Below are 115,343 nucleotides of genomic sequence, written 5' to 3'. Positions count from 1 at the left end.
AGCATGTTCCCAAACGTCAAGGCCAAGCACAGGAGTTTTACCTTCCATCAACGGGGAGTCTTGGTTTGGCAGGCTGAATACGGACAATTTGCCGTTCGCGTCTACCGCCAGGAAGGCCCAACCGCTGCCGAAACGCGTCGTTGCGGCTTTCGAGAAATCTTCTTTGAATTTATCAAAGCCGCCCAGTTCGTTGTTGATGGCGTCGGCAAGCTTACCGGAAGGTTGGCCGCCGCCGCCCGGTCCGATTAATTCCCAGAACAGCGAGTGGTTGGCATGGCCGCCGCCGTTGTTGCGAACTGCGGTGCGGATGCCTTCGGGTACACTGTCCAGATCGGCGATCAGGTCTTCAACCGATTTGGATTGAAGTTCGGGAGCGGATTCCAATGCAGCGTTCAGATTGGTTACATACGTATTATGGTGGCGATCATGGTGAATCGTCATCGTCAATTCATCGATATGCGGTTCAAGAGCATTCGGAGCATAAGGCAAAGCTGGCAATTGATGTGCCATGGTAAATCATCCTCTCTAAAATAATTATTATGTAAAACTCGATTTCGTTTCCGACAACCTTATTATAGAACTCCATTTCCACTTAGTCAACATAAATGTATGTTAAGTATGTTAAATTGAAGTACATACATTGACAAACACTCGCCTGCTCCTCATAATGAGGGAGCAGAACAGGACTTTTTGAGCTTAGGGGTGATTTTTACGTGGGTATGGGTATCGTCCTTGTCGAAGCATGCGACAGCAATCTGATCAGCGCCTTGGAGCTGGAACAGCTGGAAGAGGAGTATCCCGAGATCGCGGTGCTTCGCTCCGACTGTCTTAATATATGCGGATTATGCAAAATCAAACCGTATGCGCTGGTAAACGGACATAGAGTCATTGGGAATACGATAGAAGAGTGTGTAGAGCGAATCAAGCTAAAGATCGAAGAAGAGCTTGAGGCGTACCAAGTATAATCGGCAACAGCAACGAGACAGCCTCTGGATTCAGAGGCTGTCTCGTTGTTTTACTTGCGGTTCCGGATGATATAAACGCAGGACTTGCCGTCCTTCGCGAGGCATTCGGTCCGCTCAACATCCGTATTCAAAAGGGATTTGAATAAATTGAGCTCGCAATCACAGGCATGATTATATTGATTGGCAATTTGCGAAATCGGGCAATTATGCTCTTTAAGCACGTAATCGCCTTCGCCGTTTTCCTCGATTTCGGTCATATAGCCATTGTCGTTCTGGATCTCCGCCAGACGCCGAACTTTATCGGGCAGCTCTTTTCCTTCCATTTCCGCTTCATATCTGCGATTTAACCGCTCTTTGCGGCGGTCGAACAATCGATTTACCATCTCTTCGCCGGATTCCTCGGCAAGTTCGTCCAGCAGATCCAGCGTAAGCGTATGATAATTTTTGGGGAACACGGTTTCTCCCAAATCGGTAAGTCCATATACGGCCGTAGGACGGCCCATGGTCTGACGATTCATTTTGGATTCGATCAGTCCGTCTCTTTCCATCGTTCCCAGATGCCGGCGAACGGCCATCTCGGTGATTTGCAACTCATTCGTGATGTCTTTGGCGCTAAGCGGCCCGAGCGTTTTCATCATATGAAGAATCCGTTCACGGGTAGAGAGCTCTTTATTTTGACTCATGCGGACACATCCTTCCAGGTGAAAATCACGGTTACAAAAATTGTAGAGAATATTCTATGCTTAGTCAATATTAAAGTATAGTAAGTATAATAACTATCTGCCATTTGAAGAAGATCAGTCAAAAATTATAGGATTGCCTAAAATTTGAGATATAGGTAAAATACTTTTGAACTTATCATTTATATGCTAAAGGTCGGGAGGAGACGGATTGAGATTCTGGGTTGCGGCGGCGGTGCTGGCATTATGTTTTTTTGTATTGGGATTAGGCATACACACGGAAACGATACAATCGATGGACCGGACTATCGGCGATTTCTTCTTTGGACTTCGAAGCGAGGGATTGAATCCGGTTATTAAAGGATTCTCGGAGCTCGGCACGACCAACGGGTTTATCGTGGCGTTTGTGATTGTTGCCGGGTGGATCCTCTTTCGGCTGCGCCGGGGGCGGGAAACGCTGTGGGTGACAATTGCTTTAGTCGGGGCCTGGCTTTTGAACAAGGCGCTGAAACTGCTGTATCACCGGGAACGCCCGGAGTTATGGAACAGCCTGGTGGAACCGGACGGCTACAGCTTTCCCAGCGGTAACGCGATGATCTCGGCGGCCTTTTACGGCCTGATTGCCGCCATGCTGCTTCGCTCCTCCAGAAGAGGGAATCAGGCGCTTGGATGGGCGGTTTTGGCACTGATCTTGCTGATCGGCGCAAGCCGATTGTATTTGGGGGTCCATTACGCAAGCGATATTGTCGGCGGATTTATGGCGGGCTCGGCTGTGGCGGTTTTGAGTTATTGGGGACTGAAAAAGCACATATCAAAAAAGGGATGACCCCGGGTGGGTCATCCCTTTTTCAATCTATTTCTATACAGTATGGCTTCAGTCCGTACAGTATGGCTAATTAGGCATTCATCGGTTTTGGTTGTTTTGGAGTCGGAATCGTTGTCGTTTTGTCCGCTTTGCCGCGGAATACTTTGCGCAGGTAAGGGAGAAGATAGTAATCAAGTCCGATTTTTCCGGCATTGGCGGCGGCAACGATGACCAGAACTTCAAGCAGCAGAAGTTGGGCGTTGGTGCTTACGGTTCCCGAGAAGAGGTAAGCGGCGTTCATCACCAGCCCCATCAAGGCGGCGAAGGTGGTGAATGTTCCAAGGATCAAACCGATACCTACAAGAAGTTCGCCGAAAGGAACCAAGACGTTGAAGAAGCTTACGTTCGGCAATGCCGCATGCTGCAGGAAGCTTGCCCACCAGGCTTGAACGGCGGGATGATCGCCCGTGCTATTCGCGATGGCGCCTTTCAGGAAGCCCGATGCGTCAAATCCTCCGGTTACCTTGTGCCAGCCTGCATCGATCCATTGGTAGCCAACGTAAATCCGGATTACGGTGAGGAGCCACATTGCCACTTTATTCGTTCTGAGGAAATTGTTAAACATGATTACCACTCCTTTGGTTTTAACTGCTTTTGTTTTTTTAGGATGATCACCTTTGATGTCTTTATTATAAGTGATATTTTTCACATGACATGTGATTTAAATCACAAATATAAAAAATTAAAATAATTAATTTTAATGCAGTTTTTGTGCTGCTAGTGTCCAAGGAGGTAAGCGATGAGACTTGAGAGTAGAGTTTCGGTAATTACGGGGGCGGGATCCGGCATGGGAGCGGCGATGGCCGTTTTGTTCGCCAAAGAAGGCGCCAAAGTCGTGGCGGCGGATATCCATGAGGACCAAGTCAACGAGGTAGTGGCTTTTATTCAAAAGTCCGGCGGGGAAGCCATCGGCGTGAAAATCGACGTGGCCAAGGAAAGGGATGTCCAATCGTTGATCGACAAAGCGGTGCAGACTTACGGCTCGCTGGATATTTTGGTCAATAACGCGGGTATTATGGACAACTTTGTTCCGGTGGCGGAGCTGACGAATGAACAATGGGAACGTGTCCTTGGCGTCAATCTGACCGGACCGTTTTACGCTTCCCGTGCGGCGCTGCCCGTGATGCTGAAGCAGGGGCGCGGCGTGATCGTCAACAACTCGTCGGTGGGCGGAATGTTCGGCGCAAGAGGAGGCGCCGCTTATGTGGCCTCCAAGCACGCTTTGATCGGGCTTACGAAAAATATCGCCGCTGTGTACGGCACGCAAGGAATCCGCGCCAATACGATCGCGCCGGGAGGCGTCAAAACCGGCATCAACGCGACGATCCGAGCCGAATCCGCTGGGGCTTGAAGCTATCGGCAGGGCAGGCACGCCTCCCATGGGAGAGGCGGAAGAGATCGCTTACGCCGCTTTGTTTCTGGCGTCGGGCGAATCCAGCTTCGTAAACGGCGCAGTGCTTACAGCCGATGGCGGCTGGACGGCGCACTAACCGGAGCCGCTACCCCATCGGAAAGCCTTAAAAAAGAAACCCCAGACCACGATGAGTTGGCCCGGGGTTTCTTTTTACTCCTTTTCCTCATCCTTGTCTTCGTCTTTACCGGAGATTTCCGCTTCGGCATTGTCCATCAGACTGCCGACGATATCGTCAAGTTTTTCGGTGGCGTAATGATCATTGCCGGGAACCGGAATAGGATCAACTCCGGCACCCCGTCCGGTGCTTTTATCCATCTTTTTTTCTCCTTTTTCGGTTTGTATTATGCTTGTCCTAGTGACTCGCTTTAATGTGGCTGTTCGGCGTTACTTTGTGGGATAACAATTCGGAGACGGTCACAAAGGAATAACCCCGCTTTTTCAATTCCGGCAAAATAATGCTGAGCGCCCGTGCGGTTTGCGAACTGTTGTAGACGAAGTCATGCATAAGAACGATGTCTCCGTTGCGGGTGTTTTTCAGTACCTTTTGAACGATCCGGTTTACGCCTGGAGAAGTCCAGTCTTTTGTATCCTGATGCCAAGACCAGAGAACCATCTGCATCTGATGATCCTTGGAGAGCTGGATGATGCGATCGTTATACACGCCGCCCGGAGGACGAAACAAGGCCGCTTTTCTGCCGGTGGCTTCAAAGATGGCTTGCTGGGTTTGATCCATTTCATCCCGAACGACACTTGGAGACAAGTTGTGAAAAGAGGGATGGTGATACGAATGGTTGCCGACTTCGTGCCCCTTTGACAGTTCCAGTCTGACGATTTCAGGATTGGTTTTCACCCGGTCGCCGATGACGAAAAAAGTCGCTTGAGCCTGGTTTTCCTCGAGAATTTTCAAAATCTCCAAAGTTTGCTTTTCATCAGGGCCGTCGTCAAACGTAAACGCAATGTACTTTTCCTGCGTCGGTACCTCCCAAACGATATCCCCGCGTTCCTCGTAATAGCTGCGTTCCTTCATATGGGAGACGGGAATCGCCTCTGCGTGGTCCGGAACCAGTGCGGCAGCCATGGTTAGGATCAGCGCCATGCCAATTTTCGATTTCAACATCGTTGGTAAGCTCCTCCATGATTTGAGACTTGAACAGTATTTGTTTATTTTGGCTTTCGTTTTTTCATTTTATCCGATGTAAAAAAAGACTCCCAAAACTTATTGGGGGTCTTCTTCGTTTCCGTTATTTTCAAAATAGGTTCCGTCAGCCAGTCCGTCGACAAACTGCTGCAGCCATTCGTAGTACCTCACCGCATGCCTAAGCTTGTGAAGATCCTCCAGGCAAAGCTGGCGTTCTTCTTCCGAGGTGCCAATCTCCAGGATCGTCTCCGACAACATGGGCAGGACTTCGTCCACCGCTCCCCGCATGACGTCGATCTCACGCTGGAGCTTTGTGGCGAAAAACGCCTGGAAGGCCTTAAAGAAATCGGTCTCCGCAGCATAGAGATCCTTGCGTTCTTCTTTTTCATCAAGCTTCTTCACCATTTTGGAATCGACGAGGGCGCGAACGGCATAGCTCATATTGCTTTTGCTCATGTTCATGCTTTGCTGCATTTCCTCGAGCGTCATCGGACGATCTTCAAAAAACATGATTCCGTACAGCTGCCCGTACGAATAATTGACGCCATACAGGTCCATGGTCTGGGCAATTGCATCGATGACCTTAACCCGAAGCTCCTCTCGAAAGTTTAACGGGTCCCTCATTTTCCCCGAAGTCGCCTTTTTCACATCTATCTTCCTCCTAATATCCATTGATCCCAATTCATCAAAATTTACACAAAATTAATGGTCAGTTCATGTGGAGATAACCCTTTCTCTCAAAAATGAACGTACAATATTTATTGAACAGACAAGTTGAATAGCTTGGATTTACTGTTATTATAGCAAATAATAAAAAAATATTGAACGCAATAAAAAGGAGGACACATGAAACGATCTCGCTGGGCCGATGACGCGAAAGCGCTGCTGTTCACTCTGCCGGCCATGATTCCGTTATCGGTATTCTGGTTTTTTCCGTTGGCTTATGTCATCTACCTCAGCTTTATGGAATGGGATTTCATGAGCCCTGACAAGCTTTTTGTCGGATTGCAAAACTATCGCGATTTGTTCGCCGATCCGGCCTTTTATCAATCGCTGCGCGTTTCCATTTTGTTTTGCCTGGGAAGCGTGCTGCCGATCGTCATTCTCGGGATGGCACTCGCGCTGCTCATGAACCGGAAGGTTAAGGGCGGCGCTTGGTACCGGACGCTGATGTTTTCTCCGTGGGTGACTCCGACGGTCGCGGTATCCATCGTGTGGTCATGGATTTTCGAGCCGGAGGTTGGACTTGCCAACTCCTTGCTTCGGGCCATCGGGCTTGGCGGTGTCCGCTGGCTGGAGGATTCGACCTGGGCACTGGTGGCGATCTTGCTCGTTACGATCTGGAAATACGCCGGATGGGCCATGATTTTTTACCTGGTCGCCTTGCAAAACGTGCCCGCCGATCTGCTCGAAGCGGCCGAACTCGACGGTGCAAACCGTTGGCGTAAATTTATGAAGGTCACGCTGCCGCTGATTTCGCCGACAACCTTTTTCTTGATCGTGGTTCAATTGATCCAGGCGCTGCAGGCTTATGACCAGATTAATGTGCTGACCCAGGGAGGACCCGCCGGTTCGACGCGAACTCTTCTGTACCTCTATTATCAATCCGCTTTCGAGGCGTTTCAGATCGGAGAGGCTTCGTCCGTGGCCATTACGCTGATCATCGGCTGTGTTGTTCTATCATTGATGTCGTTTTGGGTCGGACGCCGCACAGTCCATTACTCCTAAGGAAAAGGAAAGGGGAGCAATCCGTTTATGTCAGGTACAAAAAAGGCCGGCGCTCTGCTGAGGCATCTGCTGCTTGCCATCGCTTCTCTGCTGATGGCGTTTCCCTTCTACTGGATGGCAACCAGCGCACTGAAAAGCAACGACGAGATCTGGAAGTTTCCGCCGACTTTATGGCCGGAGTCCCCGAAATGGGGCCAATTTGCCGAAGCTTGGGTGGCGGCTCCGTTTGAGAGATACATGCTGAACAGCATCTTTGTCGCTTCTAGTATCGTCGTTTTGCAGATCATCAACTCCGGGATGATGGCGTATGCGATAACCCACATGAAATTTCGGCTCAAGGGCTTTTTTACCGCGCTTGTGCTGGTCGGCTATATGATTCCGAGCACGGCGGTTTATCTTCCCGGCTACATAACACTGGGCAAGTTCGGACTTCTCGACTCTTATGCCGGACTGATCTTATCCAACTGCGTAAGCGTGTTTTCGATCTTCCTGATCCGCCAGGCATTTCTGCAGGTTTCGCATGAACTGATCGAAGCCGGGCAAATGGACGGCGCATCGCATTTTCGGATTTTGTGGACCATTTTGCTTCCGCTCACACGGTCTTCTTTCGCCGTGCTTGGGCTGATTACCTTCATTGAACAGTATAACAACTATTTCTGGCCGATGCTTATCACCAAGAGTCAAAATTTACAGCTCGTATCGGCGGGATTACGCAGCTTTTTCGTGGAAGGGGGTGCTTACGGTCTGAAGTGGCCGCTCATTATGGCTGCCAGCGCCTTCACGATCGCTCCGCTGCTGGTGCTGTTCGTGCTGACGCAAAAAACGGTCATGCAAAGCGTCAATTTAACCGCAGGTGCAAGTAAAGGTTGATTTTTAAAAAGGTTGATCATTTAAATCAAAAGTGGAGGGAAAAACCATGAAAAAATTGAGGAATTCGTTTGTAAGTTTGCTTCTCGTATGCACGTTTTTGCTGATCTCGGCATGCGGCAACAATGCTGGCGGCGCTGCCGGAAATAATGCGGATCAAGCTTCCGCCGAAGGAAGCGCTTCTACTAATACCAGCGCGAATGCCGGTGCTAACACAACTAAGCCGGCGGAACCGGTAACGATTGAGTTTTGGTACGGGCTTGGCGGTAAGCTGGGCGACAACATGAAGACGCTGATCGATAAGTTCAACGCTTCCCAGCAAGAGGTCATCGTTAAACCGGTTGTGCAAGCCGATTACACGGAAACCGAGCAAAAGCTGCAAGCCGCCATCGCGTCCGGTACCGTTCCCGCCGCTGTGCTCTCATCGAACGTTGAATGGGCTCGCAAAGGATACTACGCTCCCCTGGATGAGCTTCTTGCCGGAGTTCCGGATTTCAACGCGGACGACGTCGTTCAAACCTTCCTTCAGCAGGGCAAAGTTGACGGCAAACAGTACTTCCTGCCGATGTACGGCACGACGCAGGTCATGTACTACCGCAAGGACGCGCTTGAGAAAGCGGGCATCAAACCGGAAGATCTGACCACTTGGGAAGCCCTCGGTAAAGCTGCGGAAAAAATGACAGTCAAAGCAGGCGGCAATACGACGTTCTACGGCTGGGAGCCGATGTGGGGAGCCGACAACATGATCGACGCCGTTTACGGCAAAGGCGGCAAAATCCTGAGCGACGACGGCAAAACCGTTACGATCGACTCGAAAGAATGGGTCGACACCTGGGATATGTTCCGCAAATGGATTTTTGAAGACAAAACGATGCGCATTCACTCGGGTGGACAAGGCTGGGAGTATTGGTACAAAACGATTGACGATGTGATGAAAGGTCAAGCTGCCGGATACACCGGATCGAGCGGCGACCAAGGCGATTTGGACTTTAACGTTGTAGCCGCCATGGAACAGCCGGGCTGGGAAGGCGTTGGCGAAGGCAAACCGGTAGCGCAAGCTATTATGGCAGGGATTCCGGCCAAAGCAAGCCCTGAACAGCAGCAAGCGGCCGTCAAGTGGTTCACCTTCTTTATGAACTCGGAAAATACGGCGTTCTGGTCGATGAATACGGGTTACATTGCCGTTCGTCAATCTGCTTTGGATAACCCTGACTTTGTAGCGTACAGTGAAATAAATCCGCAAGCAACGATTCCGCTTAAACAGGCTACGCATGCTTCGGAGCCGTTCCAGGATCCAACCGGCGGCAAAATCACCGACGCGCTCAAGATCGCTGCCGACAAAGTGCAAATCAGCAACGTTCCGGCGGCTGAAGCGCTGAAGGAAGCGAAGGAAACCGCACAGCGCGCGCTGGATGCCATGAAGTAAAGGTGCCTTCCATGCCGCAGTTTATAATGTCCTCCGGACGCAGCTATGAAATTCGGGCGGTTTTATTCGACAAAGACGGTACGCTGATTGATTTTATTTATACTTGGGGACGCTGGGGCGAGCTGCTGCTCGCCCGCTTCTCTGAGGAACTCGTTAAGCGCAAGCTGTCCCCCCTCGATGACAACCTTTTGATCGATTGGGGCATCCGGTTTGCCACCGACGGGACCATTACCGGTTATAACTGTAACGGCCCGCTTTCCATGGGAACCGTTGGCGAGCTGCTGACCTTGCTTGCTTGGGAAGGCTACAGCCGCGGGTTGTCCTGGGCGGAAGCCAAGCTGCTGGCGGAGAAATGCCGCTATAAAGCGGATGCGGCGGTGGAGGAGTCGAAGCTGGTGCGTTTGCTCCCCCATGCTCTTTCATTCCTTGAGCAATGCCTTGCAAGCGGAATCGCTTTGGGAATGGTCACTTCCGACGAAACGGAGGCGGCCGAAAAGCAGTTGGAGTGGCTTGGTATCCGCTCTTATTTCTCCGTCTGCGTCGGCGCTGATCAAGTGGGACGGGGCAAACCGTTCCCGGATATGGTCGAGCTCGCCTGCGGAACGCTTTCGGTTGAGCCGTCGCAAACCGCAGTCATCGGCGATACCAATGGGGATATGATTATGGCCAAGTCCGCCGGTGCCGCGGTGGCGATTGGTATCGACCCGCAGAAAGGGCTCGAAGAAGCGATGCTGTCCAAAGCGGATTATGTCATCGCGTCTTACAAAGAGTTGGGCGTTCGAACAAGCCCGTAATGGAAGGTGGAAGAGGGATGGGTTGGTTATTCTTGGCTCTGGCGATTGTGCTGGAGTTTTCCGGCACGGTGTCGATGAAGCTGTCGGATAGCTTTACCCGGTTAGTCCCTTCCGTGCTGATGTTTGTTTGCTACGGAGCCAGCTTCACGTTTCTCAATTACTCGCTGGGATACATGAAGGTCAGCACCGTTTATGCGGTATGGTCGGGAATCGGCATCATTTTGATTTCACTCGCGGGAGTCCTTGTATTTGAAGAAAAATTAACGCTGGCTTCAATGGCCTGGATCGCCGTGATCGTGGTCGGCGTGATCGGTTTGAATATGAGCAGCAAGGGGGGCTAGAGGAACGATGGTATTTGATGGACAAAGGAAGGACCCGGGACAGAAACCGTTGTTTTCCTTCCAGGTCATTACGGATACCCACGTAACCGTTGATTCGGAGCATACGCATAACATAAACCTCGACCGGGCTTTAATGGATATTGCCGCCATGGCGACGGGAAGTGCCGGAATTATGCATGTCGGCGATGTGACCGACCATGGTTTTCCCGGAGAGTACGAGCAGTGGAGAATCCTATGGGACAAGCATAAGGACAAACTGCCGGAGATCCGATTCACGACAGGCAATCACGACGTGGCCCTGGGCAACTGGGAAGACCGCTTGGGAAATTTCCTGAATGCCACGGGAATGCCGGGAGCGTACCATGACCACTGGATATCGGGTTATCATTTTATTTTCTTGGGAACTGAAAAAGGGCTGCGGATTTTCTGTTCGCTTTCGAAGAAGCAGCTTGATTGGCTGGATGCCAAGCTTGGAGAACAAAGCTCACCGGATCACCCTGTCTTCGTATTCCTGCATCAGCCGCTCAAAAATACGACGGCAGGTTCGTACGAAGCGCAGGAATGGTACGGCGTGACCGAGGATGAAGAGCTGAGAGCCGTGCTTGCCAAACATCCGCAGGCGATTTTGTTTACCGGCCACACCCATTGGGAGATGGAAGCGCCGAATAATTATTTTGGCAGCGAGGGCAGGTTACCGGCCATGTTTAATGCCGCTTCGGTCGCTTATTTGTGGACCGATGCCGATGAACATAAGGACGGAAGCCAAGGATATTACGTTGAAATTTACGAAGACCGCGTTGAGGTCAAGGGGCGAGACTTCGCCCGGGGCGAATGGGTCGACTCGGCCAGGTACCGGGTGGAATATCCGCGGAAGTGATTTGGGCAGCATCTAGAAGTACAAAGGGACAACCTGGAGGCCATTTTTAATGGCGGCGGGTTGTCCCTTTCCATATGTTAAACCTTAGGGGTGGGCCTCACAATTTTCTCAACTGAGCCAGAATTTCATGCGGCTCTTGACGTTTCATAAAATCGGGTTGGACATACGCCGAACGGATAATGCCGCTTTCGTCGATCATGAAGGTGGAAGGAATGGGAAGAATCCAGCGGTCGGTTGCGTTGTACTCCGCCAGATCAATACCGAGCAGGTTTTGAGTCAGATCCCGTATGTACTCCGGCACGTCAAACAGAATATTGTATTTGGCTGCAACCAAGCCGTTCGTATCGCTGAGCACTTGGAAGCTCAAGCTTTCTTTTTCCTTCTGGGACAGCGTGTTGTCGGGGCTTTGCGGACTGATGGCGATCAGTTGGCCGCCAAGCGCCTGGATCTCCGGCAAAATCTTCTCATAGGCCCGCATCTGCATATTGCAGTAAGGACACCAGCCCCCGCGGTAAAAAGTTAAGACCACCGGGCCTTTGGCGAGCTCATCATATAAATTGACGGGTTCCCCTAACGGATTGACCAGGTTAAAATCCTTCGCTTTGTCTCCTTCCCGTAAACCATAGGCGATGCCCGATTCTTGCTGCTCCCGGATCATCCGAAACATTTCGCCGTGAACCTCAGCCGGCGTGTTGGCGATGAATTGTTGTTTCTCCGCTTCCATAACTTCGTTTAAAGACATGAAAATCTCTCCTTTGCGCTCTGTGGATGCCCCAATACGTGTTGGAGATTGCTGGCATCCGCCGCGTTTTTTGATATATTTTTTTGGAGCGTTTACTCCATTCCTACCCGCGATTCCATCATATGGGTAAAATTCTGGATTGTCAACTCCATTTTTGTTATGATGTGCGTATGAACAATTCAATCGAAACCAAAACCAAAGCCAATACGGCTAAATTGACCAATAAGGGAAAAGAAACGCGCGGCCGCATCGTGGCCGCGGCCGCAGAGCTGATCCTGGGGCGGGGCGTTTCCGGAACAAGCGTGGAGGATGTGCAAAAGGCGGCGAAGGTGAGCGCTTCGCAGCTGTACCACTATTTTAAAGAAAAGAGGGAGTTAGTCTTAGCGGTTATTGATTATCAGTCCGATACGGTACTTGGGGGGCAGCAGTCGTTCTTCGACCATTTCGACAGTTTTGAAGCGCTTGAGGCATGGAGGGACGCCATCGTCGAGAGCCAGAGCAAGCAGCATTTCCTGGGCGGTTGTCCGATCGGTTCTTTGGCCAGCGAGCTGTCAGAAAAAGAGCCGGAAGCTCGCTTTGAGCTCGCCTCCTGCTTTGCCAAATGGGAGGAGGAGCTTCGCAAAGGGCTTCGCCTCATGCATGAACGAGGAGTCCTGCGACCCGAAGCGGAACCCGACCGTTTGGCCCTGGCACTGCTGACCGCTCTGCAGGGAGGGCTGCTGCTGTCCCAGGTCCGCCGTGAGCCCGGCCCGCTGATTGCGGGACTGGACACGATGATCGCGCATATTCGCTCGTTTGCGGCGTAAGTCGCAGTGAGGGCAAGTGGCGAACTGGGCGGACTATTGAGCTTTTTGATCGTTATGCGCGGGTATGTGGCAGCGGTTAGGGGAATCGCGTGTTGCATGAAGTGCTCGGGATGGAAGCTCGCAGGCATTAACCATGTTACCATGGTGAACTATGCGAGAAGAGAACATGGAGCCCAGTGTACGGCACAGCCGCATAAGCCTGTTTCCATGGCAGACTCTAACGAATCGTAGACACCTTATTTTCGCGCAAAATAGCCCCATTTCAAACCTAACGGACTCAAAAGTCGTTATTTCGGCTAAATCGGCAGCAAAAGCCTGCTAATCGGCGAAATAAGATCATCTGAGTCCGTTAAACTGCTCGCATGATTCAAATTTCAAAAATAAGGGTTATACGATCCGTTAGGGCTTTAATTTCGACGTCACTCGCCGGCATTAACTTCGTTATTGGGGAAATAAGAACATGCAATCGCCCATTTTGAACCCAATCGGCACCGTCTTTGTTCCCGTATGAAGTACTGAGCCTGCCCGTGATTGGTATAGCGATATTCTGGAGCTTGAAATTAGCGGCGAGATTCAATAATGGTTTGTACATGCCAATTGGAGCGGACGGTAGGTACTGGATCCGTTGCACGGTGTTCAGACATCGGTAGAATAGGACAATTCTTTTTGTGCTTCCAAATCTGCCAGCCTTGACGTTAGAGCTGCCTTTATTTCCTCATAAGCATCGCTGCCCAAAGCTAAACGCAAAGGGCCATTTCCTTCGTCAACACGTTGAATGATGACTTTTGCCATCTTCTGCGGATCGCCGAGGAGCGTATCTATGCCTTCTTTGGTACTGTAATATCTAATGAATTCCCTGGCGGGTTGATCGTGGTATGCCTCCAATTCTTGTTCAATTACGCCATTTGCGGAAAAAAATCCAGTTCGAATTCCGCCGGGTTCTATCATTGTGAGCTTAATATTAAATGGAGCCGCTTCTTTGGCAAGCGCCTCAAAAGCTCCTTCAACCGCCCATTTGGAAGCACTGTACAATCCTAAACCCGGACCGGAGATTTGTCCGACCATGCTTGCAATTTGAACAATATGGCCTTTGCCTAGGGCTCTGAAATAGGGCATAAAAGCGCGGGCGACTCGCAGCGATCCCAAAAAATTAGTTTGAAACAAGTGCTCGATTTGATCGTCACTCGCTTCCTCCACAGCCCCATACATTCCATATCCGGCATTGTTTACTAAAATATCAATGGTTCCGAGATCTTCTATCGCTCGGTTCACAGCCTGTTTAATAGATTGTGGTTCCGTTAAATCAAGCGTTGTCCGCCATAAATTTAGACCATACTTTTTCTGCAATTCATCGAGTGCTTGCGGTTTGCGCACTGTAGCGGCAACACGATCTCCTCTCTCAAGCAATACCTCCAGCATTGGATATGCCAATCCGCCATTCGCTCCAGTAATAAACCATGTTTTCATAAGAATTCCTCCTTTTTGTCGCTGCTACTAATTATAGCGACGGTTATGGAGGTTAGCCGCAGTATGTTTATGCTAGTAATATAATTACCACTTTATAATTGAGCATTCTATTAATAGAAATGATGCCTGCCCAGGATTTATATACAAAAGAATCCATGAACAATGTCGAAGCTGGATTTCAGCCTGTACGTTTCATGGACTCTGTAAAAATGACTATTTTAAAGTTCATGTGTTTTATGCTAGCAGTGACATTAACTTTTCCTCCGTTTCTACGCTAGCAGGCGTATATATACTCCAGTGTAAAGTTGGATTGCCGTCAACGGATAAAGAATGTGCTTGAAATTCCAATAAGCCAACCTCCGGGTGTTGAAAAATTCCACAGGTAATCTTCTTCTGCTCTACGTCATGCTGCTCCCATAATGATTTGAATTCTGCATATTTCTCGCATAGCCATCCGGCTCTCTCGAGGTACTCCGGATGATCCGGGTGACGATCGCATACCCCGCGAAATACCGCCACACTGTACGAGATAAATTCATCACGGTTTACCATTTGCTCCCTGATTTTTTCATCAGAAAAAATAATATTCAACATATAGCGTTCTTCTTTAAGCCATGCATTGAAGTCAGAGATAACCATCTCCGCTGCTTTGTTCCAAGCTAATACTTCTGTGCTGTCGTTTATAATAAAGGATGGATAGCTAAGCTGTTCCACAGCTGAATACAAAGAAGTACTGTCTTCTTCCTCATCTTCATCAATATCTTCTTGGGAGCGCAAGCTGCCAAGCTCCGATAGATCGATTAGGTGCATGAGCTCATCTTTATTCAATTGCAGAGCCTTTCCAATATTCCGTAAAATTTCTTCGGAGGGCTTAACATCCCGTCCCTGCTCCAACCATGTATAATAAGTAGTGCTCACATTAGCCATATAAGCGACTTCTTCTCTGCGTAAGCCAGGCGTCCTTCGTCTAGTTGTCTCTGTGATTCCGACTTTTTCCGGTTGTAGGCGTTCTCTTCTTGATTTTAAGAATTGACCAAGCACTTTTGATGAATGGGTATTATTCATTGTATTTTGTCTCCTTTTTGAGAACTTTAATGTGATACTGCTCAACTTATATTTTAACTTCCAGGTAGAATGCCTTTTTATCTTTACTTATGAAGTATAGAAAAAGCAAAGAACCCTTACAACGTAAGGGTTCTTTCTTATGATCTGCAGAGGGCTCGAACCTCTGACCCCCACCCTGTCAAGATGGTGCTCTCCCAGCTGAGCTAGCAGATCAGATTATAGTGAAGACAAAATTTATCATATCAAGATGGCAGGCTTCTGTCAACTTTTTTTGTATAAAAGGCGGCGGGTTGGGACATCAATGGAATAACTTCAGATCGGTGCAGAAAGGAATTGAAATGATGCAGTTTTTCAAAGCTTTGAATCGTCATAGCTCAAAAAGAAACGGGGTTTCCGGAAGTGGAGAGACCGGATTTACGACGTCGTTTGTCGCCGTGTTAACCACCGTTGCCGTCAGCTTTCTGACATTGGCGCTTCTCAGCGCTTGCAGCCTGGAATCCATTCAGGAGACGATGAACCGGCAAACGCGGAGCTTCCCATGGAGTTTCGGAACATCGGTTTCCGACGACGTGTACTCCCCGACCATTACGAAAGACGTTTATTCCAAAGAAAGCATGGTCCCGCTGGATTAGAATATAACGGCAACGTCTGACACCACGTTTGCTGCGTTAGCCGCAACCATTGAAGCTTTATCTCACCCTCCGATTTTCCAGTTCGCCAAGATTGCATATATCATATCGAACTATACATGATATCAAAAATTTTGTATAATAATGCAATTAGCGAACATTAGGTTTCGGTCATCCTGGGAGGGAAATTTATGGCAGCAGCAACAATCATTCCGGTGAAAACGGACGAGTATTTAAAGCGTTGTCTGGAGATCCGCAAGGAAGTTTTTGTGGAGGAACAGAAGGTGCCGATTGAACTGGAAATTGACGAGTACGACACAATCGGGCCGGATGTTCATCATCTCCTGATTGAAATAGATGGGGCTTATGCGGCAACGGGAAGATTGATTTATTACAAAGATAACTCGGCCAAAATGCAGCGGATTGCGGTTCGCCAAACGTTTCGGTCGCAGGGGATCGGCAAAATACTGCTGCTCGCCCTGGAAGAGCTGGGACGCGAACTTGGCCTGACGAAATCGGTATTGGACGCGCAGTGTCACGCCGAACGGTTTTACGCTAAGCTGGGCTATACCACGATTTCCGCCGAGCCGTTCGACGATGCCGGTATTCCGCATGTGCGGATGGAAAAACCGCTGAAAGCCTAAATAAATGGTTTTCTGAAAATCAGGGCACGCTATACACATATCCCAAGCTAAGGAGATGTGATATACGATGGCCTTGAATACAAGAGAAACGTTTATCGCCGTCCGCAAAAATGGCGATGGCGACCTGGAAGCTTTTAAAACCTCCAGCGGCCGCGTCCTCGATTATGAGCAGGCGCTGAAGGAAGTCAAAGCGGGGGCTATTGCCGGCGTAAACCTATTTAAAGGAAGAGACGGGGAAATGCATATCCGCGGCGACGCCGACGGAGATCCGACCAACAACCTCGACGCCTTGCCAAGTTTTGACTAAGTCGCACGCAACCGAAGGCCTCTATCGGTAAAACCAAACACCCTCTTGAATTTTAACATTCGAGAGGGTGTTTTTTTCAATTTCAACTAAACCGTATAAATTTGATGCTGCCGCAGAAAATCCATTTCCCCGGTGGCCCCGATGAATGATTCCATCTCGTCCCCGTAATGCATTAAGGAGATCAGGCTGCGAATTTCGGGAGGCAGGGACAGCAGCTCCTGAAGCGTTGTATGTACTTCACCGGGCCCGGTCAGCTGGACTTCGTGCAAAATTTTGCGGCAGCCCCGTTCCGTGACCAATTTGGCCAGCAACTCAGGCTGGAATTTCATGTCCGCGCTGTAAAAGATATCATCGTTAATATATAGCGAGTAGCTAAGCTTACCCCGAATATGTGGCGTCTCCATGATCTCCGCCTTCAAGCTCCGCGACAATGGGGTAGCCGCACCTTCCTTCAAGAGCCGGACCTCGAAGGCGTCTTCCAAAGAGGCGATGCCGTCCTGTGAAAGTCCGCCCTTTAATGTATTTTCCCACAGCGGCCCAGCCAGTTTTTCGGGAACATAAAGAATCGGCTTTCGGCCCACGACGTATTTCATGCGGAAAGCCAGTTCCTCGAGCCCGCCGACATGATCGGCGTGAGTGTGCGTAACGAGGATGGCATCGATCTCTTCGAGCGGTTGTCCCAATTGATGAAGCGAAAGCGGAGCCGTAATTCCGCAATCGATCAGCAGCGTAAAATCCTCCGACGATAAGAGTGCGTTATTGTTAAAGTACTTTTTGGCGAAAGCTCCGCCCGTTCCCAGCATCCGAAGCATAAGTGCCACGTTAACTTCATCCTCCTTGCAAAGATCCGCTTTTTACCCTAAATGTACACGATTTGTCCCGGAAACGAAAGCAACTAGCGCGGGATCTCAAAAAAAATGCCATTATTCGTAGAGAAGACCGCAACTTGGACTCCTCGTTAGAGTATAATTTTACATCAACATGAATCATATGGAGGGGTTCATTACATGAAATGGAGAAGAGTTGCATTACTCGTTGTTGCTTTCTCTCTGATGGGCGGTTCCTTGCTATTCGCCGACGCGGCTTCCCAGAAGGTTAAATTCTTATTAAATGGTAGCGAAATAGAAGACGGCGGGTACGTGGTTGATGGTAAGACTTACGTTCCTGTTCGCAATCTTGACGGATTGGTTGAGTATGATGATGCCTCTAAAACGGTAAAATATTATAAACCGAACGTACATCTGTCCCTGTGGCAGACGGACGATAAAATGTTCGGAGACGTGAAGGAAACAGCCAAAATCAAGTTCAGCGTGTTAGCGCAAATTGACGAATTGAAAACGAATATCTCTGCGGTTCGCGTGTCCATTACGGCGCCTGACGGCTCCGAGAAGGTCATTCAAACGGCCGATATTAAGGATCAGCAGGATCACTTCTGGTTCCGTACGAACGATTACACCTATGATTTTAAAACGGTGGGCAAATACACCGTTGGTTTCTACATGCAGTCCTCCAGCAGCACCGACTTTGTATTGGTCTCGAAAAAAGGGATCAATGTGCTGAAATAACCGGAAAAAACTCGTAAATTGACCGATCCCGGGCAAAAATGATACGATACGAGAGGACCGACAGGTTACAACCCATTAAACCACTTTAAAGCGAGGTATTTCAATGAGCGATCATAATCACGAACACGGTGAAGCATGCGCATGCGGACATGACCACGACCATCATCACCATCACGAGCATGGTGAAGCTTGTGGCTGCGGACATGACCATGATCACGATCATGAGCATGAAGAGTTTGTGTTGACGCTGACCGACGAACAAGGCAATGACGTAGAGATGGTTCTTGTCGAAACGTTCGACGTAGGTGAAAAGGTATATGCGCTGCTGCTGGAACGGAACAATCCGGAAGCGGACGGCATCATTCTCCGTATGGAAGAAGAGAACGAAGAAATGGTGCTTTATAATATTGAAGACGAAGAAGAATGGAAACAAGTGGAAGAGGCTTATAACCAGCTCGTTTCCCAAATGGACGAAGCCTAAGACAAGTCCCGGATTATAATAAACGGTTTAATAAAGCATAAACAAAAAACAAGCACCTCGGACGAATATCCGGGGTGCTTTTTGCGTTGATCAGGGACGGAAGCCGGATTAGAATATCGGGTCCGCTTCCACGATCACTTTGACATTTTCGATATAACGGTCTTCCGGGCCTTTGACGGGCAACCCGATCTCAACGTGGTCCACGATGTAATCGATGTTGTCCTGTGAAATAACTTCTCCCGGCAGCAAAATCGGAATTCCCGGCGGGTATACGTAGATGAATTCGGCGATAATCCGGCCCGCGGATTTTTTAAACGGTATTACTTCCGTATCCGCGTAAAAGGCATCGCGCGGAATCAGCGATAGATGTGGAATTTCCGGCACTTTAACGATAAGTTCGTTGGCGCTGTTGTCTTTATAGATATGGGCAAGATCCCGCAGGGCCGTCAGCAATGTTTCTACCGTTTCCTGCGTATCTCCCGGAGTAATCAGGCAAAGAATGTTGTACATATCGCTGAGCTCGACCTCGATATTGTAATGGTCTCTGAGCCAGTTTTCCGTCTCATAGCCCGTGATTCCCAAATGGCGGACGTGAATCGTTATTTTCGTCGGATCGTGATCGAACGTCGCCTCGCCGCCGAGAATCTCGCGGCCAAAGCAATACAAGCCTTCAATTTTATTGACTTCGCCGCGCACATACTCGGCCATCTCAATAGCTTGCTCCATCATTTCGCGGCCTTGGAGCGCCAAACTTCTGCGCGAGGTGTCCAGGGATGCCAGCAGCAGATACGAAGTGGAAGTCGTTGTGAGCATGCTGATGATCGTCTGAACCCGCTGCGGGTTGACGTACCCGTTTTTGGTGTTCAGGTTCAGAACAGAGCTCTGAGTCATTGAGCCGCCCAGTTTATGAACGCTTGTTGCCGCCATATCGGCGCCGGCCTGCATCGCGGACATCGGCAGCTTTTCGTGGAAATGGATATGAACGCCGTGGGCTTCATCCACAAGCACGGGAACATGGAAACTGTGGGCGAGGTCCACGATTTCTTTTAAATTGGCGCACACGCCGAAATAAGTCGGGTTGATCACCAGCACCGCTTTCGCATCCGGGTGCTTCTGCAGGGCTCTACGGACCGAAGAGATCGTGATGCCGTGATCGATGCCGAGATTATGGTCCTGCGCCGGCGAGACAAACACGGGTTTGGCCCCGGCAAAAATAATCGCCGACATGACTGATTTATGAATATTTCTCGGCACGATGATTTTATCACCGGGAGAACAAATGGATAGTATCATGGTCATAATGGCGCCGCTGGTGCCTTGCACCGAGAAATAGGTGTAGTCCGCTCCGAATGCGTCGGCAGCGAGCTTTTGGGCCTGTTCGATGACGCCGCTCGGCTGATGCAAATCGTCCAGGGGAGCGATGTTGATAAGGTCGATGGACAAGGCGTTATCGCCAATAAATTCGCGAAATTCTTTATCGGTTCCAATTCCTTTTTTGTGCCCGGGAATGTGGAATTGAACGGGATTGCCGGCCGCGTGCTTTTTAAGGGCGGTGAACAGCGGCGTGCTTTGATGATCCATAGGGGCCATCCCTGCCTTTCTCGGTGAATTTTCAAACAAAATTGAGTATAGCAAAAACAGCTTGGAATGCAAGCAAAGACTTTGTGCGGAATTCCCGATTCGCTCCAATTCCGTGTAAGTTCGCGAAAAAAAGGGACAGACTAGATCAAGAGAATCACTTTAAGGACAATGGAGAGGGAGTGTATAGATGGAGATAACTACCAGAATCGCCGGCAGAAAATGGTTTAACAAGGCGCTCGCCAGCCTATGGATCATCATGTTTTTGGTGGAGTTCGTCAAAGGGGCGCTGCTTGTCGCCATTTTGCCGGTGTACATGGGAGATGTGCTCAAACTCAGCGCGTTTGCCATCGGTCTTTCCTTTTCCCTCCAATATATCGGCGATAATGCGTTTCGCAGCCCGGCCGGTTGGCTGATCGAACGGCTCGGCTTTCGCGTGACGATGACGATTGGGCTGTGCATCACCTTCGGGGCCGTGATGATGATCGCCTTCCTGCAGACAGTGGGTTTCATCGTACTCGGCTGCGCTTTGCTGGGCATCGGTTCGGCGCCTTTATGGCCATGTGTCATGATGGGCATCACCGCGATGACCGAAGAGAACAAAAAATTCGGTACCGCAATGGGAGTTATTCAAATGTCCAGTCTCGGCGGAACCGGCTCCGGTCCGGTGATCATGAATTTTTTCGTCAATCATTCGATCCGCCCCTTGTTTTGGTTTCTGCTGGGCTGCATGGCGCTGGTGGTGGCGGTTTCCCTGTTTCTGCCCGGGAAATCCCAACAGTTTTTTCCGGGACAAGCTGTGGGGCGATCGCCAAAGGCAGCTCAGAGTTCCCTTTGGAAAGGAGGTCTCCGCAAAAATTTGCGGGCTACTTTCCGGCATATCCGCGACAATTTGCATGTGAGCCCACTTTTGTATCCGGCCCTGTTCTTTCAGGCGTTCACCGTGGGACTGCTTACGCCGGTCATTACACTATACGTTCGCACCGAGCTTGGGTTACCGCCCGAAACTTACAGCGCCATGCTCGTCGTGGGCGGCGGAATTACGCTGCTCGGACTGATTCCGATCGGCAAAATGGTGGATCGTTTCGGAACGCGGCGGTTCCTAAATATCGGATTTGCCCTGGCGGCCGTCACTATCGGATTGTTTGCCGTCATGCGGTCCGTCCCGGTCATTTGGATACTGGTGATGCTGATCGGGGTCAGCTACGCGTTTATTCTGCCGACCTGGAACACGATGGTGTCGCACCAGTTGCCTGACGGCGAGAAAGGAACGGTGTGGGGGTTGTTCCTGACGATTCAAGGTTCCGGGATGGTCGTCGGACCCATCGTATCCGGCAAGCTGTGGGATTTGCTCGGACCTCCAGCCCCATTTTTGGCGAGCGCGTCCGTGATGGCTTTGTTATTTATCCTGCATTTGCTGCTCTCCAGAAAAAAAAGAAACCTTCCCGCGACTCGTTAGTTTCGGGAAGGTTGAACTTTGCGGAGCATGTAATTCAAAAAGAGCCTTTATATAACGGCAGCAATGTGGTGAACGTTTCTTCAATGACGCTAACCAGCTTGTTTCCGTCGCTGAGCAGAGGATCGTCCTTCTCAAGACGAAGACCGCACAAAATTTCCGATTTTTTCACGGTACGGAGTTTTTCGGCCCATGCTTTCAATTGCTTGCTGTCCGTGTCGCTTTGGAGCGTTCCGCCCGGGTCAAAATGATCCAGCGACCAGTAAAAACGGTCGGGCAGCGATTTGGCCAGCTTCGTCGCCTGTTTGTCCAAAAATTGGGCAATCACGGCCTTGTTGGGGCTTTCGTAAATGACGGCGAAAATGATGAACAAGTGGGTCGAAAACATCCCCACCTCAAAATGCGGGAGCGCCTTGTACCCCCGCTTGCTGGCCGCCCAGGCGACCCAAGTATCGTTCGGCGGGTTCACGACGCGCCGGGCATGTTTGGCTACGTGAGGATACATCTCCTCTCCGCAAAGCACGGACAAGAACGGGCTAAGCGTCTCTCCCAGCGTTTCAAGTTTCGGCCTTACCTTTCCGATAATCGCTTCCATTCTCGGGGCGAGTCCCGGAACGGTCAACGTCTGAAAATCCTCTTGCGTAAATCCGGCAAAAGTCGCGTTCATCTTAATACCTCCAGCTTGATCTATCATTGATATCCTTTATCATCGGTTTCCTTCAGTATAACATAATCGCATTCCATCTCCGCGCGTCTGATTCTCCCAAGGCATGTGTCACTCCCAGCCCGAAACGGGTAAAAATAATCAATAAACCAAGTTCCATAACATAAGATGGAGTATAAGATAAGGTAAACCAGAACAAGAAAAAGTCAAGCGAGTTTTGTACGAAGAGTGCAAATGGGAAGTCCGCTGACAAAAACAATGTATGCTTTCGCAGCAGTTTTGTTCGGGGAGCATACGCAGTTGCCCAACGCAAAACTAAGCGTATGCTTCCACAGCGAGTTTTGCTCGAGACGCCAACGGTCACAAAACCAAGCGTATGCTTCCGGTGCAAGTTTTGTTCGAAGAGTACTCGCAGATGTTTATGCTCACAAAACTTTTAGGAGGGAGTGCCGTGAATAAAAGTTATGAGGTGGAATACTGCAACCTGGAACTCCGATTCGACCGCCGGCACATTCAACAATTGATCCGCGATTTAATCCAAGACGGGTATTCTTTATATTGGAGCGAAACCGAGTCCATTTTTATCATATCCGTGCGTACGGGGCGAAAGCTGACTAAACTTAAATTTCAGCGTCTCGCCAAGGGATACAAGCTGGTGGGCGACTATATTATTCGGGACGCCAAGCTGGCGGAATGGTTGGAAAAGCTGATAGGGGATTTACGCGGTCATGCGGTGGTTAAGCGTTTCAAAGACAGGCAGATTTTGATCGAAAATATTTTGTTCGGCGAAGTAATCCGTCTCGTGGAGATTACCGGAATGGAGCATCGGGTCATTTTTCAGAAAGGGCCTACCGTCGATATGAAGAAAATGGGCGAATTGTTCGACAGCCAGTCCGCGGAGCAGCAGCTCGAGAGTCTTCAACAGGAACTTGACGCGGAGCTTGAAAAATTATATGAAGCGATGCAGCAAGGCGACGAGCAGGCTTCGGAATCATGCAAGGAAAACCTCCGGAGGCTGCGCGTGGAATTGCTCCGGCTTGAATGGTAACCTGCCTTTTGGTTCAATCTATAAATGTTCGGCAGCGCCGCAGCTTGGTCTTCGAACTGAAAACTTACTTACGCTCCCCCTGCGATCCGGGGGTTGTTTTTTGAGCGGGCGCCCAGGGGTTCACTTCTGTACACAAAAGAGTTAAAATGAAAATATTGAAAAAATATATGTGGCAAAGGATGGAGAGCATGTCTAAACAACAAATCGGCGTTATCGGCTTGGCCGTTATGGGCAAAAACTTGGCCCTTAATATTGAAAGCCGGGGTTTTACGGTTTCGGTGTTCAACCGTTCCCCGGAGAAAACGCATGACCTTCTGGATCATGAGGGGAAAGGCAAAAACCTTGTTGGTACATTTTCCGTTGAAGAGTTCGTGAACTCGCTGGAAACTCCGCGTAAAATTTTAATCATGGTACAAGCCGGCCCGGCAACCGACTCCACCATCGAGCAATTGCTTCCTTTCCTCGACCAAGGCGACATCATCATCGACGGAGGCAACGCGCATTTTCCGGATACGCAGCGCCGCAGCAAAGAGCTTGAAGCCAAAGGCTTCCGCTTCATCGGCACCGGAGTCTCGGGCGGGGAAGAGGGCGCTCTGAAGGGCCCAGCGATCATGCCGGGCGGACAAGAAAGCGCGTATAAGCTGGTAGAACCGATTCTTACGGCGATTTCCGCCAAAGTGAACGGCGATCCTTGCTGTACATATATCGGGCCGGACGGTGCCGGACATTATGTGAAGATGGTTCACAACGGCATCGAATACGGCGACATGCAGCTGATCGGGGAAGCCTATCACCTGCTGAAAGACGTTCTGAGCGTTGATGCCAAAGAACTGCATGAAATTTTCACGGAATGGAACAAAGGCGAGCTGGACAGCTACCTGATCGAAATTACCGCCGACATCTTCTCGCAATATGACGAAGAAACCGGCAAGCCGATGGTTGACATCATCCTTGACGCAGCCGGCCAAAAAGGCACGGGGAAATGGACAAGCCAAAGCGCACTCGATCTTGGCGTACCGCTGTCCATGATTACGGAATCCGTATTCTCCCGCTTCCTGTCCGCAATGAAGGAAGAACGCGTAGCGGCCAGCAAAATTTTGAACGGACCTGCCAAACCGGCATTCAGCGGCGACAAAGCCGAGTTTATTGAAAATGTGCGCAAGGCGCTGTTCGCATCCAAAATCGTTTCCTACGCGCAAGGGTTCGCTCAAATGCGCACCGCTTCCGACGAATATGGCTGGAATCTGAAATACGGCAACATTGCGATGATCTTCCGCGGCGGCTGCATCATCCGCTCGCAGTTCCTGCATAACATCAAAGCCGCTTACGACCGTGATTCGGAGCTCAAAAACTTGCTTCTTGACGAGTACTTCAAAAACGTGGTGGAAAGCTATCAAGGCGCATGGCGCAAAGTCATTTCCGCCGCGGTTGAGAACGGCATTCCGGTTCCGGGCTTCTCAAGCGCCCTGTCTTACTATGACAGCTATCGCACGGAACGTCTGCCGGCCAACCTGCTGCAAGCGCAGCGCGATTACTTCGGCGCCCACACCTTCAAACGGGTGGACAAGGAAGGCGTATTCCATCATCAATGGTTCTAAAATTTGCGTGGGCAGCTTATTGCCCTGCCTGTAAAAGGCGCCGGAGAGCGGCAGTTTCGCTCTCGCGGCGTCTTTTTTTCACCGCAGTGCCTAAAAGTGCCGGCCTATGTTATGATATGAAAAAGCTAAAATTGATATAGAATGGCGAGTAGGTGACGGATGATGAGCGGCCATAAAGCCAATATTGTCCTCATCGGTATGATGGGGACGGGAAAATCGACGGTTGCCGCCTGTCTGGCGGAGAAAACGGGGCTTCGGTTCGTGGATCTCGATTCGGCGATCATAAAAGAAACGGGACACACGATTCCCGAGCTGTTTGCGGAGAAGGGCGAGGGATTTTTCCGGAATACGGAATCTGGCGTTTTAGGGAAAACGCTCGCGGGGACAGGCATCGTGCTGGCAACGGGCGGAGGAGCCGTGCTGCTCGAAGAGAACCGGCGTGTCATGCTGGAGAACGGGCTCGTGGTTGCGCTCGCGGCTACAGCGGACGAGATTGTGGCGCGGGTCGGCGAAGACAAGAACCGGCCGCTGCTGGCCGGAGGGGCCAGGAAGCGGGTAATGCTGCTTCTCGAAGAGCGGAAGCATGCTTACGATTTTGCCCATATCCGGATCGATACGTCGGGGAAAACCGCCGAACAAGTGTCAGATGAGATTTTAATGCATTACCGCGTTTAATGGACAATCACTCGATAAAGGAGAGTTATCATATATGGACGTTATCGTAAGGCCAACGCCTGAACTGAAGGGAGAAATCGGAGCACTCTCTTCCAAGAACTATACGACCCGTTATCTGCTGGTCGCCGCTTTGGCGGAAGGGACAAGCACCGTATACTACCCGGCTCACAGCGAAGACAGCGATGCGATGCGCCGCTGTATTTCGGATCTCGGCGCCGTGCTTGAGGAAGACGAGGAGAAAATCGTTATTACCGGATTCGGCCGCCGTCCGAAGGAAATCAGGGAACTGAACGTGGGAAACGCGGGCGCGGTGCTGCGTTTTTTGATGGCAATTGCCGCGTTATGTCCGGAAATCACTTTCGTGAATACGTATCCCGATTCCTTGGGCAAACGTCCCCATGACGACTTGATCGATGCGCTCGGTCAAATGGGCGTACAAGTCGAACACAACGAAGGGCGGCTCCCGATCACGATTCGCGGCGGGGCTCCCCGGGGCGGCAAAATCCGCATCTCCGGGGCTGTCAGCTCGCAGTATTTGAGCGCGCTGCTGTTTTTGACGCCGCTGCTGGAAGAGGACAGCGAAATCGAAGTGCTGGACGATCTGAAATCGAAGGTCGTTATTGGTCAGACGCTTGAGGTGCTGGAGCAGGCGGGAATCGTCGTGCATGCCAGCAGCGACTACATGCATTTCACCGTGCCGGGCCGGCAGGCTTATCAAGCGAAAACGTATACTGTACAGGGAGATTATCCGGGATCGGCGGCGATTTTAGCCGCAGCGGCGGTGACGAAATCGGATGTCAAGGTGCACAGGCTGGCGGAGCGGAGCAAGCAGGGAGAACGCGCCGTGGTCGACGTCCTGCAAATGATGGACGTGCCGCTGACGCATGTTGACGGCACGGTTCATGTGCAGGGCAACCGCCGGCTGCGGCCGGTCGAGTTCGACGGAGACGCGGCGACCGACGCGGTGCTTGCCATGGTGGCCGCGGCCGTTTTTGCCGATGGGACTTCGAGATTTTATAATGTGGAGAATCTGCGCTACAAAGAATGCGACCGAATTACCGATTATTTGAACGAACTGAAAAAAGCGGGGGCCAAGGTGGAGGAGCGGCAGGCGGAAATTATCGTTCACGGCCAGCCTTCCGGTCTTGAGGGCGGGGTGGAGATCAATGCGCACTATGACCACCGGGTCATCATGGCCCTGACGGTTGTGGGCCTGCGCTGCCGCCAGCCGCTATTGATCAAAGATGCTCATCACGTAGCTAAATCGTATCCGCAGTTTTTTGATCATATCGCTTCGCTTGGCGCGTCCGTGGAATGGGTAAAGTAACTGTAGTATATTTGAATTAATCCAAATCAGCTTCGAAAGGTGGAAACGAAGATGGCATTTGAAAATCCAAGCCGCGAAGAAATCAAGAAAATCTTAGAAAACGCCGGGAACATCGCTGTGGTGGGATTGTCCGACAAAACGGACCGCAGCTCTTATATGGTCGCTCAGGCGATTCAGAATAACGGATACCGGATCATTCCCGTGAATCCATCGGTGACCGGAGAAATCCTGGGAGAGAAAGTATATGCGTCTTTGGAGGACATTCCGGAGCCGGTGGACATCGTCGACGTCTTCCGCCGAAGCGAATACACGCCGGAGGTCGCCAAGGAAGCCGTTAAAATCGGCGCCAAGGTGCTTTGGTTACAGCAGGGAATATTCAGCGAGGAAGCCAATGAGATCGCCTCAAGCGCCGGTCTGACCGTGATTATGGACCGCTGCATCAAGGTGGAAGACAGCCTGTTGATCGGCAAAAGACCTTAAACCTTTAACGACAAATTCCGCGGAAAAATTCGGAAGGTCCACTCCAGCATGGGGCGGGCCTTTTTGTCGCGCGCTTTTTCCTTTGACAAATTTATTAGCCTGGGATTACCATAATGAAATAGAGAGAGGGTATCCTATAGGGGTACCGCACAAGGAGGACATAGGGGGGCAAAGGATGATACAGGGTATCGGCGCAGCGGCGGGAGTAGCGATCGGCAAAGCTTTTGTGCTGCCCGCCTGGGAATGGGATGTGCCAGACCAAAGACTGGAGAAGGTGGATCTCGCCAAAGAGTTCGAGCGGCTGTACGAAGGCATTCGCACTTCCAAAACCGAGATCGAAGTGATGAAGAACGAAATTAAGGAAACGGTGGGAGCCGAAGAGTCGGGAATATTCGACGCTCACATTGCGATATTGGAAGACCCCGTATTCATGAGCGAAATCCAGGGGATCATCGAACGTCAATACAAAGCGGCCGAGGTTGCCGTCAAAGAAGCGATCGACCATTTTGTAACCATGTTTGATTTGTTGGACGACGAATACATGAAAGAGCGGGCGCTTGACATCAAGGATGTCGGGAACCGCTTGCTTAAGCATTTGCTGGGAACGCCGGACGTTACGCTGCCCGCGGATACCCAGCCTTATATTCTGGTCGCCAAAGAATTGTCCCCTTCGCAGCTGGTGCATCTGAATCCCGACAACGTGCTCGGAATGGTTACGATGTCCGGAGGCAAGACGTCCCATTCGGCGATTATGGCGCGGGCGCTGGGCATTCCGCTCGTCTCGGGGCTGGAGCACAAGCTGGAGGACACTTTTCAGACCGGAGACCTTCTGGTTATTGACGGAGATGAAGGCAGAGTTTATCTTGGGCCGGGCAAAGACATCGTGGACCGCTACACCGAGGTGGCCGAGAAGCAGCGCCGCCGAAAAGAACAGCTGCAGCTGCTGGCTTCGGTCGAGGCGGTCACGAAGGACGGCGCCCGGATTCGTCTGGCCGGCAATATCAGCTCGGTGAAAGATCTGGAGATCGCCGTCAAACACGGAGCCGAAGGTGTCGGACTATTCCGAACCGAGTTCCTGTACATGGACCGCGCCACCTTTCCCGGGGAAGAAGAGCAATTTGAAGTTTACCGTCAAGTTGCCGAAAAGGCGGGCGGCCATCCCGTGGTCATACGTACGCTCGACATCGGGGGCGATAAGCAGCTGGAGTATTTCGAACTGCCGGAGGAAGAAAATCCGGTACTCGGATATCGGGCTATTCGCATCAGCCTTGACAGCAAGGGGTTGTTTCAGACCCAGTTAACCGCGATTTTGCGCGCGAGCGCTTACGGAAACGTAAAAATCATGTATCCTATGATCTGCTCTCTGGAGGAAATCCGGGAAGCAAACCGGGTTCTGGAAGATGCCAAGCAGGATTTGGATCGGCGGGGAATAGCCTATAACCGGCAAATTCAGGTCGGGGTTATGATCGAGGTTCCGGCTGCAGCGGCGATTGCCGATTTGCTGGCCATGGAAGCGGACTTTTTCAGCATCGGAACGAACGACCTCGTGCAGTATGTTCTCGCTGTCGACCGGATGAACGAAAAGATCGCCCATTTATACCATACGTTCCACCCTGCGGTGCTGCGGCTGCTGCGCCAGACGGTACAAGCCGCCAAGCAGGCGGGGATTCCGGTCAGCGTTTGCGGCGAGATGGCGGGAGATGAACGGGCGGTTCCGTTATGGCTGCATTTGGGCGTCAGCGATTTGAGCATGTCTCCGCAGTCGCTGTTGCGGGTCAAACACCGCATTCTGAACTCTTCCGTGGAGGAGAGCCATGAAGTGGGCGCGGCCTGCTTCCGTCTAGCTACAAGCAGTGAAATCGAGTCTGAGCTTACCCGCTTTGCGAACGAAGTTTTGGCGAAAAAAGCGATTTAAAATATGCAAAACAAAATGCCGGGGAGGCAAAGACCCCCGGCATTTACTATTCGAAATTAGATTTGTTTATTGTGCAGCGGCATGCCGGCCAGCGCATCGACGAATGCCTTACCGTATGGTGGCAGATCCGGCGGTCTCCGTGCCGATATGATATGTCCGTCGGTAACAACCGGTTCGTCTTTCCAAATAGCTCCGGCATTTTCATGTCATCGCGAATGCCCGGCGTGGATGTTACCGTCACGCCTTTCAGAATCCCGGCGGAAATGAGTACCCACCCCGCGTGGCAAATTTGACCGATCGGTTTTTTGGCCGCATTCAGCTCTTGAACGATTTCCAATACCCGGCGATAACGCCGAAGTTTGTCAGGCGCCCACCCTCCGGGAACAAGGATCCCGTCATAAAGACTGGCATCGATTTCCTCAAACGAAAATTCCGCCTCCGCGGGCACTCCATATTTGCCGATGTATTTTTTCCCTTTCACAGGACCGGCCAGATGGACCGTCGCCCCCTCCTCACGAACCCGATAAATCGGGTACCAGAGCTCCAAATCTTCGAATTCTTCATCAACCAGAGCTAAGATCTTTTTACCAGTAAGTCTCAAATCCGTCGCCTCCCTTTCCTCGACTGCCTTGACGAAATTTTATTTCGATATTTTAATTGTATCAAATATGTAATTTGCTTTCATATCTTGCGGTGGGTGGCATTTTTTCCTGCTATGGTAATTTTGCGCTATTCCTTTCCTGAAGAAGGAATGCGCATGAGCGAGTCGAATAAATATATTATTCATCGCTGCAACTGAATATGCCAAGAACTAAGATGAGGTGATCCTGTGCGCAAACTCTGTCATTGCGGACAAAAAATGAACCTTGGATTCAGGTTGGTCATTTTTGAAGGAACAATCGAAATTGATCGCGTTCCGATTTTCGAATGTGAAGATTGCAGCTATTATGAAGTGCTGCCTGCGGTAAAGCCGGATTTGCTCAATTTGCTGGACACGTTAAAGCAACAGTACGACGGACGGGTGTCTTTTCCGGAAGTGAACGAACTCGCCGATGTCATTTTCGCTATTTACCGGAAGTGGAATCGGGCGGAGGAACTCTCATTTGAAGTTTTGGTTCTGGAGAAATGCGAGGAGCGAATCAACCTGCTCCTGGATCTTTACAGCTTCTCCAAGGATCAGGGCGATTCCGCTTGGATGCAGGATATATCCAAACGTTTGTCCCAGTTGTCCAAATTCGTCAAAGACCGACAATTGTCCCAAACCAATTAGTTTTTTCGCAAATTTTCATGATATTTTTCAAACATTATTTTCTTTTCTTCCCCTTTTTGTTAAGATATCAACAGAACAACCGATGATTCTTTTTTGTTTCAAAAGGAGAGAATTGATGATGTCGACATTGCAGAGAATAACATCCGTACAGGAGCTTCATCATGCTTTGCATCTTTCCTCCGAGCGGCCGCTCCTGCTTTTCAAGCACAGCACAAGATGTCCCATCAGCGCCGGGGCATATCGTGAAGTTGACGCTTATGTTAAAGAAGCGCCGAGTGAAGAGGTTACATACGGGCTTATCCATGTTGTCGAAGATCGGGCGGTTTCGAATGAAGCCGAAAGCGCGCTTGGAGTCAAGCATGAATCCCCGCAGGCCATACTGGTAAAGGGCGGACAGGCTGTTTGGCATACCTCCCATTCCAGGGTTACGAAGGCTGTATTGACAGAGATTCTGGCAAAGTGAAGCGTTATCATTGCACAAAGTAATATTTTGTCGTATCATAAATTTAATTGGAGCAATGGGTATTACCGGATGATCGATTGAAAATCTATGGCAATGGAGAGAAGAATGTGACGGTTACCATTTACGATGTGGCACGTGAAGCAGGCGTCTCGATGGCCACGGTTTCCCGGGTTGTGAACAATAACCCTAATGTGAAACCGCAGACACGGAAAAAAGTATACGAAGCAATTGAGCGTTTGGGGTACCGACCTAATGCGGTGGCTAGAGGACTTGCCAGCAAGAAGACTACCACTGTCGGCGTGGTGATCCCGGACATATCGAATTCGATTTTTGCGGAGATTGCACGTGGCATCGAAGATATCGCCAACATGTACCACTACAACATCATTTTATGTAATGCCGATAAGAAGAAGGAAAAAGAAATCCGCGTCATCAACACCTTGCTTGAGAAGCAGGTGGACGGGCTGCTGTTCATGGGCGGAACGGTAACGGAAGAACATTTGCAGGCGTTCCAGACATCCGCGGTACCGATCGTCCTTTGTGCGACGAGCGATGAGAACGGCATCATTCCTTCGGTGGACATCGATCACGAAGCTGCCGCCTTTGATGCGGTGAGCACGCTGGTTCGTCATGGACATCGGGAGATTGCCATGATCAGCGGGACTTTGCAGGATCCGGCGAATGGTTTTGCTCGCTTTCAAGGTTACAAACGTGCGCTGGAAAAAGCGGGAATTCAGTACCAGGAGGATCTGGTGCGGATCGGAAATTACCGCTACGAATCCGGCGTGGAAGCGATGAAATATTTCCTGGGCCTTAAGAAGCGGCCAACGGCCATTTTTGCGGCTACGGATGAAATGGCGATCGGCGCCATCCACAGCATCCAGGATGAAGGCCTGAAAGTGCCGGACGATTTCTCCATCATCAGTGTGGACAATATTCGTATGGCTTCCATGGTTCGTCCTCAGCTGACTACCGTTGCTCAGCCGATGTACGATCTTGGAGCTGTAGCGATGCGTCTGTTAACGAAGCTTATGAAGAAAGAGACGGTGGACAACCCTCGCGTGGTTTTGCCGCATGAGACAATTTTGCGGTTATCCGTCAGCCATATCTAAGACTTGCTTGATAACGTTAAGAAAATTTAGAGATAATAATTATACACAGAAAAATATATGAAAAAGGTTAAACATGGAAAAAGCTCCCCGAGTGGGAGCTTTTTTAGGTATTCGGCGAAGGAGTTGGAGTGTATGCTGAATCGCATTGGGCTGATGGGTGCGATGGATGAAGAAATCGCTTTGCTGCTGGGGACCGTGGAGCGGCAGGAAACGGCTGTTCATGCCGGGATTCGTTTCGTTAAGGGAATATGGCACGGCCGTGAAGTTGTGGTATGCAAATCCGGCGTAGGGAAGGTGAACGCGGCGGTCACCACACAGCTGCTGATCGATCAATTTGGAGTGGAGGCGGTCTGGTTCACAGGGGTAGCCGGCGCTATGAACCCGGAGCTTAATATCGGCGATATCGTGATTTCGTCTTCCTGTCAGCAGCATGATATGGACGTGACGCCGCTGGGGTATCCGCGCGGTGTCATCCCTTATCAGGAAACCTCGGATTTTCCCGCAGACCGGCAGCTGGTTAAACTGGCTAAACAGAGCTGCGCCCGGATATGCCGGGATCATCATTTTGTGATTGGACGCGTGCTGTCAGGCGATCAGTTTCTGGCCGATCCTGAGTTGGTTGAAGTGCTGTATGGGGCTTTGAAAGGCGAATGTGTTGAGATGGAGGGAGCTGCGCTTGCTCAGGTTTGCCACATGAACGGCATCCCTTACGTGGTGCTTCGCTCCATGTCGGATAAAGCGGACGGCTCGGCCGACGTTAACTTCGCCGAGTTTACTGCGCTTGCATCGCAGCGTTCATTTGAAATCGTGAGCGATATGATTAAGAACTTGAGTTCCGTAACGGAGTAAATAATAAATGCGTATGAGGCGCATTTTTCCGGTTTGAATCAAGCATAGTCCTGAAGCGCAACCGCGAGACTTTCGCGGTTTTTTGCCGTGATTTCCGCTCGCCTGGGGATGCCCTCCCAGCGGCTCAGGTCATCGAGCCACGTACGGGGGAGCGGGACCGGGGACAGCGCCTGCCACTGGCTGATCCAAGCTTCCGGCAGCGGTTCCAGAGGATTCGCGTCCAGACGGCCGATAATCGGATGATGGCTCATTTCCAGCCACAGCAGACTCCAGGCGCGGGGAACAACCCGCCAGAAATCGTATCCGCCTCCGCCCAAGGCAACCCAACGTCCGCTGCAATAGGAATGGGCGAGGTTGTGCAGAATAGAGGGCATTTTCCGATAGATAGCCATGCTGCAGTGCATGTGGGACAGCGGATCCAGAGCGTGGGCGTCGCAGCCGTGCAGGCTGACGATGAGATCTGGCTTGAAACGCTCCGTCAGACGTTTTACCGAAGTCTCGAAACAATCCAGCCAGGAGTCATCTTCCGTATAAGGCTGAAGGGGAAGATTCATGCAGGCTCCATAGCCTTGATGTTCTCCTCGTTCGGATAAAAAGCCGGTTCCCGGAAAAAGATATCTCCCCGTTTCATGAATGGAATAGGTGCAAACGTCGGGATCGGAATAGAAGCTCCACTGCACGCCATCCCCGTGGTGTACGTCTGTATCCACATACAGAATGCGGGCTCCGTAGCGGCGCTTCGCGTAAGCGATGGCAACGGCGGCGTCATTATAGATGCAAAAGCCGGCGGCCTTCGCCGCCAAGGCGTGATGCAGCCCGCCACCCAAGTGAAGGGCATGGGTACACTGGCCCGACATAACCGACTCCACGGCCGTTATGGAGCCGCCTACTACGTGAGAAGCCGCTTCATCCATCCCCGTAAAATAAGGCGTATCCTCATCCAGCAACCCGTATTGCTCCGCCTTGTCGACCCATGCTTGAATGGGGCTTGGGCGGCTTAGCTCCCGCACGGCTTCGATGTAGGCCGGTTGATGGATCCACAACAATTCCTCTTCTGCAGCAGGACGGGACTGCAGCAGGTGGAATGACTCAAGTGCTCCCGAAGCAGTCAGCAGGTCTAGGGTTAGCTGGAGCCGAATGGGGTGGAAGGGATGACTGTCATGGAAACGATAGTCCATGTCATGCTCATGGCGAACAAATAAAGCGCTTCCAGACATGGGGGCACACGACCTTTCTTATTCATCACTTCACTTCAATACATAAAGCGCTGCTGAAACCGGATCCGGTCAAACTGCTCCTCAGATTCCAGCGGGACCTCTTTACCGATGCGGACCATCAGGCAGTTCGCCGGATGGGAGCATATTTCCGGGTCGTCGGTAGCGTACCAGACCATATCTACGGTTTTCATCAGCCGTTCCATCATTTTACGGTAATCCCATACGCTGAGGCCGCTGTTTTTTAAATCCCAATGCCAGTAATATTCGGTCGTAAAAACGATATAACGCTCCATCTGACTGTCTTCGAAAGCCGTGTGGATCATTTGCGATCCGAGCCCCAGGGAACGGTAGTCGTTTGCTACCTCTACGGCCCCCAGCTCGATAAGATCCGGCATTCGGCCTTGAGACCATCGCTCCATTTCATCGGGGTAGTGGAAGGTTACGTAACCGACGATGGTGTTTTCTTCCCTGGCTAGAATAATCCGCCCTTCGGGAAGACCGGCGATTTCGATCAGAGCAGCGTGCTGTTCTTCGGGCCTTCGAAACGCGTCCAGGTCCGAATGCATTCGCAGGCTTTCCAAATGGATAGGGGTGACCGGGCCTTCCAGAACAATCTCGCGATCTTGATGGGGCAGGGTATGGCGGATGTACGTTTTTTGGTGCTCCATTAAACCGCCTCCTTTGCTCGTTCCCCTCACTTATAACAGAAAAATGAATATTTGAAAAGTATAGCCGCTGTGGGAGACGTATGATATAATGATTTCCGACATAAAAAATTCACATATTTTGGATTAATGTGTGATTTTTGACGCAAACAAATAACGATTATTAATTCCAGTCCAAGCGGATGCCTAACTGCTTTATGACGCTGAAAATGACTTTTGATTTACACTCCTATGTATCCGTTTTCATGATTTTCGCTCTAGCATGATGATGGTTTCACACAGAATCAAGGGAGGATGAAACGATGAGTCAACTGCAAGGGGAAATGATTTCGGCGATCGCTCCGTCGGCCAATATGACGAATTATGAAGAGGCTTATGCGGATTTCAACTGGGAGGATGTTGAGAAACAGTTTTCCTGGTACGAATCGGGAAAGGTGAACCTGGCTTACGAGGCGATCGACCGGCATGTCGACGCCGGCAAAGGGGAACGCGTTGCGCTGCTGTACAGCGACCCGGTCCGCCAGGAGTCGATTACTTACGAACAGATGAAGGGATTGACGAACCGGTTCGCCAATGTGATGCGAAGCTACGGGATTTCCAAAGGAGATCGCGTCTTTGTCTTCATGCCCCGAACTCCGGAATTGTATGTCAGTGTTCTTGGCGCCATCAAGGTTGGCGCGGTGGTTGGGCCGCTTTTTGAAGCTTTTATGGAGACGGCTGTCAAAGACCGGCTCGAAGACAGCGGAGCCGTTGCGCTGGTAACGACGCCGGCGCTGCTGCCGCGGGTGAAGCGGGAGGCGCTGCCGCTGCTTAAATTCATCTTTGTCGTTGGCGATGAAGTACCTGCGGAGCAAGGCATTATTGACCTTCGGGCCGAATTGTCCGCAGCTTCTCCGGAGGCCGAGATCGAATGGGTCAACCGGGAGGATGGATTGATTTTGCACTATACGTCCGGCTCCACGGGCAAACCCAAGGGCGTTTATCATGTGCACAATGCGATGCTTCAGCATTATCACACGGGTAGAGTCGTACTCGACCTCAAAGAGAACGACATTTATTGGTGCACGGCGGACCCGGGTTGGGTTACGGGCACGTCCTACGGCATTTTTGCGCCTTGGCTGCACGGCGTAACGAACGTCATTCGCGGCGGGCGCTTCAGCCCCGGCGATTGGTATGACACGATTCAGAAGAATAAAGTTACCGTCTGGTACAGCGCCCCTACCGCGTTTCGGATGCTGATGGGCGCCGGACAGGATATCATTGAGCAGTATGATTTGTCTTCCTTGCGCCATGTGTTGTCGGTAGGCGAGCCGCTTAATCCGGAGGTTGTGCGCTGGGGACTTAAGGTATACGGCCAGCGGATTCACGATACGTGGTGGATGACCGAGACCGGCGGCCAGCTTATCTGCAATTATCCGGCGATGCCGATCAAGCCGGGTTCGATGGGCAAGCCGGTTCCGGGCATCCAGGCCGCCGTTATCGACGATAATGGGAAAGTGCTGCCACCTTACCGGATGGGCAATTTGGCGATTCGCACGCCTTGGCCGTCGGTGATGCGCCTGATTTGGAACAACGCGCCCAAATTCGAAGAATATTTCCGCGTCCCGGGCTGGTACATTTCCGGCGATACGGCTTACGTCGACGAGGACGGCTACTTCTGGTTCCAGGGCCGGATCGATGACGTGATCAACTCCTCCGGGGAGCGGGTCGGCCCGTTTGAGGTGGAAAGCAAGCTGGTGGAGCATCCGGCGGTAGCCGAGGCGGGCGTAATCGGCAAACCCGATCCGGTGCGCGGCGAGATCATCAAGGCCTTCATTTCCTTGCGGGAAGGTTTCACGGCCTCTGAAGAACTGAAGGCCGAAATCGCCCGCTTCGTGAAGGAAGGCCTGTCCGCCCATGCCGCCCCGAGGGAAATCGAGTTCAAAGACAAACTCCCCAAAACCCGCTCCGGCAAAATCATGCGCCGTGTACTCAAAGCCTGGGAGCTGAACCTCCCGGCGGGGGATCTTTCGACGATCGAGGATTAATTGGCGCTTAGAGGGAGGAGGGACAGGATTGGAGCGTGGTTTTAAAAATAGTTAAAAACTATGACAATTATCAAAGTACATGTTATTTTGATTTTTTGTTTCCAGAAGCTCCAAGAAATTTAATTCACGCCGGAAGTAAGTTTGAACTCTTCGAATCGAAAAAAGTTGGCGATGGAGAGATCATTGAATGTTAAAAGGGTTGGATGGTCTGAATAGACCATCCAACCCTTTGTTGTTTGAGAACCGTTTAATTCCCGTAATGCACCGGCGCGGAAGGCGCCGATTCGCCGAGCACGTTGACGGCGGTGACTTGCACCCAGACGTTTGCGGCATCGGTTTTAAACGAGAACTGCGTATTGTCGCTTGATCCGACATGAGAGTAGCTGCCGCCCTCCGAATCGGAGACATATACGTTGTAGCTCGTTACAAGGTCAAGCGGATCATTGGCATTCCAGCTGACCTTGATGTCGCTGCCATCCTTCTGCACGTTCACACCGGACGGAGAGGGAGGAAGCGGGCCGTTCTCATTCGGACCGCCGCCAGGCGTTTGACCGTCGCTTCCCGGACCCGAGATCGACCCGTCCGGCACGCCGTTTCCGACGGTGGCGCTTGGAGCCGATTCTTTGCCGGCCACGTCAACCGCCGTGACGTAATAGGCGCCTGAAGCCGAATCGGCGATGGAGGTTGCATCTCCGACAAGTGCGGTTTTCCCGGTGCTTTGGAAATTCACTCCATCCTCCGATTGGTAAAGACGATACCCTACCACGTCGCTCGAAGCACTCTTATCGAACGTGATCGTGCCGGAAGAGTAGCTTACGTTGGCCGGAGCAGCAGGAGCCTGACCGTCGTCGACTCGAGGATCCGGCTTGTATGGCGCATCCTCTCCCGCATCCTTCGGCATGTAGTAGCTGATCGACTTATGATCGCCTTTCATGGTCTTAAAAGCGTTCTCCAGGTCTTCTACCAGCTCCGCGATCGGTTTCTCCCGCTTCACGACGACTTTCTCCCGCAGCATGTCGGAAGGCGTAGCCTCCTGAGGAACGTAATTCACGTCGTCATAAGTTACGTATTTTGCCCGCACCAGTACGTCGTCCGGTTCGGTAGGCACGTATTTCGCGTTGAAAATGTCGGTGACCATCTTGCCTGCTTGCTGCGTTAATGCGGTCGGCAGCTTGCCGCTGTATCCGGATACCGTTTTGGTTACGATTCCGTCCGGTTTGGTAAACTCCTTCGTGGCGAACAGCTCCGGATCATTGTCGGTAACCTCGTTCATGACGAGCGCCCAAATTTTCCGCGCCCGCGCTTTCCCGGCTTCCGATAGAGTGTTGACCGGCTCGCGATAACCGACCCAAACGCCCAGCGTCACATCCGGAGAAAAGCCCATGAACCAGACATCCGCATAGTTTTGCGTAGTTCCTGTTTTACCCACGACCGGAATTTTGCCGAAGTTTTTAAAATCGCTCTTGATCGATTTCCCGGTTCCGTCTTTAACGACCGTGCGCAGCATATCCGTCATCAAATAAGCCGTTTGCTTGGAATAGACGCGCTGCGGATCGGTTTCGTGCTTGTAAACCACATTGCCTTTGGAATCCAGGATTTTCTCGATCATGTACGCATCGTTGAATTCTCCTCCGTCTGCGATGGAACTGTAAGCATTGGTCAATTCCTCGACCGTTACGCCATACTTGAGTCCGCCGAGAACACCGGTTTGCGCGCTGTAGTCTTCGGGCTCAATGGTGGTAATCCCAAGCTTCTTCGCAAAATCCCACGCTTTGTCGATACCGACGACGTTGTTGAAAATTTTGAGCGCAGGGATGTTCCGCGATTCATTAAGGGCGGTCCGGGCCGTTACCAGTCCCTTGTATCCGCCGCTCGAGTTAACCGGAATGTGGAAGCCTTTTTGATAATCTTTCAAAATAATCGGCGAGTCGTCGATGATGCTGGCAGGCTGGATCATTCCCGCTTCAATCGCCGGCAAATACGCGGCGATCGGCTTCATCGTCGAACCGGGCTGCCGTTTCATTTGCGTCGCGTAGTTCATTTGCTCCGTGTAGAAATCGCGGCCTTCGATCATGCCGAGAATGGCGCCGGTCCGGTTGTCGATCATCATGCCGGCGACCTGCTCCAGCCCTTTGGTTTTGCTTTCCGGGCTGAAGTTGTCGGCATTGTCGGATATCCTGTGCATGGAGTTGTAGACTTTCTTGTCGATCGTCGTGTACACGCGATAGCCGCCGGTGAGCAGCTCCTGCCGGGCATTTTCAAGGATTTGAGGATTGTTCTCCACTTCGTCCTTGGTCATGTCCGGATTGTTCAGCATAGCGATGACTTGAGCGCCCTGCCGTTCGGTTTCCAGCATCAGGTAAGGGAAAGTGTCATATGCCTTTTGAGTTTGTTGAGCCAGCGAACCTTTAATGTCGAAGGCGACGGCTTCGTCGTATTGCTGCTGTGTGATTTTATTTTCTTCGAGCATCCGCTGGAGCACCAGACGCTGCCGTTTGAGCGCGCGGTCAAAAGCATCCTGGTTAAACTCTCCTTTGCCGTTAAAAGCCGAATACGAAGAAGGAAGCTGCGGCAAACCGGCCAAATAAGCCGCCTGCGCGATGTTCAGCTTGTTCAGGTCGGTCACGTTGAAAATGCCTTTGGCGGCCGCTTTGATCCCGTACACCTGATAGCCGTTGGAGCCGTTTCCGAAAGGAACCTTATTCAAATAAGCCGTGATGATTTCATCTTTGGACAGAAAACGCTCCAGCCGCAGCGCCAGCAGCATTTCCTTGATCTTCCGGTCATCGGTCTTGTCTAGGTTCAGGAAAACGCGCCGTGCCAGCTGTTGAGTTAACGTACTTCCGCCGGTTTGAACGCTTTCATGAAGCAATCTTTGCTTAACCGCGCGCAGCGTTCCTTTGAAGTCAATCCCGATGTGATTTTCAAAGTTGTTGTCTTCAATCGCGATGACCGCATCGAGGACAAATTGGGGGATTTCCTTGTAAGTAACGGGCCGCCGGTCTTCCTCGGAACGGAGCTGGCCGATAGGCTGTCCATCGCGGAAATAAGCAAAGCCGGTCATTTCGTTGTAATTGATTTTTTGTTCGATGTCGGCACGCGATCGTACCGGATCATCCTTTACGATGGAGGACACATATCCGAATGCGGCCCCTCCCGCAAACAGAATACCGGCAATTCCGAGCAAAAAGAGCCAGCCCAGCGTAACCCAGACCCAATGTCCCTTTTTGTGCTTGCGGGACGGTTTCTGTTTCCGGGATTCACGTTTCAATCTCTTGCCGGAGTTTTTATCGTTCTCATGAACCATGCATTATCCTCCTTTTTAACAGCAACATTATAGCATAAAAACGGCGGCTTGGATGAATTTTCAACCTATTTGCCCTTGTTCCGACAAGTGATTTGGGGAGATTCGCAATCCGCAGCCGTCAAGGTTTGACTTGAGAAATGCTTATGTGTTATAAAATATCTAAATGCATATCGACAAAGGCTTGGAAAGACTCAGTAGAAGGCGGAATCCCGCTGCTCAGAGAATCGGTGGCTGCTGCGAACCGAATGGGCGGATCCCTTTTGAATTACCGTCTGGAGCCGTCCGGGGGAATTCGTTTCAGTTGAACGATAGTAGTCCGGCACCGGGATGACCGTTAAAGGAATGAAGTGAAAACCGCTTCGGGAGGTCTGCAGGGCCATGTATCCGCAGAGCTTTCGGTTGACGGTTTTAATTAGGGTGGTAACGCGAGCGGCTCCTTCTCGTCCCTTGGGATGAGAAGGAGCTTTTTTGCGTTTGCCGGATATTTAGCGATTGGAAGTAAACCTAGGAGGAATGAACGAATGAAATGGGAAGAACTTACGGTTGCCCAGCAGGAGGAAGTGGAGCGCCAACTCGGCGTCATTTCCAGGGGTGTCGTTGAAATCGTGCCTGAAGAAGAATTGAAGCAAAAGCTAATGAAATCGGTGGTAACCGGACAGCCGCTGAAAGTAAAGCTGGGGCTTGACCCGTCCGCGCCGGACCTTCATGTCGGGCATACTGTGGTAATGCAGAAGCTGCGCCAATTTCAGGATCTTGGTCATGACGTCAAGCTTATCATTGGCGACTTCACAGGGCGGATCGGCGATCCGACCGGCAAATCCGAAACCCGCAAGCAATTGACCGAAGAAGACGTACAGCGGAATGCGGAAACGTACCGGAAACAGCTGTTCAAAATCCTCGATCCGGAAAAAACCAAGGTTCATTTTAACTCCGAGTGGCTTGCGCCAATGACCTTTGCCGATGTCGTTAAGCTTTCGGCGAAGGTGACGGTGGCGCGTATGCTGGAGCGTGACGATTTCACGAAGCGCTATCAAAGCGGCCAGCCGATCAGCATCCATGAATTTTTCTACCCGCTGATGCAGGGCATGGATTCCGTGGCGCTGGAAAGCGATATCGAGCTTGGGGGGACCGATCAGAAGTTCAATTTGCTGATGGGCAGAACGCTGCAAAAAGAATACGGCAAAGATACTCAAATCGCCATTATGACTCCGATCATCGAAGGGTTGGACGGCGTTCAAAAGATGAGCAAGAGCCTTGGCAATTACATCGGCATCGATGAAGAACCGAACGAAATTTACGGCAAAGCGATGTCCGTTCCGGATGAACTGATGATGAAATATTTCGAGCTCGCCACGGATTTGACGAATGAGGAGCTTACGGTTTTGGCGGAAGGTATCGAACAAGGGACCATGCATCCGCGTGACGCGAAAATGAAGCTCGCGCATACGTTCGTTCGTATGTACCATGGCCTTGATGCGGCGGAAGCGGCTCAGGAGCACTTCATTACCGTCTTCCAACAGCGTGCGCTGCCGGAAGACATTGAAGAAATCGAAGTTTCGGCCGAGGAGCTGGAGGACGGCAAAATTCGCCTGATCAAGCTGCTCACGCTGATCGGTTTTGCTTCATCCAACGGGGAAGCGAAGCGCAGCATTCAGCAGGGCGCCGTCAAGCTGAACGAAGAGAAACTGACCGACCCGAACGCCGAAATCGAGCTTGCGGGCGGCGAGGTAATTCAAGTCGGCAAACGGAAATTTGCCAAGCTGCTGCGTAAATAATATGCAAGCCGAAGCGGCGGCATGGATGGGTTAATAGCTGAGGGTTAAGCATAAGCAGTTCACGGCGTCATTTCGGTGGCATAATGGTAAATACTCAATGGCCGGTTTCCGAAGGGCGAGTTTTCAATACCCGGTATCGCTTGAGTAGCGGGATCAGCGGCCTGAAATGTTGCATTTTGTGCAAAATTTAGAGGGATTATTGGGTTTCCACAGCAGAAAATGCTGCATTAATTGCAGCATTTTCTGCTTTTTTAGTAGCAAATTGGCCAAATAGGGATGGAAATATTGCATAAAATGCAACAATCGTCTGAATAGACCGGTAAAGGACAATAATTCTTGCACAAAGTACAACATTTCCAAAGTCTGCGGGACAAAAACGTGCGGACGATTGCGGAGTAAGAACCGGATGCGAAGTAGTAGGTTGAGCCGAGCCGAGCGACCATGGGCCAGTACATAAGCGCGTCCACACCAAGAGCTTATTAAGGAAGGAAATGCTGAGGTGTGACGCGATGTGGAGAAGGGCTAAGGCTCATTTGAGCGGCGGAAATATCGGCTCTTTCAATATAAAAAAACGGCCCGAAGTCGCAATGACTTGGGCCGTTTTGCAATTCAATCTTAACGGTTGTAGAATTCGACGATTTGTTTTTCATCGATGTCTTGGGACAGCTCGGAACGTTCAGGCAGACGGATCAGTTTGCCTTCCAAAGCGGTATCGTTGAATTCCAGGTAAGCCGGAAGATGCGAGCGGTTTTCCAAAGCTTCTTTAATGGAAGAAAGGCCGCGGCTTCTTTCGCGAAGGCTGATAATGTCGCCAATGCTTACACGGTAGGAAGCGATGTCGACTTTTTTGCCGTTAACGGTTACGTGACCATGGGATACGAGCTGACGTGCGCCTGCACGAGAGTTTGCGAAGCCCAGACGGTAAACGAGGTTGTCCAGACGGCTTTCAAGCAGGAACATGAAAGTTTCGCCCGCGATACCAGGCATTTTTTGCGCTTTTTCGAACAAAGTGCGGAATTGTTTTTCGCCCAATCCGTACATGTGGCGCAATTTTTGTTTTTCAAGCAATTGAGCTCCGTAGTTGCTTATTTTTCTGCGTTGGCTAGCGCCGTGTTGTCCCGGAGGGAAAGGGCGTTTCAAATCTTTGCCTGTTCCGCTCAAGGAAATGCCGAGACGGCGGCTGAGTTTAAATTTAGGACCAGTGTAACGTGCCATTGTATAGGTAGACTCCTTTGTAATGGAAATTTTCGGTGTAGGGTTCTACTTGCGCGGGTCTTGTTTGGCTGAGCGAAGGATAGATGAAAATTCGCTCACTGACAAGAAAGTTCAGCCGCTGTCTTGTCAGCAACAAGAACCCGAGAGGGTGCTCGCATGCGTTACGCCCTAATCAAGACTCTATCCAGTCTTTTTCAACAATATATATTATATGAAACCATGACATAAAGTCAATACGAGGTTTTTGTTTGAAAAGCAGTTTTTTTGTCGATAGGGCTTTTGTCCTAAAAAAATGGGTTAAAATCATGGAATTATAATGCAAAACCGCAGGGAAGATAGTAAAATGAAATCTGGAAAGCAGAAATGGATAAGTGCAGGAAATTGAATGCATTTTGGGCAGGATCCACAGGCACAAGCAATATATATTACATTCCCGCAGCCGAAAAGCGGTGAAAAGGGGCTTTCTCCATGTTAGACCAATCCAGGGGTAACCCGGCGATGAATATGAATAATGCTTTCAGCCTGCCGATGCTTGAAGATAGAGAACATACAACGGAAATGTCATGGCTACAGCTGATTGATATTACGGAATATGACTATCCTTACATAAAACCGCTGATCCTGAACGGATATGAAGATTGGCGCTCCCAGACGAACGAGCTTTACGATAACGATGAAGCCCGTTTTTTCGTTATGGACCATCAAGCAGAAATATTCGTAAGCGAGTATGAATTATCCGGGAACGGTGGTCCAATAAGTGAAGACAAAGTACAGATATTACGGGAAGCGGCGGTTCGGTGTGTTTCGGATCGCACGGTTGTTGCCTTTCCTCATCAGGAAGCGCTGATTGTGGTAGCACCGATTTTTACGCGTACTGAGCCTCAATTATTTGCCCTGCTCGGCTGCCGTATGGCGGGCTATGATGCCCCTGTGGCGGTTAAGCTCGTAAAATCGGCTGCGCAGCATTTTCGGACATGCTTTTATAAAAGTCTGGAGGCTTTGCTCGTGTCCGATCTGCTGCAGGTTCAGCAAAAGGCCAAACGCGAGGAGAATCGTCGTTCCATGCTGTTTCGGGTGGTGCAGAAGCTTCATGACAAAATTGACGTCGACTCTGTGTTGACGGAAATTTTCGAAACCGTTGCAGGAATGTATCCCGACGCCCAGCTTGAGCTGTTGATGTCTCAAGACCATCACAGCCGCGATCCTCGCGTTAAATCCTTACAGCTTCAAGGAGAGGGAAACCGGATGTGCGTAAGCGCCTTTATGGAAGGACGGTTGCTGCGTAAAGAGAGGCAGGACGCCGACGGGAAACCCGAATTGGAAATAGCGGTACCGCTGATCGGCAAACAAGGCGTTTACGGCGTGTTTCATCTGCTGATCGGACGGGATATTATCGATGAGGTTGACGTTCAACTGATCAGCATGCTGGCGGACACGGCGGGAACGGCCTTCGAGAATGCCAAGCTGTACGAGCAGTCCAATTTGCTGATCGGCGAACTCAGGCTGATCAATGAACTAACCAAACGGCTTAATCAAAGCCTGCGGTTGAAGGAAGTTTTCAAGTTTGCGACGGAAGAGCTGCTTTCGATCCTCAAAGCGGAGTTTTGTTGTATCTCGCAGCTCAACCCGGAGAACGGAACCTTTGAAATTATGTCAAGCAACGTTCCTGAGCTTTCCAATCAATTTTTCCCGAAGGACTATGGGTTCAGCGGTCTTGTTTATTCCACGCATGAACCGATCATCCTGTCGGACTATCGGGCTTACGGTAAAGTCAACTCCCAAATGATGGAGATGACAGGGGCGCGGTCGTTGATTGCGACACCTTTAATCGTTCGGGGCGCGGTTAACGGGGCGATTTTGCTTGCTCATCGGCAAAGCCGATTTTTTTCATACGACAATTACAAGCTGCTTCAGCTTCTGGCTTCACATATCGGTCTTGCCATCGCCAATGCCTCGCTGCATGCCGAGGTGCGCCGCATGGCCAACCGGGACATGCTGACAGGACTTTACGCTCGCCATTACGTGGACGATGCGATTCAGGAGTTTCAGAAGAAAGATGTGACCGGCTCGCTCATCATCGTGGACATCGATCAGTTCAAGCAGGTAAACGATACATTTGGACACCAGACCGGCGATAAAATCTTGAAGCAGGTGTGCTCCATCATTAGAAGTTCGATCCGTAAAACCGACGTCGCGGCACGATGGGGCGGGGAGGAATTGGCTATTTATTTGCCGGGAGCCGATGCGGATAACGGATATGAGGTGGCGGAAACGATTCGGCTCCGTGTTGCGATGGACACGGACCCTCAGGTCACGGTTTCATGCGGTATTGCCGAATGGGTTCGGACGGACGACAAAGTCAGCGTTGAGTCGCTTTTTTATCAAGCGGACATGGCCTTGTATAAAGCGAAAAATAACGGAAGAAACCAAACGCAGGTCGCCGATCGCGACTATGCATGAATGTGAAGGAAATCACCGGATCCGTCGGAGCGCCCGAAAGGCGTTCTTTTTTTCGCATAGTTTTACAGGCCGCGGGACAGGCTACAGCTGAACATCTCATTTCCGAACGGTTAAAAGGCAAACAAGGTGTATCTTCGAAAACGAGGGGCGCTTAAGTGATATGGGCGTGTGGCGATGTCGAAAGATCATTATAGCGGGAATCGTATTGACGATTCTATCCGGCTGCGGGCTGCAGGGTAAAAAATCTCCGGAAGAGTGGTTCAATTTGACATGGGCGGGGCTTGCGGGAAGCGATGCGTTGACCTTTCACGGCTATGCGGCGCTGCAGCGGGGAGATCAGCCACCGGAGGAAGAAAGCTGGAGCTATACGGGACAACTGAAACGTCATCATGAGCTGAGCATGCGTACTGTGGTTCCCCAAGGAGAGGTCACTCCTCTTCCTCAAGCCGCCGGAGTAAAAGCTCAAGCTTCTTCCGCTCATGAGGTTAAGCTGCTGTGGCAAGGAGGGAGCTGGACGCTGCAAGGAAACGAGGGGGACGTTCTTGCCCGGAGCATGTCCCGGTTTAATCCGCTGGATCAATTGCAGGATATCCGGGAATTGAAAAAAACGATCAAAGCCGAAAGCGGTGCAGCCCGGGGAACAAAAGTGCTGCGGATCGAGCTTGATCCGGCCGAAGCCAAGGAGAGAATCGCAGCGAGATTGGAGAAAGAGATGGAGAGCCTGAAGGGCGGCTGGGACAGCAAGTTGGCTGGGCTTTCGGCGAAGCAGCGGAACCGGGCCGAAAAAGAATTGTCAAGCATTTGGACGACGGGCAATGAACAGCTTGCCCTGAAGCTCTCGCAAATGGAGACGGATGTGGTCTACCACCTGACGATCAACAGTAAAACGGGCCTTCCCTCAAGGCTTACGTCAGAGACGCAGGTGATCTATCCCAATGTATTTGGTGCTTCGGAGCAGGAGGTGTTGTTTACGGACAACCGCTTCGGAAATTATAAATGACACATCGTGGCATGGCTGACTTCCCGGGATGGCCGTGCTACAATAGAGAAGAATTAACCAATGGTTAGCCACGCGGGTTCCCGGTTTGAGCCGGGCAAAAAGCCCGCTATATTTTTTGAGGAGGCGTTAATCGCAATGCGAGATCCTAGAATTCAGAAACTGGCGGAGAATCTGGTCGGTTACTCCGTCAATGTGCAGCCGGGCGAGAACGTGCTGGTTGAAATGATTGGGGACGAGCGCGATTTGCTCAAAGCCGTCATCGAAGAAGTAGGCAAAAAGGGCGGAAACGCTTTTGTGGAGATTACGGACAAGGCCGTGCAAGGCACGCAATTGAAAGCGACCACCGAAGAAGGCATCAAGGCTTGGGCGGAATATGACCTCAAGCGCATGCAAATGATGGACTGCTACATCGGGATTCGCGCCGGCTCCAACGTCAACGACATGTCCGACGTGCCTGAGGACAAAATGAAGCTGTACAACTCGCTTTACTCTCATCCGGTACATAGCGAAGAACGGGTTAAACGCACGAAGTGGGTGGTGCTTCGCTATCCGAACGCAAGCATGGCGCAGCTCGCCAACATTAGCACCGAAGCCTTCGAAAATTTCTATTTTGACGTATGCAATCTGGATTACGCCAAAATGGACCGCGCTCAAGATGCCTTGGCGGATTTAATGAAACGCACCGATAAAGTACACATCGTCGGACCGGGAACGGACATCTCCTTCTCGATCAAAAATATCGGCGCCGAGAAATGCTCCGGCCAAAAGAATATCCCGGACGGTGAAGTATACAGTGCTCCGGTGAGAGATTCCGTGAACGGCACGATCAGCTATAACGCAGCTACGCTGTACAACGGGGTAACCTTTGAAAACATCAAGTTCCGCTTCGAAAACGGGAAAATCGTAGAAGCGACCAGCAACGATACGAAACGGATCAACGAAATTCTGGATTCGGACGAAGGGGCAAGACACATCGGGGAATTTGCGATCGGCTTCAACCCGTACATCCTGCACCCGATGAAAGACATTTTGTTCGACGAGAAAATTGCCGGCAGCTTGCACTTTACGCCGGGGCAAGCCTATGAAGATACGGACAACGGCAACCGTTCATCCATCCACTGGGATCTGGTGCTGATTCAGCGCGAAGATTACGGCGGCGGCGAGATCTATTTTGACGATGTGCTGATCCGCAAAGACGGTATTTTCGTCCTTCCGGAACTGTTGCCTTTGAACCCGGAAAACCTGAAATAACAAGAAATCTCCTTGCTAGGAAAGCGGATTCAATGTATCATTAGGGTATGCTAATTCCAAAGTAAATCACGGAGGGATCTCTATGGCCACGAACAATGAAGCGGTAGTGGAAATTGCCCAAACAGCAGGCAAATTTACTTCTTCCATTGTATTGCAAGCTGACAACAAGTATATCGACGTAAAAAGTATTCTCGGCCTCTTTACTACACTCGTGAATACGCAAAGCTATGAACTGCATGTTCATGGTCCGGATGCCGATGAAGCTAAGAAAGCTGTAACCGAAGTATTTGCCAAACACGGCTTGAACGTGAAAGTGGTAGCGGAATAATTGCGAAGAGAGAGACACTCCTGCCTAAATCGGCGGGAGTGTTTTTTGATAAGTTCCTGACTCATCTTTAATGCGAGGTTCGCTTTGCGGAAGGGATTTTAGGTTCGGGCGGGGAAAAGCTTAATTTGCAGAGGTTCTTGTATTGCCCTTCATTTTCGACTAATATTAAGAATAGAGTAGATGAGTAACGATTTTGGACATAGGGGGGAAGAAGCATGACTTCATCTGATTTGCAGGAGCAACTCAATCTTAAAGCGCTTAATCTGCTTAAAGAAGACGCAGATAAAATAGAAAAGCTGATCGAAGTACAGATGGAGAACCTGGCCACGCGTTACTGCCCTCTCTATGAGGAAGTGCTGGACACCCAAATGTACGGTTTCTCCAGACAAGTCGACTACGCAGTACGTATCGGGTTGATTCAGGAGCCGGTGGGCAAGCAGATCATCAGCAGACTGGAACGGAATTTGGCCTCGCTCTACGAAGCCATGAACAATAAAGAGAAGCCTGTTTGAGAGAACGGTGCGTATACAAGCCAGACCATATAACAACAAGCGTATGACCCGGATCCCCCGAGAGTCATACGCTTGTTTGCTTTTGATGCCTATCAACCCTTAGACGAGATAGAAGGAAGCGCCAAGGATAATGTATACCGCAAGCAGCAGCAAACCTTCGTACCAGTTGGTCTGGCCGTCTTGGGTAATCGATTTGGCGATGAAAACCGATACGCCGATGGCGGCTAGCTCGATCACCGTAAACACGATATCCATCGGGTTGCCGAAGATATGGCTGACGAAAACGAGCACAGGAGCGACGAACAAAGCGATTTGCAAGCTGCTGCCGACCGCGATTTCCACGGCTGCGCCGATTTTGTTCTTCAAAGCGAGCATGACCGCCGCGCTGTGCTCGGCGGCGTTGCCGACGATCGCGACGACAAAAGCTCCGACGAAAAGTTCACTGAGTCCGAATTTTGCGGTGAACGAATCCAAAGTATGTACAAGCCATTCGCTGACGAAGGCGACCATGACGGTGGCAACCACAAGGTAAATAACGGAGCGGCTTTTCGACCAGGCAGGCTCATGCTCGTGAGGAAGCTCTTCGTCTTCGTCCTCCGTGAGGTCGGCTAAATATTTCTTATGCGTGATCATGGAGAATACCAGCCAGAGCAAATAAGAAACAATAAGGACGCCGGCCACGATCAAACTTAAGACAGTCCGGTCTCCATCATGAAGAACGTGGGTCTGAAGAAAAATCGCGGGAACGAACAAAGCGATGATCGCCACGATCATCAAGGAGCCGTTCATACCGGCCAGCGCCACGTTATATTTTTGCACTTTATATTTGAGGCCGCCGGTGAACAAGCTTAGGCCCAGCACCAGCAGCAGGTTGCCGATAATCGAGCCCGTGATGCTCGCCTTCACCATATCGAAGAGTCCTTCCTTGACGAGCAGGATCCCGATAATCAGCTCAGCCGCGTTTCCGAAGGTCGCATTCAGAAATCCGCCCAGGCGTTGCCCTGCGTAATGAGCCACGCTTTCCGTCGCTTTGCCGAGGAACCCGGCTACGAAAATCACGGCGATGGCGGAAATGATAAACTGCAGCGTATCGGGGAAATGGGCGAAATGCCCAATGGCGCTAAGCAGAAAGAAAATAACAAGCAAGCCAGGGGAAACATATTTTTTCATTTTGCACCTCGAAGAATGAAATTTGTTAAAAACGCGTGTTCAGTTCAAATTTAAATATAACCAAGTAATGGGATGATTATAAACGAAAAATGCGGAAAAGGTCTATATTTGCTTAAAATGGAATTACGATTTACAATGTTTTTAACGAGGTTGAAGGAGGGTTGACCATGACCGAACAACTGCAACTCGATAGTGGGATGATTCGCATTTCAGACGAGGTTGTAGCCAAAATTGCAGGAATGGCGGCGCTGGAAACGCCGGGGGTCGCAGCCATGTCCGGCGGGCTGTCCGAAGGATGGGCCAAACGCTTAAGCGGGAAAAATGTGCAAAAGGGCGTCACCGTGGAAGTCGGTCAGTTGGAAGCGGCGATCGATTTACGGATTATCGTTTTATATGAGACTCCGATTCACGAAGTATGCCGGATGCTGCAGCAAAATGTCCGCGAAGCCGTGGAAAGCATGACGGGGCTTAAAATCGTGGAAGTCAACGTGAAGGTCGAAAGCGTCGCCTTTAAGGATGACGAGGTTTAAGCACCCTGGCTTAAATTATGAATTGAAGGACCGAATCATTTAGCAATCCAAAACAAAAGACTACGGGAACCCGGTTCCCGTAGTCTTTTTTAAGTTGAGACGATTAGATTTGATGGCGTCTGCTCCTGTTCAGTTCAAACGGAGTAGCCTCTCTCATCACAACGGATTTGGTACGCTCCAGTTTGGCGGGGAGAGCGGACTCCCGCGAAATGCTGAGCACGATTCCCATTGCGACCATCATAACCAGCAGGGAAGACCCCCCAGCGCTGATAAAAGGCAACGTAACCCCCGTGATCGGGATCGTTCTGGTCACGCCGCCGATATTGACGAAGGCTTGAATGGCGATCAATCCCATGATGCCAACCCCCGTCAAGGTGCCGAACATACTCGGAGAACGAAGGGATATGATAATTCCCCTCCAGATAAAATAAATGTAAAAGAGCAGAAAAAGGGTTGTCCCGATATATCCGAATTCTTCGCCGATGACGGAAAAGATGAAGTCGTTATACGCGTTCGGCAGGTAATTCAGCTTTTGAATGCCTTGTCCAAAGCCGGTGCCGGTCAATCCGCCATGCCCGATGGCCGTCATCGACTGCAGCAGATTGTATCCGTTGCCTTGGGGATCCTCCCAGGGATTGAGATATGCCTGGATCCGTCCTTCTTTGTAGTTGTTTCCCGAGGCATTATCGCTCGGGTTGATTTTGTCCCAAAGGGCGCCGGCTCCCATCACCAGGCTCGCGCCAAGGACAAGCAAGGCGATCGAACCCAAGATGTGCTTCAGATCGGCTCCCCCGGCAAAAATGATCAGCCCGGCGGTGGCCACCAGAATGAGGCAGGAGCCCAAATCGGGCTGAAGCATAATCAGTCCGGCAACAATGCCGACGATGACCATAACCGGAATGTACCCGGTCCGCAAATCCCGGAAGCGTTCGCCCTTTTTGGAAATCAAAGCGGACAAATACAAAATGGTCGTGATTTTGGCAAGCTCCGTCGGCTGGATGCCCAGCGTGCCGATCATAAACCAACTGGTCGCGCCGTTAGCGTTGCCGCCGATATACGGAACGAGAAGCAGCATCACGATAGCCAAAATGAACACGGGGACAAATAACTTTTTGAATTTTTCGAAGCGGATATTCATGGTCACGAGCATGCCCAAAAGGCCGATTCCCGCGAAAATAATCTGCTTCTTCGTAAAATACATCGGATCATAGCCGAATTTTTCGCTGACCAACGTGGTGCTTGAACTGGAGCTGAACACCATGACAATCCCGAAACCCACCATCAGCAAAGTGAGGATGAGCAATTGGAAATCGGGAGTCCCTCGTCTCGGCGCTTCTTCGTTGCTGTCTCTCATAACTGTTCTTTACGCCTCGAGAAGTTCTTTAAGCTCGGTCAGTTTAAGATTGGCGGTTTTCATGACGAGCGCGGGAATCTCCGATTCGTATTCCAGGCCATGGGGGAAAGTGGCCCGCCCCATATAAACCGCTTCAATCGCCAGTACCGTGTCAGGACGCTCCAATTTGCCTTCCACGGCACGCGTGTTGATTCGAAGAAAGTAATCGTTATTATCAAATTCGATTTTGTAATCGTATGTAGCGCGGTAATACTCCCATTGCCAACGGACAAATCCGATTTTTTCGGCGGATTCGTCGAGGTACGCCAGGTCGCTTTTCAATCCGTTCAGGCCGGTGTTTTCAACGATCATCTTATGGGAAACCCCCTTCAAATAACGTGATCAATTTATCATTTCCCTTCCCATGATATTATGTTTCCACCCCATGCGCAAGCATGGGAAAGCCTTGAAAAAGAGGAAGACTTCATTTAATTTTTTCTATTCATGCATGGATGCCGGCCTCTCTTACTCCAAAATCTCTTTTCTGCTACAATGGAACAAAAGTTAAATTCCGGCAGATCGAGCGCGCTTGGCGGAATTTTTGAACAAGGAGGCGTGCCTAATGGAACTTCAAGCTTTGGAGGCCTTATTTCCGTCGATGGTCGAACGCAGGCGGTATTTGCACCGTCACCCGGAGTTGTCTTTTATGGAAAAGGAAACTTCGGCTTATATCGCCGGTATTTTGCGGGAACTCGGAATTGAAACTGCCGAAAACGTCGGCGGGTTCGGGCTTGTCGGGAAGATTCACGGAAACTTGCCGGGAAAAACGGTGGCGATTCGGGCGGATATGGACGCGCTGCCGATCCAGGACGAGAAAATTTGCGAATACGCTTCGCAGGTTCCGGGCGTCATGCATGCTTGCGGGCATGACGGGCACACGGCTACGCTGCTTGCCATTGCGGAGTATTTCAGCAGTCATAAAGAGGGGCTGCGCGGTGAAATCCGCCTGATCTTTCAACCGGCAGAGGAATGCTGCCCCGGCGGTGCCAAATCGATGATTGAGGACGGCGTGCTGGATGGCGTCGACGTCATTTACGGCGTGCATCTCTGGACGCCGATTCCCGTAGGTACGGCCGCTAGCTCGGCAGGCCCCCTCATGGCTTCCACCGACGAATTTTTCATCGACATTCAGGGCCGCGGGGGTCATGGCGGAATGCCGCACAAGACGGTCGACAGCGTTGTTGCGGCTTCGGCGCTTGTGCTGCAACTGCAGAGTGTAGTCAGCCGCTCCGTCGACCCGCTCGATCCAGCCGTTGTGACGATCGGTTCGATTCAGGGCGGCACGGCGCAGAACATCATCGCGGACCGCTGCCGGCTGGCCGGAACCGTCCGCTGCTTCCGCGAGGAGACGCGCGGGGTGATTCGCGATCGCATTCATGCGATGGCGGAAGGCACCGCGACGGCTTACGGGGCAGAGTCCGCGATTGATTATATGATGGGATATCCTTGCCTGGTCAACGATGTGCGAGAATTTGAGCGCTTCTATACGGAGGCTGCCTCCAAGGCCGGGCTGCGGGCGGAAATCTCGCCCAAAATCATGCCCGCAGAGGATTTCTCCTACTATTTGCAGCAGATTCCGGGCTGCTTCGTATTCGTGGGCGCCGGCAATCCCGAGAAAGAGATCGTTTATCCGCATCACCATCCGAAATTCGACATTGATGAGGAATCCATGCTTCACGCCGCGGAACTGCTGATTGCGCTGGCGGAATCCTATCAGGAAGAACACGCATAATAACTCTCCGATGTTGGAACTCTATGTCCGAAGGAGGGATATTAGTTGAAAAAAGTTAGCGAGATCATGACGGATAGCGTGGTTACCGTAACTCCTCAGGACAATGTTTATGAAGCCGCGGTGAAAATGAAAGAGCATGACACCGGCTTTATTCCGGTAGTCGAGGGCGGAGATAAATTGATCGGCGTTCTGACCGACCGCGATTTGGTCATCCGCTGCATTGCCGAGAAGCGTCCCGGATCGACTGCCGTGGATACGGTAATGACGAAAGGCATCAAAACGGCTACCCGCGACACTTCGGTCGACGAGGCCGCCGAACTGATGGCCCAGCAGAAAATTCGCCGTCTTCCGGTATGCGACGGGGATCGCTTGGTCGGAATCGTCTCAATCGGAGATTTGGCGGTACGGCATATTTTCGCGGATAACGCGGGTGAAGCTTTGTCCGACATTTCGCAGCAGGTGCATTGATTTCGGGCAAGCGCGGCTGATACACGCACGGAAGAAGAAGTTCGCGGCAGTCGCCGCCGGACTTCTTTTTCTGTGAACTTACTGTAAACTTGACTATATATGTTGAACCAATAAAAAAGTAACTTGGCAAGAGGTTGAAATGTTCTGGCAGAAGCTAAAAGCTTTCTGAAAGAAAGCTGCATCGGAAGCATAGGATTCGTTCGCCTTTATGACCGGATTTCTACTCCATTTGCAAAAAACAGCGATCGAAAGAACATTTCATACGGCTGGCCGCTATACGTATTCAATCTTTGGTTCAATTTATATAGCTTCAACAGCTTAAACGTGAAAGAAGGTGGGGACATGAATGAAGCGGGAGCCTGCATCGTCCAGCGGGATTTTACCGTATTGCTCGAGAAAAACCATGCCGGATTCGAGCAAGCCAGGGGGCAGCTTGCCCGGTTCGCCGAACTCGTGAAAAGTCCGCCCTTATATCATACATACCGGATAACTCCGCTCTCGTTATGGAACGCGGCTGCCGAAGGGCTAAGCGCGGACGAAGTCATTTCCGGACTGAAGCGAATGGCCCGCTATGAGCTGCATGGCGGCGTTGCCTCCGATATTCGCATGTGGATGGGAAGATACGGCGCGCTTCGGCTGCATTATCCCGAGCATGAACGGAGCTGGCTCTGGCTGGAATGCCTAAGAGATGATCCCGCGATCCTGGATGCGCTAGAAAAACAAAGCAGCCTGGAGAGCTTTCGGCTTGAACGGGACGAACACGACCGGTTTCGCATGAAGCTGCCTGCCGGGTTTCGCGGTTTATTGAAACAAGAGCTTGCCCGGCTGGGGTATCCAGTGCTTGACGAAGCCGGTTATCACAGCGGACGAACCTTGTCTTTTGCGCTGCGTTCGAAAACGCAAAGCGGGCATCCTTTCCGGCTTCGGCCGTATCAAGCAAAGGGAGCGAACGCTTTCCACGGCGAACAGGGAAAGGGAGGCAGCGGCGTGCTTGTGCTTCCCTGCGGAGCGGGTAAAACCGTCATCGGACTCGCCGCTATGGAGAAGCTGCAATGCGAAACGCTTATTCTTACGTCCAACATTACCTCCGTCCGCCAGTGGATCTCCGAAATGCTGGATAAAACGACCCTAACCGCGGATGAAATAGGCGAGTATTCCGGAGAGAAAAAACAGGTCAAGCCCGTTACGGTCTCAACGTACCAAATTTTGACCCATCGCGGGAAAAAAGAGGACGAGTTCAAACACATGCGCCTATTTAATGAACGGGATTGGGGCTTGATCATTTACGATGAAGTGCATCTGCTTCCCGCGCCGATTTTTCGGGCGACCGCAGATATTCAGGCTACAAGGCGGCTGGGGTTGACCGCAACGCTGGTAAGGGAAGACGGCTGCGAGCAGGATGTTTTCTCACTGATCGGACCTAAATGCTACGAGGTTCCTTGGAGATCACTCGAAGAAGCCGGGTTTATCGCCGAAGTGGATTGCCGGGAAATCCGGGTGTGTATGCCACCTTTGCTGCGTGAAAAATATTTGCAGGCCGGGAGCCGGGAGAAATTTCGGATTGCCGCGGAAAATGACAGGAAGATCGGGATTATCCGCGAGCTTCTAAAGCGGCATGCAAACCGGCAAGTGCTGATCATCGGCCAGTATTTGGATCAGCTAAAAAGAATCGCGACGGAAACCGGCATTCCTTTGATAACGGGCAGCATGTCCCAGGAGGAGAGAGGGAAACTGTTCCTTGCATTTCGCGAAGGCAGACTCCCGGTTCTGGCGGTGTCGAAGGTTGCCAATTTTGCGGTCGATTTGCCGGATGCATCCGTGGCGATCCAGATTTCCGGCAGCTTTGGCTCGCGGCAGGAGGAGGCACAGCGGCTAGGAAGGATTTTGCGTCCGAAGCGGGACGGGAGCCGTGCCTATTTCTACACGCTGGTGTCGGAAGATACGAGGGAGCAGGACTTTGCGCTTCGAAGACAACTGTTCCTCGTTGAGCAGGGCTATGAGTACAGCATGATTTCGGAAAGGGAGGAAGCGGAGCTTTATACGGGTCCTCTTTTGGAGCAAGAAAACAAGGAGGTATCGGAGGCATGAGCGTTGCAGGCGAGCAGTCGTTTTTTTCAAACGGACGGGAGGAAGCGGCTTTGCCCGAACCGGCGAAGTGCGCGCTGCGGCTTCTGTTTCGCAAATTTGCGGGGCTGCCGTTCCGGCTGGACCAGATGGATTCGGCCGCTGCCGGTCCGGTTAGCGGCGCGGAGATCCGTGCGGCCGTTCCGATGCTCCTGCGGACAGGTTATCTCGCGGCAGTCAAGAAGGTCTGGGGGGAAAGGCTGTATTACATTCCTTTGTCAGGGATTCTCGGGTTCAGGCATCTGTGGGATTATCGCCCCCTTGAACCGGAAAATCCCGAGACCGTGATGCTGAAAAAGGAAGCCGGATCCGGACTTGCCTTTGATTTGTTCCGTGCGGTCTGCTGGATCGACGGGAACGGTCTTAAGGTAACGGCCAAGGGTACCATCCATCAAAAGGAACTGGGGAAGCTGGAAAGCAGACTGCAGCTCAAAGAGGAGGAAGTCGCCGGGCTTTCCTTAAATTATCCCCACCGGGAGGTATATTCTCCCCATCTGGCCGTTGTATTGGACATGCTCCTGTCGCTTGACATGATTGCGAAGGAGCCAGCGGCATGGCATTTGGATCGTGCCGCGCTGGATGACTGGCTTGCGCTAAGTCATTCCGCAATGAACCGCGAGCTGTTGTACCAAGCGCTCCGGCGTTATGTCCCGGCTGACGTTGTCCTCCAGCATTTCGTGTACCGCCTCGTCTCACCGGACTTATTGGAGGGCGTCTGGTTTTCGGTGCCGGAGCTCCTTCATTCCCTGAAGCTGGAAGGAATGATGCCTGCTCAGGTCGCGCCGGAACAACGCGCTTGGCTTGATGCCTGGCTCGGCGTCTTGTGCGGTTGGGGCTGGCTTGCGCTGGGGATGGCCGGAACCGACGGGCATGCGGTATTCCGTTGGATGATCGGCCGAGACGGACTGGCGGATTCATGGACAGGCGGTGCGAAGGATGCGGGGGAAACTTTGACTTCGGGACAGCTGATTATCCAGCCGGATTTCGAGATACTCGTCCCTCCCGACGTGTCTTTTAAAGTGCGTTTTGAGCTTGAGGCCTGCTGCGAAAATATCGCGATGGACGTGATGTCCATCTACAAAATCAGCCGATCGACCGTGCTGGCAGCTTCACGACAAGGCAAAATTCCCGCGCAAGTTCTGGAATTCCTGGAGCGGCATTCCGCGGGAGTTCCGGATTCGGTTCGGCTTGCACTGGAACAATGGGGGCGGGAAATGGGCCGGACCGTGTTCGCCGAAAAGCTGCTCTTGCGCTGCGCGGACCTTGATGCGGCCGACTTAGTGGCATCGCTGGCCAGTTTGACGGGGAAGATTGAACGAATCGGCCCGCTTGATTTTATCGTTGATCCGGAGCAAGAGGCGGAGATCGGTAAAGTGCTGGAGGGAAATCATTTGCCTCCGCAAAAACGCAGCAATGCAGCTGCATCCGCACCGGAGCCTTTTCTTGCCGGGGTTTCGCAGGCGGCCGTCCATGCTGAGTCGGACGTTCCCTTGTCGCAAGCGAAAAGCCGGGGCTGGATTTTCAGCGGTACCGACCTCGATTTCTATAACCGCGACGAAGAGCTGCCCGGTGAAGAGCAGCTATTTCCCGGACTGAGAGAGATTCCGGCGATCTGGCTGAAGGAATTGAGGGCTTATCATGCTTCCACCGCCCGCCAAATCGTCAGCAAAGCCCTTGAATGGAGTTCCAAACTTATACTCCAGATTGGCGAGGAAACGCTTGAATGCTTGCCCGTCAAGATGGAAGACGGTGCAAACTGGAAAGTGCAGGTCAAAGTGCCGGAGCCTGGGCACATCGTAGCCCATGGCGAAGCGTTTTCCGATGAACTGATCGTGCTAACGCCGGAGGATTGGCAAGCCATGCGTTTGGTTGTTCCCGAGCCCCAGCGGTAAAAGAAAGCAAGTCTTGGCTGTGCCGAACCTCTTCTGCTTGGAAGGAGATTATGATATGATAATTTTGTCTACTTTGTGTAGAACATTCGTAATAGAAACGAGTTGAAATATTCATGAGCGTAACAGGGAATAACACGGTCGATATGGCCGAACTGCTGACATACGCCTATGAATTGGGCGATATGATAAATAATTCCACCGCCGTTTCCGATTATCTATATTGGAAGCGCCGAGTGGAGGAGAACGCGGAAATTCAGGTTCTCGTCAAGAAGCTGGAAGCGCAAAAGGAGCTTTTTCGGGAAACGGAACGTTTTGGCCACTTCCATCCCAACTATCACGAAGCCAAGGATAAAGTACATGCGGTGGAGCTGGAGTTGGAACAATTCGAAGCGGTTCACAAGTTCAAAGCGGCCGAAACCGAGCTCGACGATATCCTGCATCAAATGTCGGAAACGATCGCTTACGCGGTATCGGATACGATCAAGGTGCCGAGCAATGATCCGAATCCCAAAGGCGGATGCGGAAGCGGCGGCAGTTGCAGCTGCGGTTAGATAAGAACAAATTGAGGCGACAAGCGGGAGGGGGAGGACATGTTTCCGGAGCGCACAGGCTATATTATTTGGGTTAGCGATTTAAAGGCAGCCAGAAATTTGGACAAATACGGGAGCGTGCATTATTTGTCCCGCAAGATGCATTACGTTGTCATGTACGTGAACACGGAACGCGCGGAAGACATTATGCGAAATATCCGCAAGTTGTCTTATGTACGGAAGATCGAACGATCCTATCGAGGGGAAATCAAAACGGACTACAAAAAGGACGTTTCCGAAAAAGCACGATATTACGGAGAACTATAGTAAACCGGTCAGATCCGGTTCTGGTGAACAGCGGCCCTTCGGGCTGCTGTTTTTTTAGTCAAAAAACGAAAAAAAGTCTTTTGCGCGCCATTGCACCTAGGTCTTAAGGAATGGTTATCTTTTAAACTGAGAACTGGCAACGCTTCCCTTGTAGAAATTTAGGGAATGTTGTAACATAATAGGTAAAAGTGCTTAGTTAAAAAGACCTAATTAAGGCGAGGTGCGGCATGAGAGATAGGGTGACGGAACGTTGGGGAACATACGAGGCTTTCCATATTCTTTTAGGTGATAAAAGAGTCGCCGATATCGTAATTACGAACCATGCCAAGGCCAGATATCAGGACCGGATCAACCGGGATAATATCGGAGTAGAACATATCGCGGGCTGGGCATGGGAATGTTTGAAGCAGGGACGAATTACGCCTTATTACCGGAATGAAGAAGACGTTTATTTGGTGGACGACGATCTGGTTATGGTTGCCGAATTTGCGGAAATTCCAGGAGAGTACGACCTGGCCGGCAGACCAATGCACCGCATGATTATCGTTACCTTCCTGGGACGCATGTCCGAAACCATTGAACTGCGGGATTTGAAATCCTATTATTCGTGGCTTCGGCATTCCCGGAGAATGACGCTTATGAAAAACAGCCGCAAACGCAGATAGAAAAATTATAGCAGTCAGGAAGCGGACTCATTTGTCGGCATGCCCGTCCGGGCATGCTTTTTTTGTGCGGGGGGACATGCTATTGTAGATTGGGGAGGGGGAGGCTGAGCATGGCGATCAATTTCCACCAGCTGCAAATTTTTTACACCGTGGCGGAGTGCGGGAGCTTCTCGCAAGCCGCTTCTGCGCTGCACATGACGCAGCCCGCGGTAACCATGCAGGTTCAATCGCTTGAGGATTATTTCGGCAGTAAATTGCTGATAAGGTCAACGAAAAGAATAGAGCTGACGGAAGCCGGAAATGCCTTGTTCCCTTTCGCGCGCCGAAGCATGGAATTGATGCGGGAAACGGAGGAGACGATGGCTCGTTTCACTCATATGCTGGAAGGCAGACTGCAGTTCGGTGCAAGCTTGACGATCGGCGAATATGTATTGCCACGGCTGCTCGGCCCGTTCGGACAGAAATACCCGCATATCTCAATAATGATGAAAGTGATCAATACGACGCAAATCATCGAGGAAATCGTCAGCCATCAGTTGAATTTCGGCTTGGTTGAAGCTCCGGTGCAGCATGCCGATTTGGTATCGGAGCCGGTAATGGAAGATGAATTGAAGCTCATCGTACCTGCTGGACACCCGTTATCGGAGAAACAAGCCGTGCAGCTCGAAGAGGTGCTTGAGTTCCCGTTTGTTTTAAGGGAAAAGGGTTCGGGAACGCGGCAAGTCATGGAAGAGAGCTTTCAACTCCGGGGAATTGACCCGGGGCGGATTCAAACCGTAATGGAGCTTGGAAGCACGGGCGCGGTTAAATCCGCAGTCGAAGCCGGACTGGGTATTACGATCATATCCCCTTCTTCCGTCAAGCATGAAATGGCGCTTGGCTTGTTGAAGGTCGTTGAGATCGAGGACGCGGCGTTTAAACGCGAATTTTACTCCATTCGGTTAAAATCAACGCTGCTGCCGGTGTCGGCGATTACATTTCTGACGTTTCTGCGCGAGCATAAGTCAGACTTATAAAGGAAGGTGTATATAGATGATGGAGTTCATGGCTGAATTCGGTCGCGGGAATTACGATTTGCATACGCATTCCCGGGCATCGGACGGAATGAATGCGCCTGCCGAAAATGTTAGGCTGGCCAAAGAAAAAGGATTGTCCGGGCTTGCCGTTACGGACCACGATACGGTCGCGGGGGTGGAGGAAGCGCTGGAAGCGGGAAAAAGCCTGGGCATCGCCGTAATACCGGGAATTGAAATCAGCACCCGGGCGGGAGGCAAGGATATCCATGTGCTGGGGTATTTTATCGACTATGCGGACGAACAGCTGCTGGAACGGCTGGTTTACCTGCGTGAAGTGCGGGGTTCCCGGAATGAACGGATCATCGAAAATCTGCAGCGGCTGGGCATTTCAATCACACTCCAGGAAGTAAAGGACGGGCTGGCCAGACCGCTTCGTCCGGACGAAAGCCTGGGCCGTCCCCATATTGCCGACGCACTGGTACGCAAAGGCGCCGCTTCGGACATGAGGGACGCCTTTGACCGCTACCTGGCTGAAGGCAAGCCAGGTTATGCTTCGATGCCGCGGATTGCCCCTGAGGAAGCGATTCTCTGGGTTCGTGAAGCCGGGGGTGCGCCGGTTTTGGCCCATCCCGGGCTGTACGGGGACGACGATCTGGTTCGGTCGATCGTGGAACAAGGCCGCCCCGCAGGTATTGAGGTGTTTCATTCCGACCACGGGGCTGAGGAAGAGAGAAGATATTTGGCCATGGCGGATCAGTATGGGCTGATCTCCACGGGAGGATCGGATTATCATGGAGTTCGCCAAGGGGTCGTCTTTCACGGCGATCTTGGCGGCCGCTCCGTTCCTTATGAAATCGTGGAAAGACTCGCGGGAGCCGCCTCCAAGAGCTGAACCTTGTTGCCATAATTTAATTAGTCAACACGTAAAAAGCCCTCGCGCGTGGATCTGTTAAATCCATTCGGCGAGGGCTTCCTTATTGTTCAGCCCGTCATTGTACTTTTGCGCTTAATTGTTCTTGACGGAGCTAGGCAAGCTTTTGATCAACTGCTCATCCGGCGTGACAAACAAAGTCCGCTGGTGGTCATAAATCACAAAACCGGGTTTGGCTCCGCTTGGTTTACGCACATGGCGGATCAGGGTACAGTCTACGGGCACGCTGCTGGATTCTTTGGCCTGGCTGAAATAAGCTGCGAGCTGCGCCGCCTCGTTTAATGTGGGCTCGCCGAAATCCGCGCTGCGGATCAGTACATGCGATCCGGGAATGTCTTTGGTATGCAGCCATGTATCGTTAGGATTGCCGAGCCGGTTTGTGACGTATTCGTTCTGGAGATTGTTTTTCCCCACGTAAATCTCGATCCCCTCCGAAGAGGAATAGACATGAAGCGTCGGGCGGTCGTTCTTTTTCTTCTTTTTGGTCTTTTTCCCCCGGTCGCGCAAATATCCCTGCCCGGTCAATTCATCACGAATTTCATCGATGTCGCTAAGCGTTGCGTCGTTCAACTGCTGCAAAAGACCTTCCAGATAAGTAATTTCCTCTTTGGCAATGGCCATCTGCTCATCGATGACGGCAAGGCTGTTTTTGAATTTATTGTACTTTTTAAAGTAGCGCTGGGCATTTTCCGAAGGAGTCAACAGCGGGTCGAGAGTGACACTTTCCGTCTTTTGCTCTTCGTCGTAATAGTTGACGAGTTCGACGGACCGATCTCCCTTGCTGATCAAATGAAGGGACGGCAGCAGCAGTTCGCCCCAAATCCGGTAACGCTCGGCGTCTTCCGCTTCGGCAAGATCTTCCTTCAGCTTAGATATCTTTTTGATGTTTTTATTGCGCTCGTTTTGCAGAAAACGCAGCAAATCGCTCGTTTTTTGCTTGACTGTATCCCGCAGTGCTTTGTCTCCGAAATAATCTTCCATACATTTGCTGATCGATTCGTAACGGCGGATTCCGCCTTGAAGCTGAGTCAAGGCGACGGCGGAAAACAGACTTTTTCCTTTGGCATTCTCGCCGATGACCGGGGAATAGCGATGTTCCCGAATTTGCGCCATCAGTTCGGAAAAGGCGTTCCAGAGCCGCGCGGCACGGGAAAGACCGGCTCCTTCAGAGCCTGCCGCGCGTACATAGATTTCCTCAGCAATCAAAGGGCTGATGCCGTTGAAAGCGCCGACGAGCCAGACGCTCTCCTCTCCGGCTCCCAGCGTTTGCCCGTATGCGTCCGTAAATTGTTCGCGACTCGCTTCCAAAGGATTCAATTTATGTTGTTCAGGCGGGGAGGTATAGGCAGCCCCGGGCATCACGATCCGGTAGCTGCTGATGGACGGGGTGACGTGGTGAATGCCGTCCAGCTGAAGGCCGGTTGCCGGATCCAGCAAGATGATATTGCTGTGCCGCCCCATCAGTTCGATCACGATACGCTTGAGCGATACGTCTCCGAGCTCGTCGCGCTGCCGGATATCCAGATGAATGATCCGCTCCATTCCCACTTGGGCAATGGACTCAATCACCCCTCCTTCGCAATGCTTGCGCAGCAGCATGCAGAACATAGGCGCTTCCAGCGGGTTAGGAAACGTCTCCCCGGTTAAGTGCACCCGGGGATAAGTCGGATTCGCGGACAGCAGGAGCCGCTGATTGCCCGCATGGGAACGCAGATTGATGATGATGTCGCTTGCGGCGGGCTGATGTATTTTACTGATCCTTCCGCCCACGCAGCTTTGCAGCTCATGGACGATGGACCGGGTTACGATGCCGTCGAGTGCCATTGATAAATATCTCCTGTCTTTGATGAATATTTTAAGATCAAGCCTTTTTGGATGAAGCCTTCCTATATGATGCCATACTTCGGGCAAAAACTTAAGAGCATGCCTGTGATAATTTGGGACGTGCCAGAATACATTTACCCTAGATGGAAAAGCCTTCGCGCTGAAATTGCACAAAATACGGAAGGGGAATTGGGAGGATGGAACAAAAAAACTGGCACCAGTTGAGTGGGGAAGAGCTTCTGGAACGGTTCGGCGTGACGCGTAATCAAGGACTGTCCGAAGACGAAGCGCAGCGAAGACGGGCGGAAGTCGGATGGAACGAGCTGTCGGAAGGAGAACGAATTTCCCCGATTCTGCTGTTCTTGAATCAGTTCAAGGATTTCATGATGCTCGTTTTGATGGGCGCCACGCTGATTTCCGGATTTCTCGGCGAATATTTGGACGCCGTTACGATTATAGCCATTATCATTTTGAACGGGGTTCTCGGTTTTGTCCAGGAGTTCCGCGCGGAACGGTCCCTACGGGCGCTGAAGCAGCTGTCCGCGCCGCATGCCAACGTGCTGAGGCAGGGAACCGTGCGGAATATTCCCGCAAAGGAACTCGTGCCCGGCGATGTCGTTATGCTGGAGAGCGGCGATCGGGTGCCTGCCGATATCCGCTGGCTGGCGACAAACAGCCTCGATGTGGAGGAGTCCGCGTTAACGGGCGAGTCCCTTCCCGTCGGCAAGCATGCCGATGTTATCCGCGATGCCGAAGTGCCGCTCGGAGATCAGAAAAACCTCGGTTTTATGGGAACGATGATTACTCGCGGGACCGGATGCGGCGTCGTGGTCCGGACCGGCATGGATACCGAGATGGGTAAAATCGCCGACCTGATTCAGAACACCGAGGTTCAGGAAACGCCTCTGCAGCGGCGGCTGGAGCAACTCGGAAAAATTCTGATTTATTTGTCGCTTGGGCTCACCATCATGGTCGTGCTCGTCGGCATCATGCAGGGGCAACCGGTAAAAGGGATGTTTTTCGCCGGGGTCAGCCTCGCGGTTGCCGCTATTCCGGAAGGCCTGCCAGCCATCGTTACGATCGCGCTTGCGCTCGGCGTGCAGCGTATGATCAAACGCAAAGCCATTGTCCGCAAGCTGCCCTCGGTGGAAACGCTGGGCTGCGCCACGGTCATATGCTCGGATAAAACCGGCACCCTGACGCAGAACAAGATGACGGTGACCCGGCTGTGGCTGGAAGGCCGTCCGTTGGAAGTCACCGGGGAAGGCTACGAGCCGGTGGGGAACATTATCGATCACGGAAAACCGATCGACCTGCGGAAGGATCAAAGCTTGCGCCGTCTGCTGCAGATCAGTTCGCTTTGCGGCAATGCGGTCATTTTAGAGGGAGATCCGGAAACAAGGGGCCGCCGCAAAGCCAAAGAGGAAGCCGCTTCCGGCTCCCAGTGGAAATTAAAAGGGGACCCGACCGAGGGCGCGCTCATCACCCTTGCCTCCAAAATGGGTATGTCCCCATCGGCATTAAGCGGTATGTATGTTCGGGAAAGGGAACTTCCTTTCGATTCGAAACGCAAGCGGATGTCGATCGTCGTATCCCATCAAGGGGGCAAAATGGCTTTGGTTAAAGGCGCTCCCGATATGCTTCTGGAGCGGTGCTCATACATTTTATGGGAAGGCAAAGTCGTGCCGTTCACCGGTACGTTCCGGCAGCGGGTGCAAGCCGCCAACGAAGAAATGGCGCGCGGCGCACTGCGGGTTCTCGGACTCGCCTACCGGGATCTTAAGCCGAACGAATCGGAAAGCGGCGAAGACGGCATCGAATCCCAATTGATTTTCGTCGGATTGGCGGGCATGATCGATCCGCCTCGCCGGGAAGCGCGGGAGGCCATCACGGTGTGCCGCCGCGCGGGAATCAAGACCGTGATGATTACGGGCGATCATAAGCTGACCGCCGAAGCGATAGCCTCCGATCTTGGCATTTTGAATAGAGGCGGCTCCTCCATGTCGGGGCAGCAGCTTGAAACGCTCAGCGACGACGAGCTTGACCGTCAGGTCGAGAATATCTACGTCTATTCCCGGGTGTCGCCGGAGCATAAACTGCGGATCATCAAATCGTTGCAGCGAAACGGGCATGTCGTGGCCATGACCGGCGACGGAGTCAACGACGCACCCGCCATCAAAGCCTCCGATATCGGAATTTCGATGGGCATGACCGGCACCGACGTTTCCAAGGAAGCATCCTCGTTGATCTTAAGCGACGATAACTTCACTTCGATCGTGGCGGCCATCGAGGAAGGCAGAAACATCTACGAAAATATCCGCAAATTTATCCGTTACTTGCTAGCTTCTAACGTGGGCGAAATTTTAACGATGTTTTTTGCCATGCTGGCCGGACTGCCGCTGCCTTTGCTCCCGATTCAGATTTTGTGGGTCAACCTGGTCACGGACGGTTTGCCGGCCATGGCGCTTGGCGTGGACCAACCGGAAAAGGATCTGATGGAGCACAAGCCGCGCGGCGCGAACGAAAACATTTTTGCCAGACGATTGGGCTGGAAAATCATCAGCCGAGGCCTGCTGATCGGGCTGTGCACGCTTGGCGCTTTCTGGCTGACGCTCCAATACGCTCCGAATGATGCAGCCCAATTGGTCAAAGCGCAATCGGTCGCGTTCGCGACGCTGGTTATGGCTCAGTTGATTCACGTGTTTGACTGCCGAAGCTCAAGATCGATTTTTCACCGCAATATTTTGCAGAACAAGTATCTCGTCATGGCTGTGCTTTCGTCCATAGCTCTGCTGCTTGCCGTTATGTACATCGAACCGCTTCAGCCGATCTTCAAAACCGTACCGCTCGGAACGCGCGAATGGGCCATCACCCTTGTCGCCGCCGGCATTCCGACCTTCTTGCTCGGCGCGGGCAGCGTCTGGTCGGGCAACCGCCGCCGCAAATTCAGAGGCGGAAGCCGGCAGCTGATCCCGGTGAAAAGTACAAATATTCGTGCATAAAATCAATAGCTTTTCCACCCGGCAAAATATAGACTGAACCCATAAAGCTGCAGTTTCCGGATTCCTTGATATAATGGGATCAGATCCGAATGAACCGCATTCGGGGAGACTTCGAAAAGCGATGGAGGAGTGGAGCACGGTGGAATTCACGAAAATGCACGGACTGGGGAATGATTTCCTTGTCTTTTACGGAGAGCAAGAATTGCCGGAGAATGTCTCCGAGCTGGCTATAAAATGGTGCGATCGCTTTTTCGGTGCGGGTGGAGACGGACTTGTATTCATCCTGCCTTCGGAGAAAGCCGATTTCAAAATGAGGATCATCAACTCGGACGGCTCGGAAGCGGAGCAATGCGGCAATGCCATTCGCTGCGTATCCAAGTATGTCTATGATAACGGCTATATTAATAAAGAGAACATTACGATCGAAACGCTCGGTGCCGGCGTACAGCCGGTGACCCTTAAAGTTGAGTCGGGTATCGTCAAAACGGTCCGGGTCGATATGGGCGAGCCGATCTTGGATGGCCTGACCGTTCCGACCACCATTGAAGGAAATCCGGTGCTTCGCCGGCCGATTGAAGCTGAGGGCCGTGAATTTGAATTCACCGCCGTTTCGATGGGCAATCCTCATTGCGTCATCTATGTGGAGGACGCGCCGAATTTCGATTTGACGACCTGGGGGCCGAAGCTCGAAGTGCATCCGTATTTCCCGCGTAAGATTAATGTGGAATTCGCTACCGTGAAAGGGCGCGACCGGGTGGAAATGCGCGTATGGGAACGCGGCGCCGGACCTACGCTGGCCTGCGGGACGGGCGCTTGCGCCACGCTGGTATCATCCGTGCTTAACGGTTTGACGGACCGCGCGGCCTGGATCGGGCTTAAAGGCGGGGATCTTTTCATTGAATGGAGCGAAAAAGACAATCACGTCTACATGACCGGACCTGCGGAAGCGGTCTACAAAGGCAGCATCGAAGCATAAGTTCGGAAGTTGAACGGCCTGCTGCGGCACGCAGCCTAACGATTTGAAAGCCGGGGACCTGTCATTTCAGGTTCCCGGCTTTCTTTACAAGCATTTCCTTACCATTCACAGCGATTTATGATACATTAATATGAACAAAAGCCAACGTGCGGGAATAACCGTTCCCGGTATCGGAAACAGCCGACATGGCAGTCAGGAGGATACAGCATGAAGCCGGATTTGCGAAAAACCTGGGAAAATGAAGTTGTGGTCGGCGACGGAGCCATGGGAACGTATTTGTACCAACTGGGGTTCCCGGTCGGCATTTCATACGAAGAATTCAATCTGCTGCATCCTGAAGTGATCGGCGACGTGCACCGCCGTTATATCGACGCGGGAGCAAGGCTGATAGAAACCAATTCCTTCTCCGCCAACTATTATAAGCTGGCGAAGTATGGCCTTGAAGCCAAGGTGGAGGAAATCAACCGCGCCGCGGTGCGAATTGCCAGAAAAGCTGCGGGAGACCAAGCTTTTGTGGCCGGCGCCGTCGGTTCAATCCGCGGGGGCAAAAGGATCAACGTAACCATTCAAGAGCTGAACGAATACTTTGAACGGCAAATTGCTGCCCTGCTTAGCGAAAATGTGGACGCGCTGCTGCTCGAGACTTTTTACGATCTGGAGGAAATTCGGATTGCCCTGAATCAGGCCCGGCATTTAACGGATCTCCCGGTGATTTGCCAGTTTGCGGTCGATCAGGTCGGCCGGACGCTGGACGGCTTTGCGATTCCGGAGGCGTTCGCCATCCTTAGCCGCGAAGGAGCCGATGTGCTTGGCTTCAACTGCCACTCCGGCCCGAAAGGCATCATGAGCGTGATGGAGGACTTGGGAGGCCCGCTGAACGTTCCGCTTTCGGTATTTCCGAATGCGGGTTTGGCGGACTATGTGGATGGGGAATATGTATATGGAGCGCGGCCGGAATATTTTGGCGAATGCGCCGTATCCTTTGCCGATCTGGGGGCGCATCTGATCGGCGGGTGCTGCGGAACGACGCCGGAGCATATCGCCGCAACGGCAAAGGCGCTGGCGAGTTACGTCCCCGAACCTTTGCCCGAAGGCAAAGCGTTGCCGGCGCCGCGCACATCCGTACTGCTGAAAGAACTGAAGCCGGCTGCGGACGAAGCCGCTGGCGGGCAAATCGCGGGACGCGCGCCAAGTATTGTCGAGCTTGTGAAGCAGCGCCCTACGGTGATCGTGGAGCTTGACCCTCCGCGCGACCTGGATATCGGCAAGTTCATGGAGGGGGCCGCTGCGCTTAAAGCGGCCGGCGTCGATGCGCTGACAATGGCCGATAATTCGCTGGCAGTGACCCGAATGAGCAATATGGCGCTGGGCCATCTGGTTTTGACCGAGCTTGGCCTTCGGCCGCTGGTGCACATTGCCTGCCGCGACCGGAACCTTATCGGCACGCAGTCGCACATGATGGGATTTGACGCGCTTGGCATCGACCACGTGCTTGCGGTGACGGGCGACCCCGCCCGGTTTGGCGATTTGCCGGGAGCAAGCTCCGTCTACGATCTGACATCATTCGAAATCATCCGCATGATCAAACAGCTTAACGACGGCACTGCCTTTTCGGGCAAACCTCTCAAGCAAAAGGCGAATTTCGTGGTCGGAGCCGCCTTTAATCCGAACGTCAAGCACCTCCATAAAGCGGTGGAACGTTTGGAGAAAAAAATCGCGGCCGGCGCCGACTACATTATGACCCAGCCGATCTACGATCCCGAGCTGGTCGTGCGGATCAAAGAGGCGACGGCTCATCTGGACATTCCGATATTCATCGGGATCATGCCGCTCGCCAGCGGAAAAAATGCCGAGTATCTTCATAATGAAGTGCCGGGCATCCAGCTTTCCGAGGAGGTTCGGAAACGGATGGACGGGCTGCAGGGAGCCGAAGGGCGGGCGATGGGGGTAGAGATCGCCAAAGAGCTGCTGGATACGGTTACGGAGCATTTTAACGGGATTTATCTGATGACGCCGTTCATGTTCTATGAGATGAACGTATCTTTAATGGAATATGTCCGGGAGAAATCAAAACAGGACTTGTCCCACTTGTCTCGCTTAACATAATCAATTACAATAGGGTAACGGATGTGATGCCTTTGTCGCACAGTATGACAGGATACGGGGGATCCGCCAAGAATTATGGCGGATACAATGTGCAATTCGAGATTAAATCCGTCAATCACCGATATGCCGAAATCGTTCTTCGAATGCCGCGAGAGTGGACTTGCTATGAAGACGGGCTCCGGCGTTTGGTTCAGCGCCATGTCAAACGGGGACGGATTGATGTATATATCAGCAAGGAACGAGACGAAGCAAGCTCCCTTCCGTTGGTACTGAACGCTTCCGTAGTGGAGGCCTATATCCGGGCCGCCGAAGTGCTCGGGAAAGAGTATGGAATTGAGGCTCGCTTAAGCGCCAAGGATTTGCTTTCCTTGCCTGACGTTTTAACCGCTCCGGATCTGCAGTCCTCTTTGGGACCATCCGCGGATGAGTGGGAGCGGGTTCTCAGTGAAGGATTGGAAGAGGCGCTGGTTGGACTCATCGCCATGCGGGAGCAGGAAGGACTTCATTTAATGTCCGATCTGGATAGCCGGCTCGGCAAGCTTGAGTCGATTCATGCCGAGCTTACGAGATTGGCTCCAGAGGTCGTAAAGGATTATCGCAGCCGTCTTTCGGGGCGTCTTTCCGAACTGCTTGAAGGAGCTTACGACGAGCAGAGATTTGCGACGGAAGTGGCACTATTTGCGGATCGCTCCAATATCGACGAAGAGCTCATCCGGCTGAAAAGCCATTTCGAACAGTGCCGCAAGCTGCTGGACGCCAAGGAACCGATCGGGCGCAAACTGGATTTTTTGATACAAGAAATGAACCGGGAAACCAATACGATTGGATCTAAAGCCAATCATTTGGCTCTGGTAGGCCTGGTCGTTGAAATGAAAGCGGAACTGGAGAAAATTCGCGAGCAAGCGGCGAATCTCGAATAACGATTATTTTGACGCGCTAGGTGAGTCAAATAAATAGGGGGAACTACCTGAACATGGGAATTAAACTGATTAATATCGGCTTCGGAAATATCGTATCGGCCAACCGAATCATTTCGATCGTCAGTCCGGAATCCGCGCCGATCAAACGGATCATCCAAGAGGCGAGAGACCGGCATATGCTCATTGATGCCACATACGGCCGCCGTACGCGCGCGGTTATCATTACGGACAGTGATCATGTCATTCTTTCGGCTGTCCAGCCGGAAACGGTAGCCCATCGTTTGTCCACGAAAGATGAGGACAATGACGAATAGTATGGAGAGAAATATGGCAAAAGGATTGCTTATTGTTTTATCGGGACCATCGGGCGTGGGAAAAGGGACGGTGTGTACCGAGCTTAGACAACGTATGCCGGAGCTGGTTTATTCGGTCTCCGCAACGACAAGACAGCCGCGTCTAGGCGAAGAAAACGGAGTTAATTACTTTTTCAAAAGCCGCGAGCAGTTTCAAGAAATGATTGCGCACGACCAGCTTCTGGAGCATGCGGAGTATGTGGGCAATTATTACGGAACTCCGCGCGACTTCGTGGAACAAACGATCGAAAGCGGCAAGGACATCATTTTGGAAATCGAAGTCCAAGGCGCGCTGAAGGTCAAAGAAAAATTCCCTGAAGGCGTGTTCGTGTTTTTGCTGCCGCCATCGCTGGATGAGCTCAAAGGGCGCATTCAGGGGCGAGGGACGGAGAACCAGGCGACGATCGATCATCGAATGTCTGTAGCGGCCCAAGAGATCGGCTTGCTGGAAAATTACGATTATGCCGTTTTGAACGACGAAATCGATTTAGCTTGCCAAAGAATACAATCCATTATTATCGCCGAACATTGTAAAATCAGAAAAGATTGCGATTAAGTCTGTATCGGCGATTTAGTCCAAAAGAAGAGGTGTAACGAAATGCTGTATCCATCCATTGACAAGATGCTCGGCAAAGTCGGGAGCAAATATTCTTTAGTTGTAGCGGCTTCCCGCAGAGCGAGACAGCTTCGCGAAGGCGAGAAAACCGAACTTAAGCAACCCAAATCCCATAAGCAGGTAGGCGTAGCTCTCGAAGAGATATACGGCGACTACGTCCGGATCAAAAAAGACGAAAACGGATCTGCGGATCAAGAATAATTTTTCGGCCTCCGGGCTGCCTTACGACAACCGAGAGGTTGTTATTTTTTTCTGTATGGGAAAGAAAGCGAGGGGATACCGATGTTAACAGGTAAAAAGATTTTGCTGGGCGTTACCGGCGGCATTGCCGCCTTCAAAGCCGCATCCTTGTGCAGCAAGCTGGTGAAGCTGGGAGCCGAGGTTCGCGTTGTGATGACCGATTCCGCCACCAAGTTCATTACGCCGTTAACGATGCAATCGCTGGCGAAGAATCCCGTTTACACCGACACCTTTGACGAAAAGAATCCTGAAACGATTGCGCATATTCAAATCGCCGATTGGGCGGATCTCGTGCTTATTGCCCCGGCTACAGCCAACATCATCGGCAAAATGGCGGCCGGTATCGCCGATGATATGATGTCGACGACTTTGCTGGCCACGCAGGCGCCGATCATGCTGGCTCCGGCGATGAACGTGCACATGTACACCCATCCTGCAGTGATGCGCAATTTGATGGAGTTGTCTTCGCGCGGCGTACTGATGATCGAACCGGGTGAAGGTCTGCTTGCCTGCGGGTACACAGGCAAGGGCCGGATGGAAGAACCGGAGACGATCGCGGCCGTGGTGGACGATTATTTTGCCCGCAGGGAGCGCTGGGCCGATAAACCGCTTGCCGGCAAAAAAGTCGTGGTTACTGCAGGCGGAACGGTGGAACGGATCGACCCGGTTCGTTACATTTCCAACGACTCTTCCGGGAAAATGGGCTTTGCCGTAGCGAAGGCGGCCGAACGGCTTGGAGCGGACGTGAAAATAATCGCCGGCACGACGCAGGCGCCCCTGCCTCCCGGAATCCCGCTGATTCGCGTCGAATCGGCGCAGGATATGTACGAAGCGGTGATGGCGGAGTGGGGTACGACTGACATTATGGTCAAAGCGGCTGCCGTGGCCGATTATCGCCCGAAAGAAACGGCTGCCCGAAAAATTAAAAAAACGGATGACTCTATGGTGCTCGAATTGGTAAAAAATATCGATATCCTGGAGACTCTGGGGAAGAACAAGACCACCCAGCTCCTGATCGGATTCGCTGCCGAAACCGACGATTTGGAAAAACATGCGTTGGAAAAGCTTCGCCGCAAAAATTGCGATCTGCTCGTGGCGAATGATGTTACCGCGGAAGGCGCAGGATTCGGCTCCGAAACGAATGTGGTGCAAATATACGACGCCTCCGGGCTCATTGAGTCTTTGCCGCTGCTCTCCAAGGATGAGGTTGGCCTCAAAATTATGGAGCTGGCGGCCGGTCGTTTGGCCGGCGGCGCAGGAGCCGCCGAATGAAATATAGAATGGCCAAAGTAATCGTAGATGTGCCGAGCCGGGAGACCGATCGGCCTTTTGATTATTTGATCCCTGAATCCATCACGGACTGGATTGAAGTCGGAAGCCGGGTGGGTGTTCCGTTCGGACGCCGGACGGTTCAGGGCTTTGTGGTGTCCTTGCACGAACGTTCCGAAATGGACGAGGCCCGGATGAAACCGATCCAGGAGCTGCTGGATTTGCTGCCGCCGCTGCCTACGGATCTGGTCGAGCTCGCCGAATGGATGAGCCGCAAATACGCGTGCAGCATGATCGCCGCTTTGCAGGCGATGATACCGGCCGCCTTAAAAGGGAAGGCGGAAAGGTATATTCGTCTGGCGGAAGAGGGGCCCGCCCAGGATGCGTTTGATCGCGATTCCGACGAGGCTTTAGTTGCAAACGACTTGTTCAATCGGCCGGTGCTATTGACCCGGGAGGAAGAGGAAATCATCGCGTATGTCAAACTTGCCGGAACGGTTGCGATGACCCAGCTGGGCAGCAACTTTCCCGAACGGGGGACATTGATCAAAGATATGCTTGCCCGAGGCCTATTGGCCGAAAGTCAAGCGATTAAGGATAAGATCGGCAAAAAAACGGTAAAAGTCGTATCCGCCGCAGTGAGCGGAGAGGAGGCGGAAACGGCGCTCGCGTCGTTTGGCGCGCAGGCCCGCCGGCAGAAGGAAGTGCTGCAGTTTTTGCTGGAAGTCGGACTCCCGTTATCCCTGCAGGAGGTTCTATCCACCTTGGGGGTGACGGCTGGCACAGTCAAAAAATTGGCCGAGAAAGGGTTTGCCTTAATCGAAGACGTGGAGGTATTCCGCGATCCTTACCGGAACCGGAGGTTTCAAAGCAGCGAACCGCTGAAGCGGACGCCTGAGCAGGAGGTTGTTTATGGGCGCCTTTCCCGTGCTCTTGATGCCCGCGAGCCCGAGGCTTTTCTCCTGCATGGCGTTACGGGCAGCGGCAAAACGGAGGTCTATCTGCAAACGATCGAACGCTGTCTTTCGCTGGGACGTCAGGCCATCGTGCTCGTTCCGGAAATTTCCCTGACGCCGCAGATGGTTGAACGGTTCAAAGGACGGTTTGGCGAACAAGTCGCCGTGATGCACAGCCGCCTTTCCAACGGAGAACGTTATGACGAATGGCGCAAAATCCGCGAAGGCCGCGTTGAAGTGGTGGTTGGCGCCCGTTCCGCGATATTTGCCCCGTTTTCGAACCTAGGGCTGATCGTCATGGACGAGGAGCATGAAACCTCGTACAAACAGGAGGAATCACCGAAGTACCATGCTCGGGACGTAGCTGTGCGAAGGGCTTCGCAGCATGGGGCGGCCGTGATTTTGGGCTCGGCCACGCCTTCGCTGGAAAGCTATCATGCCGCCCGTTCCGGGGGCGGAGATACGGGCGGTTTTGCCCCGGTGCTCCTGGAAATGAAGCAACGTCCGTCGGGAAGCCGGCTTCCCGGGGTTCATATCGTCGATATGCGGGAAGAACTGAAGGAAGGCAACCGCTCCATGTTCAGCCGCAGTCTGCATAAGGGAATCGCCACGCGGCTCGAACGCGGGGAGCAAACCGTCCTGTTTTTGAACCGGCGGGGTTTCTCCACGTTTGTGATGTGCCGGACTTGCGGATACGTGGCGACCTGTCCCGATTGCGATATTTCGCTGACTTATCATCAGAAGTCGAATAATCTGCGCTGCCACTACTGCGGATACGCCGAAACGGCGCCATCCGTCTGCCCGGAATGCGGAAGCGAACATATCCGGTATTTCGGAACCGGAACGCAGCGGGTTGAAGCAGAGCTGGCTAAGCTGTTTCCGGGTATCCGCGTGATCCGAATGGATGTGGACACCACCAGCGAAAAAGGTTCGCATGAAAAGCTGCTGCAGACGTTTCGCGAGAAAAAAGGCGACGTCCTCCTCGGCACGCAAATGGTTGCCAAGGGACTCGATTTTCCGGATGTGACGCTGGTTGGAGTCATCGCGGCGGATACGGCGCTGAACTTTCCCGATTTCCGCTCGGCGGAGAAGACGTTCCAACTGCTGACGCAGGTAGCCGGGCGCGCGGGGCGGCATCAGCTTCCTGGCGAGGTGTTCATTCAGTCGTATATGCCGGAGCATTATTCAATTATCCATGCCAGCGGCCATGATTATCATTCATTTGTGCGCGAGGAACTGAATCATCGAAAGGCGATGCATTATCCGCCATACAGCCGCTTGATTCTAGTCACGTTATCGCATGAGAAGCTTCCGCTGCTGCTGCGCATGGCGGAGAACTTCGCCGGCGATTTGCGGGCTCAGGCGCAGCGGCGAGGGTGGTTTGGCAGCCTCGACCGGTTCACGCCGGCGGCGCTGGACATCCTTGGCCCGGTTGCCTCGCCGATCCCGCGGATCAAAAACCGCTACCGGTTCCAGTGTATGGTCAAATACCGGGGCGATGTGGATGCGGTTGGACTGGTTAGGGAGATAACGGCCGCGACGGTGGACAACCTGCGGGACGCTTCGTTTCAGATCAGCATCGATGTGGACCCGCAGATGCTGATGTAACGGAATTGAATTTTTCACGTAGCTGCTTTTTCGCTGAATCAACAGATTATTGTGGCGGGGACAACGTATTTTGAAGACGAACCGAGCAATCATGACATATACTTTTTTTAGAGAAGAATGCTAAAGGATGGTGTTAAATAGATGGCAATTCGCATTATTGTTCATGAACCCGATGAGGTGCTGCACCAGGTAGCGAAGGAAGTCAAGAAAATTACGCCAAACGTGCAGAAGCTGCTCACCGACATGGCGGATACGATGTATGACGCAGACGGCGTAGGTTTGGCCGCGCCCCAGGTGGGCATTCTGAAACGGGCTATCGTGGTTGACGTCGGCGACGAAAACGGATTGATCGAGCTGATCAATCCTGAAATCGTCTCTACGGAGGGCGAGCAGTTTGGTCCTGAAGGCTGCCTCAGCATCCCGGGACTGCGTGGGGATGTACGCCGCGCGATGACGGTGACGGTCAAGGGGCTGGACCGGAACGGAAATGAAGTGACTTATACCGGATCCGAGCTTCTTGCAAGAGCTTTTCAGCACGAAATCGATCATTTGAACGGCGTGCTTTACACGGACATCGCGGAAAGAGTGTACGAAATTCCTCCCGAAGGAGAAGGCGAAGAGGAAGAAAAGGAGTGATCTTTTGATGAATCTCGTTTTTATGGGAACTCCGGAATTTGCAGTTCCTTCCCTGGAGGCTCTGCTGCGTGAAGGTTACAACGTCGTGGGCGTCGTGACGCAGCCGGACCGTCCGCAGGGACGCAAGAAAATTTTGACCCCGACCCCGGTTAAAGAAGCGGCGCTGCGGCATGGTATTCCCGTGCTGCAGCCGGGACGGATGCGGGCTCCTGAAGCCGTCGCCGAATTGGCGGTGCTGCAGCCCGATCTTATTGTGACCGCCGCATACGGCCAAATTCTGCCGAAGGGCGTGCTTGAGCTCCCGCAGTATGGCTGCCTGAACGTTCACGGCTCGCTTTTGCCGAAATATCGGGGCGGCGCTCCGATTCAGCGCTCGATCATAGGCGGCGAGAAAGAAACCGGAATCACGCTGATGTATATGGCGGAAGGACTGGATACCGGCGACATGATCGCCAACACGGTGGTTCCGATCGAGGATGAGGATACCTCGGGTACGGTTTTTGAAAAACTGAGTCAGGCCGGCGCCCGCTTGTTGATCGAGCAGTTGCCCTTGATTTTGGCCGGGACGGCGGCGAGAATTCCGCAAAACGACGCGGATTCGACCTATGCGCCCAACCTGACGCGGGATGATGAGCAGATCGATTGGACGGCTTCGTCGCGGGATATTTTTAACCGGGTGCGGGGGCTGGTGCCGTTTTCCGGCGGGTTTACGACGTGGAACGGCGAGGTGTTCAAAGTCTGGGCGGTCGCCAAACCCGCGGATGGTCCAGAAGCCTCGTCCGGCGCGGCGGCGGGACAAGCCCCCGGGACGGTGCTGGATTTGTCGGCGAACGGGATTGAGGTCAAGACGGGAGACGGCTCCGTTTGGCTGACCCAGGTTCAGCCCGCCGGCAAAAAAACGATGACTGCCGCTGAATTCATTCGCGGCGGCGTTATGAAAAAAGGGACGGTATTGTCATGAACCGTGTGCAAAATGGCGGCGCTCGGGGGGATCAAGGCGGCCGGCGCACCCAAAGAGGATCGGACGACAAACGAGTAACAGACGGTAAACGAGTAACAGACGGCCCCAAAGTGGAACGTTCTTCCCGCGTTGGCAATCCGGGTTCGAAAGCCGGATCGGTTCAAGGGTCGGCGCCGGCGGCAAAACCTTCGGCACGGAATACCGCGTTGCAGGTCTTGACCGCGGTTGAGCAGGAAGGAGCTTACAGCAATCTGCTGCTGAACGGAGCGCTGCAAAAATCGGGTTTAACCGGACCGGATGCGGGTCTGGCAACCGAGCTTGTCTACGGAACGATTTCTCGGCTCAACACGATCGATTATCTGCTGGAGCCCTTTGTTTCCAAAGGACTGGCCAAACTGCAGCCATGGGTTCGGAACCTGCTGCGCATGAGCTTTTACCAACTGCATTATCTGGACCGGATTCCGCCGCATGCGGCGGTGAACGAAGCGGTCAACATTGCCAAAAAGCGGGGACATCAAGGAATTTCCGGTATGGTGAACGGGGTTCTTCGCAGCGTGCTGCGGCGGAAGGACGAGCTTCGAATTCCAGCCGATTTGCCGGCCGTTAGCCGGATTGCCCTGGAACATTCCCATCCGGAATGGATGGTCTCCCGCTGGATCGAACAATTCGGCGAGCCGGTGGCGGAAGCGATTTGCCGGGCCAACAACGAACCTCCTTCGGTCAGCGTACGGATCAATCGTTCCCGGGTCAGCCGGGAAGAGATGCTGCGGTTGATGGAGGAGCAGGGGCTGAAAGCGGCGCCTTCGGAAATTTCGCCGGACGGGATTATCGTACATAGCGGCGGGAATATGGCGCTTACGCCCTGGTATCGCGACGGTCTCCTGTCCGTTCAGGACGAAAGCTCGATGCTGGTGGCCGACGCGGTGGATCCGAAGCCCGGAATGGCCGTGCTGGACTGCTGCGCCGCTCCCGGCGGAAAGACATGCCATATCGCCGAGAAGATGGGGGGAACCGGCGAGGTGGTGTCGAACGACATTCATCCGCACAAGGGCAAATTGATCGAGGACCACGCCGAACGTTTGGGGCTTGCCAATATACGCACTTTGTCGGGAGACGCCATGAAGCTGGGCGAGCGGTTCGAGCCGGAATCTTTTGACCGAATTCTGCTCGATGCGCCTTGCTCGGGGCTTGGCGTGATCCGCCGGAAACCCGATTTGAAATGGGCTAAGACGCCTGGGGATATTTCTGAAATTTCCGGCGTACAGCATGAACTGCTGGATGCGGTCTGCGGTTTGCTGAAGCCCGGAGGCGTATTGGTCTACAGCACCTGCACGATTGAACCGCGGGAAAATGCGGAGATGGTGAAGCAGTTTGTAAGCCGGCACCAGGAATTTGAGTTGGCCGGAGATCCGTCCGGCGGCTGGAGCGAGGCCTTGAGGGCAGCACAAGTCTGGGAAGACGTTGGACTGCAGCTTTTGCCGCAGGATTACCATTCGGACGGATTTTATATCGCACGGCTGGTAAAGCGGCAAATCATTTAGGAACGGCTCCCCTCTGTGCTGAATGCTGAAACATTTTCGTTTTGGGCGTTTACGGATGGAAATTTGTGTAATATAATGGGGGCAGGTGAAGCACACCTTATCATCGTTATTCGATGGCAAGGTGTGTTTTTTTATTTGCCTGATTTTACTTTTATTATCAATTTAGTAATAAGAAAGGAGGTCATTTAACGGAAAAAGGCGAATGTGTGGAGATACATATTTTGCCGGTAAATGGCAAAGGGTTGTAAAACCAAATCAGATAGGAGCGCAAGAATGATGAAAAAATGGATGGCAGCCGGTATCGGCGGAGTAATGCTATTTTCGGTTATGATCGGCGCTGCTTATTCCGCTTCGACAGCGGTGATTATGCCTGCTCGTGTGGCGGCCGAGGAGAATGCCAAGGATAACGGAGGGAACACGATTACTCCAATAATCGCGGACAAGGAAAATGCCGGCTTTACCGATGTGAAGCCAAACCATTGGGCCAGTGCTGCAATCCGAACGGCTGTGAGTAAAGGGTATGTAACCGGTTATCCGGGGGATCTATTCAAGCCGGATCAGCCGATCAGCCGCAGTGAGTTCATTAAAATGGTCGTGAGTGCGCTTGGAATTTCTGTGGCTGAAGCTAATGGGGCGTGGTATGTGTCTTATGCAGCCGCGGCGCAGGAACAAGGCTTCTATAACGTTTCCGATTTTGCCAACGAGGAGAAACAGTGGGCCCAAAACATCACGCGAGGGGAAATGGGGCGTATCTCGGCCAGGGCTGCGGGGGAAACCACGAACGACAACAGCAAATGGATGTATCTCGCAGCAAAAAAAGGTCTGATCACCGGCCTCGGTCAAGGTGAGCTTGGCGAGGACAAAACAACCACCCGGGCGCAAGCCGTAACCATTGTTGAGCGGATTTTGACGGTAAAAGCCGGCGGCAAGCTGCCGGTGGATAAATACGCCGTATCCAGTGCCGAGCTGGCTTGGCACGGTACGAATATTTTCACGGTCATGCCGGAGGTTTTTGTCACCAGCGAAGAGCAGCTGCAGGGCAAACCGATCGAAGAACTTTGGCGCAAAGACAAGATGGTGGTCGACCCGGGAAACGGCAAATACAAGGGTGAACTGGAAGCGTTGATCGCCATCGACCTCGAAGACCCCCACGACCCGAATTTAAAGCTGCTTCCGCCATTGGAGGAAGTGAAGTGGATGTACTTTCCTTCGATGGTAAACAATATTCCAACTAAATATATGCAAGTTACTAAGCTACCGCCAAGTTATTTTCTTATGTTCAAAGGACAGGAAATTTATAATAAAGATACAAATTTATATTATCCTGAACCCAATGGTCCTTCTTATAGTATTGATGGGATTGTATCTTCAGACCAAGATGCATTTAATAAAGGAAAGTTAAATGGATTGGGATCTATCTTCCATGAAAAGTTTGGTGATATAAAAGGGTATTTATTACCTAAAACGGGCTGGACTCAAGGAATTCACCCTATTGAAATAAACATCTATACACCTGTTCAAACCCACTACGGTTACCAAATAAACACATTATTAAGAGTTAATGGCCCTTACATAAAACAAAAGTAAGGTGATGAAAATTGTTCAAAAGAAATATTCCGGCAATCCTACTTTCCAGTTTTCTTTTGCTTCCTTTAACATCCATATTAGGAACAGCTAAAGCTGCTCCAGGAGAGCAAAGTATGCCGGAAAAAGGAATTCCTTACAGCCTAAGTGAGGATAATCGACTTGACATTCCCGGATCGGTTTTTACTAAATTCAAAACGATGGAGCCTAGAATCAAGGAAGATGCAGGTGCGGGAAATATAATTACAAAAATTGAGTTCTTTTTGGATAGTAATGTTATCAAAACTATCAACGTAGGTAGGCGAACAATAGACGAAAAAGTAAAATTAGTTGGAGAACAGGTACAAGTTTCAACCGATCAAAATAAAATGGAGTTTGGTGGATTTTTTGCTTGGCAGCGCTCAGCAAATGCTATAAAATGGACGCCTGGTAGTGGAACCTATACTATATTAAATCAGTTCAATATTCCAAAAGATGCAAATGGTGCCGATTTGTATCCGGGTGTCAAAGTGGACATACCTGTTACTTCAATACGTACAAAAGCATATATGAACAGAAATTACTATAGTGGGAACTTTAAGACTGGTGTTATTGACGATGACCTTCAGCTTTTGAAACAATTAAATAAAACACAAGATGGGATTAACGTTGCGGTTGAAATAGGAAGGGATAATGTTAAATACCCAGATGGAATTGGAGTAGTTGATCCGACAACCAAAATTGGAAGTCTCATAGTCAAAAGTCTTGACGAAGTAGAAGTGCATTACATACAAACCTATGATCATGAAGGAATCAAAGTCCCCCTTCCCGCAGGCGGCAACGCAGCCATGATGTATTACTTGAACTCGAACTGGTTTATTCTTACGTCCTATACGTATCAGTACCCGGACAAGATGAAGGTCTATTACAAACCGGATGACGGATCTACGACAGACCCTGGCGATCCGGACGAACCTGGGGGCGGAGATCCCGGCTGTACTGAGCCGGCGCCCAGCGGAAACGTGATGGAAGTTCCTTTAAATGATCCCGGTGTCAGTGCGGTAATCAAAGCGGACAGCCGCGGAAAGGAGCGGTTTGACGTCCTGGACGGGATACCTACTACGGAAAGCTTGTACGGGAATGTGCTTGCCAAGAGTTATTTATCCCAAAATAAATTCGTTGAAATGAAAGGGATCTGTACTTTTGAGGTTACGGTGAACCGAACCTATGAACTGACCTGGGATCCGGGAAAAGAAGTAACTGATAAAGACGGGAAAACGCATATGGAGCCGGATCCCCAGCACAAGTCCGAATTGGTCACGCATTCCTACACCATCGAAAGACCTTACTCTTATTGGGTGATCGACAATTTGGAGGTGTACCGAATCAACGAGGCCGCGCTGGAGAATTATGCGTTTGAAGGGAACTCCATTCATATTCAACCAAGTGGCTACGCGCCTCCTACCTATACGGTCAACCAATCCGGCGGGTATACAGCGCCAACCTTTCCCAATCCGGTAGAAGCTCCCTCCGGGAGCATGCGGGGCGGCAAGGAGCCGCCTGATCCTCAGGCGGAGGACTTGGAATCTTTTGCTCAAGACGCCGTTAACAAGATTAAAGTCAAGAACGACACGTTAACCTTTAACAGCAATACGATCATGAACGGAGCGGAGACGGATGAGTCCGGGCCGACTCCATCAAGAATCCCCGTGGCGCCGTCGATTAATGAGAACGTTCTTTACAGCCCCGGGCATATCATTCCGATGACTAAAGTAAACAGCGCCAACGAGCCCAGCGACGGAACGATTTTGTACGGGATTATGAGCGGAAATATTAACGGGGGTGCAGATCGTAATTTTCCTATATACGGGATAAATCCCGTAACGGTGCACACGCCTGTCGTCATTTATCCCGCCGTATCCGATGATAAGGCGCATAACCAGAAAACGAATCCTGCGGGGGGGCGTTCCGCCATTATTCTTGACAGGCCCTTTACCGTAGAAATGCCGAACAGCGGTCAGCACAACAATTACCTTGGATACGGGAATCGAGATTACCTGAAGTACATCGGCAGCAAGCAGGTTCGCTTTCCCTTTGACGTATATGACGTTACGAAAACTGTATTTCATCCGAAGAATACCTGGATCGAGGTAAATAAAACCCAAGAATCGTTTGGATTTTATTTGCCGGTGTGGGTGGATGAAGGGTTTTACGACGTGGAGTTTCGAACGATTGCGCACAATGCTCCTTCTGGCGCGACCAAACAGACCAACGCGAATTTTGATTGGACGAACCATATTGCCTTTGATACGGTTCCCGTCGACGCCATTGGACGGGTCTACGATTTCCGGGTGACCGATATTGCCGATTACAATTGGGAAACGGTATTTCGAACCGGTTCCGGCAACACGGCTCCGACCGGAACTTCCTACTGGGTAGGCTTGAACGGAATCGACGGAGCACCCAGGGGAAACACGTCGCAATATACGCTGCCGATCCGGCCCGGAAGCCATCCGTTGTACAAAAACGCGGTGATCAAAACCGGCTACCATTTCAAATTTGATTTGAAGACAAAAGGAAATATGTTCGGGCCCCAGGATCAAATCGTGATCACGCCTTCGTTCGATTTTATTAGCGCCAAGAATAGTACCCGAACACCGGTGGATCTTTATTACCATGCCGGCAGCCAAAGTTATGTGAAAATCGGCTCCCCAAGCGACAGGGTTCAGCGATATGTCATTTTAAACGACCGGCTGCGTAATGTTCCGGTTCGGGAACTGACGGATACTGCGCTTTATAAATACGATCACGACTATACTTTTGACCAGATCGCCGGGATCGGCAGGACGCAATTTGTACAAAATTTCATCAAAAAGATGACCAGGGAAAAGACGCCGGTAGGCGGGTTCCGCTTGCTTCGGTTGCCTGCCGATCTTCGCACGCTGATTGGGCCGCAAAGCGGACTGCCGTCTGGTGTTGATCCGGCCAGAGCAAGTGCCGCCGTGCAGAAGTGGTACGGGGAATACAGCTTGCCCGCGGATCCTTATGTGGTCAAGGCCGGAACCAATGTGGCCGAATACGGGCGGACCCATGGCGGATTGACGGACAAGTCGGAGGTTTTTCTGAAGGACGGGTACATTGTCGTGAACTTTAATATCGAGACGGTCCGCGACGGTAAAACCAATCAGCCTTATTTGCAGTATATCCGTGCCCCGTTGATGAACCAGTGGCGGGAAATGGAAGGTTTTGACCAAAGTGTGACTGATCCCTATGGACGAAGTTTTTTACTGGATGACGGCGATGTCGCATTTTACGACGCGAAGCGTTCCAGCCGGGATGATTTTCATCCGATGGTCACGCATTGAGCTCGCTCAGAAAATCCGAGCCCAGGCCTGAAAAGGCTCTGGCTCGGATTTTTCAACATAGCGGAAGATTTTTTGAGGTTATTTTGTGTATCCTGCGATCTAGCGGTACAATAGTCCTTGGTTAAAAATTTAATAGAATCGAATGCCGATCGAATTGGCTCCCGAAAATACGACCGAAGGACCTGGCTTGAGAGAAAGCTATAGGCTCAAATGCCGCCAAGCCCGCTCCCCTTTAGTGTGCAGGCGATTTATGATAAAATGGGAAGAATGAATAGAGCAGGGCATACGATATTGAATAGAACAGGTGTGTGAAAATGAAACCCTTTATATACGATTACTCTTTGGAAGAACTGCAGCAGTGGGCTGTGGAGCAGGGAGAACCCGCTTTTCGCGGCGGTCAGATTTTTGATTGGCTGTATGTGAAACGCGTCAGCTCTTTCGAGGAAATGACCAACCTATCGAAAACGCTGAGGCAAAAGCTGGACGACCAGTTTGCGTTCGTCACGCTGAATGAAATCGCCAAGTACGAATCTAAGGATGGAACGGTGAAGTTCCTATTCGGTCTGCATGACGATCATGCGATCGAGACGGTCATCATGAAACACAACTACGGCAACAGCATTTGCGTTACGACCCAAGTCGGGTGTAAAGTAGGCTGTACGTTCTGCGCGTCGACGCTTGGCGGTTTGAAGCGAAACCTGACGCCCGGAGAAATTGTTGCCCAAGTGGTTCAGGCGCAGAAGATCCTTGATGCTCGCGACGAGCGGGTAAGCAGCATCGTTATCATGGGCACGGGCGAGCCATTCGAAAATTACGAAGCGACGATGAAATTTTTACGAATTATGATTCATGAAAAGGGCTTGAACATTGGACAACGGCATATTACTGTATCAACGAGCGGTATTGTCCCGAACATTTACAAGTTTGCCGATGAAGATACCCAAATCAATCTGGCAATCTCGATTCATGCGCCAAACGATGCGCTGCGCTCGAAGCTGATGCCGGTTAACCGGCGGTTTCCGTTTGATGACGTGATGGAAGCGCTCCGGTATTATATCGCTAAAACCGGGCGCCGCGTGACCTTCGAATACGCCCTTATCGGCGGGGTAAACGATCAACCCGAGCATGCCGAGGAGTTGGCGGGCGTGCTCAAGAATATGCTTTGCCATGTAAATTTGATTCCGGTAAACTATGTGCCGGAGCGCAAGTACGTAAGAACCTCAAGAAATGATATTTTCCAGTTTCAACGCATATTGGCGGATCACGGCGTGAACGTGACGATCCGCCGGGAGCAAGGCCATGATATTGCGGCTGCCTGCGGGCAACTGCGGGCGAAGCATATGGAGTCTGGTGCGAGGTGATCGAATGTGTTAAAAACGGTTTATGTCAGTGATGTTGGACGAGTTCGCTCGGTCAACGAGGATTGTATTCGGGTGGATCGTCTGGAGCAGGGGTACACCCTAGGGATCGTAGCCGACGGAATGGGCGGCCATCAGGCTGGTGACATTGCCAGCCGCTTGACGGTGGAGACGGTGACGCATGATTTGGCTGAACTTCCTGCGGGGTTGACCGTACAAGCTTTTGGCGAAGAATTGAAAAAAGCGATTCTTCATGCAAATGAGATCGTCTACAAGGAAGCCGGGGAACATGAGGAGTACCACAACATGGGAACGACGGTCGTCGCCGTTTTGATGAACGGCCGGGAAGGAATCATCGGCCATATTGGGGACAGCCGGGCTTATGTATTCCGGCAAGGGAAGATAATACAACTCACCGACGACCATTCACTGGTCAATGAGCTTTTGAAAAACAAGCAGATCAGCGAAGAAGAAGCGAGTTTCCACCCGCATCGCAACGTCGTAACCCGTGCACTCGGAACCGACGCTCAGGTCGCGGTGGATATGAATCCCGTTTCTTTGGAGCCCGGCGAGATCCTGATGTTATGCAGCGATGGACTCAGCAATTACGTAACACCGGAACAAATGACCCAAACGCTGGGATCGGAAGGTCTTGACCTCGAGGACCGTGCAGACCGGATGCTTCGATTGGCGCTTCTTGCGGGAGGCGACGATAATATCAGCATTGCATTGCTGGAATACGAAGAAGACGGCGGGTCAGGTAAAAAGGAGTGGATTTCATGATCGGACACGAATTGGGCGGTCGTTATCAAATTATCGAACGGATTGGCGGAGGCGGAATGGCGCTGGTGTACAAAGCGCAGGATATTTTGCTGAACCGCAACGTGGCCATTAAAGTGCTGCGCCAACAATTTGTGAATGACGAGGAATTTATTCGGCGCTTCCGCCGGGAAGCGCAATCGGCCGCTTCTTTGTCGCATCCGAACATCGTCAGCGTATACGATGTGGGACAAGAGGACGATGTTCATTATATCGTTATGGAATACGTGGAAGGCCAAAACTTAAACGAGATTATTAAAGAGCGGGCTCCTCTTCAGGTAGAAGAGGCGGTTCGCATTGCGTCGCAAATTGCCGATGCGCTGGATCATGCCCATCATAACCAGATTATTCATCGCGATATTAAACCTCATAACATATTGATCGGGCGCAATGGACGCGTAAAAGTGACCGATTTCGGGATTGCCCGCGCGGTTACTTCTTCCACCATTACCCAAACGGGAGCCGTTGTTGGCTCCGTACATTATTTTTCTCCGGAGCATGCCAAGGGTGTAACAACCGGGGAGAAGTCCGATTTGTATTCTTTGGGAATCGTACTCTATCAAATGCTTACGGGCCGTCTTCCATTTCTTGGAGAGAGCCCTATTAGCGTCGCTCTTAAACATTTGCAGGAGCATTTCGACGAGCCGCGCATGGTAAATCCGATGATCCCGCAAAGCGTAGAAAATATTATTTTAAAATCGATGCGTAAAAATCCGGATGAAAGATACCAATCGGCGAAAGAAATGCTGCGAGATCTCGAAACCTGCCTGCTCCCGGAAAGACGCACGGAATCCAAAGTGGCCTTTATGGATGAAATCGATGAAGACAGCACTCGGGTCGTGCCGGCGATCAAACCGCAAAACATTCAGGGCGGAAACATGTCGAAATTGTCGCGAGATAGCCAGCGGGGGGATAACCAGGCTTCCGAGGAGCGCGGCGCACCCAAAAAGAAAGCAAAAGGGAAAGCGGCGCTTTGGATCAGTTTGACGCTCGTCGTACTGCTCGCTTTGGCGGGTGTGGCTTGGTACGTAACCAATCTTGTTACCGTTCATGACGTGAAGGTGCCGGGCGTTATCAATCTGTCCGAGCAGGAAGCGATCACGAAAATTACCGCCGCCGGAATTGTCGTAGGCGATGTTGCCCGGAGTTACAAAGAAGGCGTCAATGAAGGCATAGTTTATGAGCAGGATAAGCCGGAAGGCACGATGGTCAAAGAGGGTTCGACGTTGAATATTACGGTGAGTACGGCAAAACCGCTGGAAAAGATGCCTTCGGTCACCACGCTTTCTTATGATGATGCGGTTGAGCAATTGGTGGCGCACGGAATCAATCAGGATCAGATCACCAAAACGGAGGAAAACAACGACGAGGAAGAAGGCCAAGTTATCAGCCAGGATCCTGTAGCCGGGTCGGACTATGATCCCGCTGCGGTGCAAATTGTGCTGAAAGTCAGCAAGGGGCCGGAGGAAGTGCTGATGCCGAATCTGGTCAACAAGACGCAGGCTGAAGCCGAAGCGGAAATTGAGAAGGCGGGTCTTGTACTTGCCGAAGATGGAATCAAGGAAGAGCCAAGCTTTGAAATCGAGGCGGGCAAAGTCACAAAACAGTGGCCGTATGCTCCAAATGACAAGGTAACGCCGGGAGAGAAAGTGACACTGTTCATCAGCTCGGGTTATCCGCCGGAGGCTCTGACATACACTTATCAAGTGCCGGTTCTTCCGGCGACGGAAGGCCAAACCAGCAAAATCCGCATCGTTTTTGACGACGCGAAGGGCGAGAATCAGGAGTGGGGAACCGAACCGGTCGGCAAGGCGAAATATCTTGCGGTCGACCTGGTTCTAGCGCCAAACGCAAACGGAACCGTTAGGGTCTACCGTGACGGAGCGCTGTGGCAAACTTATCAAGTAGCGTACATCGATGCCAAGCAAGGAACCGTGCCTGATCCCGGATTTCCTGACCAAGGCGGGCAAGAAACGGACGAAAACACGATGGATATGGACTCTGGGGACAATCTTCCGGATACCGGGATGATTTTTTCGGGAAAGACGGCCTTCGTGGATAGCCATAATCCAGGGAAGAAAAGCGGAAAGAGAAAGTAAGCGCGAAAGGAAAGCGAGGCTAATGCATGCCGGAAGGCTTAATTGTTAAGGCGTTAAGCGGTTATTATTACGTGAAGCCCACAGACTCGGCGCCGGATGACTTGATCCAGTGCCGAGGCCGCGGCATCTTTAAAAAAAAGGGGATCACTCCGCTTGTAGGAGATCATGTCGTATATTCGCCTACGGAGAATGGGGAAGGGACCGTGGATGAAATTTTGCCGCGGGAAACCGAACTCATTCGGCCGCCCATCGCTAACGCGAGATTAGCTGTGCTGTTGTTCTCGTTGCGGGAGCCGGATTTAAATCTGCAGCTTCTGGACAAGTTTTTGGTGCACATCGAGCATTCGGGACTGCGGGCATTGATTTGCTTGACGAAGGAAGATTTGCTGGAGGAAGACGCCGCGGAGAAAAACCGGGAAATTCTCGGCGAGGTTGGAGAACTGTACAAATCGATTGGATATGACGTGATCGTGACAAGTTCTGTCACCGGGATGGGGACAGGAGAAGTAAAATCGTATCTGGCCGGCGAAATCAGCGTTTTCTCCGGGCAGTCGGGCGTGGGAAAATCGTCGCTGCTGAATGCGATGCTTCCCGGGCTTGAGCTTGAGACCAGCGAAATTAGCCTTAAGCTGGGTAGAGGACGCCATACGACGCGTCATGTGGAACTGATCGGGCTCGATAACGGCGGTTATGTCGCGGATACACCGGGCTTTAGCCAGCTGGATTTTCTGGAGCTGGGGGTCCAGGAACTTTCAAGCTGCTTCCGGGAATTTATTCCTTATGCGGAGGATTGCAAGTTTCAGGACTGCAGCCATTTGCACGAACCGGGATGCAAAGTTCGGGAAGCGGCGGAACAAGGCAAAATTGCCGCAAGCCGGTATGAGCATTACGTACAATTTCATGCAGAGATGAAAGACAAAAAACGGAGGTACTAAACATCATGAATGATATCTTTATTGCGCCGTCGATTTTGTCCGCGGACTTTGCCAAATTGGGCGAGGAAGTTGCCGACGTGGAACGCGGCGGCGCCGATTGGCTTCATATTGACGTGATGGACGGGCATTTCGTGCCGAACCTGACTTTCGGTCCGCTGGTTATGGGGGCGATTGCTCCGCTGACGAAGCTACCGCTTGACGTTCATTTAATGATTGAGAAACCGGAAACTTACGTGCCCGCTTTTGCCAAAGCCGGGGCGCACCTGATTACGGTTCACGCGGAAGCCTGCACTCATCTGCATCGCGTTGTTCATCTCATCAAAGAGCAGGGTGCAAAAGCGGGAGTTGCTCTCAATCCGGCAACACCTGCGTCCGCGGTGCGCGAAATTTTGGAGGATCTTGATCTTGTGCTGGTCATGACGGTGAATCCGGGGTTCGGAGGACAAGCGTTTATTCCGGGAACCTTGCGCAAAATACGAGAATTAAAAGAATGGAAGGAACAATTGGGCCTGACCCATCTACGAATTGAAGTGGATGGGGGAATTTCGGCGGCAACGGCACCGCTGGTTGTCGAAGCCGGGGCGGATGTTCTTGTCGCCGGAAACGCCGTGTTCGGCAAGACCGACCGCCGAAAAGCGATCGCCGAAATCCGCGAAAGCCTTGTCTCCAAGGCATAGGCTCTTCAATATACGCATACAATGGGTTACATGAGCAGGGTTCTCATGTAGCCTATTTTTTTGCCGTAGGAATACACGGGGAAACGTAACGAAACATAGAATATGGGTGAAGGTATGAGCTGATGGGGAGGGTGAACGATGAAATTTTACACATTCAAGCTGCCTAAGTTTTTGGGAGGATTCGTGAAAGCCGTTCTGAACACATTTCACAAAAATTAAAGGCGGCCCAGTGCCGCCTGTTAAAGAAAGGGCGTGACGCGCACGGGCTCCGCCTTTTATGCCGAATGAACGAATGGTTCCACTAATGGTCAGGGGATATTGATCTTGCAAGACTTCAGAACAGGAGACATCAAAAAAGCACCTCTACGGATAAAGGTGCTTTTTGTCTATATGCTTATTCCCGGCATTATACGCGGGTCAGTTTACCGGATTTCAAAGCCCGAGTGCTGACGTATACGCGTTTTGGTTTGCCGTCTACCAAGATACGGACTTTCTGCACGTTTACGCCCCAAGAGCGACGATTGCGGTTATTAGCGTGAGAGACATGGTTACCGCTGCTTGGCTTTTTGCCAGTTACATAACATTTGCGAGACATTTATTACACCTCCTGTTCCAACTCATAAAACAACACTTAAATATAATATCACAGTAAAAAAAGTCCCGTCAACCGAAAGCCTTCAAGAATATTAATCCCGATCATAAATCGAATTTATGTTTCAAATTCCATGCTTCCTTTGCGAATTTATGAGAGCGCTTTAAGGGGAGCATGGTTTTGTGTCTCCGGAAGAATTCGGATTGCGAGCGAGGGAAGACTCTTTTATTTATTTCTCTTTGTTCTTATAGTACAATGTTGTTTAGTCCATAATAATTTCAAGGGAGGAGTGAATGCAGGCGTGGCTATAGAATTAAAGACCGAATATGGACAGATTGATATTTCGGAGGAAGCAATAGCGGTTATCGCCGGATCGGCCGCCATGGAATGTTATGGACTGGTGGGAATGGCAAGCCGAAAGCAATTAAAGGACGGCATTGCCGAATTGCTGGGACGGGAGAACTTTGCCCGGGGTGTGGAAGTGAGCCTAGATAACAATAAATTAGCTATTCATCTTTATATCATAGTCAGTTACGGCACGAAAATTTCCGAGGTCGCACACAACATTCAGCTAAAAGTAAAATATATTTTAAGCCAAATTATCGGACTCGATGTGGCCTATGTGAACATCGCGGTCCAAGGCGTACGTGTATCAAGCTAGGAAGGGGAATTATCATTGAGTAAGCGTTCTTTGAATGGAGCAGATTTTACCGCCATGGTATTAGCCGGTGCGGATCGGCTTTCGCAGCATGCCGAGCACGTCAATTCCCTGAATGTATTCCCGGTACCCGACGGGGACACCGGTACGAATATGAATTTGACGATGACGGCAGGCGTGGCTGAATTGAAAACGTACGGAGCGGGAGGTGTAGGCAGCAGAGCGGGAACTTTATCCAAAGGCCTGCTGATGGGCGCTCGTGGAAATTCCGGCGTTATTCTATCCCAATTATTCCGGGGGTTTGGCCGTTACGCCGCCACTTACGATGAATTGAATGCGATTCAATTCGCCGCCGCCTTGCAAAGCGGTGTGGATACGGCTTATAAAGCGGTGGTGAAGCCTGTCGAAGGCACGATCCTGACGGTAGCGAAAGAAGCTGCCAAACACGCGGTTTATTATGCCAGAAGAACCACCGATATCAATGAACTGATGACGGAGGTTCTGAGCAAGGCGAAAGAAGCTCTAGCGGGGACGCCGGATCTGCTGCCCGTTTTGAAGCAGGTAGGGGTCGTCGATTCCGGGGGCCAGGGACTCGTTTATATTTACGAAGGATTTTTGGAAAGCTTGTCGGGTGCCGTTGTTTACGCGGCTGAGACGCACGGACAAGCTTCGGTTTTGAAGCCGCTGGCTGAGGTTCGCGAGTCCGCCGCGCATGCGCATGTGACATCCGCCCTTCCGGTTTCGGCGCAGGCCAAACTTGAAACTGAAGATATCGAATTTTTATATGATATGGAATTTTTCATTAACCGGAAGCTTGGTGAAATCCAAAATACGGTTTTTGACGAAAATCACTTTAGGAAAGCGCTGTCACAAAACGGCGATTCCATCATCGTGATTTCGGATGACGAAATCATTAAAGTACATGTCCATTCCAAAACGCCGGGAGATGTTCTGAATCTGGCCCTGCGTTACGGAGAAATCACGCAAATTCATATCCTGAACATGCGGGAGCAGCATCGGGATTTGCTCATTGCGGGCATGGATGCGGCTCCGATGCCGGAACTGTTCGCTGATATTCCCGCGGAAACCGCGCGTCAGGCCGACCCGGCCGAAATCCCGGCCGATGAGCTGGCTCCGTACGGTTTTATCGCGGTGGCTTCCGGACAAGGAATTTCCGATATTTTCACCAGTCTTGGCATTGATGTGGTTCTTTCGGGCGGCCAAACGATGAATCCGAGCACGGAGGACTTCGTGAATGCGATTCATTCCATCTCGGCGCAGCATATCTTCGTTCTGCCGAACAACTCGAACATTATTCTTGCGGCTCAGCAAGCGCGGGATCTTCTTGAGGGAGAGCGCAGCGTGATCGTGATTCCGAGCAAGAGCATTCCGCAAGGCATCGCGGCTGCATTTGCTTTTCAGGAAGAAGACAGTTTCGAAAACAATCAGGAAAACATGCAAAATGCGGTTCACAGCGTCAAAACGGGACAAGTCACCTATGCGATCCGCGACACGGTTTTTGATGATCTGGAGATCACCGCCGGAAATCATATCGGTATCGCCGATTCCAAAATCGTCGCCAGTGAAGAGGGGCTTTTGGAGACCTGCCAGGGATTGCTGGCCAAAATGCTCGATCGCGGTGATGAAATCGTTACGGTTCTGGTCGGCGAAGAAGCCGGAGCGGAAACAACGGACGCTCTGGTGGCGTGGATTCATGCGGAGTATCCCGACGCTGAAGTAGAGGTTCACAGCGGCGGTCAACCGATCTATAATTATTTATTCTCGGTAGAATCCTGACATCCCCTGAAGATCATGGGATGGATAATGAAAGGATGGAGATCCCTATGAGTCAGGCTGTCATTATCGCCGACAGCACGGCGGACGTTCCGCAGGAACTTGTTTCGGAATACGGCATACATATCGTGCCGATGCGGCTTGCCTTCGGCGAGCAATCTTATCTGGAAGGCATCGATATTACGGCGGAAGAGTTCTATGCGAAGCTCGCGGCTTCCCGCGATTTGCCGACGACTTCCCAGACGTCTCCGACACAGTATGTGGAAGTTTACCGCAATCTGCTGGAAGCTTATCCCGGCTCGCCGATTGTCTCGATTCACATTTCCTCCGGAATGAGCGGTACGTATCAATCGGCCGTTCTCGCCAAATCCATGCTGGAGGACGAGATTGGGGAGCCGGTTGACATTACGGTCATCGATTCCCTGTGCGCGACCTACGGCTTCGGCCTGCAGGTCGTTCATGCGGCAAGAATGGCCAAACGGGGGGCTTCGGCCGAAGAGATTCGGGCCGAGGTCGAGCGGCTCGGGAAAAGCCGCAGGCTTTATTTTCTGGTAGATTCACTGGAATATTTGCAAAAAGGCGGGCGAATCGGAAAAGCTGCGGCGATTCTCGGGACGCTGCTCAATATCAAGCCCATTTTATCGGTTGACCAGGAAGGCATTATTTATGCCGTTGAAAAAGTAAGAGGCCGCAAAAAAGCGGTATCCCGGGTCATCGATCTGTTCGTCAATGATTTCGGCGGGTTGAAGGATATCAACGTGGCGGTTTGCGACTGCGTAAATCCGGAGGGTGCCGAGGAAATGATTGAGCTTTTGCGCGAGCATTTTACGCTGCATGAAATCGTGCGGAACAGCATCGGTGCCGTCGTGGGCACGCATGTCGGCCCCGGCACGGTGGCCGTGTTTATTTGGCCGGCACAATAGTCCGGTTGAACGGCCGGATTTCTATAAAGCGAGGGATTTATGTTATGGAGTTGCATGAAATCCCCGTAAGGCAAGTCAGCGGCGTGAGCGCTCTTAAAACGGGAGAGCTTCACGCCTTTGGCATCTTTACGGTGAACGATCTAATCGAATATTACCCGTTCCGGTATGAGGACTACCGGATCCGTTCTTTGACGGAGATCAAGGACGGGGATAAAGTGACCGTGCAGGCGAAAATTATGGGGCTGCCCGTTCTGCAGCGGTATGGCCGAAAATCCAGACTGACCTGCAAAATGGTTGCGGAGGATTGGATGTTCACGGCAACCTGGTTCAATCGCCATTTTCTGAAGGACCAGCTAACCACCGGGCGCGAGATTGTACTCACAGGCAAATGGGATCAGCGGCGCAGTCAGCTGACCGTGTCGGAATCGGAATTTCCGGATCGCGGCACGCTGCGCAGCGGCAGCCTTCAGCCGGTTTATTCGGTGGGAGGCAATATCACGCAGGCCTGGATGCGCAAAACGATCGGACAGGCCCTGCTGCAGTACGGAGAGATGATTCCGGAGAATCTTCCGGCGGAGCTGATCCGAAAATACGATTTGATGCCGAGAAAACACGCCATCTTGCGGATTCACCAGCCGCAGGATAATGAGGAAGGGCAGCACGCCCGCCGCCGCATGGTCTATGAGGAGTTGTTCCTGTTCCAGCTTAAGCTGCAGGCTTATCGGGCGATGAATCATGATCGCATGGACGGAGTCCGCCATGAGGTGGATAACGGGACGGTGCGGGAATTCGTCCGCAGTCTGCCGTTTGAGCTGACGGACGCGCAGAAGAAGGTCGAGCTCGAGATTTTGCAGGATATGCGTTCGCCGTTCTGCATGAACCGCCTGCTGCAGGGAGACGTTGGCTCCGGCAAAACGGTCATCGCGGCAATCGCGCTGTATGCGGCGGTGAAATCGGGTCATCAGGGGGCGTTCATGGTGCCGACGGAAATTCTCGCCGAGCAGCATACCCGCTCGCTGACCCGCATGTTCGAGCCCTTCGGCATCACGGTAGGTCTGTTGACGGGCAGCTTGACCGGTCGAAAACGTAAAGATCTCCTGGCTTCGGTGCAAATGGGACTGACGGATATCGTCGTCGGTACGCACGCACTTATTCAGGAAGAAGTGTTCTTCCGCGCGCTGAGCCTTGTGGTTACGGATGAGCAGCACCGTTTCGGGGTGAATCAGCGCAGCATTCTGCGCCGCAAAGGCTTTAACCCCGATGTGCTGACCATGACCGCGACGCCTATTCCGCGGACGCTGGCCATTACCGCCTTTGGGGATATGGATGTCTCGACCTTGTCGGAACGGCCAAAAGGACGAAAGCCGATTTCGACGTATTGGGTCAAGCACGGGATGATGGACCGTGTCCTTGGGTTCATTTCCCGCGAGGTATCGCAGGGACGCCAGGCTTACCTGATCTGTCCGCTGATCGAGGAATCGGAGAAGCTCGACGTTCAGAACGCCATTGATCTGTATGTGTCCATGCAGCAGGCGTTCCCGGATTTTCGGGTCGGCCTGCTGCATGGCCGGATGACGTCGGCCGAAAAGGATGAGGTGATGCGCGCGTTCTACGACAACGAAGTGCAACTGCTCGTTTCGACGACCGTCGTTGAGGTCGGCGTGGACGTGCCTAACGCGACACTGATGATCGTCATGGACGCGGACCGCTTTGGCCTGTCGCAGCTGCACCAGCTGCGGGGCCGCGTAGGGCGGGGAGAGCACGCGTCGTACTGCGTGCTGATCGCCGATCCGAAGTCGGAGGTCGGTCAGGAGCGGATGAAGGTCATGACCGATACGGACGACGGCTTCGAAGTGGCCAGACGGGACCTGGAGCTGCGCGGTCCCGGGGATTTTTTCGGCACGAAGCAAAGCGGCGTGCCGGAATTCCGAATCGCGGACATGGTCAGCGATTTCGCGGTTTTGGAGGCGGCGCGGGACGATGCCGCCGGGTTGGTGGCGGGCGAGTCCTTTTGGACGTCGCCCGAGTACGGACCGCTGCGGGGGTATCTGCAGCGGGAGCAGATTTTGCAAGGTGAATTGATCGATTAGCCGCATAAGAAACAGCATATTTGAATGCCTTCCCGTCTCTCAATGGGAAGGCATCTTTTTGTTCTGTCCGGCTTGCGAAACTTGCCGACGCTCTTCGGTTTTACAAAGCAAATGCCGATGAAGCATAATATATAGAATAGAAATCGAATGGACGGATTTCGATCCGTCCGTTCTTGCACATTTTGTGCAATAGAATAATTTGGATATGGCCTTATGAGGAGGATAAAAGTGACGGGAAGCATTCTTGCCCAAATGGAGGCTGTCTTGGGGCGGCTTCCGGAATCGGAGCGTAAAGCCGCCAGATATATTCTGGACGGATCGGAGGAGGTTGCTTCACTAAGCATTCATACGCTGGCGGAGAAGGCCGGGACCAGTGCGGCCGCCATTACCCGCCTTAGCCGTTCTTTAGGCTTAACCGGTTTTCCCGATCTGAAGCTTCGATTGTCGGTCGACAACGCGAAACCTCAGAAGCCGGGTTATTACGATATCGAGCGAGACGAATCGCTGCAGAGCATTGTTTCGAAAACGGTGTCCAACAGTCTCCAGGCGATCCAAGATACTTTGCTTCATTTGCAGCCGGACACGATCCATCGGGTGATCGAAAGCATTCGCAAGGCTCCGGTTATCTACATGTACGGGATAGGCGCTTCCGCGATCGTGGCCGCCGATGCCGCTCAGAAGTGGCTGAGCCTTGGCAAGCAGGCTTCTGCGCTGCAGGACGAGCATTTGGTCGCCGCTGCGTTAGCGAGCGCTCCGCCGGACGCGCTGTTTTTGGGCGTTTCCTATAGCGGCAATACGAAAGAGGTGGTGCAGCTGTTTCGGGTTGCCAAACATTTTGGAGTCCGCACGATTGGTTTATCCAGATTTGGCAACCATAAAGTGGCGGAGCTGGCCGATGTGATGTTGTATTCGCCACAGGCTCCCGAAGCCACGCTGCGCAGCGGGGCCACCGGTTCACGGCTGGCTCAACTGGTCGTCGTCGATATTTTATTCATTGCGTACGCCTCCACTCAATATGAGGAAACGATCAAAAAGCTGGGACAAACGCATGAGGCCGTGTCATTCTTAAAGTAGCTGCATACGAAATAGATACACACGCCGTGAGGCATTTTTTGCTCGTCCTACGTATTTAACCGCACTATGTACAGCCTCTCCGTCATATATTAGCTATGAAGTTCCGGAATCGACGGGAGGTGCAATACGGCGTTGAGTTTCTATCAATATGGCATCAGTCCGCAACTGGTGGAACGGGTCAAGCAAAAACTTAAGAACCCGGCAACTAAGGATCGGATCAAAGGCCTGGTGAACGGCTTAACGAAAGCCGATCTGCAGGATCGCGTTAAGGTTCGCCGGCTTGTCAAGTCGGCTGCTTCGATTCTTGGCGAGCATCTGACCGGCGCCCAGGAAGAGCAAATCGTGCAGTTTGTGCTCGATCAGAGAATCGACCCGCGCAATACTCTCCATCTGCTGAGGTTGTGGGGAATGTTCCGATAAGCGCAAGGTTTCCATAAGGTGATGGTATAGTTCAAGGCATTCTTGGGGTGGGGCCGCTGGTAGATTGGCGGTCAGCGGTCCTAACCTTCGGGTGTGCGTCATGATAGCTTCTTTTGGATTCACCATTTTTTGCTGCGTGCCTGCAGGCACGGATTTTGGACAAGCCTTTCAAATCAGCGCCAATCCGGCGGAGGCTTAAGGAGGCCTAGAAATGATTATTTTGAAATCACCGAAAGAAATCGAAGAAATGAAAACCGCCGGCCAAATCGTTGCCGACTGTCATAGGGAAGCGGCCAAAATCATCGAGCCCGGCATCACCACGCTTGAGATCAACGATTTTGTCGCGCGGCATATCATCAAGTTGGGCGGCAAGCAGTTTACCAAAGGATACAACGGGTTTCCCGCAGAGACCTGCACATCGGTCAACGACGTAATTGCGCATGGATTTCCGTCAGCCCGTCCCCTCCAGGAGGGGGATTTGCTCAAACTTGACATTGTAGCGGAATATGACGGTTGGTTTGGTGATTCATGCTGGTGTTATGCGATAGGCGAAATCGGCGAGAAAGCCTCCAAGCTGATGAGAGTCACCAAAGAATGCCTCGATAAAGGAATCGCGCAAGCTTTACCCGGTAATCATCTCGGCGACGTGACTTCGGCGATTCAACGGCATGCGGAGGCGAGCGGCTTTTCGGTGGTGCGGGATTTGCTGGCCCACGGAATCGGAAGAAGCTTGCATGAAGAGCCGAGCTACGAACATATCGGGGTGGCCGGTAAAGGCATTCGCTTGAAGGAAGGCATGGTTTTCACCATTGAACCGATGATTAACGAAGGCACTTTTCGCATTATGATCGATGAAGACCGGTGGACGGCGCGCACGGCGGATGGGAAACTGTCGGCCCAGTATGAACATACCATCGCAATGACTTCGGACGGTCCATTGATTTTGACGGCTCATTAAGCTTCAAGATTGTTAGTTTATTCTATACTTGGCCGGCCGTTTTATTGCCTTAGCAGGTGTTTTGGGGCTTAATGGAGAATTTAACCATAGTTTGCGAGAAGCTGTCGATAGAAGGCGGGACGAGAAATGATAAACCGAATTCATATATTGGGCGCCTCGGGTTCCGGAACAACGACGCTCGGAAATGCCTTATCCGACAAGTTGGGCAGGGCGCATTTTGATACGGATCATTATTTTTGGCTGCCGACGGAAGTTCCTTTTACGGCGAAGAGAGACGAGCAGGAACGCGTCGAATTGCTGAAAAGCGACCTTAAAGCCAACAACGAATGGATTTTGTCCGGATCCTTATGCGGGTGGGGGGATCGTTTTATTCCTTGGTTTGACTTGGTTGTATTTCTATGGATTCCCCGGGATGTTCGGATCGAGCGGATTAAAGCAAGGGAGAAAATCCGCTATGGCAAAGAGGCCGAGGTTGGCGGAAATCGATATGAGGCCAGTCTGCAGTTTATCGAATGGGCGTCCATGTATGACGAAGGCGGGCCCGATATGCGCAGCAGGGCCATGCATGAAGCTTGGATGGCGAAGTTGGAATGCCCCGTACTAAGAATTGAAAACGATGTTCGAGCGAGCGTCGATGAACGTGTTAAACGAGTATTGGAGACGATGGAATCGTCAGAGCGTTAATGCAAAATGGTTGGAAGAACTAAGCACTACCATAACGAATGAGACAACATGCCCCGGCTTGAGGTAAGGAAGCGACCGCCGGGGCTTTTGTTTAGCCACAAAACGTTCTGAAACGGAAATTCAACAAGAAGGTGATTGCATTGAACCGGTTAGTATTAATGAAACCTTGCCCCGATTTGAAAAACGAATATTTATCATTTTATGCGGAATGGAAAAATTCGGGCGAAAACATGGTTCCTTGGGTAATCAGCAGGGAACCTGAACCTTTTTCGGAACTGCTGCGGTTTTTTGAAGACAACGCACGCGGAATCGGTCTAAAGGAAGGCTGGATTCCCAGTTCCACATTTTGGTTAGCGGATGGAAGCAACCGGATTTTGGGTGCCAGCAACATCAGACACCGATTGACGGAGTATTTGCTAAACGTTGGCGGACACATCGGTTACGGCATTCGTCCCTCGGAGAGAAAAAAAGGATACGCTACGAAACTGCTTGAGTTGTCCTTGGCAAAGACGGCCGAACTGGGAATTGAAAAGGTTCTGGTCACCTGCGATTCCGATAATATCGCTTCGGAGAAAGTCATTGTTAAAAACGGCGGAGTCCGTGACGCCGATTTTGCGGAAGAGAACGGGGGAATAACCCGGAGATATTGGATCAATCTATCATGAAAGTATCGAGGAAACACGCAGGTAACCATTATTTATCCGCTGTACGGAGAGGGGGGAGGCTGTTGGAGAAAGAGGCGCGAGTGAGCAAATTCGACAGACAAGCCGATTACTACGATAAAAACCGGGAGGGTGCAAAACAAAGGTTTTGGCGTCAACAGTTGATAGGTTCGGCTAAAGGCGAGGTGCTTGAGCTGGCTGTCGGAGCGGGAGCCAACTTTCCATTTTACCCTCCGGGAGTACAAGTGACTGCCGTCGATTTCAGTTCGGCAATGATTGAGAAAGCCGGACAAAGAGCCAAGCAACATCTTTTCGATGCCAAGCTGATTTGTTCGGATATTGAAGGCATGGATTTTGGTGAAGGATCTTTTGACACGATTGTTTCAACTCTTTCATTATGCAGTTATGTTGACCCGCTCGGAATGCTTCGAAAAATCAAGCGGTGGTGCAAGCCGAATGGAGCGATCCTGCTCATGGAACATGGAATCAGTTCGCATTTTCCGGTTTCCGCCGTTCAGAAAGTACTTGATCCGCTGCTGTATAGGACTTACGGATGCCATCACACCCGGAACATTCTGGGGCTCATACGGGAATCGGGCATGGAGATTGTGAATGCCGAGAGCCACTGGCTGGATATGATCCACGTGATATGGGCCAAGCCGGGAAAAAGCGGAGGCGAAAGCGATTTTGAATCATAAGGTTGTTTTGCAAGGAGAAAAGGTGCTTCTTAGAAGTATGACCGAAGAAGATTTGGCGCCGTTATATCGGTTGATTTTTGGGGAGACGGAGTGGAGAAATTGGGATTCACCCTATTTCCCGATGGACGAGATCACTTTTGAAGAGTACCGTGAGGAGATGCTCGCCTGGTTTGCTGAAGCCGTTGATCCGGTGCAAAGGCTTATCATTGAACGGGATCGTGAAATAATCGGAACACGAATGCGCAAATGCAGATTTTATAACGGCGTTTATTACGATTCGATCCGCATGGGCGTTCTGAGAGAAGAATGGGAGGAGCGGGAGGCGGCGCGATGAGGACTGTCGTTTATTTTGTAAGGCATGCCGAATCCCCCTATATATCCGGCGAAGAAAGGTGCAGAGGGTTATCGGATAAAGGGAGCCGCGATGTGGAGAAGGTGACGGAGATCCTGATCCGGGAAAATATTGATGTGGTTGCCTCCAGCCCATATGTCCGCGCCGTAAAAACGGTGGAGGACTATGCCCGTAAACGAGGCCTTGACATTGAGTTGTTCGAAAATCTGCGGGAACGGCAATTTGCCGAAGCGGATCTTCCCGATCATGATTTTTGGCTGGCTCTGCAACAAATGTTTGCTGACCCGGATTATGCGCCGCCGGGCGGCGAGTCCGGCAATGCCGCAACGGAAAGAGCTATCCCGGAATTAAAGGCAATCCTTGAAAAGCACGCGGGTAAGAAAATCGCCATCGGGACGCACGGAAATATCATGACGTTGATGCTGAACTATTTTGATTCCCGGTATGGATATGATTTTTGGCTTACGACCTCAAAGCCGGATGTTTACAAGCTGGAGTTTGACAATGGCCGATTGGAGCGGGTGGAACGGCTGTGGGAGGTTTAATCGTCAAGGAGCACAGGCCATGGGGGGATATTGTTGAAAAAGCGTATAATTTTTTGGACCGCAATAATTATGGCTATGATCCTCCTGCCCTTGAATCATCTGGGGCGTTCTTACGGGGATTTGCTCTTTGCATCATTAGGCCTTTCGCCTTGGACAGAACAAAGAAACATGAAGTTTCATCTTCCCGTCATCATGGGTTTCATTCTGCTTATTATTGGTCTATCCGGTATTACAAGGCTCTATGTTAAGAAATATCCCCGCATTTTTAGCCGGGTCGTTGTTACCTGCGTGGGCGTATTTTTATTCTCCCCGCTCGTCTCCGAAAAGGTTATGTTCATGGTGAAGCACAACGCTGGCGGCGTATCGTCGGTCGATTACTCCCCTAAGGGCAGTGAGTGTACCGTTCGATCGGAAGGAACACAAGTGGAAGCAAACTGCTCGTTCCGTTTTTTTAATTATGGAAAAGAGGCCGTAGTTTGGATCAAGCCGGTTATTCCGTATGTGGAAGGGCTGGAGTTCGAAGCTAAAGAAATCCGTCTTCCGTTGCATATCAAGGTTACGGTAGGCACCAGCTTTGAGGGAGTTTATAAAAACACGGGCGGTTTCTCGGGAACTTCGCAGGAGCCGGGGGTAATCATGGAAATCGGCGATGAGGAAAAAACATTTGATTCCGGCCGGTAGCCTTGGTTACTTCGCGCTTAAAGGAAGCTTGGGTTGTGGGGCCGGAGCGTACTCGGCTCGAACGGCTTCATTGCCGGCTTTTATTCGGAAAATTGGGGGATTGATTTTGAAAGAGGTTCAATTTGTCGCCGGGTGTGTCATTATAGTATTTGGCACGTTTATAGGGGTCCTGGCATATCATCCGGTCTTTCTGTTGCTCAGCATTGTTAGCGGATTTGTTCTCATGGGTATTTCCAAGCTAATCGGAATTGCGGAGGAGATCAATCACAGAATGCTGAAACTTCCGTTAACCTCAGGGCAGGTCAAAACCATTATCGGGAATTCCCCGCAGTGTTTGATCGAATCGGAGGTTTTTAAAGTTTTTCCGGATAACGAGACGCTGTATTCCGTACTGATATTGGACGATGAGTTCTACTTAAGCGCTGCGGTCTTCTACCATTATGTAAGCAACGCGGAATATGAATATCGATTCGGGCTGCCGAACCAAGAACTAATCCGGTTGAACAGGTCGGATATCTACTATAAGGGAGCCGCATTATTTGCTTGTGAGGAGCAAGTGTACGTGATGCTGAGAAGGCTGAATTTGAATGCCGTTGTTGCGGGAGATAAACTTGTGATTGAACAGGTTCAACATGACGAAATCCGAAAATCATAGAAAAATCCATTTCAATCGGTAGGCTCGCCTTCCATAATAGCCTTGAAACGATCCGGACGGAAGGTTAAGGAAGGTGCTGAGCATGGAAAACACGGAATACATACGTCTTCGCGGGGGGCTGCCACGCGTTAATTTACGCCTTGAGAACGGCAAGGGGATAACGGTTGCTTTTTTGGGAGGTTCGGTTACGGAAGGCTTTGGCGCGTCGAATCCGGAGGAAACCAGCTGGCGGGCGCTCACCGGCAAATATCTCAAGGAACGTTTTCCGGAACAGGAGGTACGCTGTATCAATGCCGGCGTTGGAGGAACGAACTCCGCCTTCGGCGCTTTTCGGCTGCATGGGCATGTTTTGAAGCGGGGGGAGATTGACCTCATGTTTGTTGATTTTGCCGTCAACGATGGAGAGGACCGCGAGGAAATCCTGCGCGGGATGGAGGGCATTGTACGGGAGTGCCGGCAGCGTTCGCCCCAAACGGATATCTGCTTTGTTTATATGGCGAAGGACAGCAATTTAAACGATCCGGCTCCACTGCAGATTGGAATTCATGAAGAAGTGGCATCCCATTACGGGATATCATCGGTAAACTTCGTACCGCCGCTGCGCGAAAAAATACGTTCCGGACAGATGACCCGGGAATCGCTGATTCCCGATGGCGTGCACCCTAGCGACCTGGGATATGCCGCGTATGCGGAAACGCTTCACGAGTATCTTGATCTCGCACTGGGTCCGGAAGTCCTGGATCGACCAGCAGAGGATTTCGATTCCTTGGCCGTCCTTCCAATACCGCTTAGGGGGGACTGCTATGAACACGGGGCTTTGCTGCCTTTGGATCAAGCCAATCGGCAAACCGGCTTTCACTGGGCGGACGGGCTTTCGAATCCGGCGCCGCTCATCAACTGGAGATATGGTCTCCATCATTTTGTCTCCAGTAATGCAGGAGCATCGCTCGAGTTCTTCGCGCATGGTTCGCATGCGGGGCTGTTGATGCTCTGCGGACTGGACACGGGGATGCTCGAATACTCCGTGAACGGCGGCGAGTTCAATACCCACAATCCGTTCGACGAATGGTGTGAAACGGTGTACCGCCCGGTCATTGTTCTCTTTCCGGTGGAGACGGAATCCTTTCCCGCCCGTATTACGGTGCGTCCCTCAGTTTCAAAGGATGCGAGAAGCAAAGGAACGGTCTTGCGGATATTGAAACTTCTGGATCAAAAGCAGTGACTCTTCTAAGCTGCGATGCGGACTGCATCGTGTGATATGCTTTCGAGGCAGTTGCGTTGTTCAAAAAAATCATTTCAAAGATTGGGACAAGACGGAAACTTATTTTCCTGCTTGTCTTTTTTTGCGTTTCAGGCATTCTCATACTATTCCATTCTAACGAATCCTACAGCCCTTATTTGCTGCCAACTGCTCTTTTGGGAGTTCTAAGGGACTCCAGCGTCGTTAAATTGGCCAATTGAAGCCCAAAACCCGGCTTTTCATTTAAATAACGGCATTGCTTTTTCGAGCCAATAGCGTCATCTGAGTCCATTGCTGTTGACCTAGGCTGGCTCTGCTTGTCGAGCCCGGACTGTTCGTTCAAGCTTGTTCGTTCAAGTTTGCCCGGCCGTCCAATGGCATTTCCGGTCAGGTAGATAGGAGAGTACCGAAAGTCATAATTAAATCCATTCCTATTCAATACCCCGCTTTCTATAATTACCCTATCAAGTGAAGGCTGAGGGAGATAGGCAAAAAAAGCAGAGACTTACCTTGGCCGGGATCAGGAGGAGTGATAGGGAATATGACTGCGATCAGAACGGTCCAAAACGAGTGGTTCGTCTCGCCGGAGGGGCAAGACGATCATTCCGGGAGCAAGGAACACCCCTTCCGGACTATCGGCAGGGCAATGAAAGAAGTGCGGAACCACCTCCCTTCCATGCGGGGAGACTTTGTGGTTTGGATCCGGGAAGGCACTTATATTTTGAAGGAGCCGCTCGTTTTTGGACCGGAGGATTCGGCCGGCGGCGATTTCCGGATTCGTTATGAGGCTTATCCAGGCGAAAAGGCGGTCCTCAGCGGCGGCGTTCGGGTAAACGGCTGGAAAGCGGTCGTTGATGCCGCCGGCCGCAGGTTATATAAAGCTTCCGCAGCGGGTCTGCCGTACAGCCGTCATCTGTATGTCAACGGCGAGCCTGCCCCAAGGCCCAAAACAGCCGAGATCACAGCAACCGGCTGGGATAAGGCTGCTAACGACGCTTATGAATTTTGGAACAAACAGGAGACTGTCCGCACCTATCAAGGGGAACTGCCGGTTTACGCCGGATACCGGACGATCCATGCCGAAATGCTGGGCTGGAGCAATCCTCAGGATATTGAAGCGGTGTTTGATGTGGGCTGGGCGCACAGCATATGTCCGATTGATTCCATCGAACGAAGCGGCGAGGAAGCGATCATCCATATGAAAATGCCCTGCTTCCGCGATTGCCAGATCAAAGCGGGGGTCCAGGTAGGAGTGCCGAGCTATTTTGAAAATGTGTTCGAGCGGATGGACAACCCAGGGGAATGGTATTACGACCGGGCCGGACAAGTGATTTATTACTACGCCAAAGAAGAGGAAACCGTGTCCGAGCTCGAATTCATCATCCCGCTGGCGGAGAGGCTGATTGAGATAAAAGGGACGCTGGATGCTCCGGTGTCGGGGATTTCTTTTCACGGGTTGACCTTTAGCCATACCACCTTTATGCAGCCTTTGCTTGAGGGACATCCGGAAATCCAGGCCAATCTGCTGAAGGACCCGGGGAATGATCTGAACGCGCATTCCGCCTACCGCAAGGTTCCATCGGCAATCGTTTTGCATGCGGCGCGGGAGATTGAGTTTGAGGGATGCCGATTTAATCGCTTAGGCAGCGGGGCCGTGGATATCGAATTCGGTTCGCGGAATAATGCCTTGATCGGCAACGAGTTTGCTTATATCGCCGGGAGCGGCGTACAGATCGGCGACTTTTCGTTCCATGATGCCCATCCGGAGGATCTGCGGGAGATCGTCGCGGACAACCGGGTGGAGAACAACTATTTTCACCACATCGGCACCGACTTCAAAGGCAGCGTAGCGGTCATAACGGGGTATACCGAAGGGACTACGATCGCCCATAACGAGATTTGCGAAATCGCCTACTCGGGCATCTCCATCGGCTGGGGCTGGGGCTACTGCGATCCCGGCATCGAGCGCTTGTCCAACTTCGCTCCGGACTATTATCCGGTCTTCCGCGAACCCACTGTCTCGAAGCGCATCCGTGTGGCATACAATCACATTCACCATGTACTGAGAAAGCTTCATGACGGAGGCGCCATCTACACGCTTTCCGCGATGCCGGATTCGCAAATCGTCGGCAACTATATCCACGACAACGGCAATTCGGAAGGTCCCGTGTGTATTGAGGACGTGGTGCGCCATACGTTCGGTCATTATGAAAAATATGATCATTACACGCGGATTCACGGTTTTCCCGGCGGGATTTACATGGACGAGGCCTCGGCGTGGATCGAAATCTCGGGCAACATCGTCCACGGCGTTGTAGTGCCGATTTATTACCATGAAGGGGTCAAAGAAACCTTCGAGACATTGACGGTCTACGGCAACATTACGAATCTCGGTCCGGACTCCCCGCGGTTCCCTAGGGCTGAGGCGTTTCAGGCCGGACTTCAGGAAAGCTACCGCCACCTGCTTTCGTAAAAAAGTCCCATTCCCCGGAAAAAAGTCCAACTCTTTTGGGGACCGGCGTCAAAAAAGAAAGCGCATTCTTCCACACGCATAGTTTCCTCCAAGAAGTAGGAATAGATTACATTCAGATTCCTTAAGGCCAACTTTATACTGAAAATGCACCATGTAGAAAGGAGTTTGCTGCCATGGCTTCACAAACCGTTACACAAACCGTCACGCCGCAAATCGGCGGGAAACGAAAAAGAAGCAGGGACGGCCTGCTGCTGTTCCTTTTCTCCGTTCCGTTCATCATTTTGATGCTGCTCTTCAATTACTTCCCGGTCTATGGCTGGATTTACGCCTTCTTCGATTATAAGCCGGGGATTCCGCTCTCCATGACGCCTTTCGTAGGCTTCGAGCATTTCAAGGAGATATTGACCGGCTCCACGGATCTGGTGAACGCGCTCATCAATACCTTGGCGATGAACCTCCTTAACCTGCTGCTGTCGCCGCTCGCCATCATATTTGCCATCATGATCAACGAGGTTCGGTCTACCCGTTACAAAAAATTCGTGCAGACCTTTTCGACGCTGCCGAACTTTATCAGCTGGGTCCTGGTTTTCTCGCTGGCCTTCGCTTTTTTCTCCAGTGAGGGGCTAATCAACTCCTTACTCGGCATGCTGGGGATCGATCATCAGGTTCAACCGATGTCAAACGCGAATTTCACCTGGGTATTTCAAGCCCTGATTACGGTTTGGAAGGGACTGGGCTGGAGCGCCATCATTTATATCGCAGCTATTGCCGGGATCGACGCGGAGCTTTACGACGCAGCGAGAGTGGATGGGGCGGGCCGTTTCAAAACGATCTGGCATATTACCGTTCCGGGCATCTTGCCGACCTTCCTGGTACTGACACTGTTGAATATCAGCAACATGCTGTCCAGCTCGTTCGACCAATATTTCGTCTTTTACAACCCTTTGGTCGCCAGCAAGATCGAGGTGCTTGATTATTTCGCGTACCGGATGGGGATTATCGTAGGGGATTATCCTTACGCGACCGCAGTCGGGATATTCAAAACCATAGTAAGTGTCATTTTGTTATTCTCCGTGAACCGCATTTCCAAAAAAGTCCGCGGCGAGAACCTGATATAGAGAACATCGGAAGGAGAGGTATGACCCATGCGCAAAGCGGAGCACCGCTGGTTTGACGTCGTTAACTACACACTGCTGTTCCTGTTTGTCGTCATCTGCATTTATCCGTTTTACTACGTTTTCATTTATTCGATCAGCGATCCGATGAAGGTATCTCAAGGGATCTTCCTGCTGCCGGCGGGATTTAACCTCGATACTTACAAGAATATTCTCAACTTGCCGTATATGAAAAATTCGTTCTTCATCTCGGCGGCAAGAACGGTGGTTGGCACCGGACTTACGATCATTTGCTGCAGCTTTTTCTCTTATTTGCTGACAAAGGACAAAATGCTGTTTCGAAAGCTGGTCTACCGGATGCTGGTGATCACGCTGTACATCAACGCGGGTCTGATTCCCTGGTACATTACGATGAAAATGCTTCACCTGAACAATAACTTCCTGCTGTATGTGCTGCCGACGGCCGTGTCCGGATTCTACGTCATCCTGATGAAGACGTATATCGAGCAGCTGCCGGCCGCATTGGAAGAATCGGCCATGATCGACGGAGCCGGCTACCTGACCTTGTTCAGATCGATTATCTTCCCTCTGTGCAAACCGATTTTGGCCACCGTGGCGATTTTCGCCGCAGTCGGACAATGGAATACATGGATGGACAATTATTTTCTGGTTCAAAATCAGAGTCTTAAGACGCTTCAGCTCATTCTGTATGAATATTTGAACTCGGCCAACGCCTTGGCTACCATGGACGCTTCGAGCATTACCCGGAATGCGCAAAGCATCAAACTGACGCCGGAATCGATTAAAATGTGCACGACGATCATCGTTACGCTGCCGATTCTGGTTGTATATCCGACGATGCAGCGGTATTTTGTCAAGGGCATTATGCTTGGCGCCATCAAGGGCTGACCTGAACATTTATTTTACGGTATGCCGCCCGGATCCGGGCTGTATATAATAGACAAACCATAGCATTCATAAGGAGGGTTAATATCAACATGAGTAAAAGAGCACCGCGTATCGTGCTGTCCGCCGTTATCGCCAGCCTGATGCTCGCCCTGACCGCTTGCGGCGGAGGCAACTCGGGCGGAAACAACTCCGCCGAGAATACTTCCGGAAACGCATCGAATAGCGGCAACAGCACCTCAGGGAAAGAGCCCATCACGCTGACGATCAGTACGGACCAGATATTCTCCTCGGGGGCTCCCGGCGTTCAGAAGAATCCGGTAGCCGATGAAATCAAGAAACAAACGGGCGTCACCATGGACATTATCAGCAGCGACCCGGAAAAAATCAAAGTCATGCTGGCCGGCGGAGACCTCCCCGACATCATGATCGTGCCGCCGGAACAGGGCAGAGCGGCCATGGACGGTAAAATTGCCATGCCTTTGAAGCAGCTGCTGGAATCCAAAGGCCAAGATATTTTGAAATATAAATCCGCTCTCGACGTCATCAATAAACGCATGAATAATACGGACGGGGATTATTATTTCCTTCCGATCAGCGTCGTTCCCGATGCGAAGCAGTACGTCAACTATTCGCCGAACGTCGCTTGGTACACACGGTGGGATTTGTACAAAGAAGAAGGTTATCCGGAACTCAAATCGTTCGACGATATGATTCCGATGATTGCCGACGAACTCAAGAAACATCCAAAAACGGACGAAGGCAAAAAGGTTTACGGGATCTCCGGCTGGACCGATTGGGGTCTCTGGTCATACCACGTACCGTTCATCTATGAAGAAGGCTGGACGGAAAACACCAAGAATACCGTTACCAAGCCGGACGGCTCTTACGTACACCGGTATGCTCCGGACGGTCCGCTCTGGAGAGGCGTAGAGTTCTACAATAAAGCTTACCGCGCCGGCATTTTGGATATGGATATGTTCACGCAAAAAATGAGCGACTATGAAGCCAAGCTGAAAGCCGGACAGCTCCTGACCATCCATATGGGCTGGGAAATCGACGCAGCCAACGCTTATTTCAAAGCCAAAGGCGAAGACGATAAAGGCTTTGAAGCCCAAGTGGTCGACGGCGCTACGAATCAGGCTTACGCTCTGCAATCGATCGTTGGGGAAAATGACCCTTGGATCATCATCACGAAGAGCTGCAAAAATCCGGAACGCGCCATGGAATTCCTTGATTACTTCCGCACTTATGATGGAGCACGGCTGCTTTTGAACGGGGTAAAAGGCGTTCACTGGGATGTTGAGAACGGCAAACCTGAAATTAAAGACGATGTAATTAAACAAATGACCACCGATTCGAATTTTGCGGCTGAAACGGGGATCGGCTTGTACGGGAAACTCGTTGGACTCGGCGGCAGCGCCATCAATCCGGATGACGGAGCCTACGTGGACCTGAGAAACTCCGACAAGTTCATCATGACCAAACTTACGCCGCTCGACAAGGAATACAGCGAACATTACGGCGGCAAGTTCCCTGGCGACGCATGGGATCAACTCGTAAAACAAGGCAAAGCCAAACCGCTCAGCTCATCCTTTATTCCGGCCATGCCTGCCCTGCAGCCGCAAGGCTCTGACGACCTGGCGAAGAAAGAAAGCAACATCGAACAAATTCTGATTCGGGAAATTCCGAAAGCCATCATGACGAAAAGCGACGACGCTTTCCAAAAAGAAAAAGACCGCATCATCGATCAGATGAACAAAGCCGGTTTTGAGGAAGTCGACGCTTTCTGGAAGCAATCGTACGATCAAGGATTGCAAACCTACAAAGAGCTTACCGCAGGAGCTCAGCAATAAGGAATAATCTCCTTCTTTTTTTGAAGATGATAGCACGGATATCAGTCTGCCTGTTTTCGCGGCGGGCTGATATCTTTTTACATATCCATTGGAGCATGTCTATGATATCGTTGAAGTACAACGAGATTATCGAATGGAGTGGGTCCTCATGTATTCTGTGTTGATCGTGGAAGATGAACTGCTCGTTCGCGTCGGCCTGAAAAATTCGATTCCGTGGAGCAACTACGAGATGGAGGTCATCGCCGACGTCGCCAACGGCCGGGAGGCCTTAAAAATCTATGAGGAAGAGAAGCCGGACCTGATCATCACCGACCTGAAAATGCCCGTGATGGACGGACTTCAGCTGATCTCGGAAATCCGGAAAAAAGACCAGGACACGAAAATCCTCATTCTTTCTTGTATCGAAGAATTCGAATATGCCCGAAAAGCCGCCAGTCTGAAAGTATCCGGTTATATTTTAAAACTGACGATGACGGAGAACGAGATGGAGGATATTTTGTCTTCCGTCTACGAGGAGCTTCGGTCTCGGAAAACATATACCCCGCTAACCTTAAATCATCGAATGAATCTGAACATGCTGAAGGAAAAACTGATCAAGGATTATTTGTTTTATGGCGTTTATTCCGACTCGGAACTGGCCGAACAACTGAAGCAATTGGGTTCCAGGCTGGAGTCCGGACGGACGGCGATGGCGATGCTGGAACCTCGTCAATGCACGCGTTTACTCCAGCGCTTTGACGATGACCGGGGAGAGCTGATCCATTTTACGATCCTGAACGTTTTGAATGAAATCCTGAATAATCATGGTGTCGGCGAGGCCTATCACGATCAGGCGCACCGGTATCTTTTGCTGTTTTCTTTTGACGAGAAATGGTCCGATGAAGAAATTTGCCTGAAATGGGGCGATATTTTTGCCAATGTCCAAAAGGTGATGCGGACCTATTTCGACGTTCCCGTTTTTATCAGCGTAAGTTCACTGGCACGGGGTTTTACGAAATGGCGCCGCCTCTATCAGGAATGCAGCGAGGTTATGAAAGCGCGCTATTTCTCTGATGCTGCAGTCGAATTCTATTCGTCATGGAGTCCGAACCATTTCCCGGAGCAGCGCTGGAAACAAGAAACGCTGCAAAGCTGTAAGGCTTGGGAGGCTTTGGGTTCCGCTTATTTTGAAGATCTGAAGATGGAGACGGAGAAGCGGATGGGGGAAATTTTGCCTGACGAACGAAGCTGGAAGAGGATGTTCTCCGGATTGATGGAATGGACTTACGCTTATTTGCAAATCCCGGAAGATCAAGCGGCCCTGATGGAATTATCCGGGGAAGAGAAGGTCAACGCCAGCGCCACGATCTCGGATACCATCAAAGCTTGGGAAGGTCACCTTGCGGAAACCGCCAAGATCAAGAGAATGATCAAGTCCGTCAGCAAGGAAGTTGCGGAGGCCGTGCAATTCATCCGGCAGCGATACGACCAGAACATTACTTTGAAGGAAATATCCGAGTATGTCGAGCTCAGTCCGAATTATTTAAGCCTTCTGTTCAAAAAAGACATGGGCCGCAATCTGATCGAATTTTTGACGGATTACCGAATGGAAAAGGCCAAGGAGCTTCTGCTCCATACCACGCTGAAAACCTACGAAGTCGCCGAAAATGTCGGCGTCCCTGACAGCGCTTACTTCAGCCGGATTTTCAAAAAAACGACGGGTGTGTCTCCGGTGGAGTTTAGACGAAAAAAAGTGCTGGAAAGGAAAGCGGTTCATGATGAAAATCCTTAAAATTTTTACCGACCGAAACTTCAATCTCAAGCTGAAAACGCAGCTGATCGCATCCTTCCTTTTCATGACTCTTCTGATCGTCTCCCTGATTGCCGCGCTGGTATACAGCAGCGTGATGTCCATGCTAAAAAAGCAGTCGGAGGAACTGGTGACCCGGCAGTTTCGTCAAGCGGAGTACAATATTCTCAATTTTCGCGATCAACTGGAGAAGCTGGCCGGCTTGCTTGCGATCAACAAGGACGTTCAAGCCTTTATCAATTTGCCGGACGATGCCGACGAGACAACACGCATCGTCGGAGCCAAGGAAACGATCAAAGCGCTGGACGACATTTTGGGAACCTATCCTTTCGTATATTCGATTTCGCTAACCTGCGGGACTGGGGAGGCCTTGTCCGATTCGGTTGGGGGAAGCTGGTACCGCCACGATGCGCGCCAGTCGAGTCCGTTCTTTTCCACGTCCTTGTACCGGAGCATCAAAGAACAGATGTACGGATTTGTCTGGAATGGCCAGACGGACTCCGCAATGTTCGGATTGTCGGAAGGAGACCCGGGAAGCAATCCGGTTCCATTTATGACGGTGGTCCGCAACGTTAACGTGCTGGGCCGGATCAACCGCTCGGCGGTGCTTGCCATCAATGTAAAACAATCGGAGTTTGGCTCCATCTACAACAGCGAGAACAGCGCCGTGACGGGGACCCAATATCTGATAGACGACACGGGGCACATGGTTTCCAATTCCGATCCGTCAAAAATCGGGAATAAGGTGGAGCTTGCCGAACGAATCGATCGTTCCAAAACAAACGGCAGCTTCAGCATGGAGGCGGACGGCCGCAACAAGCAGATTACGTATTACCGGATCGGCAAAACGGGCTGGATCCTGGTTAACGAAACACCGGAAACGCAGTTTACCCGCAATATCATCATTTTGCGGCGCCTGATCGGCATCATGCTCGGGCTTGGCTTGCTGCTGGCTTTGCTGCTGTCCTTCTATTGGATTTACCGGATCACCCGGCCGTTCAACCATCTAGTCTACGCGATGCGGGAGATGGAAAAGGGGAATCTGGGAATCATGCTGGATGAGACTCCAAGCACGGAGCTGGGACTCATCGGGAGAAGGTTCAATAAAATGTCCATGAGCATCGAAGAGCTGATCTCGGAGAACAAGCAAATAGAAGCGGACAAAAGAAAGCTGGAGATGGAGGCGCTCCAATCCCAGATCAACCCGCATTTCCTTTATAATGCGCTCAATACGATCAAATGGATGGCTATGGTACAAAAAGAGCACAGCATCGTGGACAGCATTACGACGCTTGGCAACATGCTGAGATCCATTTATAAAGAGCGATCGCTAACCACCTCTCTGGAAGAGGAAATGGCGTATATCGAGAATTATTTGAAAATCATGAACGCCCGCTACGGGGAAGGGGTGGAAACAGCCACTTTCATCCCGGGGGAGCTCATGGCTTCACAAATCATCCGGTTCATTCTTCAGCCGATCGTCGAAAATGCTTTTATTCACGGCATGCAGTCGAAAAGCTATAACGGAAAAATAAATATTTCCGCTTCGGAGTCGGAGGGGCAGCTGATGATTTCGGTTAAAGACAACGGCAACGGCATTTCTTCCGCGCTGCTGGATTCGATCCGCAAAAAATTGCGTTACGGCAGTGAAGCCGGTGCCGAAACCGGAGAAAGCATCGGACTTGTGAACGTGCAGCGCCGGATTCAGATGCAATATGGGACAACTTATGGCCTTGCCATCGACAGCCGCGAAGGGGAAGGCACGGAAGTGATCGTTCGCTTGCCGATTCTTCCCTGATGGAACATCTGAAAAGAATGCGATAAATTTCGATTGTATAGGTTCACCGCTGGCTCAAGAAGGGGAGCCAAAGGGTGGGCCTATATTAGTTTTACGGATTTTAATAGTTTCTCCGAGACCTCTCTTCTAAAAATGTGATTTCGACTAGAGTTAAATGACGTTCCTACTCTATAAGAAAATCCATATGATATTCAAGACTTCTAAATCCACACATAGAAGTCCTTCAACAATGAGAGGAGGTAATCTACTGATGCCTGGTCCAAATTTAGTGGTTAACGGGGGATTTGAAACGGGAACCCTGGTTCCGTGGAGTTCTTCCAATGCTACCGTTACCAGTATGTTCGCGCATTCAGGGAGCTTTTCGGCGAGATTGCAAGGGGGCGGGGTGACATCCTTTATCTCGCAGTTCGTAACGGCAACCGCCGGTCAAGCGTACGATCTGTCCCTTTTTCTGGCGAAGGTTGGAGCAACGCCGTCTTCGGCAGCGCAAATTCAAGTCACGTTCTTTAACAGTTCCTTTACGAACCTAGGGAACGGGCTGTTTATCACGGTTCCGGCCGGCGATATTCCCGACGTAGCCGGCACGTGGGCACAAATCACCGGAACGACAAGCGTGGCGCCGCCCGGAACGACGCAAGCGTTTCTTTTGATCAATAATCTTCCGCAAGCCGGAACGACGGATCTTTTGGTGGATGACGTATCGCTGACGCTCACGGGCGGCGGAGGAGCCACAGGTGCGACCGGAGCAACGGGTGCCACAGGTGCAACAGGCACGACAGGTGCCACAGGTGGTACTGGGGCGACAGGTGCAACAGGTGGTACTGGGGCGACAGGTGCAACAGGTGGTACTGGGGCGACAGGTGCAACAGGTGGTACTGGGGCGACAGGTGCAACAGGTGGTACTGGGGCGACAGGTGCAACAGGTGGTACTGGGGCGACAGGTGCAACAGGTGGTACTGGGGCGACAGGTGCAACAGGTGGTACTGGGGCGACAGGTGCAACAGGTGGTACTGGGGCGACAGGTGCAACAGGTGGTACTGGGGCGACAGGTGCAACAGGTGGTACTGGGGCGACAGGTGCAACAGGTGGTACTGGGGCGACAGGTGCAACAGGTGGTACTGGGGCGACAGGTGCAACAGGTGGTACTGGGGCGACAGGTGCAACAGGTGGTACTGGGGCGACAGGTGCAACAGGTGGTACTGGGGCGACAGGTGCAACAGGTGGTACTGGGGCGACAGGTGCAACAGGTGGTACTGGGGCGACAGGTGCAACAGGTGGTACTGGGGCGACAGGTGCAACAGGTGGTACTGGGGCGACAGGTGCAACAGGTGGTACTGGGGCGACAGGTGCAACAGGTGGTACTGGGGCGACAGGTGCAACAGGTGGTACTGGGGCGACAGGTGCAACAGGTGGTACTGGGGCGACAGGTGCAACAGGTGGTACTGGGGCGACAGGTGCAACAGGTGGTACTGGGGCGACAGGTGCAACAGGTGGTACTGGGGCGACAGGTGCAACAGGTGGTACTGGGGCGACAGGTGCAACAGGTGGTACTGGGGCGACAGGTGCAACAGGTGGTACTGGGGCAACGGGAGCCACGGGTGACACCGGAGCCACAGGCGCAACGGGCGCAACGGGAGCGACAGGAGCCACGGGCGCAACAGGAGCGACAGGTGACACCGGGGCCACGGGCGCAACAGGAGCGACAGGTGACACCGGAGCCACGGGCGCAACAGGAGCGACAGGTGACACCGGAGCCACGGGCGCAACGGGAGCGACGGGTGACAC

The 115,343-nt window shown here is 51.7% G+C and carries 105 protein-coding genes, 1 tRNA gene, 2 pseudogenes and 1 other annotated feature (1 of these 109 running past the window's edge); of the genes and pseudogenes, 85 read left to right on the top strand and 23 right to left on the bottom strand.

Annotated features, from left to right (window positions below):
• Positions 1-510, bottom strand: partial view of a superoxide dismutase gene (locus ACI48K_RS03900; protein WP_475026330.1) — the 5' portion only. The gene continues 108 nt to the left of window position 1, outside the view; 510 of the gene's 618 nt are visible here — the first part of the coding sequence; its start codon is at positions 508-510; its stop codon lies off the left edge, out of view.
• Between the two features lie 209 nt (positions 511-719).
• On the opposite strand from ACI48K_RS03900, the gene ACI48K_RS03895 reads away from it, so the two are divergent.
• A complete protein-coding gene (locus tag ACI48K_RS03895; RefSeq protein WP_475026374.1) occupies positions 720-965 on the top strand; it encodes a YuzB family protein in 246 nt (81 codons plus the stop codon).
• Between the two features lie 50 nt (positions 966-1,015).
• Here ACI48K_RS03895 and ACI48K_RS03890 read toward each other — a convergent pair whose 3' ends face one another.
• Positions 1,016-1,648 carry a helix-turn-helix transcriptional regulator gene (locus ACI48K_RS03890; RefSeq protein WP_475026329.1) on the bottom strand — a complete coding sequence of 211 codons (633 nt, stop codon included), beginning with the start codon at positions 1,646-1,648 and terminating at the stop codon, positions 1,016-1,018.
• 208 nt (positions 1,649-1,856) lie between these two features.
• Here ACI48K_RS03890 and ACI48K_RS03885 point away from each other — a divergent pair, with 208 nt between their 5' ends.
• Positions 1,857-2,471, top strand: a complete 615-nt coding sequence (locus ACI48K_RS03885; protein ID WP_475026327.1) for a phosphatase PAP2 family protein — start codon at positions 1,857-1,859, stop codon at positions 2,469-2,471.
• A 70-nt stretch (positions 2,472-2,541) separates the two neighbouring features.
• Here the strand turns inward: ACI48K_RS03885 and ACI48K_RS03880 are convergent, their stop codons facing one another.
• Complete coding sequence (locus ACI48K_RS03880; RefSeq protein ID WP_475026325.1) at positions 2,542-3,075, bottom strand: DoxX family protein; 534 nt, start codon at positions 3,073-3,075, stop codon at positions 2,542-2,544.
• 174 nt (positions 3,076-3,249) lie between these two features.
• Between ACI48K_RS03880 and ACI48K_RS03875 the strand changes: the two are divergent.
• Positions 3,250-4,000, top strand: a pseudogene (locus ACI48K_RS03875) (glucose 1-dehydrogenase).
• Between the two features lie 74 nt (positions 4,001-4,074).
• On the opposite strand, the gene ACI48K_RS03870 reads toward ACI48K_RS03875, so the two are convergent.
• The 3 genes from ACI48K_RS03870 to ACI48K_RS03860 all read right to left on the bottom strand — a co-directional run bounded on the left by ACI48K_RS03870 (position 4,075) and on the right by ACI48K_RS03860 (position 5,686).
• Positions 4,075-4,239 (bottom strand): hypothetical protein, encoded by a 165-nt coding sequence (locus ACI48K_RS03870; RefSeq protein ID WP_475026324.1) that lies wholly within the window; start codon positions 4,237-4,239, stop codon positions 4,075-4,077.
• 37 nt (positions 4,240-4,276) lie between these two features.
• Positions 4,277-5,041, bottom strand: a complete 765-nt coding sequence (locus ACI48K_RS03865) for a polysaccharide deacetylase family protein (RefSeq protein ID WP_475026322.1) — start codon at positions 5,039-5,041, stop codon at positions 4,277-4,279.
• A 99-nt stretch (positions 5,042-5,140) separates the two neighbouring features.
• Complete coding sequence (locus ACI48K_RS03860; protein ID WP_475026373.1) at positions 5,141-5,686, bottom strand: GbsR/MarR family transcriptional regulator; 546 nt, start codon at positions 5,684-5,686, stop codon at positions 5,141-5,143.
• 222 nt (positions 5,687-5,908) lie between these two features.
• On the opposite strand from ACI48K_RS03860, the gene ACI48K_RS03855 reads away from it, so the two are divergent.
• The 6 genes from ACI48K_RS03855 to ACI48K_RS03830 are packed head-to-tail and all read left to right on the top strand — an operon-like array spanning position 5,909 to position 11,095.
• Positions 5,909-6,790: a carbohydrate ABC transporter permease gene (locus ACI48K_RS03855; RefSeq protein WP_475026321.1), complete on the top strand. Its 882-nt coding sequence runs from the start codon at positions 5,909-5,911 to the stop codon at positions 6,788-6,790.
• A gap of 27 nt (positions 6,791-6,817) precedes the next feature.
• On the top strand, positions 6,818-7,660 hold the full coding sequence (locus ACI48K_RS03850; protein ID WP_475026320.1) for a carbohydrate ABC transporter permease: 843 nt from the start codon (positions 6,818-6,820) through the stop codon (positions 7,658-7,660).
• Positions 7,661-7,706: 46 nt separating this feature from the next.
• Positions 7,707-9,083: an ABC transporter substrate-binding protein gene (locus tag ACI48K_RS03845; RefSeq protein ID WP_475026319.1), complete on the top strand. Its 1,377-nt coding sequence runs from the start codon at positions 7,707-7,709 to the stop codon at positions 9,081-9,083.
• An 11-nt stretch (positions 9,084-9,094) separates the two neighbouring features.
• The gene (locus ACI48K_RS03840; RefSeq protein WP_475026317.1) at positions 9,095-9,877 is read left to right on the top strand and encodes an HAD family hydrolase; all 783 of its coding nucleotides are present in this window, start codon (positions 9,095-9,097) and stop codon (positions 9,875-9,877) included.
• Positions 9,878-9,894: 17 nt separating this feature from the next.
• On the top strand, positions 9,895-10,218 hold the full coding sequence (locus ACI48K_RS03835; RefSeq protein ID WP_475026316.1) for a DMT family transporter: 324 nt from the start codon (positions 9,895-9,897) through the stop codon (positions 10,216-10,218).
• A gap of 7 nt (positions 10,219-10,225) precedes the next feature.
• Positions 10,226-11,095: a metallophosphoesterase family protein gene (locus ACI48K_RS03830; protein ID WP_475026315.1), complete on the top strand. Its 870-nt coding sequence runs from the start codon at positions 10,226-10,228 to the stop codon at positions 11,093-11,095.
• Positions 11,096-11,192: 97 nt separating this feature from the next.
• Here ACI48K_RS03830 and ACI48K_RS03825 read toward each other — a convergent pair whose 3' ends face one another.
• Positions 11,193-11,837, bottom strand: a complete 645-nt coding sequence (locus tag ACI48K_RS03825) for a peroxiredoxin-like family protein (protein ID WP_475026314.1) — start codon at positions 11,835-11,837, stop codon at positions 11,193-11,195.
• Between the two features lie 170 nt (positions 11,838-12,007).
• Here ACI48K_RS03825 and ACI48K_RS03820 point away from each other — a divergent pair, with 170 nt between their 5' ends.
• A complete protein-coding gene (locus ACI48K_RS03820) occupies positions 12,008-12,643 on the top strand; it encodes a TetR/AcrR family transcriptional regulator (RefSeq protein WP_475026313.1) in 636 nt (211 codons plus the stop codon).
• Positions 12,644-13,279: 636 nt separating this feature from the next.
• On the opposite strand, the gene ACI48K_RS03815 is transcribed toward ACI48K_RS03820, so the two are convergent.
• The 3 genes from ACI48K_RS03815 to ACI48K_RS03805 all read right to left on the bottom strand — a co-directional run bounded on the left by ACI48K_RS03815 (position 13,280) and on the right by ACI48K_RS03805 (position 15,388).
• Positions 13,280-14,110 (bottom strand): SDR family oxidoreductase, encoded by an 831-nt coding sequence (locus ACI48K_RS03815; protein ID WP_475026311.1) that lies wholly within the window; start codon positions 14,108-14,110, stop codon positions 13,280-13,282.
• A 234-nt stretch (positions 14,111-14,344) separates the two neighbouring features.
• Positions 14,345-15,175, bottom strand: coding sequence for a helix-turn-helix transcriptional regulator (locus ACI48K_RS03810; protein ID WP_475026310.1), 831 nt, complete (start codon positions 15,173-15,175; stop codon positions 14,345-14,347).
• A gap of 140 nt (positions 15,176-15,315) precedes the next feature.
• A tRNA-Val gene (locus ACI48K_RS03805) sits at positions 15,316-15,388 on the bottom strand.
• A 77-nt stretch (positions 15,389-15,465) separates the two neighbouring features.
• On the opposite strand from ACI48K_RS03805, the gene ACI48K_RS03800 reads away from it, so the two are divergent.
• The 3 genes from ACI48K_RS03800 (at position 15,466) to ACI48K_RS03790 (ending at position 16,755) form a co-directional block, all read left to right on the top strand.
• Positions 15,466-15,807: a hypothetical protein gene (locus ACI48K_RS03800; protein WP_475026309.1), complete on the top strand. Its 342-nt coding sequence runs from the start codon at positions 15,466-15,468 to the stop codon at positions 15,805-15,807.
• A gap of 188 nt (positions 15,808-15,995) precedes the next feature.
• Positions 15,996-16,448, top strand: a complete 453-nt coding sequence (locus tag ACI48K_RS03795; protein ID WP_475026308.1) for a GNAT family N-acetyltransferase — start codon at positions 15,996-15,998, stop codon at positions 16,446-16,448.
• A 67-nt stretch (positions 16,449-16,515) separates the two neighbouring features.
• Complete coding sequence (locus tag ACI48K_RS03790; RefSeq protein ID WP_475026306.1) at positions 16,516-16,755, top strand: DUF3892 domain-containing protein; 240 nt, start codon at positions 16,516-16,518, stop codon at positions 16,753-16,755.
• Between the two features lie 86 nt (positions 16,756-16,841).
• Here the strand turns inward: ACI48K_RS03790 and ACI48K_RS03785 are convergent, their stop codons facing one another.
• Positions 16,842-17,576 carry an MBL fold metallo-hydrolase gene (locus ACI48K_RS03785; RefSeq protein WP_475026304.1) on the bottom strand — a complete coding sequence of 245 codons (735 nt, stop codon included), beginning with the start codon at positions 17,574-17,576 and terminating at the stop codon, positions 16,842-16,844.
• Between the two features lie 186 nt (positions 17,577-17,762).
• On the opposite strand from ACI48K_RS03785, the gene ACI48K_RS03780 reads away from it, so the two are divergent.
• Complete coding sequence (locus tag ACI48K_RS03780; protein ID WP_475026302.1) at positions 17,763-18,320, top strand: copper amine oxidase; 558 nt, start codon at positions 17,763-17,765, stop codon at positions 18,318-18,320.
• A gap of 103 nt (positions 18,321-18,423) precedes the next feature.
• Positions 18,424-18,801, top strand: coding sequence for a DUF1292 domain-containing protein (locus ACI48K_RS03775; RefSeq protein WP_475026300.1), 378 nt, complete (start codon positions 18,424-18,426; stop codon positions 18,799-18,801).
• Between the two features lie 108 nt (positions 18,802-18,909).
• On the opposite strand, the gene ACI48K_RS03770 is transcribed toward ACI48K_RS03775, so the two are convergent.
• Positions 18,910-20,382: an aminotransferase class I/II-fold pyridoxal phosphate-dependent enzyme gene (locus ACI48K_RS03770; protein ID WP_475026298.1), complete on the bottom strand. Its 1,473-nt coding sequence runs from the start codon at positions 20,380-20,382 to the stop codon at positions 18,910-18,912.
• Between the two features lie 187 nt (positions 20,383-20,569).
• Between ACI48K_RS03770 and ACI48K_RS03765 the strand changes: the two genes are divergently transcribed.
• Complete coding sequence (locus ACI48K_RS03765; RefSeq protein WP_475026296.1) at positions 20,570-21,838, top strand: MFS transporter; 1,269 nt, start codon at positions 20,570-20,572, stop codon at positions 21,836-21,838.
• Between the two features lie 34 nt (positions 21,839-21,872).
• On the opposite strand, the gene ACI48K_RS03760 is transcribed toward ACI48K_RS03765, so the two are convergent.
• Positions 21,873-22,502, bottom strand: a complete 630-nt coding sequence (locus tag ACI48K_RS03760; RefSeq protein ID WP_475026294.1) for a YktB family protein — start codon at positions 22,500-22,502, stop codon at positions 21,873-21,875.
• A gap of 448 nt (positions 22,503-22,950) precedes the next feature.
• Between ACI48K_RS03760 and ACI48K_RS03755 the strand changes: the two genes are divergently transcribed.
• The 6 genes from ACI48K_RS03755 (at position 22,951) to ptsP (ending at position 29,542) form a co-directional block, all read left to right on the top strand.
• Positions 22,951-23,547 (top strand): hypothetical protein, encoded by a 597-nt coding sequence (locus ACI48K_RS03755; RefSeq protein ID WP_475026292.1) that lies wholly within the window; start codon positions 22,951-22,953, stop codon positions 23,545-23,547.
• A gap of 188 nt (positions 23,548-23,735) precedes the next feature.
• Positions 23,736-25,145 carry an NADP-dependent phosphogluconate dehydrogenase gene (gndA, locus tag ACI48K_RS03750; protein WP_475026290.1) on the top strand — a complete coding sequence of 470 codons (1,410 nt, stop codon included), beginning with the start codon at positions 23,736-23,738 and terminating at the stop codon, positions 25,143-25,145.
• 162 nt (positions 25,146-25,307) lie between these two features.
• The gene (locus tag ACI48K_RS03745) at positions 25,308-25,820 is read left to right on the top strand and encodes a shikimate kinase (RefSeq protein ID WP_475026288.1); all 513 of its coding nucleotides are present in this window, start codon (positions 25,308-25,310) and stop codon (positions 25,818-25,820) included.
• A gap of 34 nt (positions 25,821-25,854) precedes the next feature.
• The gene (gene aroA, locus ACI48K_RS03740; protein ID WP_475026286.1) at positions 25,855-27,147 is read left to right on the top strand and encodes a 3-phosphoshikimate 1-carboxyvinyltransferase; all 1,293 of its coding nucleotides are present in this window, start codon (positions 25,855-25,857) and stop codon (positions 27,145-27,147) included.
• Between the two features lie 51 nt (positions 27,148-27,198).
• A complete protein-coding gene (locus ACI48K_RS03735; protein WP_475026284.1) occupies positions 27,199-27,627 on the top strand; it encodes a CoA-binding protein in 429 nt (142 codons plus the stop codon).
• Positions 27,628-27,802: 175 nt separating this feature from the next.
• Positions 27,803-29,542, top strand: a complete 1,740-nt coding sequence (ptsP, locus tag ACI48K_RS03730) for a phosphoenolpyruvate--protein phosphotransferase (RefSeq protein WP_475026282.1) — start codon at positions 27,803-27,805, stop codon at positions 29,540-29,542.
• A 56-nt stretch (positions 29,543-29,598) separates the two neighbouring features.
• On the opposite strand, the pseudogene ACI48K_RS03725 reads toward ptsP, so the two are convergent.
• Positions 29,599-30,143 (bottom strand): annotated as a pseudogene (locus tag ACI48K_RS03725) (type 1 glutamine amidotransferase domain-containing protein).
• Positions 30,144-30,371: 228 nt separating this feature from the next.
• Between ACI48K_RS03725 and ACI48K_RS03720 the strand changes: the two are divergent.
• The 4 genes from ACI48K_RS03720 (at position 30,372) to ACI48K_RS03705 (ending at position 33,236) form a co-directional block, all read left to right on the top strand.
• Positions 30,372-30,812, top strand: coding sequence for a hypothetical protein (locus ACI48K_RS03720; RefSeq protein WP_475026280.1), 441 nt, complete (start codon positions 30,372-30,374; stop codon positions 30,810-30,812).
• Between the two features lie 118 nt (positions 30,813-30,930).
• Positions 30,931-31,275, top strand: a complete 345-nt coding sequence (gene ytxJ / locus ACI48K_RS03715) for a bacillithiol system redox-active protein YtxJ (protein ID WP_475026372.1) — start codon at positions 30,931-30,933, stop codon at positions 31,273-31,275.
• Positions 31,276-31,382: 107 nt separating this feature from the next.
• Positions 31,383-32,387: a catabolite control protein A gene (gene ccpA, locus ACI48K_RS03710; protein WP_475026278.1), complete on the top strand. Its 1,005-nt coding sequence runs from the start codon at positions 31,383-31,385 to the stop codon at positions 32,385-32,387.
• Positions 32,388-32,519: 132 nt separating this feature from the next.
• Positions 32,520-33,236 carry a 5'-methylthioadenosine/adenosylhomocysteine nucleosidase gene (locus ACI48K_RS03705; protein WP_475026276.1) on the top strand — a complete coding sequence of 239 codons (717 nt, stop codon included), beginning with the start codon at positions 32,520-32,522 and terminating at the stop codon, positions 33,234-33,236.
• A gap of 38 nt (positions 33,237-33,274) precedes the next feature.
• Here ACI48K_RS03705 and ACI48K_RS03700 read toward each other — a convergent pair whose 3' ends face one another.
• Together ACI48K_RS03700 and ACI48K_RS03695 are read right to left on the bottom strand one after the other, a co-directional pair.
• Positions 33,275-34,453, bottom strand: coding sequence for an acetoin utilization protein AcuC (locus ACI48K_RS03700; RefSeq protein WP_475026274.1), 1,179 nt, complete (start codon positions 34,451-34,453; stop codon positions 33,275-33,277).
• A 35-nt stretch (positions 34,454-34,488) separates the two neighbouring features.
• Positions 34,489-35,121 carry a GNAT family N-acetyltransferase gene (locus ACI48K_RS03695; RefSeq protein ID WP_475026272.1) on the bottom strand — a complete coding sequence of 211 codons (633 nt, stop codon included), beginning with the start codon at positions 35,119-35,121 and terminating at the stop codon, positions 34,489-34,491.
• 299 nt (positions 35,122-35,420) lie between these two features.
• On the opposite strand from ACI48K_RS03695, the gene acsA reads away from it, so the two are divergent.
• Positions 35,421-37,145, top strand: coding sequence for an acetate--CoA ligase (gene acsA / locus ACI48K_RS03690; RefSeq protein WP_475026271.1), 1,725 nt, complete (start codon positions 35,421-35,423; stop codon positions 37,143-37,145).
• A gap of 247 nt (positions 37,146-37,392) precedes the next feature.
• Here acsA and ACI48K_RS03685 read toward each other — a convergent pair whose 3' ends face one another.
• Positions 37,393-40,452 carry a transglycosylase domain-containing protein gene (locus ACI48K_RS03685; protein ID WP_475026270.1) on the bottom strand — a complete coding sequence of 1,020 codons (3,060 nt, stop codon included), beginning with the start codon at positions 40,450-40,452 and terminating at the stop codon, positions 37,393-37,395.
• Between the two features lie 173 nt (positions 40,453-40,625).
• Positions 40,626-40,903, top strand: a binding site (T-box leader).
• A gap of 70 nt (positions 40,904-40,973) precedes the next feature.
• Here ACI48K_RS03685 and tyrS point away from each other — a divergent pair.
• Positions 40,974-42,227 carry a tyrosine--tRNA ligase gene (gene tyrS / locus ACI48K_RS03680; protein WP_475026268.1) on the top strand — a complete coding sequence of 418 codons (1,254 nt, stop codon included), beginning with the start codon at positions 40,974-40,976 and terminating at the stop codon, positions 42,225-42,227.
• A gap of 615 nt (positions 42,228-42,842) precedes the next feature.
• Here tyrS and rpsD read toward each other — a convergent pair.
• Complete coding sequence (rpsD, locus tag ACI48K_RS03675) at positions 42,843-43,442, bottom strand: 30S ribosomal protein S4 (protein ID WP_475026266.1); 600 nt, start codon at positions 43,440-43,442, stop codon at positions 42,843-42,845.
• A 498-nt stretch (positions 43,443-43,940) separates the two neighbouring features.
• On the opposite strand from rpsD, the gene ACI48K_RS03670 reads away from it, so the two are divergent.
• The 5 genes from ACI48K_RS03670 (at position 43,941) to ACI48K_RS03650 (ending at position 48,993) form a co-directional block, all read left to right on the top strand.
• Entirely contained in the window at positions 43,941-45,902 is a 1,962-nt protein-coding gene (locus ACI48K_RS03670; RefSeq protein ID WP_475026264.1) for a sensor domain-containing diguanylate cyclase, read from the top strand.
• Positions 45,903-46,062: 160 nt separating this feature from the next.
• Positions 46,063-46,902, top strand: a complete 840-nt coding sequence (locus tag ACI48K_RS03665; RefSeq protein WP_475026262.1) for a hypothetical protein — start codon at positions 46,063-46,065, stop codon at positions 46,900-46,902.
• Between the two features lie 135 nt (positions 46,903-47,037).
• Positions 47,038-48,153 carry an aminopeptidase gene (locus ACI48K_RS03660; protein ID WP_475026260.1) on the top strand — a complete coding sequence of 372 codons (1,116 nt, stop codon included), beginning with the start codon at positions 47,038-47,040 and terminating at the stop codon, positions 48,151-48,153.
• A gap of 82 nt (positions 48,154-48,235) precedes the next feature.
• Positions 48,236-48,481: an HPr family phosphocarrier protein gene (locus ACI48K_RS03655; protein WP_475026258.1), complete on the top strand. Its 246-nt coding sequence runs from the start codon at positions 48,236-48,238 to the stop codon at positions 48,479-48,481.
• A gap of 215 nt (positions 48,482-48,696) precedes the next feature.
• Positions 48,697-48,993: an Fpa/YlaN family protein gene (locus ACI48K_RS03650; protein WP_475026256.1), complete on the top strand. Its 297-nt coding sequence runs from the start codon at positions 48,697-48,699 to the stop codon at positions 48,991-48,993.
• 99 nt (positions 48,994-49,092) lie between these two features.
• Here ACI48K_RS03650 and cax read toward each other — a convergent pair whose 3' ends face one another.
• The gene (cax, locus tag ACI48K_RS03645) at positions 49,093-50,163 is read right to left on the bottom strand and encodes a calcium/proton exchanger (RefSeq protein ID WP_475026254.1); all 1,071 of its coding nucleotides are present in this window, start codon (positions 50,161-50,163) and stop codon (positions 49,093-49,095) included.
• A 167-nt stretch (positions 50,164-50,330) separates the two neighbouring features.
• On the opposite strand from cax, the gene ACI48K_RS03640 reads away from it, so the two are divergent.
• Positions 50,331-50,693 carry an Asp23/Gls24 family envelope stress response protein gene (locus ACI48K_RS03640; protein WP_475026252.1) on the top strand — a complete coding sequence of 121 codons (363 nt, stop codon included), beginning with the start codon at positions 50,331-50,333 and terminating at the stop codon, positions 50,691-50,693.
• 103 nt (positions 50,694-50,796) lie between these two features.
• Here ACI48K_RS03640 and ftsW read toward each other — a convergent pair whose 3' ends face one another.
• Positions 50,797-52,047: a putative lipid II flippase FtsW gene (gene ftsW / locus ACI48K_RS03635; RefSeq protein ID WP_475026250.1), complete on the bottom strand. Its 1,251-nt coding sequence runs from the start codon at positions 52,045-52,047 to the stop codon at positions 50,797-50,799.
• A gap of 9 nt (positions 52,048-52,056) precedes the next feature.
• The gene (locus ACI48K_RS03630; protein WP_475026248.1) at positions 52,057-52,398 is read right to left on the bottom strand and encodes a YugN family protein; all 342 of its coding nucleotides are present in this window, start codon (positions 52,396-52,398) and stop codon (positions 52,057-52,059) included.
• 250 nt (positions 52,399-52,648) lie between these two features.
• Here ACI48K_RS03630 and ACI48K_RS03625 point away from each other — a divergent pair, with 250 nt between their 5' ends.
• The 9 genes from ACI48K_RS03625 to ACI48K_RS03585 all read left to right on the top strand — a co-directional run bounded on the left by ACI48K_RS03625 (position 52,649) and on the right by ACI48K_RS03585 (position 61,732).
• On the top strand, positions 52,649-53,818 hold the full coding sequence (locus ACI48K_RS03625) for a M20 family metallopeptidase (protein WP_475026247.1): 1,170 nt from the start codon (positions 52,649-52,651) through the stop codon (positions 53,816-53,818).
• A gap of 45 nt (positions 53,819-53,863) precedes the next feature.
• Complete coding sequence (locus tag ACI48K_RS03620; protein WP_475026246.1) at positions 53,864-54,286, top strand: CBS domain-containing protein; 423 nt, start codon at positions 53,864-53,866, stop codon at positions 54,284-54,286.
• Between the two features lie 342 nt (positions 54,287-54,628).
• On the top strand, positions 54,629-56,374 hold the full coding sequence (locus tag ACI48K_RS03615) for a DNA repair helicase XPB (RefSeq protein WP_475026244.1): 1,746 nt from the start codon (positions 54,629-54,631) through the stop codon (positions 56,372-56,374).
• The gene (locus tag ACI48K_RS03610; RefSeq protein ID WP_475026242.1) at positions 56,371-58,302 is read left to right on the top strand and encodes a helicase-associated domain-containing protein; all 1,932 of its coding nucleotides are present in this window, start codon (positions 56,371-56,373) and stop codon (positions 58,300-58,302) included. The genes ACI48K_RS03615 and ACI48K_RS03610 overlap by 4 nt, the downstream gene beginning before the upstream one ends.
• 113 nt (positions 58,303-58,415) lie before the next feature.
• Positions 58,416-58,853 (top strand): YlbF/YmcA family competence regulator, encoded by a 438-nt coding sequence (locus ACI48K_RS03605; protein WP_475026241.1) that lies wholly within the window; start codon positions 58,416-58,418, stop codon positions 58,851-58,853.
• Positions 58,854-58,892: 39 nt separating this feature from the next.
• Positions 58,893-59,159 (top strand): YlbG family protein, encoded by a 267-nt coding sequence (locus tag ACI48K_RS03600; protein ID WP_475026240.1) that lies wholly within the window; start codon positions 58,893-58,895, stop codon positions 59,157-59,159.
• 227 nt (positions 59,160-59,386) lie between these two features.
• Positions 59,387-59,824: a hypothetical protein gene (locus ACI48K_RS03595; RefSeq protein ID WP_475026239.1), complete on the top strand. Its 438-nt coding sequence runs from the start codon at positions 59,387-59,389 to the stop codon at positions 59,822-59,824.
• A gap of 110 nt (positions 59,825-59,934) precedes the next feature.
• Complete coding sequence (locus ACI48K_RS03590) at positions 59,935-60,840, top strand: selenium metabolism-associated LysR family transcriptional regulator (RefSeq protein WP_475026237.1); 906 nt, start codon at positions 59,935-59,937, stop codon at positions 60,838-60,840.
• 16 nt (positions 60,841-60,856) lie between these two features.
• Positions 60,857-61,732, top strand: coding sequence for a PHP domain-containing protein (locus ACI48K_RS03585; RefSeq protein WP_475026235.1), 876 nt, complete (start codon positions 60,857-60,859; stop codon positions 61,730-61,732).
• Positions 61,733-61,846: 114 nt separating this feature from the next.
• Here the strand turns inward: ACI48K_RS03585 and ACI48K_RS03580 are convergent, their stop codons facing one another.
• On the bottom strand, positions 61,847-63,595 hold the full coding sequence (locus ACI48K_RS03580) for an Rqc2 family fibronectin-binding protein (RefSeq protein WP_475026233.1): 1,749 nt from the start codon (positions 63,593-63,595) through the stop codon (positions 61,847-61,849).
• A gap of 197 nt (positions 63,596-63,792) precedes the next feature.
• Between ACI48K_RS03580 and ACI48K_RS03575 the strand changes: the two genes are divergently transcribed.
• From ACI48K_RS03575 to spoVM, 20 genes are all read left to right on the top strand, one after another.
• A complete protein-coding gene (locus tag ACI48K_RS03575; RefSeq protein WP_475026232.1) occupies positions 63,793-66,597 on the top strand; it encodes a calcium-translocating P-type ATPase, SERCA-type in 2,805 nt (934 codons plus the stop codon).
• A 139-nt stretch (positions 66,598-66,736) separates the two neighbouring features.
• A complete protein-coding gene (gene dapF, locus ACI48K_RS03570; protein ID WP_475026371.1) occupies positions 66,737-67,573 on the top strand; it encodes a diaminopimelate epimerase in 837 nt (278 codons plus the stop codon).
• Between the two features lie 207 nt (positions 67,574-67,780).
• Complete coding sequence (locus ACI48K_RS03565; RefSeq protein WP_475026231.1) at positions 67,781-69,679, top strand: bifunctional homocysteine S-methyltransferase/methylenetetrahydrofolate reductase; 1,899 nt, start codon at positions 67,781-67,783, stop codon at positions 69,677-69,679.
• Between the two features lie 32 nt (positions 69,680-69,711).
• The gene (locus ACI48K_RS03560; RefSeq protein ID WP_475026230.1) at positions 69,712-70,599 is read left to right on the top strand and encodes a YicC/YloC family endoribonuclease; all 888 of its coding nucleotides are present in this window, start codon (positions 69,712-69,714) and stop codon (positions 70,597-70,599) included.
• Between the two features lie 53 nt (positions 70,600-70,652).
• Positions 70,653-70,913 (top strand): extracellular matrix/biofilm regulator RemA, encoded by a 261-nt coding sequence (gene remA / locus ACI48K_RS03555; RefSeq protein ID WP_036621599.1) that lies wholly within the window; start codon positions 70,653-70,655, stop codon positions 70,911-70,913.
• A gap of 13 nt (positions 70,914-70,926) precedes the next feature.
• Positions 70,927-71,508: a guanylate kinase gene (gmk, locus tag ACI48K_RS03550; protein ID WP_475026229.1), complete on the top strand. Its 582-nt coding sequence runs from the start codon at positions 70,927-70,929 to the stop codon at positions 71,506-71,508.
• A gap of 42 nt (positions 71,509-71,550) precedes the next feature.
• Positions 71,551-71,769: a DNA-directed RNA polymerase subunit omega gene (gene rpoZ, locus ACI48K_RS03545; protein WP_475026228.1), complete on the top strand. Its 219-nt coding sequence runs from the start codon at positions 71,551-71,553 to the stop codon at positions 71,767-71,769.
• An 81-nt stretch (positions 71,770-71,850) separates the two neighbouring features.
• The gene (coaBC, locus tag ACI48K_RS03540) at positions 71,851-73,080 is read left to right on the top strand and encodes a bifunctional phosphopantothenoylcysteine decarboxylase/phosphopantothenate--cysteine ligase CoaBC (protein ID WP_475026227.1); all 1,230 of its coding nucleotides are present in this window, start codon (positions 71,851-71,853) and stop codon (positions 73,078-73,080) included.
• Positions 73,077-75,641 carry a primosomal protein N' gene (gene priA, locus ACI48K_RS03535; RefSeq protein ID WP_475026226.1) on the top strand — a complete coding sequence of 855 codons (2,565 nt, stop codon included), beginning with the start codon at positions 73,077-73,079 and terminating at the stop codon, positions 75,639-75,641. Before coaBC ends, priA begins: the two co-directional genes overlap by 4 nt.
• 141 nt (positions 75,642-75,782) lie before the next feature.
• Positions 75,783-76,277 carry a peptide deformylase gene (def, locus tag ACI48K_RS03530; protein WP_475026225.1) on the top strand — a complete coding sequence of 165 codons (495 nt, stop codon included), beginning with the start codon at positions 75,783-75,785 and terminating at the stop codon, positions 76,275-76,277.
• Between the two features lie 7 nt (positions 76,278-76,284).
• Positions 76,285-77,238 carry a methionyl-tRNA formyltransferase gene (gene fmt / locus ACI48K_RS03525; protein ID WP_475026224.1) on the top strand — a complete coding sequence of 318 codons (954 nt, stop codon included), beginning with the start codon at positions 76,285-76,287 and terminating at the stop codon, positions 77,236-77,238.
• Entirely contained in the window at positions 77,235-78,779 is a 1,545-nt protein-coding gene (gene rsmB, locus ACI48K_RS03520; protein WP_475026223.1) for a 16S rRNA (cytosine(967)-C(5))-methyltransferase RsmB, read from the top strand. The genes fmt and rsmB overlap by 4 nt, the downstream gene beginning before the upstream one ends.
• Positions 78,780-79,052: 273 nt before the next feature.
• Complete coding sequence (locus ACI48K_RS03515) at positions 79,053-80,366, top strand: S-layer homology domain-containing protein (protein ID WP_475026221.1); 1,314 nt, start codon at positions 79,053-79,055, stop codon at positions 80,364-80,366.
• A gap of 824 nt (positions 80,367-81,190) precedes the next feature.
• Positions 81,191-83,707 (top strand): DUF5704 domain-containing protein, encoded by a 2,517-nt coding sequence (locus ACI48K_RS03510; RefSeq protein WP_475026220.1) that lies wholly within the window; start codon positions 81,191-81,193, stop codon positions 83,705-83,707.
• A gap of 314 nt (positions 83,708-84,021) precedes the next feature.
• Positions 84,022-85,068 carry a dual-specificity RNA methyltransferase RlmN gene (rlmN, locus tag ACI48K_RS03505; protein ID WP_475026219.1) on the top strand — a complete coding sequence of 349 codons (1,047 nt, stop codon included), beginning with the start codon at positions 84,022-84,024 and terminating at the stop codon, positions 85,066-85,068.
• A 6-nt stretch (positions 85,069-85,074) separates the two neighbouring features.
• Positions 85,075-85,848, top strand: a complete 774-nt coding sequence (locus tag ACI48K_RS03500; protein WP_475026217.1) for a Stp1/IreP family PP2C-type Ser/Thr phosphatase — start codon at positions 85,075-85,077, stop codon at positions 85,846-85,848.
• A complete protein-coding gene (gene pknB, locus ACI48K_RS03495; protein WP_475026216.1) occupies positions 85,845-87,983 on the top strand; it encodes a Stk1 family PASTA domain-containing Ser/Thr kinase in 2,139 nt (712 codons plus the stop codon). The genes ACI48K_RS03500 and pknB overlap by 4 nt, the downstream gene beginning before the upstream one ends.
• Positions 87,984-88,009: 26 nt before the next feature.
• Positions 88,010-88,918, top strand: a complete 909-nt coding sequence (gene rsgA, locus ACI48K_RS03490; protein ID WP_475026215.1) for a ribosome small subunit-dependent GTPase A — start codon at positions 88,010-88,012, stop codon at positions 88,916-88,918.
• 5 nt (positions 88,919-88,923) lie between these two features.
• Positions 88,924-89,595 (top strand): ribulose-phosphate 3-epimerase, encoded by a 672-nt coding sequence (rpe, locus tag ACI48K_RS03485; protein WP_475026214.1) that lies wholly within the window; start codon positions 88,924-88,926, stop codon positions 89,593-89,595.
• 138 nt (positions 89,596-89,733) lie between these two features.
• Complete coding sequence (spoVM, locus tag ACI48K_RS03480; protein WP_036621610.1) at positions 89,734-89,814, top strand: stage V sporulation protein SpoVM; 81 nt, start codon at positions 89,734-89,736, stop codon at positions 89,812-89,814.
• Between the two features lie 187 nt (positions 89,815-90,001).
• Here spoVM and rpmB read toward each other — a convergent pair whose 3' ends face one another.
• Complete coding sequence (rpmB, locus tag ACI48K_RS03475) at positions 90,002-90,190, bottom strand: 50S ribosomal protein L28 (protein WP_068781907.1); 189 nt, start codon at positions 90,188-90,190, stop codon at positions 90,002-90,004.
• A 298-nt stretch (positions 90,191-90,488) separates the two neighbouring features.
• Between rpmB and ACI48K_RS03470 the strand changes: the two genes are divergently transcribed.
• The 22 genes from ACI48K_RS03470 to ACI48K_RS03365 form a co-directional block, all read left to right on the top strand.
• Entirely contained in the window at positions 90,489-90,848 is a 360-nt protein-coding gene (locus tag ACI48K_RS03470; protein ID WP_475026212.1) for an Asp23/Gls24 family envelope stress response protein, read from the top strand.
• 15 nt (positions 90,849-90,863) lie between these two features.
• Positions 90,864-92,642, top strand: coding sequence for a DAK2 domain-containing protein (locus ACI48K_RS03465; protein WP_475026211.1), 1,779 nt, complete (start codon positions 90,864-90,866; stop codon positions 92,640-92,642).
• Positions 92,643-92,689: 47 nt separating this feature from the next.
• Positions 92,690-93,562: a DegV family protein gene (locus tag ACI48K_RS03460; protein WP_475026210.1), complete on the top strand. Its 873-nt coding sequence runs from the start codon at positions 92,690-92,692 to the stop codon at positions 93,560-93,562.
• A 44-nt stretch (positions 93,563-93,606) separates the two neighbouring features.
• Complete coding sequence (recG, locus tag ACI48K_RS03455; protein ID WP_475026209.1) at positions 93,607-95,652, top strand: ATP-dependent DNA helicase RecG; 2,046 nt, start codon at positions 93,607-93,609, stop codon at positions 95,650-95,652.
• A gap of 228 nt (positions 95,653-95,880) precedes the next feature.
• Positions 95,881-96,726, top strand: a complete 846-nt coding sequence (locus tag ACI48K_RS03450; RefSeq protein WP_475026208.1) for a MurR/RpiR family transcriptional regulator — start codon at positions 95,881-95,883, stop codon at positions 96,724-96,726.
• A 132-nt stretch (positions 96,727-96,858) separates the two neighbouring features.
• Positions 96,859-97,146, top strand: a complete 288-nt coding sequence (locus tag ACI48K_RS03445; RefSeq protein ID WP_475026207.1) for a stage VI sporulation protein F — start codon at positions 96,859-96,861, stop codon at positions 97,144-97,146.
• Positions 97,147-97,357: 211 nt separating this feature from the next.
• Positions 97,358-98,104 carry a type I methionyl aminopeptidase gene (gene map / locus ACI48K_RS03440; protein WP_475026206.1) on the top strand — a complete coding sequence of 249 codons (747 nt, stop codon included), beginning with the start codon at positions 97,358-97,360 and terminating at the stop codon, positions 98,102-98,104.
• A 126-nt stretch (positions 98,105-98,230) separates the two neighbouring features.
• A complete protein-coding gene (locus ACI48K_RS03435) occupies positions 98,231-98,788 on the top strand; it encodes an ATP-binding protein (RefSeq protein ID WP_475026205.1) in 558 nt (185 codons plus the stop codon).
• A 158-nt stretch (positions 98,789-98,946) separates the two neighbouring features.
• Positions 98,947-99,453: a GNAT family N-acetyltransferase gene (locus tag ACI48K_RS03430; RefSeq protein ID WP_475026370.1), complete on the top strand. Its 507-nt coding sequence runs from the start codon at positions 98,947-98,949 to the stop codon at positions 99,451-99,453.
• Between the two features lie 62 nt (positions 99,454-99,515).
• Positions 99,516-100,148: a class I SAM-dependent methyltransferase gene (locus ACI48K_RS03425; protein ID WP_475026204.1), complete on the top strand. Its 633-nt coding sequence runs from the start codon at positions 99,516-99,518 to the stop codon at positions 100,146-100,148.
• A 37-nt stretch (positions 100,149-100,185) separates the two neighbouring features.
• A complete protein-coding gene (locus tag ACI48K_RS03420) occupies positions 100,186-100,482 on the top strand; it encodes a hypothetical protein (protein ID WP_475026369.1) in 297 nt (98 codons plus the stop codon).
• Positions 100,479-101,045 (top strand): histidine phosphatase family protein, encoded by a 567-nt coding sequence (locus ACI48K_RS03415; protein ID WP_475026203.1) that lies wholly within the window; start codon positions 100,479-100,481, stop codon positions 101,043-101,045. The genes ACI48K_RS03420 and ACI48K_RS03415 overlap by 4 nt, the downstream gene beginning before the upstream one ends.
• Positions 101,046-101,213: 168 nt before the next feature.
• The gene (locus ACI48K_RS03410; protein WP_475026202.1) at positions 101,214-101,726 is read left to right on the top strand and encodes a hypothetical protein; all 513 of its coding nucleotides are present in this window, start codon (positions 101,214-101,216) and stop codon (positions 101,724-101,726) included.
• Positions 101,727-101,832: 106 nt separating this feature from the next.
• Positions 101,833-102,381 (top strand): hypothetical protein, encoded by a 549-nt coding sequence (locus tag ACI48K_RS03405; RefSeq protein WP_475026201.1) that lies wholly within the window; start codon positions 101,833-101,835, stop codon positions 102,379-102,381.
• A gap of 82 nt (positions 102,382-102,463) precedes the next feature.
• Positions 102,464-103,603, top strand: coding sequence for an SGNH/GDSL hydrolase family protein (locus tag ACI48K_RS03400; RefSeq protein ID WP_475026200.1), 1,140 nt, complete (start codon positions 102,464-102,466; stop codon positions 103,601-103,603).
• 559 nt (positions 103,604-104,162) lie between these two features.
• Positions 104,163-106,094, top strand: coding sequence for a right-handed parallel beta-helix repeat-containing protein (locus ACI48K_RS03395; RefSeq protein ID WP_475026199.1), 1,932 nt, complete (start codon positions 104,163-104,165; stop codon positions 106,092-106,094).
• 173 nt (positions 106,095-106,267) lie between these two features.
• Positions 106,268-107,212 (top strand): ABC transporter permease subunit, encoded by a 945-nt coding sequence (locus ACI48K_RS03390; RefSeq protein WP_475026198.1) that lies wholly within the window; start codon positions 106,268-106,270, stop codon positions 107,210-107,212.
• A gap of 27 nt (positions 107,213-107,239) precedes the next feature.
• Complete coding sequence (locus ACI48K_RS03385) at positions 107,240-108,118, top strand: carbohydrate ABC transporter permease (RefSeq protein WP_475026197.1); 879 nt, start codon at positions 107,240-107,242, stop codon at positions 108,116-108,118.
• 89 nt (positions 108,119-108,207) lie between these two features.
• Positions 108,208-109,971, top strand: a complete 1,764-nt coding sequence (locus tag ACI48K_RS03380) for a type 2 periplasmic-binding domain-containing protein (RefSeq protein WP_475026196.1) — start codon at positions 108,208-108,210, stop codon at positions 109,969-109,971.
• A 148-nt stretch (positions 109,972-110,119) separates the two neighbouring features.
• Positions 110,120-111,742 carry a response regulator gene (locus ACI48K_RS03375; RefSeq protein ID WP_475026195.1) on the top strand — a complete coding sequence of 541 codons (1,623 nt, stop codon included), beginning with the start codon at positions 110,120-110,122 and terminating at the stop codon, positions 111,740-111,742.
• Positions 111,726-113,558 carry a sensor histidine kinase gene (locus tag ACI48K_RS03370; RefSeq protein ID WP_475026194.1) on the top strand — a complete coding sequence of 611 codons (1,833 nt, stop codon included), beginning with the start codon at positions 111,726-111,728 and terminating at the stop codon, positions 113,556-113,558. Before ACI48K_RS03375 ends, ACI48K_RS03370 begins: the two co-directional genes overlap by 17 nt.
• 250 nt (positions 113,559-113,808) lie before the next feature.
• The coding region (locus ACI48K_RS03365; RefSeq protein ID WP_475026193.1) for an NTTRR-F1 domain at positions 113,809-115,343 on the top strand (1,535 nt) is incomplete at its 3' end.

It is taken from the genome of Paenibacillus terrisolis (assembly GCF_056171975.1).
This window is presented reverse-complemented; position numbering and strand designations above follow the sequence as displayed.

Coding starts and splice junctions, on each gene's coding strand:
- ACI48K_RS03895 (WP_475026374.1), top strand. CDS start 720: ATGGGTATCGTCCTTGTCGAAGCATGCGACAGCAATCTGATCAGCGCC.
- ACI48K_RS03890 (WP_475026329.1), bottom strand. CDS start 1,648: ATGAGTCAAAATAAAGAGCTCTCTACCCGTGAACGGATTCTTCATATG.
- ACI48K_RS03880 (WP_475026325.1), bottom strand. CDS start 3,075: ATGTTTAACAATTTCCTCAGAACGAATAAAGTGGCAATGTGGCTCCTC.
- ACI48K_RS03870 (WP_475026324.1), bottom strand. CDS start 4,239: ATGGATAAAAGCACCGGACGGGGTGCCGGAGTTGATCCTATTCCGGTT.
- ACI48K_RS03865 (WP_475026322.1), bottom strand. CDS start 5,041: ATGTTGAAATCGAAAATTGGCATGGCGCTGATCCTAACCATGGCTGCC.
- ACI48K_RS03860 (WP_475026373.1), bottom strand. CDS start 5,686: ATGAGGGACCCGTTAAACTTTCGAGAGGAGCTTCGGGTTAAGGTCATC.
- ACI48K_RS03855 (WP_475026321.1), top strand. CDS start 5,909: ATGAAACGATCTCGCTGGGCCGATGACGCGAAAGCGCTGCTGTTCACT.
- ACI48K_RS03850 (WP_475026320.1), top strand. CDS start 6,818: ATGTCAGGTACAAAAAAGGCCGGCGCTCTGCTGAGGCATCTGCTGCTT.
- ACI48K_RS03845 (WP_475026319.1), top strand. CDS start 7,707: ATGAAAAAATTGAGGAATTCGTTTGTAAGTTTGCTTCTCGTATGCACG.
- ACI48K_RS03840 (WP_475026317.1), top strand. CDS start 9,095: ATGCCGCAGTTTATAATGTCCTCCGGACGCAGCTATGAAATTCGGGCG.
- ACI48K_RS03835 (WP_475026316.1), top strand. CDS start 9,895: ATGGGTTGGTTATTCTTGGCTCTGGCGATTGTGCTGGAGTTTTCCGGC.
- ACI48K_RS03830 (WP_475026315.1), top strand. CDS start 10,226: ATGGTATTTGATGGACAAAGGAAGGACCCGGGACAGAAACCGTTGTTT.
- ACI48K_RS03825 (WP_475026314.1), bottom strand. CDS start 11,837: ATGTCTTTAAACGAAGTTATGGAAGCGGAGAAACAACAATTCATCGCC.
- ACI48K_RS03820 (WP_475026313.1), top strand. CDS start 12,008: ATGAACAATTCAATCGAAACCAAAACCAAAGCCAATACGGCTAAATTG.
- ACI48K_RS03815 (WP_475026311.1), bottom strand. CDS start 14,110: ATGAAAACATGGTTTATTACTGGAGCGAATGGCGGATTGGCATATCCA.
- ACI48K_RS03810 (WP_475026310.1), bottom strand. CDS start 15,175: ATGAATAATACCCATTCATCAAAAGTGCTTGGTCAATTCTTAAAATCA.
- ACI48K_RS03795 (WP_475026308.1), top strand. CDS start 15,996: ATGGCAGCAGCAACAATCATTCCGGTGAAAACGGACGAGTATTTAAAG.
- ACI48K_RS03790 (WP_475026306.1), top strand. CDS start 16,516: ATGGCCTTGAATACAAGAGAAACGTTTATCGCCGTCCGCAAAAATGGC.
- ACI48K_RS03780 (WP_475026302.1), top strand. CDS start 17,763: ATGAAATGGAGAAGAGTTGCATTACTCGTTGTTGCTTTCTCTCTGATG.
- ACI48K_RS03775 (WP_475026300.1), top strand. CDS start 18,424: ATGAGCGATCATAATCACGAACACGGTGAAGCATGCGCATGCGGACAT.
- ACI48K_RS03770 (WP_475026298.1), bottom strand. CDS start 20,382: ATGGATCATCAAAGCACGCCGCTGTTCACCGCCCTTAAAAAGCACGCG.
- ACI48K_RS03765 (WP_475026296.1), top strand. CDS start 20,570: ATGGAGATAACTACCAGAATCGCCGGCAGAAAATGGTTTAACAAGGCG.
- ACI48K_RS03760 (WP_475026294.1), bottom strand. CDS start 22,502: ATGAACGCGACTTTTGCCGGATTTACGCAAGAGGATTTTCAGACGTTG.
- gndA (WP_475026290.1), top strand. CDS start 23,736: ATGTCTAAACAACAAATCGGCGTTATCGGCTTGGCCGTTATGGGCAAA.
- ACI48K_RS03745 (WP_475026288.1), top strand. CDS start 25,308: ATGAGCGGCCATAAAGCCAATATTGTCCTCATCGGTATGATGGGGACG.
- aroA (WP_475026286.1), top strand. CDS start 25,855: ATGGACGTTATCGTAAGGCCAACGCCTGAACTGAAGGGAGAAATCGGA.
- ACI48K_RS03735 (WP_475026284.1), top strand. CDS start 27,199: ATGGCATTTGAAAATCCAAGCCGCGAAGAAATCAAGAAAATCTTAGAA.
- ptsP (WP_475026282.1), top strand. CDS start 27,803: ATGATACAGGGTATCGGCGCAGCGGCGGGAGTAGCGATCGGCAAAGCT.
- ytxJ (WP_475026372.1), top strand. CDS start 30,931: ATGTCGACATTGCAGAGAATAACATCCGTACAGGAGCTTCATCATGCT.
- ACI48K_RS03705 (WP_475026276.1), top strand. CDS start 32,520: ATGCTGAATCGCATTGGGCTGATGGGTGCGATGGATGAAGAAATCGCT.
- ACI48K_RS03700 (WP_475026274.1), bottom strand. CDS start 34,453: ATGTCTGGAAGCGCTTTATTTGTTCGCCATGAGCATGACATGGACTAT.
- ACI48K_RS03695 (WP_475026272.1), bottom strand. CDS start 35,121: ATGGAGCACCAAAAAACGTACATCCGCCATACCCTGCCCCATCAAGAT.
- acsA (WP_475026271.1), top strand. CDS start 35,421: ATGAGTCAACTGCAAGGGGAAATGATTTCGGCGATCGCTCCGTCGGCC.
- ACI48K_RS03685 (WP_475026270.1), bottom strand. CDS start 40,452: ATGGTTCATGAGAACGATAAAAACTCCGGCAAGAGATTGAAACGTGAA.
- tyrS (WP_475026268.1), top strand. CDS start 40,974: ATGAAATGGGAAGAACTTACGGTTGCCCAGCAGGAGGAAGTGGAGCGC.
- rpsD (WP_475026266.1), bottom strand. CDS start 43,442: ATGGCACGTTACACTGGTCCTAAATTTAAACTCAGCCGCCGTCTCGGC.
- ACI48K_RS03670 (WP_475026264.1), top strand. CDS start 43,941: ATGAATATGAATAATGCTTTCAGCCTGCCGATGCTTGAAGATAGAGAA.
- ACI48K_RS03665 (WP_475026262.1), top strand. CDS start 46,063: ATGGGCGTGTGGCGATGTCGAAAGATCATTATAGCGGGAATCGTATTG.
- ACI48K_RS03660 (WP_475026260.1), top strand. CDS start 47,038: ATGCGAGATCCTAGAATTCAGAAACTGGCGGAGAATCTGGTCGGTTAC.
- ACI48K_RS03655 (WP_475026258.1), top strand. CDS start 48,236: ATGGCCACGAACAATGAAGCGGTAGTGGAAATTGCCCAAACAGCAGGC.
- ACI48K_RS03650 (WP_475026256.1), top strand. CDS start 48,697: ATGACTTCATCTGATTTGCAGGAGCAACTCAATCTTAAAGCGCTTAAT.
- cax (WP_475026254.1), bottom strand. CDS start 50,163: ATGAAAAAATATGTTTCCCCTGGCTTGCTTGTTATTTTCTTTCTGCTT.
- ACI48K_RS03640 (WP_475026252.1), top strand. CDS start 50,331: ATGACCGAACAACTGCAACTCGATAGTGGGATGATTCGCATTTCAGAC.
- ftsW (WP_475026250.1), bottom strand. CDS start 52,047: ATGAGAGACAGCAACGAAGAAGCGCCGAGACGAGGGACTCCCGATTTC.
- ACI48K_RS03630 (WP_475026248.1), bottom strand. CDS start 52,398: ATGATCGTTGAAAACACCGGCCTGAACGGATTGAAAAGCGACCTGGCG.
- ACI48K_RS03625 (WP_475026247.1), top strand. CDS start 52,649: ATGGAACTTCAAGCTTTGGAGGCCTTATTTCCGTCGATGGTCGAACGC.
- ACI48K_RS03615 (WP_475026244.1), top strand. CDS start 54,629: ATGAATGAAGCGGGAGCCTGCATCGTCCAGCGGGATTTTACCGTATTG.
- ACI48K_RS03610 (WP_475026242.1), top strand. CDS start 56,371: ATGAGCGTTGCAGGCGAGCAGTCGTTTTTTTCAAACGGACGGGAGGAA.
- ACI48K_RS03605 (WP_475026241.1), top strand. CDS start 58,416: ATGAGCGTAACAGGGAATAACACGGTCGATATGGCCGAACTGCTGACA.
- ACI48K_RS03600 (WP_475026240.1), top strand. CDS start 58,893: ATGTTTCCGGAGCGCACAGGCTATATTATTTGGGTTAGCGATTTAAAG.
- ACI48K_RS03595 (WP_475026239.1), top strand. CDS start 59,387: ATGAGAGATAGGGTGACGGAACGTTGGGGAACATACGAGGCTTTCCAT.
- ACI48K_RS03590 (WP_475026237.1), top strand. CDS start 59,935: ATGGCGATCAATTTCCACCAGCTGCAAATTTTTTACACCGTGGCGGAG.
- ACI48K_RS03585 (WP_475026235.1), top strand. CDS start 60,857: ATGATGGAGTTCATGGCTGAATTCGGTCGCGGGAATTACGATTTGCAT.
- ACI48K_RS03580 (WP_475026233.1), bottom strand. CDS start 63,595: ATGGCACTCGACGGCATCGTAACCCGGTCCATCGTCCATGAGCTGCAA.
- ACI48K_RS03575 (WP_475026232.1), top strand. CDS start 63,793: ATGGAACAAAAAAACTGGCACCAGTTGAGTGGGGAAGAGCTTCTGGAA.
- ACI48K_RS03565 (WP_475026231.1), top strand. CDS start 67,781: ATGAAGCCGGATTTGCGAAAAACCTGGGAAAATGAAGTTGTGGTCGGC.
- remA (WP_036621599.1), top strand. CDS start 70,653: ATGGGAATTAAACTGATTAATATCGGCTTCGGAAATATCGTATCGGCC.
- gmk (WP_475026229.1), top strand. CDS start 70,927: ATGGCAAAAGGATTGCTTATTGTTTTATCGGGACCATCGGGCGTGGGA.
- rpoZ (WP_475026228.1), top strand. CDS start 71,551: ATGCTGTATCCATCCATTGACAAGATGCTCGGCAAAGTCGGGAGCAAA.
- coaBC (WP_475026227.1), top strand. CDS start 71,851: ATGTTAACAGGTAAAAAGATTTTGCTGGGCGTTACCGGCGGCATTGCC.
- priA (WP_475026226.1), top strand. CDS start 73,077: ATGAAATATAGAATGGCCAAAGTAATCGTAGATGTGCCGAGCCGGGAG.
- def (WP_475026225.1), top strand. CDS start 75,783: ATGGCAATTCGCATTATTGTTCATGAACCCGATGAGGTGCTGCACCAG.
- fmt (WP_475026224.1), top strand. CDS start 76,285: ATGAATCTCGTTTTTATGGGAACTCCGGAATTTGCAGTTCCTTCCCTG.
- rsmB (WP_475026223.1), top strand. CDS start 77,235: ATGAACCGTGTGCAAAATGGCGGCGCTCGGGGGGATCAAGGCGGCCGG.
- ACI48K_RS03515 (WP_475026221.1), top strand. CDS start 79,053: ATGATGAAAAAATGGATGGCAGCCGGTATCGGCGGAGTAATGCTATTT.
- ACI48K_RS03510 (WP_475026220.1), top strand. CDS start 81,191: ATGATGTATTACTTGAACTCGAACTGGTTTATTCTTACGTCCTATACG.
- rlmN (WP_475026219.1), top strand. CDS start 84,022: ATGAAACCCTTTATATACGATTACTCTTTGGAAGAACTGCAGCAGTGG.
- pknB (WP_475026216.1), top strand. CDS start 85,845: ATGATCGGACACGAATTGGGCGGTCGTTATCAAATTATCGAACGGATT.
- rsgA (WP_475026215.1), top strand. CDS start 88,010: ATGCCGGAAGGCTTAATTGTTAAGGCGTTAAGCGGTTATTATTACGTG.
- rpe (WP_475026214.1), top strand. CDS start 88,924: ATGAATGATATCTTTATTGCGCCGTCGATTTTGTCCGCGGACTTTGCC.
- spoVM (WP_036621610.1), top strand. CDS start 89,734: ATGAAATTTTACACATTCAAGCTGCCTAAGTTTTTGGGAGGATTCGTG.
- rpmB (WP_068781907.1), bottom strand. CDS start 90,190: ATGTCTCGCAAATGTTATGTAACTGGCAAAAAGCCAAGCAGCGGTAAC.
- ACI48K_RS03460 (WP_475026210.1), top strand. CDS start 92,690: ATGAGTCAGGCTGTCATTATCGCCGACAGCACGGCGGACGTTCCGCAG.
- recG (WP_475026209.1), top strand. CDS start 93,607: ATGGAGTTGCATGAAATCCCCGTAAGGCAAGTCAGCGGCGTGAGCGCT.
- map (WP_475026206.1), top strand. CDS start 97,358: ATGATTATTTTGAAATCACCGAAAGAAATCGAAGAAATGAAAACCGCC.
- ACI48K_RS03435 (WP_475026205.1), top strand. CDS start 98,231: ATGATAAACCGAATTCATATATTGGGCGCCTCGGGTTCCGGAACAACG.
- ACI48K_RS03430 (WP_475026370.1), top strand. CDS start 98,947: ATGAAACCTTGCCCCGATTTGAAAAACGAATATTTATCATTTTATGCG.
- ACI48K_RS03420 (WP_475026369.1), top strand. CDS start 100,186: ATGACCGAAGAAGATTTGGCGCCGTTATATCGGTTGATTTTTGGGGAG.
- ACI48K_RS03415 (WP_475026203.1), top strand. CDS start 100,479: ATGAGGACTGTCGTTTATTTTGTAAGGCATGCCGAATCCCCCTATATA.
- ACI48K_RS03410 (WP_475026202.1), top strand. CDS start 101,214: ATGAAGTTTCATCTTCCCGTCATCATGGGTTTCATTCTGCTTATTATT.
- ACI48K_RS03400 (WP_475026200.1), top strand. CDS start 102,464: ATGGAAAACACGGAATACATACGTCTTCGCGGGGGGCTGCCACGCGTT.
- ACI48K_RS03395 (WP_475026199.1), top strand. CDS start 104,163: ATGACTGCGATCAGAACGGTCCAAAACGAGTGGTTCGTCTCGCCGGAG.
- ACI48K_RS03390 (WP_475026198.1), top strand. CDS start 106,268: ATGGCTTCACAAACCGTTACACAAACCGTCACGCCGCAAATCGGCGGG.
- ACI48K_RS03385 (WP_475026197.1), top strand. CDS start 107,240: ATGCGCAAAGCGGAGCACCGCTGGTTTGACGTCGTTAACTACACACTG.
- ACI48K_RS03380 (WP_475026196.1), top strand. CDS start 108,208: ATGAGTAAAAGAGCACCGCGTATCGTGCTGTCCGCCGTTATCGCCAGC.
- ACI48K_RS03375 (WP_475026195.1), top strand. CDS start 110,120: ATGTATTCTGTGTTGATCGTGGAAGATGAACTGCTCGTTCGCGTCGGC.
- ACI48K_RS03370 (WP_475026194.1), top strand. CDS start 111,726: ATGATGAAAATCCTTAAAATTTTTACCGACCGAAACTTCAATCTCAAG.